Raw genomic sequence first — 113,545 nt, forward strand, 5'->3', positions numbered from 1 at the left:
GATGGCTTCGACGTCCTCGGTCGGAATCGCAGCCTTGGTCTTGGGGGCATCGTCCTGCGGGAGGAATATCATCCGGCTCTCCAAATTTCTTTTGCATATTGCCGGATCGTCCGGTCGGACGAGAACCAGCCCATCCGGGCGGTGTTGCGGATCGTCTTGCCATACCAGCTCTTCGGATCCGTCCAGATTTCGTCGACCTCGCGCTGCGCCTTGGCATAGGCGTCGAAATCGGCGGCCACCATGAACCAGTCGTGATTGTAGATGCCATCCACGAGCCCAGCGAAGCGGCTGCGGTCATCCGGGGAGAAGACGCCCGAGGCGATCGCCTGCAGCGCCTGGGCGAGCTCGCGCGACTGTTCGATCACGGCGCGGGGATTGTGGCCCTCCTGGCGCACCTTGGCGACCTCTTCCGCCGTCAGGCCGAAGATCTTGATGTTTTCCGCGCCGACGCAATCGCGCATCTCGACATTGGCGCCGTCGAGCGTGCCGATCGTCAGTGCGCCGTTCAGCGCGAACTTCATGTTACCGGTGCCGGAGGCTTCCATGCCGGCGGTCGAGATCTGTTCGGAAAGGTCGGCGGCGGGGACCATGATCTCGGCCAGCGAGACATTGTAGTTCGGCACGAAGACCACCTTTAGCAGGCCGCGCACGGAGGGGTCGTGGTTGATGACGCGGGCGACGTCATTGGCCAGTTTGATGATCAGCTTGGCATTGTGATAGCTCGGCGCCGCCTTGCCGGCGAAGAGCTTGACGCGCGGCACCCAGTCGAGTTCCGGATGCGAGCGCATCTGGTCGTAAAGCGCGACAGCCTCGATGATGTTGAGAAGCTGGCGCTTATATTCGTGGATTCGCTTGATCTGGATGTCGAACATCGCCGAAGGGTCGAGACGGACGCCCATGCGGCTTTGCACGAGCTGCGCCAGCCGCACCTTGTTGGCACGCTTGATCGCAGCGAACTTCTCCTGGAAGCCTGCCTCGTCGGCGAAAGCATCGAGCGACTTCAGCGCTTCGGCGTCATCGAGGAAGTCGTCGCCGATCGCCTCGCGCACCAGCGAGAAAAGCTTGGGATTGCACTGCATCAGCCAGCGGCGCGGGGTGATGCCGTTGGTCTTGTTGTTGATGCGGGCCGGGTAGAGCTTGTGGAGATCGGCAAACACCGTCTCCTTCATCAGCTCCGTATGGAGCGCCGAAACGCCATTGATCGAGTGCGAGCCGACAAAGGCGAGGTTGCCCATGCGCACGCGCCGGTCGCCGCTCTCGTCGATCAGCGAGATCGTGCGGATCTGCTGGTCGTCGTAATCCTTGTGCTTGCGGGCTTCGAGAAGCACCTTGGCATTGATCGCATAGATGATCTGCATGTGCCGCGGCAGCAGCCGCTCAAAGAGCGGCACCGGCCAGGTTTCCAGCGCTTCCGGCAGCAGCGTGTGGTTTGTGTAGGAGAAGGTGTGGCGGGCAATGTCCCAGGCGGTGTCGAAGTCCATGCCGTGGACATCAGTCAGCAGGCGGATGAGTTCGGCAACGGAGACGGCAGGGTGGGTGTCGTTGAGCTGGATCGACACCTTGTCCGGCAGCGAGGTGAAGTCCGGATATTGCTGCAGATGACGGCGCAGAATGTCCTGCAACGAAGCGGAGGAGAAGAAGAACTCCTGGCGCAGCCGCAGCTCCTGGCCGGCGGGCGTCGCATCGGCGGGGTAGAGAACGCGGGCGAGACTTTCCGCCTTGTTGCTCTCGCGCAGCGCGCCGATATGGTCGCCGGCATTGAAGGCGTCGAGCAGGATCGGGTCGATCGGGTTCGCCGTCCACAGGCGCAGCGTGTTGGTGCGCGTGCCGCGCCAGCCGACGATCGGCGTGTCGCAGGCAGTCGCGATCACGCGCTCGGCCGGCTTCCAGACGTAGCGGGTCATTTCTTCGTCGATGTTGACGGTCTCGACCGAGCCGGCGAAGCCGATTTCGTAGGAGCTTTCGCGCCGCTCGAACTCCCAGGGGTTGCCATGGGCGAGCCAGGTTTCCGGCAGTTCCACCTGCCAGCCGTCCGACATCTGCTGGCGGAAGAGTCCGTGGACATAGCGGATGCCGTAGCCATAGGCGGGGATGCCGACACTCGCCATGCTCTCCATGAAGCAGGCAGCGAGACGGCCGAGGCCGCCATTGCCGAGCGCGGCATCCGGCTCCAGCTCGGCGATGATGTCGATATCGACGCCGAAGGAGGCGAGCGCCTCCTTGAGCTCGTCCATCAGGCCGATATTGGTCACCGCATCGCGCATGAGCCGGCCGATGAGGAACTCGAGAGAGAGGTAATAGACGCGCTTCTGCCCCTCGGCATAGGTGCGGCGCGTCGAATCCATCCAGTTGTCGGTGATCCGGTCGCGCACGACAAGGATGGCGGCGGTCAGCCAATCATGCGGCTTGGCGACCTTCGGGTCCTTGCCGATCCGGTAGGTGAGGCGCTCGATGATCTCCTGCGCCAGGACCTGCGAGTTGGAGGCTCTCGGCTGGGCGCTGGGGATGCTTTCGTTGGGCTGATGCTTGATCATGGCGACGAACGCCCCTCTCTCGAACTGTCGTTGGACCGGGAGGCCGCAAGGCAGAACACCCGCGGGCATGCGGCACTCTATGCATCCTTATCAGGGACTTGCAACAAAGCTTTTGCCGGCGCCAGAAAATCGCCGGCGGCGGCGAAACGGGCATGGGCGTGGAGCGGCGAAGGGTCGATGGCGGGTTCGAGAGGTGACCCGAAGGGTGGCGCAAGCGGCAATCTGAGGCCGCGAATCGCGGTTCGTCCACGGGCGCTTCGGTCGCGAATCGCCGCAAGGGCCGCGTGCTCGTCGAGGCGGATCAGGCCGATGGCTGGGCCTTAAGTCGCGGACGGGGCGAGCGAGCGAACCGGAACCACATCCACCGCCTGGGCAGTCTCGTGGCTGCCATAGCTCTTCAGGACGCCGACGACCGGGGCGACATCGGAATAGTCGCGGCCATGGCCGACGACGATATGATCGAGCCCGGCCGGAATGTCATTGGTCGGATCGAGCTCCACCCAGCCCATCATCGGCCCGCACCAGACCCGCACCCAGGCATGCATGGCATCCGCTCCTTCGAGCCGCTCCTTGCCCGGTGGCGGCAGGGTCCGCAAAAAGCCACTGACATAGCCGGCGGGAATGCCGAGCGCGCGCAGCGACAGAATCATCACATGGGCGAAGTCCTGGCAGACGCCGCGCTTCAGCTTAAAGGAGTCCCGTGGCGGCGAATCCACCGTCGTCGCCTTCGGATCATAGGTGAAGTCCTCGTGGATCGCGTGGCAGAGCGCCTCGGCGATCTCATGCACCGTCATCTCGGGCTTGGCGATGCTGCGCGCATAGGCGCTGATCGCCGGATCCTCCGTCAGGCGTGGACTCGTCCCTAGAAAATGATGCGGCGCGTCCGGCGCGATCGACCAGATCGCCGCGATTTCGGCCGGCATGTCTTCTAGACGCGGGGAGACATCGATGAGCGGATCGGCCGATGTCAGCTGGACGCGCGCCTGCATGCGGATCACCAGCCGGTCATGCGCCTTGCGAAACAGGATGGCGGTCGCCGGGTTGGCGAAGAAATCAGTCAGGTCGCTGCGCTCCTCCGGCGTCGGCATGCTGGTTACGCTGCCGGCAATCAGCCGCTGACGCTCCGGGATCGACAACGGCAGAACGCGCACGAGATGCCGCCCGCCCGAGACCGGCACTTCATAGGCATAGGTGATGGTGAGGCTGATATCGTAGAGCATGTCAGTTGAGATAGGTCTGGGCGAGAATGTCGGAGAAGCGTTCGAGCTCCAGCTCCAAACGCTGATAGACGGCGCTCGTCATCCCATCCGGCGTCATGACCGCAAGGCCCGATTGCAGGCGCACTGCCTCGCGGCAGAAGGCCGACATCTGGCCGTTGACGAAGGCATTGGGCAGCTGTTCCACCTCGGTGCGGATCTCGTTCAACTGATAGAGAACCGAGCGCGGATTGAGCGGGTCGAGCGCCAGGAGATCGGTGACCGTCAGCGGTGCCGTGTTGACGTTATAACGCCGACGATGGGTCATGACGCTGTCGCCGATCTCGAGCAGCATGTCGAGCGCACCGTCCGGCGCTTCCGCGCCAGACATGTGGCCGAGCAGGCGCGTCATGTGCAGGCCGCGCTCCAGGTAACGGCCGATCGAGAGGAAGCGCCAGCCGGTGAAGCGATACATGTTTTCATGCACCAAGCCGGCAAAGCCCGCCAGCTTGCGCAAGAGGATCGTCATGGCATGGGTCGCGTCGTCGCCCGCCTCCACCGTCGACTGGAACTTGCGCACCGTCTTGGCGAGATCGTTGAGGGCCAGCCAGCCATCGGCGGAGAAGCGGTCGCGGATATTGCCGGCTGAAAACAGGGCGCTGTCGACATTGGCCACAAGACTGTCCGGCACCGCCTGCTTGGTGTCGATGTCGAGGGCGGCGAGATAGTCGGTGATGTCCTTCAACAGCGGCAGGCTGCTATCGGCGGATTCGGCAAAGCGGCCGTGCCAGGCGCGGAGAATGCGCAGCGCCCCTTCCGCCCGCTCGATATAGCGCCCGAGCCAGAAGAGATTGTCCGCAGCCCGGCTCGGCAGGCTGCCGGGCATGGTGCGGATGAAGGTCTCCTCGGCCGGCAGCAGCGTCGTGCGTTCGACCGGCTTATCGCTGACGATCCAGACATCGGCAGCCGAGCCGCCGGCCTGCATGGTGATCGCCGCAGCGTCTTCGCCGCTCGAAATGCGGGCAAAGCCGCCGGGCATGACCTGCCACCCCTCGCGGGTACGCGCCACATAGACGCGCAGGCTCATCGGCCGCGGCGTCAGCCGGCCGTTGACCCAGGCGGGCGTGGTCGAAAGCGTCACCAGTTCCTGACCGACCAGCTTCGCACCATCCGCCTCCAGCCAGTCGGCGGCCTTCCCCTTCGCGCCGGCACGGCTGGAGCCCAGAACGGACTGGCCGTTGTCGTCGAAGAAGGGGCGGGTGGAATAGGCCGGGCCGATCACCATCTTGCCGATGGCGGCCGCCACCTGGTCGCGCTCCGGCTTCTGGCCGCACCACCAGGTGGCGATGCTCGGCAGGATCTGGTCCTCGCCCATCAGATGCCGACAGATTTTCGGCATGAAGGCGAGGAAGGCCCGGGTTTCGAGGATACCGGAACCCAGCGCATTGACGATCGACACCGAGGCCGAGCGCAGCGCGTCCACCATGCCCGGCGTGCCGATATGGGAGCGCTGGTTGAGCTCCAGCGGGTCGGCAAAGCTCGAATCGAGCCGCCGCCAGAGAATGCCGATCGGCTTGAGGCCGGCCACCGTGCGCACCATGACGCGACCATTGACCACCGTCAGATCCTCGCCCTCAAGCAGCATGAAGCCGAGATAGCGGGCAATATAGGCGTGCTCGAAATAGGTCTCGTTGTTGAGACCTGGGGTAAGGATCGCGATACGGTCCTCCGGGCTGCGCTTCCGGCTTTGCAGCGCGTCGCGAAAAGCGCCAAAGAAACCTGCCAGCCGGTGGACATGGCTTTCGGCATAGAGGTCGGAGAAGGCACGCGTGGTGGCGACCCGGTTTTCGAGCGCGAAGCCGGCGCCGGAGGGCGCCTCGGTCCGGTCCGCCAGCACCCACCAGTTTCCGTCCGGCCCCCGGCCGATCTCGAAGGAACAGAAATGCAGGAAATGGCCGTCGGCCGGGCGGATGCCGACCATGGGCCGCAGGAATTCCGGATTGCCGGCCACCAGCGCCGGCGGTAGCAGGCCCTTGGCGACCAGCTCGTTCGGCCCGTAAAGATCGGCGCAGATGCGCTCGAGGAGCTCGACCCGCTGGATGATACCGCGCGAGAGCGACTGCCATTCCCGGTCGTCGATCAGAACCGGGATATGCGAGAGCGGCCAGTTGCGCTCCGAGGTCTCCTTACTGCCGTAAGCGCGATAGAACACACCGGCATCGCGCAGATAACGGTCGGCGCGGGCGAAGCGGTTGGCAAGTTCCGAGCCGTCCATGCGGCCGAGCGTCGACAGAAGATGCCGCCAGACGGGCCGCACGACGCCGGCCGGATCGACCATCTCGTCGGCAAGGCCGGGCAACGCGGCATAGGCGGAGACCGCATCGATCGCCGCGCGCTTGCCCGTCTTCTCCGCTTCCGCGGTTGAGAGTGTCGCCATTGCCCGCCCATGCCGGCTTTCCGCCGGCTTCCCCTACTTCTTGAGAGCGCCCAGGCAAGGCTGGATGCCCGATGCGTCGGCGGCCCGACGACTTCTTGCCGCGTGTTCGTCCTGGTCGCCGCATGCCCAAAGCGGCCCGCTCGCGCGATCAGAGACCGGGCGGGCGTCGCAGGTCGAGCGTCATCGGGAATTCCGCAGCCGGCGTTTCGGGCACGAGACCATAGGTGCCGGCCGTGTGTCCCCAGGGCTCGAAACGGGCCAGACGACGGGCCTGGGCTTCGTTGCCGTTGACCGGGAATGTATCGTAATTGCGCCCGCCGGGATGGGCAACATGATAGATGCAGCCGCCGATCGATCGGCGCGACCATGTGTCGTAAATGTCGAAGGTCAACGGCGTATTGACAGGCAGGACCGGGTGCAGGCCGGCGGCCGGCTGCCAGGCCTTGTAGCGCACGCCGGCGACGGAGACGCCGCCCCGTCCCGTCGCCCCGAGCGGCACGGGCCGGCCGTTGCAGGCGACCGTGTAGCGGCCGGGGTTGGCCGCTTCGAACCGCACCTGCAGCCGCTCGACCGAGCTGTCGACATAGCGCACCGTGCCGCCGATCGCGCCCTGTTCGCCCATCACATGCCAGGGCTCCAAAGCCTGCCGCAGCTCGAGCTTGGTGCCCTCGTACTGGACCTCGCCGCAGAAGGGGAAGCGGAATTCGAGCTGGGCCTCGAACCATTCGGGACGCAGGTCGAAGCCGTTCTGGCGGAGGTCGGTCAGCACGTCCAGGAAGTCGGCCCAGACATGATGCGGCAGCATGAAGCGGTCATGCAGCGTTGTCCCCCAGCGTACCAGGGAGCCCTCCGCCGGGTTCAGCCAGAAGCGGGCGATCAGCGCGCGGACGAGCAATTGCTGGGCGAGCGACATGCGGGCATTGGGCGGCATTTCGAAGCCGCGGAACTCGACGAGGCCAAGTCGCCCGGTTGGCCCGTCCGGCGAGAACAGCTTGTCGATGCAGATCTCGGAGCGATGGGTATTGCCGGTGACATCGGTCAGCAGGTTGCGGAACAGACGGTCGGTCAGCCAGGGCAGGGGCTGCACGCCCCGGCCGGGCGCCGGCACCTGCGCCATGGCGATTTCGAGCTCATAGAGGCTGTCATGGCGCGCCTCGTCGATGCGCGGCGCCTGGCTCGTCGGGCCGATGAACATGCCTGAGAAGAGGTAGGAAAGCGACGGGTGACGCTGCCAATGCAGGATCAGGCTCTTCAACAGGTCTGGCCGGCGCAGGAAGGGGCTGTCATTGGGGCTCTGCCCGCCGACCACCACATGGTTGCCGCCACCGGTGCCGGTATGGCGCCCGTCGATCATGAACTTATCGGCACCGAGCCGCGACTGGCGCGCTTCCTCATAGACCGCCGTGGTGATGTCCACGCAGTCCTGCCAGCTCGCGGCCGGATGCACGTTCACCTCGATCACGCCCGGATCGGGCGCGACGCGCATGACATTGATCCGCTCGTCATGCGGGGGCGCATAGCCCTCGATATGAACGGCGACGCCGAGCGCGGCGGCAGCGGCCTCGGCGGCCGCGATCAGGTCCAGATAGTCCTCCACCCGCTCCACCGGCGGCATGAAGATGCAGAGCCGGCCGTTCTGCGGCTCGACGGTCATGGCGGTGCGCACCGAGCCGGCGATCTCGCCCAGAACCTGCTCGTTGCGCGCCTGCTGCGGCTCGGAGGCACGGAAGGAGGCCTCCGCCATGGCACGCGTCGGGCTCGCGTCATAAAGCGGCAGCGGGTCGCGCGGGATGGTCGGGTCGGCTTCGTGAATATAGGGGAAGCGCGAGGGCGGAAGGTAGGGGAGCGCGCCCAGTGGAATGCGGTAGCCGACCGGTGAATCGCCGGGCACGAGGAAGATCTTGCCGCGCCGGGTCCGCCAGCGCTCGCTGACCCATCGCCGGCCGGAGGATCGGCTGTTCCAGGACTGGACCGGTAGCACAAAGCCGGTCGGCACGGTCAGCCCGCGCTCGAAGACGCGGGCGATCCGGTTGCGCTCTTCCGGGTCCTCGAGCTTGGAATTGGAGGGATCGACATTCTCCGGCAGGCTCGCCTCCTTGATGATCCACTCAGCCGGATCTTCGTAAGCCGGAAGCACCATGTCCGGATCGACCTCGAGAGCCGCGGCGATGCCCTTCAGCAGCGCTTCTGCCTTTTCCGGCGTCGCATCGGCACTGGCCGCCTCGCGGGCGATCAGGTCCGGATTGGTCCAGATCGGCACGCCGTCCTTGCGCCAGTAGAGCGAGAAGGTCCAGCGCGGCAGGCTTTCGCCCGGATACCACTTGCCCTGGCCATAATGCAGAAAGCCGCCGGGGGCGAAGCGATCCCGCAGGCGGCGGATCAGCATGTCGGCGCGCGACCGCTTGGTGGGGCCCACCGCATCCGTGTTCCATTCGCCGGATTCGAAGTCGTCGATCGACACGAAGGTTGGCTCGCCGCCCATCGTCAGCCGCACGTCGTTGCGCGTGAGAACGTCGTCCACCTCGGCACCCAGGCGGTTCAGTTCATCCCAGCTTTCGTCCGAGAATGGCTTGGTGATGCGCGGATGTTCGGCGACGCGGGCGACCTTCATGTCGAAGGCGAAGTCGGTCTTTGTCTCCGGATCGCCGGAAAAACCGCCGGAGATCGGGGCGGCGTTGCGATAGTGTGGCGTTGCCGACAGCGGAATATGGCTCTCGCCCGTCAGGAGCCCGGAGGTTGGATCGAGACCGACCCAGCCGGCACCGGGAATATAGACCTCGCACCAGGCATGGAGGTCGGTGAAATCGACCTCGGTGCCGGAGGGGCCATCGAGGGCTTTGACGTCTGGCGCGAGCTGGATCAGGTAGCCGGAGACGAAACGGGCGGCGAGGCCGAGATGACGCAGGATCTGCACCAGCAGCCAGGAGGAATCGCGGCAGGAGCCGAGAGCCTTGGTCAGCGTTTCCTCCGGCGTCTGCACGCCGGGCTCCATGCGGATGACGTAGTTGACCGCCTGCTGGAGCTTGAGATTGATGTCGACGACGAAATCGACCGTGTTGACCGGATCGCGCGGGATGGTGTCGAGATAGGCCTGAAGCGCCGGCCCGGCGGGCTCCGGCGCGCGGTAGATGCTCAGATCCTCGCGGATCTCCTCCGCATAGTCAAAGGGCCAGGTCTCCGCACTTTCCTCGACGAAGAAATCGAAGGGATTGTAGACCGTCATGTCGGCAACGAGATCGACCTCGATCTTCAGCTCTCGCACCGGTTCGGGAAAGACGTAGCGGGCGAGATAATTGCCGTAGGGGTCCTGCTGCAGGGTCACGAAATGGTCGGCCGGCGTGACCTTCAGCGAGTGGCTGAGAACCTTGGTCTTGGAATGCGGGGCGGGCTTGAGCCGGATGACCTGGGGACCGAGCCGGACCGGCCTGTCATAGGTGTAATGCGTGAGGTGATAGATGCTCGCTTTGATCGACATGCAGGTCCCGGTCTCTCAACGACGGCGGTCTCCGTCGTGATCGACTTTGTGCAATGCACTCAAAGAAAGCAAGGCTGAAAAAAGTGGCATTTCAGCAAGGCGCGAGGTCCGCGCCGGAAGCAGCCGGCGCGGGGTGCGCGCGAGGCGTGTAGCCTCAGGCGCAGCAGGAGGATGTCTGCGGCTTCGCCTCATATTCGTCGTGGCGGCGCACGAAATTCATCGTGGCGCTTTCATTGCGGCCCTTGGGGGCGCGGTCGAGCAGCATCAGCGTGCCGATGACCTCCTCTGCCCCGCGGGCATAGGTGGAATAGGTGTGGTAGACGGTGCCCTCCTCGTCGCGCGCAAAGGCGCTGAGGCCTGGCAGCTCGTCATGGGCGCTGGCGACATCGAGATCGCGGAAATTGTAGAAGACGGTGCCGCCGGCGAGCGCCTCCTGCGTGAAGGAGACGTGGAAATCGAAGTTGAAGTCCGAACCATGCGAGGACACCCAGGGAAAGCGCCATCCCATGCGGCGGCGATAGGAGTTGATCTTCTCGAGTGGCGCGCGGGACACGGCGACCAGCGTCACGTCGTGATTGTTGAGATGCGGCAGCGTTCCATCGAAATGATCGGCCATGAAGGAGCAGCCGGTGCAGCCGGCCTGCCAATCGGGACCGAGCATGAAGTGATAGACGAGCAACTGGCTGCGCCCGTCGAAGAGATCGGACAGGCTCTTCTGCCCTTCGGGCGTGTCGAAGACATAGTCCTTGTCGACCTTCACCCAAGGTAGGGCCTCGCGCTCGGCGCGGACGGCGTCGCGCAGCCGGGTCTCCTCCTTCTCGCGTGCAAGCAGCGCCCGGCGTGCCTGAAGCCATTCTTCCTTCGATACCACAGGATGAGCCAGCATGATCTTCCTCCTTTGAACAAGCGGCAGGACAGCTGGTTACGTTGATATCAACACTCCTGCTTGAAGTCAAAAGCAATGCAGTCAGGCGCCGCCTCGTTCAGGGCGGCGCACTGGTGATGGTCTGGAGAATGCTTCGGGTACGGGCGCTTATTCCGGCAGGATGCGGACCGCGCCCTTGTCGGCCGAGGTGGCGAAGGCGGCATAGGCCTTGAGCGCGGTCGTCACCTTGCGCTTGCGCTCCTCCGCCGGCTTCCAGCCCTTCTGGTCCTGTTCAGCGCGGCGCGTGGCCAGTTCCTCGTCCGAGACACGCAGCGAGATCGTGCGGTTCGGGATGTCGATGTCGATCATGTCACCCGGGCGAACAAGGCCGATCAGGCCGCCATTGGCCGCTTCCGGCGAGACATGGCCGATCGACAGGCCTGAGGTGCCGCCCGAGAAGCGGCCGTCGGTGATCAGCGCGCAAGCCTTGCCGAGGCCCTTCGACTTCAGATAGCTGGTCGGGTAGAGCATCTCCTGCATGCCGGGACCGCCCTTCGGCCCCTCGTAGCGGATGACCACCACGTCGCCGGCCACGACCTCGTTCGAGAGGATGCCCTTGACCGCTGCGTCCTGGCTCTCGAACACCTTGGCAGGGCCGGAGAACTTCAGGATCGACTCGTCGACGCCGGCCGTCTTGACGATGCAGCCGTCGATGGCGAGATTGCCCTTGAGCACGGCGAGGCCGCCATCCTTGGAGAAGGGGTGTTGGGCATCGCGGATGACGCCGCCTTCGCGGTCGATGTCGAGCTCCTTCCAGCGGGCGCTCTGGCTGAAGGCGACCTGGGTCGGCACGCCGCCGGGCGCGGCGCTGAAGAGCTCGAGCGCGGCCGGGTTGTCGGTCACCGCAATATCCCACTGCGCCAGCGCCTCTCCGAGCGTCTTCGAGTGAACGGTCGGAAGATCGGCATTGATCAGGCCGGCGCGATCGAGTTCGCCGAGGATCGCCATTATGCCGCCGGCCCGATGCACGTCTTCCATGTGGACGTCGGACTTGGCCGGCGCCACCTTGGACAGGCAGGGCACCTTGCGCGACAGGCGGTCGATATCGTCCATGGTGAAGTCCAGCTCCGCCTCATGCGCGGCGGCGAGGATGTGCAGCACGGTATTGGTCGAGCCGCCCATGGCGATATCGAGCGCCATGGCATTCTCGAACGCCCCCTTGGAGGCGATGGTGCGGGGCAGGGCGGTGAGGTCGTCCTGCTCGTAGTAGCGGCGGGCGAGCGAGACGATGTCGCGCCCAGCCTTGAGGAACAGCTTCTCGCGGTCGGAATGGGTGGCGAGCGTCGAGCCATTGCCGGGCAGCGACAGGCCGAGCGCTTCCGTCAGACAGTTCATCGAATTGGCGGTGAACATGCCGGAGCAGGAGCCGCAGGTCGGGCAGGCGGAGCGTTCGATGGTCTTGACGTCTTCTTCCGACACGCGCTCGTCGGCGGCCGCCACCATGGCGTCGACCAGGTCGAGCGCATGGATCTTGCCATCGGACAAGAGCACCTTGCCGGCCTCCATCGGCCCGCCGGAGACGAAGATCGCCGGGATGTTGAGCCTGAGCGCCGCCATCAGCATGCCGGGGGTGATCTTGTCGCAATTGGAGATGCAGACCATGGCGTCGGCGCAATGCGCATTGACCATGTACTCGACCGAATCCGCGATCAGCTCGCGCGAGGGCAGCGAATAAAGCATGCCGTCATGGCCCATGGCGATGCCGTCATCGACAGCGATCGTGTTGAATTCCTTGGCGACGCCGCCGGAGGCTTCGATCTCGCGCGCTACCAGCTGGCCGAGATCCTTGAGATGAACGTGCCCCGGCACGAACTGCGTGAAGGAGTTGACGACGGCAATGATCGGCTTGCCGAAATCGCTGTCCTTCATGCCCGTGGCCCGCCAGAGGCCGCGCGCGCCGGCCATGTTGCGGCCGTGGGTGGTGGTCCGGGAACGATAAGCGGGCATGGGCGTCTTCCTCGTACAGGGAGGCGGACAGGCGGCGCGAAATCGCGTCTCTGCCGTCGATTGCGGCGCTTCCTAGCGCAAAAGTCCTTGCCAGTCACGGATTTCCTTGACGCGGATCGTGCTGGAGAGAGTGGAGATTTTTGGCCGAGGTTCGTGTGATCTCACCCATTTGGGGGATGCGCGACACGCCGCCGTTGTGTTGACTGGGGCTGTCGGACACTTTGCTAACTCCGGCCGACTTGGCCCCTCTCCGGTTCGGAGAGGGGTTTTTGTTTCGGGCGGCGGCTTCAAGCGGCATGAAGGCGAGGAACCAAGGCCGGGGCTTTCCTGTTGAAGGGGCGGCTCCCGCCCTTCCTTCGATCCTCCCGATCGCCAACCCGAAAAAGGCTCTGTCCGCCCCGATGACCACACCGCTTGCGACCTACCGTCTCCAGTTCAGGGACGGCATGACCTTTGATCGTGCAATCACCCTCGTGCCCTACTGGCAGTCGCTCGGGATCAGCCATCTCTATGCCTCGCCGATCTTCTCGGCGACCGAAGGCTCCACCCATGGCTATGACGTGACGGATGCCAATGCCTTCGATCCCGCGCTCGGGGGCCGGGACGGGTTCGATCGGCTGGCGCGGGCGTTAAAAGAGGCCGGCATCGGGCTCATTCTCGACATCGTCCCCAACCATATGGCCGCCTCGCTCGAGAATGCCTGGTGGCGCAGCATCGTGACCTGGGGCGAACAAAGCCCCCACGCCCGCTTCTTCGATGTCGACTGGAGCCGGCCGCTGACGCTCGCCGTGCTGGGCCAGGATTTCGATTCCGCGCTTGAGGCCGGCGAGATCACGCTGACGCTGGACCCGGAGGGCGGCCTGGCGCTTGCCTATTACGAGAACCGCTTTCCGCTGACGCCTGCCTCCTATGAAGACGTCCTCGACGGTGCGCCGGGTGCGCTCGCGGCAAAGCTCACGGCCTTCGCCGCGTCCGCCACGCCCGAGGATGAAGCGCAGACCCGCGAGACTGCGAAGGCGCTGGTCGACGAGGATGCAGCGGGGCGGGATGCGCTCGAGGCCTTCTTGAAGACCCTTGATGCCGATCGCATCCGCGCCGTCCACGAAGCGCAGCCCTATCGGCTGGTTCACTGGAAGGTCGCGGCGAGCGGACTCAGCTATCGCCGCTTCTTCGAGGTCGCCGGTCTGGCTGGCCTGAGAGTCGAGGACGAAGCGGTCTTCGATGCGGCGCATAAACTGGTTCTGGAGCTGGTGCGCGACGGCACGATCGACGGATTGCGCATCGACCATGTCGATGGGCTTGCCGACCCCGCCGCCTATCTGCAGCGCCTGCGCGCGGCGATCGGCCCCGATGTCTATCTGGTGGTCGAAAAGATCATCGAGGGCGAGGAGACGATCCCCGATGACTGGCCGATCGAAGGCACGACCGGCTACGAATTCATCGCAGCGCTCACTCATCTCTATGTCGACCATGGCCAGATGGCGGCGCTGGATGCGGCCTATCGACGTTTCACCGGCTCGGAGACGTCTTACGAGGCGATCCTGACGGACGCCAAGCAGCTGATGCTCGACCGCAATTTCGAGGGCGAGGTGAAACGTCTCGTCTCGCTCGGCCGGCAGGCTCTGCCCGAGATCGAAGAGAAGCCCTTCACGGACGCCTTGAAAGCGCTGATCAATGCCTTCCCGGTCTATCGGACCTACGGCGCAAAGGGCGCGCTTGCCGCTGCCGACCGGGAGGTGCTCGATCGCTCGGCAAGCCATGCGAAGGCGCGGCTCGACGGTGCGGGGCAGGCGGCGCTCTCGGCGCTCGTCGGTCTGCTCTCCGGTGCCGTGGAAGGACCAGCCTTCGAGTTCCGCAGCCGGTTCCAGCAGCTCTCCGGCCCGGTCATGGCAAAGGCCATGGAGGACACGGCCTTCTATCGCTACAACCGCTTCCTGGCGCTGAACGAAGTCGGCGGGCATCCGGACGAGCCGGAACTCTCGATCGCCGAATTCCATCATCTGATGGCGCGGCGCGCCGAGGAGCAGCCGCTCGGCCTCTCGACCACCTCCACCCACGACACCAAGCGCGGCGAGGATGCGCGCGCCCGGCTTTACGCGGTGAGCGCGGTGCCGGAGATCTGGAGCGATGCCGTGGGGCGCTGGCACGGCATCAATGCCCGCCATGTGAAGACCCTTGCCGATGGGCCCGCGCCCGAGCCGGCGCTCGAATGGGCGCTCTACCAGGCGCTCGCCGGCTGCTGGCCGGAGGAGCTCTCGATCTCCGATGCGGACGGGCTCAGGGGCCTCTCCGAGCGCTTTGCCGCCTATGTGGAGAAGACCATGCGCGAGGCGAAGCAGCGCAGCGACTGGTCGGAGGTCAACGAGGATTATGAAGGCGCGGTCAAGGACTTCGCTGCCGCCCTCCTTTCGCCTGACAATACCGAGTTCCTGCGCGACTTCGAGACGACCTTGAAGCCCATCCGCCTCGCTGGCCTCTACAACGGTCTCAGCCAGACGCTGGTGAAGATGGCGGCACCCGGGATTCCCGATGTCTATCAGGGATCGGAGCGGGCCGATTTCAGCCTGGTCGATCCCGACAATCGCCGCATGCCGGACTATGACACGATCGCAAGCTTCCTGAAGCAGTCGAACAGCGTCTCTCTCGACCCGGCCTCGCTCTCTTCCGGCGAGGCCAAGGTGGCGTTGACGGCGCGGCTAATCGCCGGCCGCGCGGCGGCGCGCGCGCTCTTCGAGGAGGGGGACTACCAGCCGCTTCAGATCTCCGGCGAGGGCAGCGAGCGTCTCGTTGCCTTTGGGCGCGTGGGGGGAGATGCAGCAGCGATTGCCGTTGCACCCTGCCAGCTCGCGACCCTGATGGTCGATGGCAAGGATCCAGCCAATGCCCTGAACTCGGTCACCATCCACATACCGGACGCGATACGCGGGCGTGAATATCGTGATGCGGTCAGTGGGGAGACGGTGCGGCTGGCCTCCGAACTCCGGCTCGCGGATCTGCCGCTCTCGCCTTTCGCACTGTTGATTCCCGCCTGATCAGGACTGCGGAACCATTGGCTCACCTGCGGCGTTTAAGCGCGCCGCGGGCCTTGTGCGGCGTCTCGCGAGGCGGAGAAATGGATTTGTATCACGCAGACGGCCTGGGCTCCGCAACGCCCTCCATCATTCGCGTCGGCGACAATGCCTGGAAGCAGGAAAAGGCGGATCGTCTCGCCATCCTTGTCGATGGCGAGGCCTATTTTCATGTGCTCGACCAGGCGCTCCGCCAGGCGCGCCACGCGATCACCATTCTCGGCTGGGACTTCAATCCCGACATCCGGCTGCGCCCGGCCGATCCGGAAAGCCCGACGCTCGGCGCCCTGCTGCTCTCGCTGGTCGAGGCCAATCCGGACCTCCAGGTCCGGGTGCTCGTCTGGGCCATGGGGCCGCTCTATTCCGGCAAGTCGCTCAAGCTCTTCCGAAAGACCGGCTGGGCCGCCCATCCGCAGATCGATCTGCAATTCGATACCCATCACCCGCTGCGTGGCTCGCACCACCAGAAGGTCGTCTGCATCGACGACGTGCTGGGCTTCATCGGCGGAATCGACCTGACCGCCCGGCGCTGGGACGACAGCCGCCATGCTGCGACCAACCCGCTGCGCAAGACGCCGGATGGCGAGGTCTATGAGCCGGTGCATGACATGCAGGCCGTGCTTTCCGGCCCGGCGGCGCGGATGCTGGGCGATCTGTGCCGCGACCGCTGGGAGGCTGCGACCAACACCATCATGCCGGTGACCGAGGGCGCCGCGCCGATCTGGCCGGAAGGGGTGGCACCGCTCGTCACCGACTGCCCTGTGGCGCTTGCCCTGACGAAGCCGGAAATGGAGGATGGCGAGGGACGGCGGGAATCGATCCATCTTCTGGTCGACGCTCTGAAGGCGGCCAAGAGAACGGTTTACATCGAGGCCCAATATCTCGCCGCCTTCGGCATCGCCGATATTTTGATCGATCGCCTGGCCGATCCCGAAGGGCCGGAGGTGTTGATCGTCGTCACCCGCATTTCCCATGGCTTTCTGGAAAAGGTGATGATGGGCAACAACCGCGACCGGCTGATCCGCCGCTTGAAGCGCGCCGACCCTTATGACCGGCTGCGGGTCATGTATGCCGTCGTTCCCTCCGACGACGCGGAGGACAAGGACGGCAAGCAGGAGATTCTCGTGCACTCCAAGCTCGTGCTGATCGACGACAGCTTCCTGCGCCTCGGCTCGTCCAACCTCAACAACCGGTCGGAAGGCTTCGATACTGAGGCCGATATCGCGGTGGAAGCGCGCACTCTCGCCGAGATCCACGCTTTTCGCACGCTCCGCATGCAGCTGATCGCCGAACATCTGGGCGCCACCCCGGCCGAGGTGGAGGAGGCGATCACCCGGCTCAACTCCATGCATGACGGGCTAGAATCGCTGAATGGCGGGCCGCGTCGCCTCTGCCATTTCGACATCGATCTGGCGGAGGGCGCGCAGGACCCGCTGATCGGGACCGACCTCGTCGACCCACCCCGCCCGGTCCGCACCCTCAACCGCCTGCGCCGCGGCGCCGGCGATTTGGTCACACGCGTGCGCAGCCTGTTCTAGGCAGCGTCGGATCCGGGCAGTTAGCTTGCCTGTGCCAGCAATTCTGCGCCGGCCAATGGCTCCATGTCGGCGCCATGCGGCGGGCTGGTGATATCGGTAGACTGCGGCGCTGCCTCGTGGGTCAGCGAATGCTGGAGCGCCTGCAGCGCCGCACGGAGTTGTGCGACGGAGCGGTCGCACTCCGTGTCGGTCGGGCGGCGTCTGGGTAGCGAGCGCCAAGTCGAGGTCCGGGAGGGCTGGGCCGACTCGATCTTGCGGCGGAAGGCGGCGAGCGTCTGGGTCGTGTAATCGACGGCATCCAGATAGGCGGGGGCCGGCGGGATGATCTTCCCCTTTGGCTGAGCCGGCGAGACCGGCGCGCTGAGGAGCCGGTCAAGGATCGAGATGACGAGCTTGAGCTTCTCGACCGCGCTGATCCGCATCGCACCCTCCGTAAAATCGACGATTGCACTGAGGATGCGGGCAATTGATTGAGGAATTGCTGATGCGCCGCACAATTCTGCGCAAGCCCGACGCATTTGGCTGGGCTCAGGAGCGAGAGGGCAAGGCGCCCGCATCGAGAGCCTCGTGCGTCTCGCGCGGCTTCGCTTCGCCCGGCTTGTTCTTCATGATGAGTTCGCTGATGAGCAAGGTCGGAAGGCCGATCGCGAGCGGGATGAAGTAGTAGATGACGCGGAAGGCGATGACGGCGGCGACCGATTCCGCGCCGGGGAGGATATGCGCGACGGTGGCTTCCAGCACGCCGATGCCGCCGGGGACATGGCTGATGATCGCGGCGACATTGGCGATGATCGAGACGGAGGCGACCTTCAGATAGCTGGCTTCGGCAAAGGCGGACAGCATCTGGTGCAGGCTGGCGGCCACGAAGGCGAAGTTGATCGTGCCGACCAGGATCTGTGCGGCGGCGATCGGCAGGCTCGGCATTTCGAAGGTCCAGCTGCGCAGCTTCAGCGGCGTCTTCACCACTGCCGCCAGCACCAGATAGACGACCGGCGCGATCAGCGAGACGATGCCGATCATGAAGATGGCGCTGCGCGAGAGGCCGGTCATGTCGGCGGCATCCTGCGGGCGGAGCAGCAGGCTGGCGCCGCCGAGCGTCATCAGCCCCAAGGCGACGGTGACGCCGCAGAACAGCACGATCTTCGCCACATCCTCGGTCGTCAGACCCCAGCGCGCATAATAGCGATAGCGGACCGCGCCGCTGCTCAAGGCGGCGATGCCGACATTATGGCCGATCGACAAGCTGACGAAGGAGGCGAGCGCCGTCTTGTAGAGCGGCAGCCGCTTGCCCGTGTAGCGCACGCCGAGCGCATCAAAGCAGGAGAGGCAGGCATAGGAGGCGAAGGCGAAGGCGAGGCCGAGCAGCAGATTGGTGACCGGAATGGCGCGCATGGCGCTCCAGATCTCCGCTAGCGTATATTGCCGCAGCGTCTGGAACAGCAGGTAGCCGGCACCAATGACGGCAGCCAGAACGACGAAACGGAGAAGGAGGCGGAGCGACATGGGCGGGTTCTCGGCTGCGGGACACCGACGGGATCCGATGGAGGGGAGAGCAGGGCGGAGAGCCAGCTGCAGACCCACTGGCGGACGCCGGCGAACCCATGGAACGAAGTCGGGGGCCGAAGGGTTCCCTCGGCCATGAGCCTCCCTTTGTCCCCCTCTCCCCGTCGCGCCGGCAGTGACGCGGCAGCCGCCTCTTGCCTGCGGATCGTGACCTATAATGTGCATAGCTGCGTCGGGACCGACCGGCGGCTAGATCCGGCGCGCATCGCCGAGGTGCTCGCCGGACTGCGCCCGGATGTGGTGGCGCTGCAGGAGCTCGATGTCGGCCGCGCCCGCAGCGGCGGTGTCGATCAAGCGATGGCAATTGCCGAGGCGATCGGCATGGCCTCGCACTTCCATCCGGCGCTGCTAGTGCAGGAAGAAAAATATGGCGATGCGATCCTAACCGCATTGCCGTCCCGCCTGATCAAGGCGGGGGAGCTGCCCTCGGCCGGCGAACCGCGGGGCGCGCTGTGGATCGAGCTGATGCTGGGTGGACGCCCCGTCCATGTCTTCAACACGCATTTCGGGCTGCGGCGCGCCGAGCGACTTCGCCAGGCACAAGCCCTTGCGGGGCCGGACTGGATGGGCGCAGCGCGGCAAGCGGGTGGCGCCATCATTCTGGCCGGCGATTTCAACGCCATTCCATCATCCGCCGCCTATCGCCATCTGGCAGGGGCGCTGGGGCCTGTGCGCGGCGAGGGCGGACGTCTGCTGCCGCCAACCTTCCCCTCGCGCCTGCCGCTGCTCAGGCTCGATCACCTCTTCGTGTCGCCGGAGGTTGAGGTTGTGGCGGCAGAAGCAGTCCGCACGCCGCTCACCCGTCTTGCTTCCGACCATCTGCCGCTCCTGGCGGAGCTGCGGGTCATTAGCGGGGAACCATTGCCGGACCGGGCCGTTGACTGAGACAACGGAAAAGGAGACCACCATGCCCAATCGTGATCCGCTCCCGACGCCGGACAGCGAAACGCCGCGCGGCCCGCTCTCGACTCCCGGCATTCCCGACCGCGGCCAGGACAGGCCGGCCGTTCCGCCGGTCATCGAGCCCGGTGACACCAAGAATCCGAACGACCCGGTCCTCAATCCGGCCTTGCTCCCGATCGGTGATCCCGCCTCGATGGCCTGACGACGATCTATCCTTTATCTGATGAGAAAAGCCGCCTCGGCGTGACCGGAGCGGCTTTTTCCGTTCTTGGCTAAGGCTCAGAGGCTGCCGCGCCCTTCGAAATAGCCGGGATATTGAACGAAGTCGGGATCGGGCTTGCGGGGTTCGGCCGCCGCTTCCTCGCTCTCTACGTCACCGTCGAGAAAACCGTGGGTGCGCATCCATTCCTGCAGGATCGAGCGGACGGCGGTGTCGCGGTCCACTCCCCGGCGTGCGCAAAGCGCGGTCAGCGCCTGTTCGAGATCGTCGGGAAGCGTGGTCATCGAAAACTCCTGCGTCGGGATCGAGGGTCGAAAGCCGGGCGCTCATCGCCCGGCAGGATCATCCTCTCGCCCAACGCAACCGGCTGGTCATCGTTCCGGCGCAGCGTGCCGACTACTTGCGGCCCGGGTCGTGGGTGTGGTGGGTGTCGGGCTCGCCGCCGCCGCCGCCTGAAACCTTGCTATGGGCGCGCGTGTCAGGCTCGGCACCGGGCTTCTTCGGGTCGAGCGGGGCCTTGGCATTTTCATGCGACGCGCCGGGTCCGCCCTGGCGGATCGTGTTGGGGTGCTTGCTGGAGGTCGACATCCTGTCTCCTTGCCGCCGGAGCGAGGCGCCTTTGATCGACGTCGTCCGGCTGTCACTGCTCTTCAAGCGGCTGCGTCGGTCTTCTGGCGCAGCCGGTCAACGCGGTTTCAGCGATCCTGCTGATAGCCCTGATGGGTCGTGTTGACCTTGCTGTTGCCCTGCTGGCCCATCTTGTCGGGATTGTCGGTCGGGCTCGAGGCCTGCTGGTCGCCGGTCTTGGCGTTGGCCGTCTCGCCAGAGCCCTTGGGGCTGCGGTTGTCGGACGGCACGGGCGGTAATCTGCTGCTCATGATTGGTCTCCGCATTGGCGATGCCCAAGGCATCGAGCGAAGACAACCGGGTGGGCGGAGGGATGTTCCAGGGCGCGAAGAGGAGAGAACGAGACGGACCAGAACAAGGCCCGAAAGAGGTGCCATCCGGCGCCAGAAATGCCGCCCTGCCGACCAGCGGCAAGGGTCCGCAATGCCCGTCTTCCCGGGAGGACATATCTGATTCGTCAAGAAGATCAGGAGGTTCGGATGGTGGGCGTGACAGGGATTGAACCTGTGACCCCTACGATGTCAACGTAGTGCTCTCCCGCTGAGCTACACGCCCATCCGATGCGGCGCATAGACCACAAAACCCTTTGAGGCGTCAATAGGCATCATGATGCTTTTTTGACGGCTCGGGCGTGGTCCAGGCAGCCGGCCTCAGGCTGCCAGCATCTTGTTCACTTCGTCGACGAGATCGCGCAGATGGAAGGGCTTGGACAGCACCTTGGCATCCTTCGGCGCCTTGGAATCGGGGTTGAGCGCGACGGCGGCAAAGCCCGTGATGAACATCACCTTGAGGTCGGGGTCCAGCTCGGTTGCCCGGCGCGCCAGCTCGATGCCGTCCATTTCCGGCATGACGATGTCGGTCAGAAGCAGCGAGAAGGGCTCTTCCCGCAGCCGGTCATAGGCGCTCGCCCCGTTGTCGAAGGACAAGACCTTGTAGCCAGCCTTTTCCAGCGCCTTCACGAGGAAGCGGCGCATGTCGTTGTCGTCTTCTGCGAGGAGAATTTTGGGATTCATGGATTTCCAGCCGTTGCTGCCTAAGTCTAACCGTCACTGCAGGGGGAAGTCGGTCGCATCATGAAACCGCCCCGGTGTAAATATCCCGTGAAGACGGCAGGTCAAGGCCTGATGGCCGCAGCCTTCGCGCCTTCCCGTTGGTAGCATGACTATGGACACAGAACGACACGGCTGGCAACATGTCGCGAGAAGCACATGACGGGATGGTAAAAAGGTTTGCAATGGAGGAGAGTCCCGATCTGTTCGAAATCCGCGAGCCGCTGGACCAGACCATCCCCTTCGTCCTGAACTCCCCCCATTCCGGCCGCATCTACACCCCCGCCTTCCTCGCCCAGTCGCGGCTCGACGCGCTGTCGATCCGCCGCTCGGAGGACCATTATGTGGAGGAGCTGTTTTCCGCGGGCGTCTCGCTCGGCGCGCCGATGCTGCTCGCCCACTTTCCTCGCGCCTTTCTCGACGTGAACCGCGAGCCCTACGAGCTTGACCCGCGCATGTTCGACGGGCCATTGCCCGCCCATGCCAATTCGACCTCCATGCGTGTTGCCGGCGGTCTCGGCACCGTGCCCCGGCTGGTCGCGGAAAATATGGAAATCTACCGGGCGCGCATGCCGGTCGGCGAGGCGCTGGAACGGGTCGAGACGATCTACAAGCCGTATCATGCAGCGCTGCGCCGGCTGATCGCCCGCACCCATGTGCGCTTCGGCATGGCGCTGCTGATCGATTGCCATTCCATGCCCGGCAATGTCCGCGTCGCCGGCAGCGGCATCCGGCCCGACTTCATCATTGGCGACCGTTACGGCACCAGCGCCACGGCCGAAATGACCCGGATCGCGGTGACGCTGCTGGAAGAGATGGGCTTCTCGGTCGCGCGCAACAAACCCTATGCCGGCGGCTTCATCACCGAACATTACGGCCGTCCGGCCCGTGGCCTTCATGCCCTCCAGATCGAGGTCAATCGCGGCCTCTATGTGGATGAAACGACGCTAAAGAAGAAGCCGGAATTCCCCTGGCTGATGCAGGCGATTGGAACTTTCCTCGCTACCTTCTCGACCTATGTCCATAAATCCTCTCTCGGCATGCCGCTTGCCGCAGAATAAGGGGAGGTCATTCCGCATCATCGCTGACAGACGCAAACCGCCGGACAAAAAAAACCGCGCTTTCGCGCGGCTGGAGTCTAGGGAGGAAACACCCAAGGAGGGTATCTGCAGTCACGAGTGACTGTACGTGAAATCTAATATTGCGCTGCGGCAATGTCAAGACAAAAACGTCATTTTCCGGAAAATTTCGTCTGTTAAGCTGCGGATTGTACATCGTTTTTCGAAATTTGGCGAAAGAATAGGCTGAATTTCACAAAGGCTTAGTTTTTAGGCGGGAAAACCGGTGTCCGGTGGCAAATCTGCATTTTTTCGCGTCAGTTTTGAAACGGCCCGGAATGCGCTAAGGAGCAGCGCCGTTCCATTTAAGGAGAGTTCCATGCTGCCCGACCGCGCATTTTTCGACCGCCTTGCGGACGCCGCCGCTGCGCAGACCCTGCCGCGATTCCGCACCGGCACCAGCGTGGTAAACAAGGAGGCTGGTGGGTTTGACCCGGTGACGGAAGGCGACCGCGCCGCCGAGGCCGCGATTCGCGCACTGATCGAGGCCGAGTTTCCGGAGCATGGCATTCTCGGCGAGGAATATGGGACGGTGGGCGCCGACCGCGAATTCGTCTGGGTCATCGACCCGATCGATGGCACGCGTGCCTTCATTTCGGGGCTGCCAGTGTGGGGCACGCTGATCGGGCTTTACCGGAACGGCCGCTCGATCATGGGCATCATGGACCAGCCTTTCACCGGCGAACGCTTCTTTGCCGATGGCGCCGCCGCCTTCTATAGCGGCCCCGGCGGGCCGCTGACGCTGGCAACGCGCGATTGCGGCGGTCTTGCCCAGGCAACGCTCTTCACGACCTCGCCGCATCTCTATACCGGCGCCCTGAAGAGCCGCTTCGAGGCGGTGCAGGACAAAGTCAAGCTCGCCCGCTATGGCTGCGACTGTTATGCCTTCGCGCTGCTCGCCGCCGGCCATATCGACCTCGTCATCGAATGCGGCTTGAAGCCCTATGATATCGGCGCGCTCATCCCGCTGATCGAGCAGGCAGGTGGTGTCGTTTCGGACTGGACCGGCGGGCGGGCGGAGATGGGCGGCGAAGTGCTGGCGGCAGCCACGCCGACGCTTCATGCCGAGGCGCTGGCGATCCTCAAGGCCTGACGCCTCAAAGGGCAAGCGCCTTGTCCTCGATCACCGGAGCGGGGATTTCCTCGGAAACGGTTCCCGGAATGAAGGCCTCGATCGCCGCCATCGCCTGAGCACGATAGCGATCGTCTTCCTGGAAGAGTTCGTGGCGTGCGCCATCGATCGGGATCAGCGTCGCCGCGCGGAAATTGCGGGCCAGCGCCTCGACCGCTGCATGCGGCACCAGGAGGTCGCGCGTGGGCGCCAGGATCAGCGTTGGCACAGTGATGCGCGTCAGATGCTCGCGCCGGCTCACGCGGCGGATCGCGCGGAAGGTCTCGTGCAGCCAGCGGGCGCTGGGCGGGCCGAGAAAGAGTTCCGGATGAGCCTCGGCGATCGCCTGGTTGCGCTGGAAGCGCCTTTCGTCGGCGGTCAGGATGTTGTTGGCGAAGGGGCGCGGGCCGCCATCGCGGTTGAGCGCCAGCCCGCCGAGGCCCATCAGGCTGAGCGCGCCGGCGATGGTCCCGATCTTGCCATGGCTGAGGCTCTGATTGCCGAGCGCCACGAAGGGGGCGGCGAGGACCATGCGATCAAGCCGGGTGGCAAGCGAGGGCGCCAAAGACAGGGCGACGAGCGCTCCCATGGAATGGGCGACGAGAAAGAAGGGCAGGCGCGTATCCGGCAGGACGATCCGCTCGAGGAAAAGCGACAGGTCGGCCTCATAATCGGCAAAGCGGCGCACATGGCCGCGGCGCGGATCCTTCAAGAGCCGCTCGGATCCCGCCTGTCCGCGCCAGTCGAAGGTCGCGACCCACAGGCCGCGGGCAAGGAAGCTGGCGATCGTCTCGAAATATTTCTCGATCGATTCGTTGCGGCCGTGGAGCAGCACCACCGTGCCCTTGGCCGTGCCCTCCTCCGGGCGGAACACGGCGTAGCGCAGGCAGCGCCCAGCGGCGCCGGTGAAGTCGCCAACCGTGTGGCGACCGGGCAGCGGATTGTCCGGCGTCGGGTAAAGGGCGGCCGCCGGTGGCTCCGGTCTCTGTGCTACCTTGCGGCCGAAAAGGTCGAACCTCATCGTCATCCTCTGTGTGCGCAGCCTGGCGGGTCCGCCTTTTGAGGATCTAGACCTGCGACAGGCGCCGGTCAAAAGAATAGCGTGCGCGAGCAGGACCGGGCGGGGCAAAAAAAGAGGCCGGACGCGACGGGGGAGACGCTTCCGGCCTTCAAGCTGACACCGGGACCACAGCGCTTGAACGGGGATGGCGGGTAGGGACATGCCCACCTGTGTCTTGCGCTCTTGGTCCGATGGAAAGGAGCCTAGCCGCCCGGAGCTGAACGCGAGCGGAACCCGGCATTCATCGGCGGTTCAGCTCGGCGGTCCGCATGATCTATAACCGGCCAAGCCGCTGTTTCGACGTGCGAAAACGTCGGGATCGAAAAAATCTCGTCTCCGATTTCGGAGCTCTTGAACACCAAATCGGTCGTTCCCATCTTTCGTTCACGGGCGCCAAACCGGGCCCGTTCACCGGTCCCGCCATCGCCGCTTCAGGGGTGACAGGGACCTCGATCGCACAACCGTTGCTCAAGAAGTGAGGACACCATGCGTCACGTTGATTTTTCTCCGCTCTATCGCTCCACCGTCGGCTTCGACCGCCTGTTCACCATGCTGGACAGCCTTGGCCAGCCCGAACAGGCCCAAAGCTACCCGCCCTACAACATCGAGCGAACCGGCGAGAACGCTTATCGCATCACGATGGCGGTTGCTGGTTTCGATGAGACCGAGCTTTCCATCGAAGCCCGCGAGCACACGCTGACCGTCAAGGGCGAGAAGAGCGACGAGCAGACGGCCGAGAACAATTTCCTCTATCGCGGCATTGCCAAGCGCGCCTTCGAGCGCCGCTTCCAGCTGGCCGACCATGTGGAAATTCGCGCCGCTTCGCTGAAGAATGGCCTCCTGCACATCGATCTCGTCCGTGAGATCCCGGAAGCCGCCAAGCCGCGCCGGATTGAGATCTCGGCCGCTCCGGCTGCTCCTAAGCAGATCGAAGCCACCCAGGTCGACGCTGCCGTCAACTAAGGCGGCGGTCTCAAAGGACCTTTTCGCTGCGGCGCCCCTTGCGGGCGCCGCTTTTCGTTTGTGCCGCTGCCGTCGTGGATTCAGGCCGCAATGGCATGCAGGAAGGCGTCGACCTCCTGCGGGGCGGTCGCGAAGCTGGTGACGAGGCGGTAGAGGCCTTCGTCGCCGTCCAGCATCAAGGCCGACGGAACCGGCCAGTCGTAGAAGATGGCGCCCTTGCCGCGCAGCGCCTCGGCCGTGTCGGTCTTCAGAATCACGAAGAGTTCGTTCGCATCGCCCTTCCAGGCGAGCCGTGCGGAATTGCTGGCGCCGATGCCGGCGGCAAGACGCGCCGCCATGGCATTGGCATGGCGGGCGAGATCCAGCCAGAGATCGCCTTCGAGATAGGCCTCGAGCTGAGCCGAGACGAAGCGTGTCTTGGAGAAGAGCTGGGCCGAGCGCTTGCGCAGATAGGCGAAGTCGCCGATCGTTTCCGGGTGGAAGAAGACGAGCGCCTCGGCGCACCAGCAGCCATTCTTGGTGCCGCCGAAGGAGAGCATGTCGACCCCGCGCTTCCAGGTCATCTCCGCCGGCGTCGTATCAAGCGCCACCAGCGCATTGGCAAAGCGGGCGCCATCCATGTGAACGGGAAGGTCGCGGGTTCTCGCCACCGCGCTGATCGCCGCGATCTCGTCGAGCGAATAGACCGTGCCCGCCTCCGTCGCCTGGGTCAGCGTCACCGCCATCGGCTGGCCGGCATGGACGTTGCCCGGCTGGAATCGGGCGATCTGGGCGGCGAGCTTGTCTGCATCCATCTTGCCGAAGGCGCCTTCGACAGGGGCCATGCGGGCGCCAAGCGAGAAGAATTCCGGCGCTCCGCATTCGTCCGCATTCACATGCGCTTCGGAATGGCAGAAGACGTGGCCGCCCGGCCGGGTGACGCTGGCAAGCCCCAGCGAATTGGCCGCCGTTCCGGTGGCGACGAAGAAGACGGCCACTTCCCGCTCGAACAGTTCGGAGAACAGCCCTTCGACCTTGCGGTCGAGCGCGCTGGTGCCATAGGCGGCGGCAAAGCCGGGTGCCGCCTTGACCAGGCTTTCGGCAATGGCGGGATGGGCGCCGGCCCAGTTGTCGGAAGAAAAGATCATGAGAGACACCATCATGCGCCCGGCCGATGCGGCCGGCTTGGGAGAGAGGCGCGACCTTAATCCTCCCCGGGCCGCGATCAACCCTGTCGCCGACGGATCTCTTGCTCCATGGGTGCCAAGGAGGGCAGGTGCGACATAAACGGCATGGAAAGACGCAGCCATTTGAAATTAAAGTACAAGAGAGGCGGGGAAAAGGATCGTTTCGAACGAGGACGTCGTATTATTTTTCCGCGATCTCTTGCAGCGATCCGGGCTTTCTGGCATAGAGCCTCTGAAATAGGACAGTCTTGCTGTCCTATTTCGGTCGAACGACCGGTTTGGGGCCGAGTGACCGCGTAAGAAACGCGGGGGACGGCCGGGTGAGGAACGCCATGCGGACGCTCTGTCGTACCGCTTTCGGCCGAGCCTGATCCATGCGAGCGGTCGGACGAAGTTCTTACCCGGCGGCGCCACGCATCATTTGCGAGCACACCAGGATCATGCGACGATAACCGGGCGGGACCGGCGGGCACGAAGCCTGCGGCCGGCGCCTGACGACGGCAGGCCGAAACATCGGCCAACAGGAGGGAAAGCGATGACGCAGACCACGCCATCTTTCGACGCCGGCTCTTCGGCCAACACGGCGCAGCGCGCCGTGGCGACGGCGACCATTCCTGCCGGCATCCCGGGCAAGCAGGGCCTTTATGATCCGCGTCACGAGCATGATGCCTGCGGCGTCGGCTTCGTCGCGCATATGAAGGGCGTCAAGTCGCACCAGATCGTGCGCGATGGCCTGTTCATCCTCGAAAACCTCACCCATCGCGGCGCGGTCGGTGCCGACCCCTTAATGGGCGACGGCGCCGGCATCCTGGTGCAAATCCCCGATCGCTTCTTCCGCGAGGAAATGGCAGCCCAGGGCGTGATCCTGCCGAAGGCGGGCGATTATGCGGTCGGCTATCTCTTCATGCCGCAGGACGAAGCCCAGATCGCCCATTTCAAGCAGGTGATCGCCGATGTCGTTGCCGAGGAAGGCCAGTCCCTGCTCGGCTTCCGCGACGTGCCGGTCGACAATGCCTCGCTGTCCAAGGCGCCGCATATCGCCGCCACCGAGCCCCGCCATGTGCAGGTCTTCATTGGCGCCGGCCGCGATGCCGCTACCAATGCCGAGTTCGAGCGCCGGCTCTTCACGCTCCGCAAGGTGATCTCCAACCGTATCTATGATGCCTATAAGGGTGCGGAGACCGGCTTCTACCCGGTTTCGCTCTCCTCCAAGACCATCATCTACAAGGGCATGTTCCTGGCCTACCAGGTCGGCGCCTATTACAAGGATCTCGCCGATCCGCGCTTCGAAAGCGCGGTAGCGCTCGTTCACCAGCGCTTCTCGACCAACACCTTCCCGTCCTGGAAGCTTGCCCATCCCTACCGGATGGTCGCCCATAACGGCGAGATCAACACGCTGCGCTCCAACGTCAACTGGATGGCGGCGCGCCAGGCGTCGGTTTCCTCGCCGCTCTTCGGCGACGACATCTCCAAGCTGTGGCCGATCTCCTATGAAGGCCAGTCCGACACGGCCTGCTTCGACAACGCGCTCGAATTCCTCGTCCAGGGCGGCTATTCGCTCGCCCATGCGGTGATGATGCTGATCCCCGAGGCCTGGGCCGGCAACCAGCTGATGAGCCCGGAACGCAAGGCCTTCTACGAGTACCACGCCGCTCTCATGGAGCCGTGGGACGGGCCGGCCGCTGTCTGCTTCACCGACGGCCGCCAGATCGGCGCGACGCTCGACCGCAACGGGCTTCGCCCGGCGCGCTATCTCGTCACCGACGACGACCGCGTCATCCTCGCTTCGGAGGCGGGCACGCTGCCGGTGCCGGAGGAGAAGATCGTCAAGAAGTGGCGCCTGCAGCCCGGCAAGATGCTGCTGATCGACATGGAAGAGGGTCGCATCATCTCCGACGAGGAGGTGAAGTCCTCGCTCGCCTCCAAGCACCCCTATCGCCAGTGGCTCGACAACACCCAGCTGATCCTTGAAGAGCTGAAGCCGGTGGAGCCGCGCGCCCTGCGTCGCGACGTGTCGCTGCTCGATCGCCAGCAGGCCTTCGGCTACACGCTCGAGGACACGAAGATCCTGATGTCGCCGATGGCGACCACCGGCCAGGAGGCGATCGGCTCGATGGGCACCGACACGCCGATCTCGGCCATGTCGTCCAAGGCCAAGCTGCTTTACACCTATTTCAAGCAGAACTTCGCCCAGGTCACCAACCCGCCGATCGACCCGATCCGCGAGGAGCTGGTGATGAGCCTCGTCTCCTTCATCGGGCCGCGGCCGAACATTCTCGACCATGTCGGCGCCTCGCATGCCAAGCGGCTGGAAGTGCGCCAGCCGATCCTGACCAATGGCGACCTCGAAAAGATCCGCTCGATCGGCCACACCGAGGACCGGTTCGACACCAAGACGCTCGACTTCACCTATGATGTCGACCGCGGTGCCGAAGGCATGCCCGACATTCTGGACCGGCTCTGCGAGCGGGCCGAGGCTGCGGTCAAGGGCGGCTACAACATCATCGTTCTGTCCGACCGGCAGATGGGGCCGGATCGTATCGCGATCCCGGCGCTGCTTGCGACCGCCGCCGTCCACCATCACCTGATCCGCAAGGGCTTGCGCACCTCGGTCGGCCTCGTGGTCGAATCGGGCGAACCGCGCGAGGTGCATCATTTCGCGCTGCTTGCCGGCTATGGTGCCGAGGCGATCAACCCCTATCTCGCCTTCGACACGCTGATCGACATGCACAAGCGCGGCGAGTTTCCGAAGGAAGTGTCGGAAGAGGAGGTCGTCTATCGCTACATCAAGGCGGTGGGCAAGGGCATCCTCAAGGTCATGTCCAAGATGGGCATTTCCACCTACCAGTCCTATTGCGGCGGCCAGATCTTCGACGCCGTCGGCCTGTCGAGCGAATTCGTCGCCCGCTATTTCTTCGGCACCGCGACCCAGATCGAGGGCGTCGGCCTCAAGGAGATCGCTGAGGAAACCTTCCTGCGCCACCAGGCGGCCTTCGGGCCCGATCCGGTGCTGACCAACACGCTGGAGGTCGGCGGCGAATATGCCTATCGCATCCGCGGCGAGGGCCATGCCTGGTCGCCGGATTCGATCGCCTCGCTGCAGCATGCCGTGCGTGGCAAGGCCGATGATCGCTATCGCGAATTCGCTGCCATGGTGAATGGCGATGCGCTGCGCATGAACACGATCCGCGGCCTCTTCAAGATCCGCGGCGCCGAGGCGCTCGGCCGCACGCCGATTTCGATCGACGAGGTCGAGCCGGCGGCGGCGATCGTCAAGCGCTTCTCGACCGGCGCCATGTCCTTCGGCTCCATCTCGCGCGAGGCGCACACCACGCTCGCCATCGCCATGAACCGGATCGGCGGCAAGTCGAACACCGGCGAGGGCGGCGAGGAGAGCGACCGCTACTTCCCGCTCCACGACGGCTCGCCCAACCCGGAGCGCTCGGCGATCAAGCAGGTGGCCTCGGGGCGCTTCGGCGTCACGACGGAATATCTGGTCAATGCGGACATGCTGCAGATCAAGGTCGCGCAGGGTGCCAAGCCCGGCGAAGGCGGTCAGCTGCCCGGCCACAAGGTGGATGCGACGGTCGCCAAGACCCGACATTCGACCCCGGGTGTCGGCCTCATCTCGCCGCCGCCGCATCATGACATCTATTCGATCGAGGATCTGGCCCAGCTGATCTACGATCTGAAGAACGTCAATCCGGCTGCGGACGTCTCGGTCAAGCTCGTCTCGGAAGTCGGCGTCGGTACGGTTGCGGCCGGCGTTGCCAAGGCGCGCGCCGATCACATCACCATCTCCGGCTATGATGGCGGCACGGGTGCCTCGCCGCTGACCTCGCTCAAGCATGCGGGCAGCCCCTGGGAAATCGGCCTTGCCGAAACGCACCAGACCCTGGTGCTGAACGGCCTGCGCTCGCGCATCGCGCTACAGGTGGATGGCGGCCTGAAGACCGGTCGCGACGTCATCATCGGTGCGCTGCTCGGGGCGGACGAATTCGGCTTCTCGACCGCGCCGCTGATCGCCGCCGGCTGCATCATGATGCGCAAGTGCCATCTCAACACCTGTCCGGTCGGCGTCGCCACCCAGGATCCGGTGCTGCGCAAGCGCTTCAAGGGTACGCCCGAGCACGTGGTCAACTACTTCTTCTTCGTTGCCGAAGAGGTGCGCGAGATCCTGGCCTCGCTCGGCGTCGCCAAGTTCGACGACATCATTGGCGCCTCCGAGCTTCTGGAGAAGGACGGGCTGATCTCGCACTGGAAGGCCAATGGTCTCGACTTCACCAACATCTTCTACAAGGTGGATGCCCCGAAGGAAGCGACCTACTGGACCGAGCGGCAGAAGCACCCGATCGACGACATTCTCGACCGCAAGCTGATCGAGCAGGCTCTGCCGGCGCTCGAAAGCAAGCTGCCGGTCAAGATCGAGACGGCCATCAAGAACGTCGACCGTTCGGCCGGTGCCATGCTCTCCGGCGAAGTGGCCAAGCGCCATCGGCACAAGGGGCTGAAGGACGACACGATCCATGTGACGCTGACCGGCACCGCTGGCCAGTCCTTCGGCGCATTCCTGGCCCGCGGCGTGACCTTCGACCTCGTCGGCGATGGCAACGACTATGTCGGCAAGGGGCTTTCGGGCGGCCGGATCATCGTGCGTCCGCCGGAAAACTCGCGTATCGTCGCGGCACAGTCGATCATCGTCGGCAACACCGTGCTCTATGGGGCGATCTCCGGCGAGTGCTACTTCAACGGTGTGGCCGGCGAGCGCTTCGCGGTCCGCAACTCCGGCGCCATCGCGGTGGTGGAAGGCGTGGGCGACCATGGCTGCGAATATATGACCGGCGGTGTCGTGGTCGTGCTCGGCCAGACCGGGCGCAACTTTGCGGCCGGCATGTCGGGCGGCGTGGCCTATGTGCTCGACGAAAGCTCGGACTTCCCGCAGCGCTGCAACATGGCCATGGTCGAGCTGCAGCCGGTGCCGGAAGAGGACGACATGCTGGAGAAGCTGCATCATCACGGCGGCGATCTCATGCATAAGGGCATGGTGGACGTTTCCGGTGACATGACGCGCCATGACGAGGAGCGGCTGGTGCAGCTGATCTCCAACCATCTCCATTACACGGGCTCGCCTCGCGCCAAGGAGATCCTCGACAACTGGGCCGAGTTCCGTCCGAAGTTCCGCAAGGTCATGCCGGTCGAATATCGCCGGGCGCTCGAGGACATGGAGCGGATGAAGATGGCGGAGGCCGCCGAGTAAGTCTCAGGAGGCGGCGCGCAATCCGCGCCGCTTCGAACACTCCCATCATTCCGTGCGGCCGCTCTTTCAGGGAAGCGGTTGCCACACAATCGAGGGCTGGGGCGGTCGCGTCTCTGCCCTCCTTCTGGCGCGCTCGTGCGCCTCTCTAAAGCAACAGGTACCCACGCGCTTGGCTTCTTCGCTTTCCGATATCGTCTCTTCCTCGGCGCCGATCCCGCTTTCCTGGGTGACGCCGCCGGCTGGCGAGGACTATCTCAATCTCGGCGATGCCCTGTCCCCGGTCATCGTCGCGATGATGGCGCGCCGGAACGTGGCTCATGTGCCGAGCAAATCCACCACCACGCGTCTCGCTGCCGTCGGCACGATCGGACATATGATGGCCGGCGGCCATGTCCATCTCTGGGGCACAGGCACCTCGCCGCATCTGAACCCCGGTGCCGCCCGCGAGCAGAAGCTCGCCTATAGCCGCCCGGCCGGCACCGAAATGACGTTTCACGCCACCCGCGGCCCCTTCAGCCGGCGCGTACTTGGCGGCGACATGAGCGGCCCGGCGGTCTATGGCGATCCGCTCTGGCTGCTGCCGCGCTTCCACCCGGCTCCATCTGAAAAGACGGCCGAACTCGGCGTCATCCTGCATCTCGCCGAACTCGCCGAGCGCAGCTTCGATGCGCGGGCGAAGGATGCTGAAGGCCGCCACAGCGTCGATGCCGCCGACCGCGAGCGGATCCGTCTCATCAACACGGTAACGCCGGTCTCGATCGCGGCGCTGCGCACTCGGCTCGACGAGATCCTCGCCTGCAAGCGGATCGTCTCCACCAGCCTGCACGGCATGGTCTTTGCCGAAAGCTACGGCATTCCCTGCCTCTATTTCTCGCCGCGGGCGAAGAAGTCGGGCCTCGGCAGGATCGACCTTTCCGACGAGAGTGGCGTCATCGACCTGCGCTTTGTCGATCTCTATCGCGGCCTCGGCAAGACGCATCTCGACGTCTGGTTCCAGCCGCGCGGGGAGAAGACCGATTGGGGCGCGGTGATCGCCGCGATCGACACGGTCTGGGAGCCGAAGCCGTTCGACGCGGAGCCGCTGATCGAAGCGTTTCCGCTGCCGCTCGACATGATGATCCCGCAGGCGGGCGCGAGCGCCTTCGACGATCCGCTGATCGCCCGGCTGCCGACGCGCAAGAAACAGCTGCCGCTGCTCGGCTCGCTCGAGGCGATGGCCGCGAAGTTTTTCAGTCGCCGGTGATGAAAGCGGCTTGAGAAGCCCGGAAAACCGGGGACAATGGGGAAAAGGGCAGGCGGCGCCGAGCGCTGACCGGCTGGACGGATGATGAAGCGGCAGGCTGGGTGGCACGGGCTGGCCGCGAACAGAGAACGAGCGTGAGGGCAAGATTATGGGCAAGGTAACGGGTTTCATGGAGATCGACCGGCAACTGGCCAAGTACCAGCCGGCCTCCGATCGCATTCGTCATTTCCGCGAATTCGTCATTCCCATGTCGGATCCCGAGATCCAGAAGCAGGCGGCGCGCTGCATGGATTGCGGCATCCCCTTCTGCCACGGCCCGACCGGCTGTCCGGTCCATAACCAGATCCCGGACTGGAACGACCTCGTCTACAACGGCAACTGGGAAGAGGCGATCCGGAACCTGCACTCGACGAACAACTTCCCGGAGTTCACCGGCCGGATCTGCCCCGCGCCCTGCGAGGAAGCCTGCACGCTGAACCTCGAGGATGCGCCGGTCACCATCAAGACCGTCGAGCAGGCGATCGCCGACAAGGCCTATGAGATGGGCTATATCGTGCCGAAGCCGGCGGTCACCAAGACCGGCAAGTCGATCGGCATCATCGGCTCCGGCCCGGCCGGGATGGCGGCTGCCCAGCAGCTCGCCCGCGCCGGCCATGCGGTCGCCGTCTACGAGCGCGAAACCAAGCCGGGCGGCCTGCTGCGCTATGGCATTCCGGACTTCAAGATGGAGAAGAACTTCATCGACCGCCGCGTCGAGCAGATGCGCGGCGAAGGCGTCGTGTTCCATTGCGGCGTGCATGTCGGCGTCGATCGAACCGTGGACAGCCTGCTCGAGGAGCATGATGCCGTGCTCTATTGCGGCGGTTCGGAGACCCCGCGCGATGCCGGCATTCCCGGCGTCGAATTCTTCGGCGTTCACGATGCCATGCCCTATCTCGTCCAGCAGAACCGCCGCATCGGCCGCGAGAACATCGACAGCATCGGTTGGCCGTCGGACCCGATCCTGGCCGGCGGTAAGCATGTCGTGGTTGTCGGCGGCGGCGATACGGCGTCCGACTGCGTCGGCACCGCCTTCCGCCAGGGTGCGGTCAAGGTGACCCAGCTCGACATCCGCCCCCAGCCGCCGGAGAAGGAAGACAAGCTCGCCGTCTGGCCCTTCTGGGCGACCAAGATGCGCACCTCCTCCTCGCAGGCCGAGGGTGCAGTCCGCGAGTTCCAGGTGGCGACGCTCGAATTCGTCGGCGAGGACGGCGCCCTGACCGGCGTCAAGTGCTGCCAGGTCGATGACCGCCGCAAGCCGATCGCCGGTTCGGAATTCGTCATCAAGGCCGATCTCGCCTTCATCGCCATCGGCTTCCGCGGCCCGGCAACCGATGGCGTGCTCAAGGATTTGGGCGAACGGCTGGCGATCAACACCGACAAGCGCGGCTCCAGCAATGTCATCGCCAATGACAGCGACTACCGCACCTCGATCGACAAGCTCTGGGCGGCCGGCGACGTGCGCCGCGGCCAGTCGCTGGTCGTCTGGGCCATCCGCGAAGGCCGCCAGGCCGCCCGCGCCATCGACGAGGCGCTGATGGGCGCGACTGTCCTGCCGCGCTGAGCCCTTCGGCGCGGTCCATGGGCTCGGCCGGCTTGCGCCTCGCAGCCGGCCTGAGATGACGTCGTCAGGACGGTATTGTCGGTGTTGCGCGCGGGCTATGGCCGAAGGCGCGCTTGAAGGCGTGGCTGAAGGCGCTTGCGGAATCATAGCCGACATCGACGGATATGCCGGCGATGGTCGCGCCCGGATGGTCGAGCAGCATGCGCGCCAAGGTCAGCCGCCATCGGGTGAGATAGGCGAGCGGCGACTGTCCGACCCGGGCCTGGAAACGGGCGGCGAAGGCCGAGCGTGACAGGCCGACCTCCCGCGCCAGCATGGCGACGGTCCAGCGTCGGGCGCAGTCTTGATGCATTAGCGCCAGTGCTGCACCGATGGGGGGATCTGCCAGCGCGGCGATCCAACCATGCGGTGGCGTGCCGGGCGCTTTGACCGCGGCACGCAGCGCCTCGACGAACAGGATCTCAGCCAGCCTGGCGGAAACGAGCGCACTGCCCATCATGTCTCGCGCCGCCTCATCTTCCAGAAGGGCCAGCGTTCGTCCGACCGCGGTGGCCTGGGGCGCGTCGGCCTCGATCTTCACGAAAGGGGGAAGCGTCTGGTTCAGGAGCTCTGCGCCCTCCCGCGCGAAGGTGATGCTCACACCCATCAGCACGGTTTCCTCGCCATCGAGTCTCGCAATGCTGACCGAAGGGTTGGGAAAGTGATGATCGCCGTCTTCCAAGGACGCCTGTGGATCACTGGCAATTCCATACGCGGTGGCTCCCACGAGGAAGACGTCGCCTCTCCGAAGTTCTGTAGCCGCTTGCCCAGGCAGGATGATCCAGCACTGACCCTTCAGGCAAGCGACGATCTTGAAGCGCGGCCGCATCGGAAAGGTCAGGCCCCAGGACCCCGATGCCTCCAGCCGGTTCTGTCCCCCCACCCGAATGCCGAGGGTCATCAACACGGCCGAGAGTGGATCCTGATCAAGTCTGGACGATTGCGACGAAGACATGGTGTTGGGAGCATAGTTCATCCATGCGGGTCCGACTAGCCTTCCCGCTTCTGTCCATTGCGAGGAGAAAACCATGTCGGACTTGTCAAAGGTTGTTGTTATCACCGGCGCCGGGAGCGGCATGGGCCGCGCCACCGCAATGATGCTCGCTGCCCAGGGCGCCAGTGTCATGCTCGGCGGCCGCCGGGAAGCAGCGCTTGCCTCTGTCGCCGCGGCCATTACCGAGGCGGGCGGCCGCGTGCTCTATCGCCCGACAGACGTCACGTCGCGCGGCGCGGTGGCGGCCCTGGTCGACGCGGCCTGTGACGCCTTCGGCAGGTTGGATGTGATCGTCAACAATGCCGGCATTGCGCCGCTGTCTCGCTTCGATGCTTTGCAGGTCGAGGAGTGGGACGCGATGATCGACGTCAATCTGCGCGGCGTACTGCATGGCATTGCTGCCGCCTTGCCCGTCTTCGGTCGGCAGAAGAGCGGCCACGTCATCAATGTCATCTCCACGGCTGGGCTGCGCATCGTTCCGACGATGGGCGTCTATGCCGCGACGAAGAATGCCGTGCGCACGCTCACCGAAGCGCTTCGCCAGGAGGCCGGGCCTCACCTGCGGGTGACGGAGATCTCGCCAGGCATGACGCAGAGCGACTTCCTGACTTCGATCACCGACGAGACGCTGCGTCGCGACATGGAGGCCCAGGCGGCAACGCTCGCCATGCCGGCCGATGCCGTGGCCCGTGCGATCTGCTTCGCGATCGAGCAGCCGTCCGACGTCGAGATCGGCAGCCTGGTGATCCGGCCGACGGCGCAAGGGTGAGGGGTTGGCCGGGCATGGCCAACTGGCCCCCCCGACAAGGCGAGCCATCTCAGCCCACGGTCAATTCCGCATCACCGGATTGCTGATCACCGAGCTTGGCTTGGCGAGGCGGAAGTCGTCGATGCGGCCGGCGGGGGCGGTGGCGACCTCGCCTTTTTCGATCAGCTTGTCACGCAGGCTGAGGCCGTTGCCCTTGTCGATGGCAGAGGGGTCAAGGAGGCCGGTCGCGCCGTCGAGTTCGGGATCGGTCAGGCTGATCGGCGGCGTGCGGATGATGCTGTCGCTGGTGGGCGCCGAGACGAGCAGGTCCTTCATGCCGCTTGCGGCGGGAATCGCGCCATCGCCGGCCGTTTCTCCGAGCAGCCGGCGAATGTCCTTCTCGACGTAGAAGGCGAGCTTGCGCTTTCCGGCGGCTGTCAGCGTGATGCCGTCGGCGCCGCGCAGGCGCACCTGCTGGCCGTTCACATCCGAGCCGGTGGTGACGAACTTGCCGTTCTCATCGACGAAGCCGTCCCAGATGTCGATGAACTGCCCGCCGGCCTTCTCGGCCTCGGTGCGGTAGATGCCGTTCAGCACCACCATGTCAGCGCTCATCGCGGTCGATTGGAAGGAGGGCATGCCGACCCAAAGGAGCGGCACGCCTCGGCCGCGTGCCTGATCAGCGAAGGCCTTGACCCGCGCGGCATATTCGGCCGACCAGAGATCGCTGCGGAACTTCTCGCGCGCGCCGTTCACGCTCATCTGCTGCCGGTCATTGGCGCCGAGGCTGATGATGATCAGTGCCGGCTTCACGTCATCGGCGAAGGCGGCGAGCATGTCGGGCCAGTCGAAGTAATCCTCGCGCACCAGGCCCGAGGAGACCTCGCTGCGATCTTCGACCAGAATGCCCGGCGTTTCGGCAAAGGCCTGCTGCAATCCGGTCGCGAGACCCCCGGCGATAAAATCGCCGACGACCAGCACCTTCTTGGCATCCGGCCGCTTTTCCACGACGACCGGCTCGGCGGCCACCGGAGCGGTTGCGGCGGCTTTGGGCTTGGCGCGCTTGACGCGCGGCTTGGCCGGCGCACGGCGTGGGGCGGGCGCGAACGTATTGCCGTCTCCATAGCTCTCGTAGACGGGCTCGCGGACCCGCGGCCGGCCGAAAAAGAAGTCCATGATGCTGCGGCGTTCCTGCGCCGCCGCAGGTGCGACGGGCGGCAAGAGCGCAGCAAGGGGCCAGGCGAGAACGATGGCCAGCACGAGCGTCAGAAAGCGCCGCACTGTCGCTGCTGCGCCATAGGTCTGGGCTCGTCTGTCGCGCCCCGCGCGGGGAGGAAGGTTCGGCGTCATGGGCTTACCATAGAGAAGGATGCCGTCGAGGGAAACATCGCAGGAGGAACCGGATCGACGGACAAATCCGTCGATCCGGCCCGCGATCAGTTGCGCAGCGCGCGCAGCAGCGTCTGGGTTGGCTGGCCGTCGGGCGTCAGGCCATTGCGGTTCTGAAAGGCCTCGATCGCCGCCTTGGAGCCGGAGCCGAAATTGCCGTCGACTTCGCCGTCATAATAGCCGAGTTCCTTCAGGCGCGACTGCAGCTCGAATTTCTGCTTGATATCGAGCGTGCCATCCGGCCGGGCCCAGGCCTGCTGCAGGCCGCCATAGCCGGCAATCTCGTCGGCCAACAGGCCGACGCCGAGTGCGTAGGAGTCCGAGGCGTTGTAGCGCTTCAGTACGAAGAAGTTCTTGGTCATCAGGAAGCCGGGGCTTCCCGGCCCGCCTGGCGCCTTCAATGTCGCGCGCTGGCTGCCGTCGCGGAACCCCTTGCCGTTCGGGCGCTGGAAGCCGAGTGCTGCCCATTGCTTCAGCGTCTTCGTTTGGCCGGAATAGGCCGTACCGCCATTCGGCACCGCCACCTCGTAGCCCCAGGTCTGGCCGGGCTGCCAGCCATTCTGTTTCAGGAGATTGGCCGCGGTCGCCAGAGCGTCGGGGACCGAGTTCCAGATGTCGCGATGGCCATTGCCATCCGCATCGACGGCATAGAGCAGATAGCTCGTTGGGATGAACTGGGTGTGGCCCATGGCGCCGGCCCAGGAGCCGTTGAGCTCGCGCGGGGTGACATCGCCGGCCTGGAGGATCTTGAGCGCGGCGATCAGCTGCGTTCGCGCATACTTCGCACGCTTCGGGTCGGCATAGGCAAGCGTCGCCAGAGCGCGCGGCACATAATGCAACCGCTCGTCCTTCTTCAGAACAGCGCCGTAGTTCGACTCCATCGACCAGATGGCAAGCAAGATCGTCCGGTCGACACCGAAGTGTCGTTCCAGCGCATCGAGCGTGCGCTTGTGCTTGGCGGCCATTTCCCGGCCGATCTGCTGCGTATAGGGATTGACGCGGCTGTCGATATATTCCCAGATCTTGCTCTTGAACTCTGGTTGAAAATTGGCCTTTTCCACAACGTCTGCGTCAGGTGTTTTTACACCGGCAAAGGCCTTGCGATACGTGGATTGCGTGATACCTTCCCGCGCGGCTGTCGTGTAGAAGGAATTGATCCAGTTCTGGAAGCCGGCATCCGCACGGGCGGGCACAGCCGCGCAGAGGGTCGCCGCCGCAATCAGAGCGGCGGAGAGACGGCGAAAGGTCTGACGGGTGTTGGTCATCGGACTGTCGTTTCCGTATCGCATGCTCGCAGCCGGTCAGGCGACGAGACGTGTTCCAAGGCACGAGACCCTCGGGCCGGTGGCTGACGAAGGTCGGACGATTCACCGACTTCAAGCCGGCATCCCGTCAGTCTAAGGAAATGAGGTCAACAAATTCTTTACCATCATTCGGCGCCTGCGTCTTCTTCTCCCAAAAAAAACAGCCACGCGTCCCGGCCGCCTGCTAAGGGAACGCGTGATCGGCGCCGCCCACTTTGACATCAGCTTTACAATCTGGAGATTTCGATGAGTGACAAGCGTAAGGTCCGCAAGGCCGTCTTCCCCGTAGCTGGTCTCGGAACGCGATTCCTGCCCGCCACCAAGGCCGTTCCGAAGGAAATGCTGACGGTGGTCGACAAGCCCGTCATCCAGTATGTCGTCGAGGAGGCCCTTGAGGCCGGCATCGAACATCTCGTCTTCGTCACCGGCCGCGGCAAGGCGGTGATCGAGGACTATTTCGACATCAATACCGAGCTCGAGCAGACGCTGCGCGAGCGCAACAAGAAGGCGGAGCTGACGCTTCTGTCGGAAATCCTGCCGCAGGCCGGCCTCACCAGCTTCACCCGCCAGCAGGCCCCCCTTGGCCTTGGCCATGCCGTCTGGTGCGCCCGCGACATCGTCGGCGACGAGCCCTTCGCCGTTCTCCTGCCCGACATGATCATGCGTGGCGAGAAGGGCTGCCTCAAGGGCATGGTCGATCTCTACAATCAGAGTGGCGGCAATGTTCTCGCCGTCGAAGAATGCGCCCCGGATCAGGCACATAAATACGGCATCGTCGGCGTGGGCGATACGATCGGCGAAGGCTTCGCCATCACCGCCATGGTCGAGAAGCCGGCTGCCGGCACGGCACCGTCCAACTTCTTCATCAATGGCCGCTACATCCTCCAGCCGGAAATCTTCAACATCCTGGAGACCCAGGAGCGCGGTGCCGGCAACGAGATCCAGCTGACCGACGGCATGCTGAAGCTGCTGAAGGAACAGCCCTTCGCTGGCTATCATTTCAAGGGCGAGACCTATGACTGCGGCGCCAAGGATGGCTTCATCCTCGCCAATGTCGCCTTTGCGCTCTCGCGCAGCGATATTCGCGGCTCGGTCGAAGGCCCGCTCAAGGCGCTTCTCGAGCGCTAAGCGAAGAGACGCACAATGAAGGGCCGCATCGTCGAAGGACGGTGCGGCCTTTGTCGTTTCAGACTGACGACTAGGAATCAGCGGCGCAGGGTGAGCCCGACGCCGATGCGGGCGACATTGGTGCTGTTGCCGCCCTCGTTCATCGTGCGCTCGTAGCTGACGTCGCCCGTCAGCGCCAGGTAGCGGTTGATGTCATAGGTCAGCCCGGCGCCGGCCAGCCAGACCTTCTGATCGCTGGAGGCGGCGCCGTTCGGATAGTTGCGGAAGGTAAGGCTGTTCGAAAGCCGGGCAACCAGCGCCGAGCGCAGTTCATGCGTCAGTTTGCTGGAGAGCGTATAGGCGAGCGCGCCGCTCTCGCCCGATGTCGTCGAGGGCTCGAGCGTGGTGGAGAGGCCATAGGTAATGTCGGTCCCGCGCAGCGGCGACCAGTTGACCAGGCCTTCGATGGTGATGCCATTCAGGTCTTTCAGCCGCGGATCGTCGAAACGGTAGCGCGCATAGCCGAGCGCAAGCTCGCCGTTCAGTTTTTCGCCGAGGTCGAACTGCACGCCGCCACGGCCGGCGAGCGTGTCATAGGAGCGGGCAAAGCCGTTGCTGTCGAGGCGGAGATCATACCGGCCACGGCCAAGCGAGGCCTCGATGAAGGGGATGAGGGCGGGGGACAGCTCATAGCCGATGCGCCCTGTCACCGTGCCCACGTCTCGGTCGCGATCTCTGGTCGAGAGCGTGCCGCCGCCTGCAAGCCGGGCATCGGAATAGGCGAAGCGGTCGAGGTCGAGGCGGGCGGAGCCGCGCAGGATGCCGAAGTCATGCTCCAGCCCGGCGCCGAGGCTATAATGATTGACGCCGGCCTGGGTGGTCGCGTTCTCCACCGCATTGGGGTCGGTCGCATCCTCGCGGTCGAAGGCATAGCCGGCGCGCAGCGTCGCGGTCGTCGCGTGGGATATGTCGAGGCGCAGATCGGCATCGATCGATGCGCGTGGCTCGGTTTCGCCGCTGCCGGCGATGTTCTTCTGCCAATAGCCTTCCCCCGTCACGGTCAGCTGATGGCGCGACCAGTCCGAGGTCAGGGTGCCCTTCAGGCCGGTCTCGGTATAGGTGCGGCTCTCGCGGCTGCCGTCGCTGTTGCGCGTGCTCTCGTGGTTCAGCGTCTGGCCGATCGAGGGTTTCAGCGTGAAGGTGCCGATCGGGATGCCCTGTGCGTCGTTGCGCGTCGTATCGAGCGTCGACTTCAGGCCATCCACAGTGCCCTCGCGCAGATTGTCCCGCACGCGATCGTCCTCGAGCGCAAGCGCGCCTTGCAGCGTCTCATCGTCGCCAAGCCCGTTGATGGCCGCCGTCGTTGCCGGGTCCGCATCTGGGGCCACGGGGGATGCACCGGGCAAGGCAGGGCGGGGGGCGGCCGAGAAGGGCGAAGCGGTGGCGGTCTCGCTCGCGTCCGCGCTCTGCGCAAGAGCCGGAAGCGGGATGGAGGCGAGCAGCGCGGCCATCATCGCTGCGGGTGGCGAAACGAAGAGGGGAGGCCGCAAGACGTCGCAGAGGGTGGCACGCAAATGCGGGCGGAGGCTCCTTCTGTGTCTCTCTGGAAAAAGGGGCGCCATGACCTGTCCGCGCTCGGGAATGCAGTTCTTGCGCGACAGTAAAGGAGCATGGTTAACCATTCCTTGCTGCCGGCCTGCTGGCGCTTGGCTGGCCGAATATCCTCGGCTGGGATCGCCATGTCGCGAAGGCTCAAGATGTCTCGAAAGCTCAAGGCTTAGGCGGCCTGTACCTGCAGGCGGCTGTCGAGTGCGGCGACGACGCGCACGCGCGTGCCGGCCGGCAGATCAGGACCTTCGACACGCCAGAGCGTGTCGCCGAGCCGGATGCGTCCGACCCCTTCGGCGATCGGCTCTTCCAGGATCGCGGTCCGGCCGACCAGGCCCTCGCTCCGGCGGTTGAGCAGCGGCTGGTCGGTCCCGCTCTCTCTGCCGATCAGGCGACGGCCGAGAAGGACCGTGGCGACCGAGAAGACCGCGAACAGCATCAGCTGGATATGCCATTCGAAGCTCGCGACATTCCAGAAGAGGAGCGCCAGCGCGCCGGTGAAGATTGCCGCCAGGCCGAACCAGACCAGAAACACGCCGGGAACGACGACCTCCAGGGCCAACAAGATAAGGCCAGCCACCCACCAGCTCCAAGGACCGAGTTCCTCGAGTATTCGCGCCAGCATGGCTCAGCCTCGGTCGACCGTCGACGGTGCGGGGCGGTTACCGACGACGGGGCCGGTCGGCCGCGGGCGTGCCGGGCCGCCGGCCGGAGCCTCACCGAAAACCTCGCGGGCGATGGCGCCGATGCCGCCGAGCGAGCCGATCAGCGCCGAGGCCTCCATCGGCATCAACACGATCTTCGAATTGCTGGCCGTGCCGACGGCCGCCACCGCCTCGGTATATTTCTGCGCGACGAAATAGTTGATGGCCTGGACGTCGCCCGCGGCGATCGCCTCGGAGACCATGCGCGTCGCCTTGGCTTCCGCTTCCGCCAGGCGCTCCCGCGCCTCGGCATCGCGGAAGGCGGCTTCCCGCTGTCCTTCGGCCTGCAGGATCGCCGCTTGCTTCGAGCCTTCGGCCCGCAGGATCTGGGCATTGCGCGCGCCCTCCGCCTCCAGCACCAGCGCCCGCTTTTCGCGCTCGGCCTTCATCTGGCGGGCCATGGCCTCGACCAGGTCCTTGGGCGGCTGGATATCCTTGATCTCGACGCGGGTGACCTTGATGCCCCAGGGGCCGACCGCCTCATCGACCACGCGCAGGAGCCGGTCGTTGATCGTGTCCCGGTTGGAAAGCAGCTCGTCGAGATCCATCGAGCCCATGACCGAGCGGATATTGGTCATGGTCAGGTTCAGGACCGCGCTCTCGAGATTGGCCACCTGATAGGCGGCTTCGGCCGCGTTCAACACCTGATAGAAGGCGACGGCATCGGCGGAAACCGAGGCATTGTCCTTGGTGATGACCTCCTGGGTCGGCACGTCCAGCACCTGCTCCATCACATTCATCTTCGCGCCGATGCGGTCGATGAACGGGACGATCAGGTTGAGACCGGGCTCAAGAGTGCGCGTATAGCGACCGAAGCGCTCGACCGTGTAGCGATAGCCCTGCGGCACCGTCTTGATGCCGGCGACGAGTACCAAAACGACGATGGCGACCAGAGCCACGACGACGAGATCAAATCCGCCAAACATGCTGCCGTCCCTTTCAAACAGGGTATCCTAATTCGGGGTCTAGCATGCCGACATGGCAGGCGGAACGGCTAATCGACCCAGCCCTTCAGCTCCCGTGCCACGACATGATCGAGCACGCGCATGCCGTCCTCGCTGTCGTTGAGGCAGGGAATGTGGGTGAAGTGCTCGCCGCCATTGTGGTGGAAGATCTCGCCCGCTTCGCCGGCGATTTCCTCGAGCGTCTCCAGACAGTCGGAGACGAAGCCGGGATTGATGACGGCAATGCGCTTGACGCCTTCCTTGGCCAGTGCCTCGACCGTCTTGTCGGTATAGGGCTGCAGCCATTCCTCCGGCCCGAAGCGCGACTGGAAGGTCACCCGCAGCTTCTCCTTCGACCAGCCGAGTTTCTCCCGCAGCAGCCGTGCGGTCTTGTAGCACTGACAGTGATAGGGATCGCCCTTCTTGAAGTAGCTCTGCGGAATGCCGTGGAAGGATGTCAGCACCACCTCCGGCTCCCAGTCGAGCGTGGCAAGGTGGCGGGTGATCGAATTGGCCAGCGCCTCGATATAGACCGGGTCGTCGTGATAGGGCGGAACGGTGCGCAAGGCCGGCTGCCAGCGCATGCCGAGCAGCGACTTGAAGGCCTCGTCATTGACGGTTGCCGTGGTCGCGGCAGCATATTGCGGATAGAGCGGAAAAAGCAGGATCCGCTCGCAGCCGGCCTTCTGCAGCGCGTCCATGCGCGAGGGGATCGAGGGCTGGCCATAGCGCATCGCCCAATCCACCACCACCTGCGGCCGGTCCGCATAGCTGGCGGCCATCTTCTCTGCCTGGTTGCGGGTATAGGTGCGCAGGAAGCTCTCATTCAGCTCGTTGTTCCAGATCGTGGCATAGGCTTTGCCGACCTTGGCGGGACGGGTGTTTAACACGATGCCGTAGAGGATCGGATACCAGAAGACGCGCGACCACTCGATCACCCGGCGATCGGACAGGAATTGCTTGAGGTAGCGGCGCATCGACACCTTGTCGGTGCCATCCGGCGTGCCGAGATTGACGAGCAGGACGCCGATCTTGCCGAAATTGACCGGCGGATGTCCGGCGGGCAGCGGCGCGCCCGGCGCAGTGGGCGCGAGCACCGTAGCAGCGGGCTTGGTTTCGGCATTGAAGGGGAGCGGTGTCGTCACGGGCATCATCCTGCAGTCTGGTCGGGCCACTATACGGTGATGGAATACCGCGGTTCACGGAGGTGTAAAAGAAAAGCCGGCCCGAACAATGTCCGGACCGGTCAAATCGCCTGGGACCAATCGTCCCAGGCGCGACAGGATCAGCCAGCCTCAGCGTGCCGGAATGGTCAGCGTCTCGCCGATCACCAGGCGCTTCGGCGCCGGATTGTCATTTGCCTCGGAGATCCGCCTCCATTCCACGCCATCGCCATAGGCCTGTTTGGCGAGATCCCACAGCGTATCGCCGCGCACGATGACATGGCTCGTCGCTGCCGGCGCGGCCGGAGCAGGCGCTGCCGCGGGCTCAGGCGCGGGGGCCGGCGTGGCAGGGGCTGCCGGCGCTGGTGCGGCAGGGGCCGGTGCGGCGGGCGCAGCAGCCTCCGGTGCCGGTGTAGGTGCTGCGGGGGCGGGGGCCGCCGGCGATGCTGCGGGTGTCGGCGCGGCGGGCTGCGGCGCAGGGGCGGAGATGGCAGGCGTCGTATCAGCGGGCGCCGGCGCGGGAGCGGAAGGCGCAGGCGCTGCCGGTGCCGGTGTAACCGGGGCAGAAGCGGGCGGCGTTGCGGGCGCCGCGGCCGGCGGAGTGGCCTGGGCGGTGGTGGTGGCGGCTGGCGGGGCGGCCGGGGCCTGCTTGGCCGGCGGCACATAGCTTGCCGGCGTCAGGTCGGTGATGCGGCCGTCCGTGTAGGGCGTATAGGGATTGTGCGCGCCGAGATAGGCGGCGACCACCTGTTCGAGGTTCGGCCCGAAATCATAGGCGTTCTTGGCACTGGTCGCGAAGATCTTGAAGCCGTCGCCGCCGCCGCGAACGTAATTGTTCGTAACCACGCCATAGGTCTTGGCCGGATCGAGCGGCACGAAACCATCGCCCTCCCTGGTTTCGACGCCGCTGATGCGGCTGCCGACAGGCTTCGAGCGGTCGAAGGAATATTTCAGCCCCGAGACCTGCAGGAATCGGCCGGCGCCGTCGTCGATCTGGCTGGCGGCGTTCTCCAGTGCGGTCAGGAGATCGGCACCCGTCAGCTGGAAGGTCGCCACCGTGTTCTGGAAGGGCAGGACCGTCAGCACTTCGCCCATGGTCACCGGGCCGGCATCGATCGGCGCGCGCAGCCCGCCGCCGTTCTGCAGCGAGATGGTGATGCCCTGGTCCTTGACGCGGTCGAGCTGGGCATCGGCGACCAGATTGCCCATGGCGCATTCACGCGCACGGCAGACCTTGCGGTCGCCGACGATCTCGGCGCTTGTTTCGCCCACCACCTGCTTCTTCAGATCCTCGATCGGCCCCTTCATCTCGTTGATGCGGGCGGTGAGCGCGGCATCCGGCTGGAACTTCGAATCGATGAGGATCGGCTCGCCGCTCGCTTCCTTGACCACGCCGGCATCGTCGAACACCACCTTCAGATCGCCGAGATAGCGGCTGTACTGAAAGGCCTGGACCACCGGCACCTTGTAGCCGGCCGGATTGTCGACCCAGGTCGGGTAGGGGCCTTCGGCACCTTCCACCGTGTTCGACAGCAGCGTGTGGCTATGCCCGCCGACCACGACATCGACATCCGGGATCTTGGCGATGGCGGAAAGGTCGCGCGGATAGCCCACATGGGTCAGCGCGATGATCTTGTTGACGCCCTCGGCTTTCACCTTGGCCACCGCCTCGGTGATCTTGGCAACATCGTCGGCGATCGTGATGTTCGGGCCCGGATTGGCGATCTCCGGCGTGTCGTTCGTCACCGCGCCGACGATGCCGATCTTCTGCCCACCCTTCTCGATCACGAGATAGGGCTTGATCCGGTCGCCGATCTTGGCCGCGGCGCTCGGGACCACATTGGCGGTGACGACGGGAAAGCGGATCTTGTCGAGGAAGGTGGCGAGCACGTCGTCGCTATCGTCGAATTCGTGATTGCCGACGGTCATCGCGTCGAACTTCATGGCGTTCAGCACTTCGGCTTCCGCCGCGCCCTTATAGGTCGTGTAGAAGAGCGAACCCTGGAAATTGTCGCCGGCATTGAGCAGCAGCGTGTTCTTCCCCGCGCCGTCCAGCGCGCCGCGGGTGGTATTGATCGCCGTCAGCAGGCGCGCGGCACCGCCGAAGCAGGCGTTCTTGCTCTCCTCTTCCGCCGAGCAGGTCGAATCGGTCTTGTTGATCGATTCGATTCGGGAGTGGAAATCGTTGATATGCAGAATGTCGAGCTCGTAATCGGCGAGGGCGGCACCGGTCGAAAGGGCCATCAGCGATGCGGCCAGCAATCCGGTCTTCAGGCTGCGGATCATGGGTGATCTCCTCATTGTCGGAACGCGCGGTCCGGCATCCGGGCATGCAACGGCCGCCGGCGAGCAGAGAGTTCCACCGTCAGATGACGACTGCAAGGCAAAAGCTGTGAAAATCGTAACTCCGCGCATATCGTGATGCGCGGCGGGCGGTTAGATCCGCCGGGTCAGGGAGAACTGGGCGCCGGTGTCCGTGGTGCAGTTCAGCTGCGACGGCGAGGCGACGGCGCAGTTGACCTTCTGCTGGGTCTTGCGGACCATCGAAGTCATGTTGATTTCCACCAGGCGTGGCGTCACGCTGACATAGGTGCCGGAGGCGAGAAGCTGGTTGGTATCGGTCGTGCGAGTGGAGAAGCTGCCGCCGGCAAACGTAGAGACAATGCCGTTCGGATCGACCCAGCTGCCATCGACGCCGGCGGGTGCCACCGGACTTGGCTGGACCATGGCCACCTCGCGCGGCGCGGACTGGCAGGCAGCAAGGGCCGCGGCCAGAGCCAACACGGTCAGGGTGGTGATGGGCTTCATCGCAATTCTCCGTATCGATAGCCGGGTCCGGCTCGGCAAAAACCATGCCGCGATCGACCCTTGAATGCAAGGCCGGCGGGCTGGAATGAAACGGGCGAAGGGGCGGATCGGTTTCGTTTGCCCGTGCACGCGGCGCATCTGCAACGCAAAGACGCCCGGAACTTTCATTCCGGGCGTCGAAGGAAAGCAAAATCGCGCGGATCAGCGCACGAGGATATTGCGGAACTGCCAGGGATCGCTCTCGTCGATATCTTCCGGGAACAGGCCTGGGCGACCGTCGAGCGGGGTCCAGTCGGTGTAATGACCTTCGACCGGGCCGAGATAGGGCAGCTGCACTTCGAGGCAGCGCTTGTAGTCGATCTCATCGGCCTCGACGATGCCGGCCTTCGGGTTCTCCAGTGCCCAGACCATGCCCGCGAGCACGGCCGAGGTCACCTGCAGGCCGGTGGCGTTCTGGTAGGGCGCGATGCGGCGGGTTTCTTCCAGCGACAGGCGCGAGCCGTACCAATAGGCGTTCTTGTCATGGCCGTAGAGCAGGACGCCGAGTTCGTCGACGCCGTCCACGAGCTCGTTCTCGTCGAGGACGTGGAACACCGACTGCGGCTTGCCGCCATTGCCGAACATTTCATGCAGCGACAGCACGGCGTCATTGGCAGGATGATAGGCGTAGTGGCAGGTCGGGCGGAAGGTCACGTCGCCGTCCTTGTCGCGGACGGTGAAATAGTCGGCGATCGAGATCGACTCATTGTGAGTGACGAGGAAGCCATATTGCGGGCCGGGGGTCGGGCACCAGGTGCGCACGCGGGTATTGGCGCCCGGCTGCTCGAGATAGATGGCCGCCTGGCAGCCCTTCTTGTGCTTCTTGGCGTTCTTCGGCATCCATTCTTCATGGGTGCCCCAGCCAAGCTCGGCCGGCTGCAGCCCTTCGGAAATGAAACCTTCGACCGACCAGGTGTTCCAGAAGACGTCGAGCGGCTTCGGATTCTTGGTGCGCTGCGTATCACGCTCGGCGATGTGGATGCCCTTGACGCCGACCTTCTTCATCAGCTTCGCCCAGCCTTCGCGGTCGTGCTGGTCCGGCTCGTCGAAATTGAGGCCGAGATCATTGGCGAGGTTGACGAGCGCCTGCTTGACGAACCAGGACACCATGCCCGGATTGGCGCCGCAGGTGGAGACGGCCGTGGCGCCGCCGGGGTTCTTCTTCTTCTCATGGCGCACGGTCTCGCGCAGCGCATAGTTGGTGCGCTCGGAGTTCTTCATGTTCTTGTCGAAATAGAAGCCGAGCCAGGGCTCGACGACGGTGTCGATGTAGAGCACATCGAGCTTGCGGCAGAGCTTCATGATGTCGAGCGAGCCGGTGTCGACCGAGAGGTTGACGCAGAAGCCCTGGCCCTTGCCTTCGGTCAGCAGCGGCTTCAACAGCTCCTTGTAGTTCTCGCGGGTCACATGCGCCTTGATGTGGCGGATGCCGTGGCGCTCGAGGATCTCCATGTCGGCCGCGTCTTCGCGCGGGTCGATGACGACCATCCGGTTCTTGTCGAACGTGAAGTGCCGCTCGATCAGCGGCAGCGTTCCCCGGCCGATCGAGCCGAAGCCGATCATGACAATCGGGCCGGTGATTTCGCCGTGAACCGGATAGGTGGTATCCGCCATAATGTGACTCTCCTGGATATGGCCGTCTCGGATGGCCGGCCGCGTACCGGCGGCCGTAAAAGCTTGAGCGTTGCGCTTGCAAAGACGGCGCAACGGCGGGTCCGCTGCCCCCTCAAGGGCTTGGGTCCGGGTTCCTAAGCACAAATCTCCGTCACAATAAAGAGCCGGCCCGGTCGGTTGTTCTGCGCAGAGGGGGATCGTCGGACGCGATCAAACGGGCGGCAATCAGTCCGCGCAGCGAATTGCCCATGAAGAGCGTCCCGATTTCGAGATCGGCAAGGCTCAGGCGGGTAACGCGGGCCTTGCGGGCGCAGATGAGCTCGGTGCGGAGCACGCCGGCGAGCAGCCCGGCCGAAATCGGCGGCGTCTTGAGGATGCCGGAGCCGTCGTCGAGGAAGAGCGAGGTGATCGTGCCCTCGCAAGGGTCGCCCGTTTCGTTGAGCAGCAGCACCTCGTCGGCTTCGGTGCCGGCATATTCCGCCCGCGCCGCCTCGTAAGACGCGCGCCGGCTGGTCTTATAGCGCAGCAGCGGATCGCGCGAGGCAAGCCGGGTCTTGGCAATCCGCACATGCCAGACCGTACCGGGGCGCTGGGGCGTGAAGGGCGTAGTGGTGATGTCGAGCGTCCCGTCGCGCGTGAGCACCAGACGGACGCGGAGTGCATCCGCCTCCTCGCGGTCGTTCGCCTCGGCCACCGCGGCGTCAAGCCGGCCGCCGAGCTCGGGCGGCAGGATAAAGCCCAGCCGGTTGGCCGAGCGCTTCAACCGCTCCAGATGCAGGCGTCGGCGCAGAATGCCGAGATGCGGCTCGAACCGCATGGTCTCTATCAGCGTGAAGTCCGTCATCGCGCCACCTCCATCTCGCCAAGCGCGAACCGCGCCTTCAGCAGGCATTCGGCATATTCCGACTCGGCGGTCGAATCGAAGACGATGCCGCCGCCGACATGGAATTGAGCCCGTCCATCGGCAAAGAGCGAGAGGGTGCGGATCGCGACGTTGAACTGCATGCTGCCATCTGGGCGGATCAGGCCGATCGCGCCGCAATAGGCATCACGCGGCCCCGTTTCGAGCTGGTGCAGGATCTCCATGGCCCGCAGCTTCGGCGCACCGGTCACCGAGCCGCAGGGAAAGAGCGCGGCGAAGATTTCGCCGACCGTCACGCCCGGGTTCAGCCGGGCGCGGACATGGCTGACCATCTGGTGCACGGTCGGATAGGTTTCGATGTCGAAGAGCTTAGGCACCTCCAGCGTGCCGACCGCGCTGATGCGCGAGATATCGTTGCGCAGGAGGTCGACGATCATCCGGTTCTCCGCCTGGGATTTCTCGTCCTCCAGCATCTGGGCGACGATCGCAGCATCCTCGTCCGCGTCGGCCCCGCGCGGCGCCGTGCCCTTCATCGGATGCGTTTCGATCGTCCCGTCCGCTCCGAGCCGGAAGAAAAGCTCCGGCGACCGCGAAAGCAGGATCGGCCCATCGAGTGCCACGAGCGCACCGTAATGTACCGGCTGGCGCTCGATCAGCGACCAGAAGGCGGCGAGCGGATCGCCGGTCCAGCGCGCGCTGATCGGCATGGTCAGATTGGCCTGGTAGCAGTCGCCTTCCCGCAGATGCCGGTGCAGCCGCTCGAAGCGCTGGCGATAGGCGGCAAGGTCCCAGGCGGCGCGCGGCTCGCTGAGGAGCGGCGCGTTGTCGGTGCGCCGCCGCGGTACGGCCATCGGATGATCCTCCGGCGCCGGACCGTCGAACACTCCGAAACAGAGAAGCGGCGTCTCGCGATCATCCTCGATCAGGCCTTCGAGCTTGGGCTCGAAGACATAGCCGGCTTCATAGGCAAGGAAGCCGGCCAGCCAGCGGCCGGCCCGGCGTTCCCTCTCCAGCGCCTCCAGTGCCGGCCGGATGTCGGCCCGCTTGCGCGCAACGATCAGCCGGTCCGGCTCGGCAAACAGGCTTTGCGTCCCGGTCTTGTCGTCGCGAAGGAGAATGAAGGGCGTTTCGGTCATCGGATCCGGTCTGGCAGCATGCAAGAACTGCCCCTTCTACGATGACTTCGCCCGCCTGTCTCCGACGCGGACTGCTTTATGTCGCGACAGGCTAAACTTAAGCGCCGTCGAGCGCCTCCAGCTCGTCGATCAGCCCCTCGATCATCGACAGGCCCTTGTCCCAGAAGGCGGGGTCGGTCGCATCCAGGCCGAAGGGAGCAAGCAGCGTGCTGTGATGCTGCGAGCCACCCGCCTTCAGAAGCGCGAAATATTTCTGCTGGAACCCCGGCTCGGCTTTCTCGTAGACGGCATAGAGCGAGTTCACCAGGCAATCGCCGAAGGCATAGGCATAGACGTAGAAGGGCGAATGGATGAAGTGGGGGATATAACTCCAATAGGTCTCGTAGCCTTCCGAGATCTTGACGGCCGAGCCGAGGCTTTCGGTCTGCACGGCAAGCCAGAGCGCGCCGATGTCGTCGGCGGTGAGCTCGCCGTCCTTGCGCGCCGTGTGTAGCCTCCGCTCGAAATCATAGAAGGCGATCTGGCGCACGACCGTGTTGATCATGTCCTCGACCTTCTGGGCGAGCATGGCCTTGCGCTCGCGCCGGTCGGTCGTCCGCGAGAGCAGCGCCCGGAAGGTCAACATCTCGCCGAAGACCGAAGCGGTTTCGGCGAGCGTCAGCGGCGTCGAGGCCATCAGCGCGCCCTGTGCCCCGGCCAGAACCTGATGCACCCCATGGCCGAGCTCGTGGGCCAGCGTCATCACGTCCCGCGGCTTGCCCATATAGTTGACGAGCACGTAAGGGTGCGCCGACGGCACGGTCGGGTGGGCGAAGGCGCCCGGCGCCTTGCCGGGCCGCACCGGCGCATCGATCCAGCCGCCATCGAAGAAGCGGCCGGCAATCGCCGCCATCTCCGGATCGAAGCCGCGATAGGCCTCGAGCACCGTGCTCTTTGCCTCGTCCCAGGGGATGGCGCGGTTGGTCGTTTCCGGCAGCGGTGCATTGCGGTCCCAGAAGTTGAGCTGCTCCATGCCGAGCCACTTCGCCTTCATCGCATAATAGCGGTGCGACAGGCGCGGATAGGCGGCCTTGACGGCCGCGGCCAGCGCATCGACCACCTCGCGCTCCACCCGGTTCGCCAGATGCCGGCTGTCGGCAATATCAGTGAAGCCGCGCCAGCGGTCGGAGATTTCCTTGTCCTTGGCAAGCGTGTTGGTGATCAGCGTAAAGGTGCGGATATGGGCCTTGAAGGTGGCTGACAGGGCTTCCGCCGCCTTGCGGCGCGTTTCCGGATCCGGTTCCTGCAGCTGGCTCAGGGCCACTTCCAGCGGTACCTCCTCGCCATCGATGGTAAAGCGCAGCGACGCCATGGTCTCGTCGAAGAGCCGATTGAAGGCCCCGGCGCCGGTCATGGATTTCTCGAGGAACAGCTGCTCCAGCCGGTCGTCGAGCTGGTAGGGCTTGTCCTTGCGCAGGTCGAGGATCCACGGTTTGTAATGGATCGCGAGATCATCGGCGACGAGCGCGCGCTCGACAACCTCGTCCTCGATCCGGTTCAGCTCCAGCGCGAAGAAGAGCAGGTGGCTCGAAAGATCGGTCAGCTTGGATTGGACATCGCCGTAGAACTTGCCGTTGGCGGGCTTCGTCGTATCGGAGAAATATGTCAGACCCGCATAGGAGCCGATCCGGCCCATGAGATCCTCAAGCGCCTCATAGGCCGCAACCGCTGCGCCGAGCCCTTCCTTGCCGGTCTTCGTCGCGGCTTCGGCAAGCTTGCCCTTCCAACGCGCCTCGAAGGCCAGGCAATCGGCTTCCGCCTTGGCGAGGTCCTGCTTGAACGCCGGCGAGTCGGGCGCCGGATAGAGATCTTCGAGGCGCCATTCCGGCAGGTCGCCGAGCGACGAATGCGCCGCTGCCTCGGCTGTGGCAGCAAAGGCCGGGCGGCGCGGCGAAGACGGTGTGGCAGAAGGATGGGTCAAGGCGAAAACTCCGGTCGATGAACGGGCCGGGACAGGCAAAACCGGGCGCGTGCCATCGGATCGGCGCGCCGTGCCTGCCGCTTTGGCGGGCGCAGACCGTAACGTCGGCGGTCGTTAAAATGCAAGCCTTTCGCCAAAGAGCCTCTTTAACCCTTTGTGCCAGGAATGGACGTGAAGCCGGTGCCTCTGCCGGGATTCGCAGTCTATGAAGAGGAGCGATCCTATGCCATCCCAGATTCTCGTGATCGATGATGATCCGGTTCAGCGCCGGCTTCTGATCCATGCGGTGGAGCGGCTGGGCCATCAGGCGATCGCCGCGGAAAACGGCCGCGTCGGGCTGGAGACGCTGATCGCGCGCCAGAAGCACATCGACGTCGTGCTGCTCGATCTGATGATGCCGGAGATGGATGGCCATGCCGTGCTCGCCGCCGTCCGCGAGCGGGGCATCTCGGTGCCGATCATCGTGCAGACCGGCCAGGGTGGGATCGAGACGGTCGTTCTTGCCATGCAGGCCGGTGCCTTCGATTTCGTGATCAAGCCCGTTTCGCCTGAGCGGCTCGCGGTGGCGCTCGGCAATGCGTTGAAGCAGAACCCGCGCGCCGAGCGGACGGTCAGCGCCCGTCGCGTGCGCGGCGAGCCGGTGCGGTTCGACGATGTTGTGTCGGCCAGCGGTGCGATGATTCGCGTGCTCGATCTCGCCCACCGCGCTGCACAGTCCACCATCCCTGTCGTGCTGGAAGGCGAATCGGGCGTCGGCAAGGAAATGGTCGCGCGCGCCATCCAGGGTGGCAGCGACCGGGCCGGTAAGCCCTTCATCACCGTCAATTGCGGCGCGATCCCGCCGAACCTCGTCGAAAGCATCCTGTTCGGCCATGAGAAGGGCGCCTTCACCGGCGCCACCGAGCGCCATGTCGGCAAGTTCAGCGAAGCCGATGGCGGCACGCTGTTCCTCGACGAGATCGGCGACCTGCCGCTTTCCGCCCAGGTGAAACTGCTGCGCGCGGTGCAGCAGGGTGAGATCGAGACGGTCGGCGCGCGCGCCCCGCTGAAGGTCGATGTGAGGCTGATCTCGGCCACCAACAAGGACCTGATCGGCGAGGTGCGGGAAGGCCGGTTCCGGGAGGATCTCTATTATCGGCTCAACGTCTTCCCGATTGCCATTCCGGCCCTGCGCCGGCGCAAGGAGGATATTCCGCTCCTGGTGCGCAGCTTCGTGCACCGCTTCTCCGCCGAGCAGCGCCGCGGCTCGCCGATGACGGTCGATGCCGGCGCCATGGCGCTGCTGACCGCCTATGACTGGCCGGGTAACATCCGAGAGCTCGAAAGCGCGATCTTTCGGGCGGTGGTGCTCGCCGATCATGACGAACTGACGCTCGCCGACTTCCCCCAGCTCGCCAATCTTCACCCGGAGGTCGGCCATCCCGCGCCGCGGCCGGCCATGCTGGTCGATGCGCCAGCCCGCGAGGAGGTTGGTGCCGTCGCTGCGCCCGCAACACAGCCTGCCGTCGCAGCCTCGCGCGGCGCCGTCGCCCGATCCCCGGCGGATGGGGCGATCGCGAGCGTCGACTCCGGCGGCAATGTCCGCAAGCTTGCCGAGGTGGAAGAGGAACTGATCCGTTTCGCCCTCAAGTTCTACCGCGGCCAGATGAGCCAGGTGGCGCGCAAGCTCGGCATCGGCCGCTCGACGCTCTACCGCAAGCTGAAGGACTACGGCATCAACCCGGACGACCCCTTTTCCGAAGCAGCCTAAGCAGCACTCCCCATGCAGCTCCCAACCCGGCATGGCCCCATGCCGGGGCGCCTCCCGAATGTTCCGTCGCGTTTAGACCTTGTTAGGGATGCGTTCACTATATTATAAGGATTGGTGAGGACTGTGGCATAAATGTCATGCTGTCACCGCAATTGACAGACATTGGACAGCCAGAGGACGCGATGTCCTTCGCATGGGGAATAGAGTTTGCAAGTCTTTTCGGGAATGAAAACGCGCCGCGATGCCGGCCTGCGCAAAACTCTTTCCAGCATCTGGGGCAAGCTTCCCCGTGTGCTGACCGCTATCGTCATCGCCGCGTCCATGGTCACGCCGGGCATGGCTCCGCCGGTCGAGGCCGCCGGCCAGACCCGAACGCTGAAGATCTATTTCATTCACACCCAGGAAAAGGCGCAGATCACCTTCAAGCGCAATGGCCGCTATGACCCCAAGGGTCTGCAGCAGGTCAACATGATGCTGCGCGACTGGCGCCGCAATGAGCCGACGAAGATGGATCCCCGCCTTCTCGACCTGATCTGGGAAGTCTACCAGAAGTCCGGTTCGCGCGATTATATCCATGTCGTCTCCGGCTATCGGTCTCCCGCCACCAACGGCATGCTGCGTTCGCGCACCAAGGGTGTCGCCAAGAAGAGCCAGCACATGCTCGGCAAGGCGATGGACTTCTACCTGCCGGACGTGAAGCTGAAGACGCTGCGCGAGATCGGGATGAAGTTCCAGGTCGGCGGCGTCGGCTATTATCCCACCTCCGGCTCGCCCTTCGTGCACATGGATGTCGGCGGCGTGCGTGCTTGGCCGCGCATGAGCCGCAGCGAACTCGTCCGGCTGTTCCCGGATGGCAAGACCATGCATCTGCCCTCCGATGGATCGCCGCTTCCTGGCTATGAGCAGGCCGTGGCCGATTACAAGCGCCGCGTCGGCGCCGATGCGATCCAGGTTGCCGGCGGCGGCTATTCCGGCCCCGGCGACAAGGCTACCAAGCGGCCCGGCAAGACCCTCATGGCCATGCTCTTCGGCGGTGGCGACGAGGATGAGGATGCATCGGCCATCGCCAGTGGCGGCGGTTCCGACAGCGACGATTCCGAAGCGCCCGCCACGGCACAGCGCGGCAAGGCAACGCCGCCGCCCGCCAATACGCCGGTGCTCGCCGGTGTCGAAGGCGCCGATGAAACCCCGGTGCGCGAGACCGCCGTTGCCGCTGCGGAAGAAACCGTCAAGGCGCCCGTGCCCCTGGTCCGCCCCGCCTTCCAGGATCTGCCGGCTGAGAGCGGCGTGCAGACCGCGCTCGTCGCGCCGCCCCGCAATGCCGCGCAGGATGCGCTGGCCGCCGCGACGCCACAGGCTGCCGCCCAGGAAGAATTTGCCGATCTTGCCCGTATGAAGGTGCCGGTGCCGCAGGCCCGCGTCACCGAGCTGCAGGCCGGTGCGGCGCTTGCCGATGCCGCGGAAGCCGCCGAGGAAGGCGAGGCGCTGGCCTTCGTTCCCGTTCCGGCGCTGCGTCCGGCCGGTGCCGAGGCCCTGGCCGCCGTCGCGGCTGCCGAGGTTGCTCAGCCGGAAGAGGGCACGAGCCCCGCGGTCTCCGCTCCGGCCGTCGTCGCCATGGCGGATGCCGGCAGCGAGCCGCTGGCCGCCGCCAAGGCAACGCCCGTCTTCGCGCCGCGCCCCGCGGAAGAGGTGAAGACCGCCACCACCCCGCTCGCTTCGCAGCCTGCGCCGGCCGCGCAAGCCGAACGTGACGTCGCTGCTCTGACGCCGGCCCAAACCCGTGCGCTGGCCAGCGTTGTGCCGCCGGCCAATCCGTCCAACGAGGCGCGGGCCAAGGTGGCGCTGGCATCGCCCAGCCAGGACCCTGTCGAGATGGCTGCCTATGCGCCGGATCCGATGGAAGGCAAACGCGACATCTTCCGCAGCGCCTTCGACATGCCGCCGGAAGCGCCGAAGGCGGGACGGCCGAAGAAGCAGCAGGCCGAAGCCGCGCAGCGTGTTTCCAAGCGCACCGCGCCGAAGCTGACGCAGAAGATCATCGCCGAATGGGCGCTGACCACCGGCCGCATGGCGCAGCTCTCGCGTCCGGTCAAGGCGCCGCGCTTCGTCAGCCCTGCGCTCCGCGCTTCGCCGACCACGGTTTACTCCGCCGGCTTCTCCAGCGCTCCCGCCACGGTCGATACCGCCCGCTTCTCCGGCACCGCCGTCAACTTCATGGAAGTCAAGCGCTTCAGCAATGGCGGCTGAGGGCAGCCAAACCTCGGTCATCAGACACAAAAAAGCCCGGTCGAAGCCGGGCTTTTTTCATGGCAGTCGGAGCGATCACTCCTCCTCGGGCAAATCGATCATGCCGAGCGCGGCGAGGTAGGTGTCGAGGATGGCTTCCTGTTCCATGCGCTCGTCCTTGTCCTGCTTGCGGATCTGGATGACTTTCTTCAGGATCTTCGTGTCGAAGCCCGTCGATTTCGCCTCACCATAGACATCCTTGATGTCGTCGGCGATGGTCTTCTTCTCCTCTTCCAGGCGCTCGATGCGTTCGATGAACGAGCGAAGCTGGTCGCGTGCGACGCCGTGGGCATCTGACATAGGGGGCTCCTTTTTCGGGGATCGATGGGGTGCGCGTCACCTGCCGCGAAGCGTCGGCGAGGTCAAGGGGCAAAGCGACGATGCCGGCGGCCGATGCGCGAAAGCGATGGCCGCGCGTGAGTCCGCCGGCGAAGGGATCGGCCTATTCGTGCGGGCGGTTGGTCTCGAAGGCGGCCTGCTGCTCGGGCGTCGCCTCCCGCTGATGCTGCGCCCGCCAGGCTTCGTAGGGCATGCCATAGACGAGCTCGCGCGATTCGTCCTTGCTCAGCGGCAGGCCGGCTTCCTCCGCTGCCTCCCGCATCCAGTTCGACAGGCAATTGCGGCAGAAGCCGGCGAGGTTCATCAGGTCGATGTTCTGCACATCGCTGCGCGTTGCGAGATGGGAGAGCAGGCGGCGGAAGGCAGCGGCTTCGAGATCGCGCTTCTGGTCGTCGGTGAGGTCGGTCATGGTCTGTCCTTTCGTCGCGCTGCCGGCTCAATCGTCATAGGGGCCGGTGCGGGAGGGGTGCCGCTCGACGCGGTGCAGTTCGGGAAGGCCGTTCAGGCTTTCGAAGATCGGCGCCAGACGGTCCGCCCAGGCGATGGCGCCGGCCTCGTCGCCGATCTGGTCCTGGCGCACCTCGATCAGCGCATGTGCCAGGCCCGCCACCATGCCATGGCGAAACAGCGTGTCGCCGCGCAGTGCCCCGTCATAGGGCTCGTTGTCGGCCACCGTCAGCGTGGCATCGGCGGAGAGCGCCTGGAGCAGCGGGCGCATGGCCCGGTCGTCGCCGTCCCAGAGCACGGTCACCTCCCAGGGGCGCGGCACGCCCTTCCAGTGCGGTGTGAAGGAGTGGAGCGAGAGGAGCAGGGGGGCTCTGCCCGAGCGCTCCGCCACGCGAGCAATGGTCTCACTGACGGCCTGGTGATAGGGGCGGTGGAAGCGGGACAGCCGCCGCTCGCGCTCCTCGGCGCTCATGGGGTGGTTGGCGGGGATGACCGCGCCGTCGGAGATGCGCATGATCAGCGTCGGATCGTCCTCGCCCCGGTTCGGGTCGATCAACAGCCGGGAGAAACGGCTCATGACAGCCGGCACGTTGAGGCGGGCGGCGAGCGCCCTCAACAGAGGCTCGACGCCGATGTCATAGGCGATATGGCGGGCAAAGGCCGCGGCCGGCAGGCCGAGATCGCCATAATCGGCAGGCAGAAGGGCGGTGGCGTGGTCGCCCAGCAGGAGGAGACCGCGCCCGTAGTCGCCGTCGATGATCTCGAAGGCTTCGCTCGTCGCCATGCCATCCTCTTTCGCCGCACGCGTTCCGCCTCCGGCATCGCATGCCGGTATGCTTCGCGCAAGTCATTGAGCCTAGCCATCAATCGCGCCCAGAAAAAGCCAGAAATGCCCTGTGTCTGCCGCGTTGACTTTCGAGGCTCGAAGTCGCAAGAAAGTGCCTCGACAAACGCAATGGAGTTCCATTGGAAACCGTGTCTCGACACCCCATCCCCCCGTCGAACATGCGTCGATCGTTTCTAGGCGTCGTGGCGTTTTTTTCGCTCTCCATGGCCGCTCCGCTTCTCCTCCCCAGCGAAGCGCATGCGGAATTTCGCGTCTGCAACGGCACGCAGAATCTCGTTGGCGTGGCGATCGGCTATCGAGCCCAGGAAGGCTGGATCACCGAAGGCTGGTGGCAGGTGCCGGCAACGACCTGCGCAACCCTGATCGAGGGCGAGCTCAAATCGCGCTACTACTATCTCTACGCCGAAGATGCGGCCCGCGGCGGACGCTGGACGGGCAATGTCAACATGTGTGTGGCGGAGAACGAGTTCAAGATCACCGGCGTGCAGGACTGTTTCGCGCGTGGTTTCCAACGCATGGGCTTCAAAGAATATGACACGGGACGGCAGGGGAGCTGGATGGTTCAGCTCTCGGATACGCCCGGGACCCAAGAAGGCCAGAACTGATGAGACGGAATCGAAAAGCCAAGATCCTCGCGACGCTCGGACCAGCGTCGGGCGAGGAGCACATGATCCAGAAACTGCATGAGGCGGGCGCCGATCTCTTTCGGATCAATATGAGCCATGCCAGCCACGATCTCATGCGCACGCTCATCAAGCGCATCCGCGCCGTGGAAGAGCGCTGTGGCCGGCCGATCGGCATTCTCGCCGACCTGCAGGGCCCGAAGCTGCGCGTCGGCAAGTTCGCCGAAGGCAAGGTGGATCTCACCCCTGGCCAAACCTTCACGCTCGACAACAACGACACGCCCGGCGACAACACGCGCGTCTTCCTGCCGCATCCGGAAATTCTGGAAGCGGTCAAGGCCGGCCACCGCCTGCTGATCGACGACGGCAAGCTGCATCTGCGCGCCGAAAGCTCGGACGGCACCAAGATCGTCTGCACCGTCGTGTCCGGCACCAAGATCTCCGACCGCAAGGGCGTCAGCCTGCCGGATACGTTGCTCGGCGTCGGCGCGCTGACCGAGAAGGATCGCGCCGATCTGGATGCCGTCCTGGAGACCGACGAGGTCGATTGGGTGGCGCTCTCCTTCATCCAGCGGCCGGAAGACCTCTCGGAAGTGCGCAAGGTCTCGCGCGGCCGCGTGGGCCTCATGTCCAAGATCGAGAAGCCGCAGGCGATCGAGCGCATCGACGAGATCATCGAGCTCTCCGACGCGCTGATGGTGGCCCGCGGCGACCTCGGCGTCGAAATGCCGCTCGAAGCTGTGCCTGGTCTGCAGAAGCAACTGATTCGCGCCTGCCGCCGCGCCGGCAAGCCGGTGGTCGTGGCCACCCAGATGCTGGAATCGATGATCTCCGCGCCGGTCCCGACCCGCGCCGAAGTCTCAGACGTCGCTACCGCCGTCTTCGAAGGTGCGGATGCGGTGATGCTCTCGGCTGAATCCGCGTCTGGCGACTATCCGGTCGAAGCGGTGGCCACCATGGCCTCGATCGCCAGCAAGGTGGAAACCGATCCGCATTATCCCGGCATCATCTATGCCCAGCGCACGCCGCCGGAAGCAACCGGCGCCGATGCGATCTCGCTGGCGGCCCACCAGATCGCCGAGACGCTGCGCCTGTCGGCGATCGTCTGCTACACTGCCTCCGGCAATACCGGCCTGCGCACGGCGCGCGAGCGGCCCCAGGTGCCGATCCTGGCCCTGTCGCCGGTCATCCAGACCGCGCGTCGTCTCTCGGTCGTCTGGGGCACGCATTGCGTGGTGACGTCGGATGCGACCGACCTCGACGACATGGTCAACCGCGCCTGCCGCATCGTGGCCTCCGAAGGCTTCGGCAAGCCGGGTGATCGCATCATCATCTCGGCCGGCGTGCCGCTCGGCACGCCTGGTGCCACCAACATGCTGCGCATCGCCTATATCGGCCAGGACGGCATGAGCGGCGTCTGACCGCGCCACGGATCTTAGGACCCTGCAGCGCCGCCCCTTGCGAAAGGGGCGGCGTTGTCGTTCCTACTTCTCGTTATCCTTGGCGATCCGCGCTTCGTCCGCCCGGGCGATGGCCTCCAGATCCCGCGGTTTGCCCGCGACAGTCTCGATTGCTGCGATGGCGAGATCGGTGACAATGTAATCGGGCTTGTGGCCGAGGTTATGAACGGTGACCAGGCGGCTGCCGGCAATGTCGCGGGCCAGCCCCTTCGAGTGGATCTCAGGAAGAACGATGGCATCGCGATCGCCGGTGATGATGACGGTCGGCGCCTTGATCTCCCGGTAGCGCGGCGAGACGCGTTTCACATAGTCGAGCAGGTTGGCGATATCGATCGCATTGTTCTGAAACTGGCGCGGGCGGAGCGCCAAGCGAATCTGCGCCTTCTCGACATAGTCGTCCGGGCGGTGGTTCGGGGCAAAGACGCTGCGCGTCGCCTTGTCGACCAGAGCGAGCCCGACCGGCGGGGCAATCAGCGTTGCGAAGAGATCTCCGAGCAACGGAATGCGGGCGACGGAGTAATACCAGTCGATGCCGCCCGGCCAGGGATGGGTGGCCGGCGAGAGGAAGACCAGGCCGGCGACGCGCTCCGGATGCTCAAGCGCGAAACTGGCGGCAATGGCGCCGCCGAAGGAATGGGCGACGATGATCGCCTTGTCGATGCCGCGCTTGGTCATCAGCGCCGCGATCGCATCCGCCTGGCCGTCGGGATAGGCATTGCGCGGCCCGCCGCGCTCGGAATAGCCCATCCCCGGCCGGTCGAGGAACAGCATCTCCGCCCGGCCCTCGAGCTTCGCACGGAAGGCGGTCATCGGATCATTGAGATTGGCGCTGGCCCCATGGATGAAGACGATCGCCGGCAGGTCGGCGTTCGGCCCGCGCGGCACGAGCACGCTGTTCATCCGGAACCCGCCGACATCGATCAGCTCGCCGCGATTGACATTTTCGCGCTCGAAGGCCGCCGCCTGGTAGGTGCTGAAGCCGAGACCGGCGAGAAGGGTCGCCAGAAAGGCGGTGAGAACGATAAACATGAGGCGACTAGGAAACCGGGAGGAGGGGGACACGAAAATCACATAGACCTTGGAGAGGCGACAGGCAGTCAATTCCTCTACGTCGAAACGCAAGGCCCGGTTCAACAGCGGACCGCAACCTCGCTTCGGCGCGGCTGCGCCTGCCTCAAGGGGAAAGCTGGGGATGGGACGATCAGGTCCGGTTGCCGGCGAGCTTTTCCTCGATCTCGCCCAGTTGTTCCTGCGCCTTGCGCTCGGCCGGGTAGACCGCGAGGAAGCGCTCCCACGCTTTCAGAGCCAGCTCGTCCTTGCCGGAAGCGGAGAGGATGGCGGCCATGCCGGCCAGCGCACCGAAGTGGCGCGGCTCTAGCGCAAGGACATGATTGATGTCGGACATGGACTTGCGGTAATTGCCCATCTGGAAGTTCAGCGTCGCCCGCTGATTCCAGCCCTCGACATAATCAGGATCAAGCGCGATCACCTGGTCATAGAGGTCGAGCGCGCTCGGCTGCTTGTTGGCAGCGATCGCCTTGGCGGCCCATTGCATCAGAAGATCGATCGACGCGCTGCCGGAGACTTGCCATTCGGTTCGAATGGCGTCTGCGATCTCACGCGCCTTGTCCGCATCGCGCTGCCGCTTGAGGGCGGTGAAGAGCGTGTCCAGCTTCTCGGCATGCGTCGGAGGGGCAGCGGACGTTGCAGCCGGAGCGGTGGCGCTTGGCGGCTGAGGCGGAGCGCCGGCGGGCTGCGCAGCGATGGGCCCGGCGGCAACAGCAAGGGCGGCGGCGAGAATCAGTGGACGGATCAACAAAACGGCCATGGCGAGAAGCTAACTCGCCATGGCCGAAGGTCCAATCAAATTCGAGGCATCAGCGCGCGGCGGCGTGTTCAGACGCGCCGCAGGTCCTGCCGAGATGCTTCAGCCCTGGCGGGCCTTGAAGCGCGGGTTCAGCTTGTTGATGATGTAGACGCGACCCTTGCGGCGAACCAGGCGGTTTTCGCGGTGACGGGCCTTCAGCGACTTGAGCGAATTCTTGATCTTCATGGGTCTAGTCCGCAGTTTCGGCGAGTTGAGGGTCGCACGGGTCTCTAACAAGGAAAAGCGCGCCGTCAGGTTTCTTGAAAAACCCGAGCGCGCTCTGAGGGTGGCAGGCCAATAACGCGACACCTGGTCGATGTCAACCTGGAACGCCCGGAATTCACCGCCCGCGCCAGGGTTGGAAGCCTTTAGCGCAAGGTCGTGACATGGCCCATCTTGCGGCCCGGCCGGGCGTCCGCCTTGCCATAGAGATGCACGAGCGTGCGCGGCGTCGCCAGCCACTCCGGCACGCTGTCGATCTCCTCGCCGATCAGATTGTGCATGATGCAGTCGGAATGCCGGGAGGCATCGCCAAGCGGCAGGCCGGCCACGGCGCGCATATGCTGCTCGAACTGCGAGACGACGCAGGCCGCTTCCGTCCAATGGCCGGAATTGTGCACGCGCGGTGCGATCTCGTTGACCGAAAGCCCACCCTCCGCCGTGACGAAGAATTCGACGCCGATGACGCCGACATAGTCGAGCGCCTCGAGAATGGCGCGGGCCGCGGCGCCAGCCTTGGCGCCAAGCGCGGGATCGATCCGAGCCGGCACAGTGGATGTGTGGAGAATACCCTGGCGGTGGACATTCTCCGCCGGGTCGAAACAGACGACGGTGCCATCGCTCGATCGGGCTGCGATGATGGAAATTTCGCGCTCGAAGGAGATGAAGCTTTCGAGAATGAGCGGCACGGCGCCGAGGGCGGCGTAGACCGTCTCTTCCTTGTTGTCGCGGCCGGTGAAGACATGCTGGCCCTTGCCGTCATAGCCGAGCCGGCGTGTCTTCAGCACGCCGCGGCCGCCGAAATCGGCAAGGCCGGCGCTGAGCTCCGCTAGGCTGTCGACAGCGTGGAAGCGCGCGGTTTCAAGTCCGCAGGCGTTGAGAAAGCGCTTCTCCGTCACACGATCCTGCGCCACCTCCAGCGCCTTCGGCGGCGGGTAGACCGGCAGGCTGCGGGCAAGGCGTGTGGCGGCAGCGACCGGCACGTTCTCGAATTCATAGGTGACGATGTCGCAGGCGGCGGCCAGTGCGTCGAGCGCGACCTCGTCGTCATAGGCGCCGACGATCTGGCGCGTCGCGGTCTGGGCGGCCGGACAATCGGCCTGCGGCTCGAGAATGACCGTGCGCAGATTGAGCCGGGCCGCCGCGATCGCGAGCATGCGGCCGAGCTGGCCACCCCCGATAATGCCGACCGTCTTCATGCCACATCGACCGGAAATTCGGCGACCGCGGCACTCTGCTCTTCCCGCCAGATATCCAGCCGGTCCGCAAGGTCGGGATCGGAGAGCGCCAACACGGCGGCGGCGAGCAGCGCGGCATTGATGGCGCCGGCCCGGCCGATGGCCAATGTCCCGACGGGAATGCCGGCCGGCATCTGGACGATCGACAGCAGGCTGTCCTGCCCGGACAGCGCCTTGGACTGAACCGGGACTCCGAAGACTGGGAGAGGCGTCATGGCGGCCGTCATGCCGGGCAGATGCGCGGCACCGCCGGCACCGGCGATGATCACCTTGAACCCTTCGTCGCGCGCGCCGCGGGCAAAGTCGACCAGCCGTTCCGGGGTGCGATGTGCCGAAATGATCCGCGCCTCATAATCGACGCCGAGCGCCTCGAGCATGTCGGCGGCGTTCTTCATGGTCTCCCAATCGGACTGGCTGCCCATGATGATGGCGACTTGCGGGGCGCTCGTCTGGCTCACGGCCGGCTCCTCCTGGACTTTCCCGGGGTCGGCCTGCAGCGCGATGCCCGGTTCATGCGAAATGATGTGACGGCGGGTCCGGCCGGATCGTCCGGCAGGCCGGGTCAGGCGATGATGTCGGGGATGATCTGGTCTTCGATCTTGCTGATCTTGTCCTTGATCGCCAATTTCTTCTTTTTCATCCGCTGGATGCGCAGCGCGTCGCAGCCGATCTGGATCATCGCGTTGATCGCGACGTCGTAATCCTCATGCTCCTGGCGCAGCCGCGCCACGCTCAGTCTGAGTTCGGCCTGATCCTGATCTGGCATGCCTGTGCGTTCCCGTCGGCCCCGGCGCAACCGCTTTGGCCGCGCTCTCGATTTTGTGTGCCCCGCGTGATCCCTAACCGGGAGACCCGATCGGCGCAAGGCGAAGCGGCCTCCAGCCCCTCATTGCGCTCGCCCCGCGCGGGCGGCGCTTCCTCTAGCACGGATCGGGGAGTAACGGGAAGTTACCCCTAAGAGCGAAATCGGCTTCGACAAATCACCGATCGCGTGGCACACTTTCTTGGTTAGAACCTGGAACACCCGGCGCTCGCGACCGGGTGCAAGCAAGAGGAAGGGACTGCCACATGAACATTGAGGCTCATCTCGCAACGCTTGAGAAAAAACACGGTGTTCTGGAGCAGGAGCTGCATTCCGCACTTCTGCAGCCATCCACGGATGACACGACGATCGCCGACATCAAGCGGCGGAAGCTGCGCTTGAAGGACGAAATCGCCAAGATTCGCTCCACGCTTCACTGAGTCTGACGCAGAGTGGCATTGAAACAAGCAGGGGATCGACGGAAGTAACGGGCACCCGGACGAACGACCGGCAGGCCCTCGTTTTGCAGACCGCGTAATGATGGATCTGTCCATCTCTGGTCGCGTTCACGTTGAATCCCACCCCTGCCCGCCGCTGGTTCACCGCGGCGGGCAGTGTCGTTCTGGGCCTCGAACATGCGCCTGCGTTTCGATTGCTGTTCGCGCTTAGTTGGGGGTAACAGTTACTGAGCCCCGCTCGGTAAAGGACGACTGCCGTCAGCCCTACCTTCCAGCCGACCAAAGCTCAGAGCCCTACAGGCGAACCCGAGGTCCGGCAGCGCAGGAGCCCAAGCGCGATGCAGCAACCCTGCATCACAACGTCGTGGCCGAGTTCCGTTAGTCACAGGCTACATTGTGATGCGCGCCAAAGCCCGCGACTTTCGGGGACGCCGCGTCACATCACCGAAATTTCGTCCGTCGCTTACGAAGACGACGCAATGACCGACCGGTAAGGCAGCGTCTATGTGACGCCGCGCTTGTCCAGCTTGCTCAAGTGCCTGCAAAGGCCGGCAACCACAGCAGTGGCCTTGCCGGGTCGGCTATGCATGGGCGCCGTTAGCGACGGGGCGGGCAGACGTGACTCAGGACCAGAATTGATCCAGCCAGAGATTGACCTTGTCGAAACCCGGCTTGTTGATGGCGTAAATGCGTTTCGTGCCGCTCGGGGAGACCGACACGAGGTTCGATTCCAGCAGCGCCTTCAGGTGCTGAGAGACGGCTGGACGGCTGATCGGAAGGCCTTCTGCCAGTTCGTTCACCGTGCGTGGGGCACGGCGAAGTTCTTCCAGCAGGTAGCGGCGGTTCGGGTCAGAAATGGCTTCGAAAGGGTCAGTGGTAGACATATTAGTAATCTAAGAGAAAGCATTCTCGTTCGCAAGCATTTTGTGCATCGCGAAGATATTTTTTTCGACTTTCTTATTTAAATGCTCGCGCACCCACCCGGCCATCGCTTGCCGCCGCCATGGGATGCCGGGTCGGCAGGCCCCCGGGCGCGCCGCTCTGTTGATCCAAGCGAAGAGAGAGGGTAACGCTCGCTTATGTCCCTGCTGAAGAGCCGGGTCAGACCGCTGAGCCGCTGGAGAGACTGCATGAGCCTGACCGATGATCGCTGCCGCCTCGTCCTGGTCCTTCCGGACATGGACGATCTTGCGCTGCGCCGGCGCTTCACCGAAGAGGCCTTGCGCGGCGGCGATGTCGCCTCGGTGATCCTGCCGCAATATAGGCTCGACGACCAGAGCTTCCAGAAACATGCCGAGGCGCTGGTGCCGGTCATCCAGGCCGCGGGCGCCGCGGCGCTGATTGCCGGCGATACCCGCACGGCCGGCCGCGCCAAGGCGGATGGGCTGCATATCGACGGCAATCAGGCGGCCGTCGCCGAGGCCGTCGAGAAGTTCACGCCGAAGCTGATCGTCGGCGGTGGCAATGCCGCCGATCGCCATCACGCGCTGGAGATCGGCGAGGCCAAGCCCGACTATATCTTCTTCGGCCGGCTCGACGGCGACATCAAGCCGGAGGCGCATCCCAAGAACGTTGCACTCGGCGAATGGTGGGCGGCGATGATCGAGATCCCCTGCGTCGTGATGGGTGGCAGCGATCCGGCCTCGGCCCTGACGGTTGCCGAGAGCGGCGCGGAGTTCGTCGCGCTCTCGCGCGCCGTCTTCGATGTGCCGGAGAATGCTGCCCAGGTGGTGGCCGCCGTCAACGCGCTTCTGGACGAAAAAGCGCCACGGTTTGAAGCTTAAGAGCGGACATGTCTGACCGCTGCGCCCTCGATGTCCACCGTCTCCGCCTCGCGGCGCTTCTCGTCGCCCTGCTGGCGCCGATCGTCGGTGGTCCGGGACTGGCGCTGGGACAGGAGGGACTGCCGGGCGTCACGCCGCAGCCCCCGGCCGGATTCGTCACCTCCGATGAGCCGAGCGATGCCGATGTGGGGGCCGCTGAGTCGGACATGCAGGCGCCGCCTGCCCCATCAGCTGATGCCGCGCCGGACGCCGATGGCGATGTGCTGCCGAAGCGCGGTCGCATCACGCCCTTCAACGGCGCGGTCCTCCCCGAAGGGGCGATCCCGACGCTCGAAAAGCCGGGTAGCGGTCGCAGTGCGCCTCAGGATGGCATCGCGCCGTCCGGTGGCGTCAATGTGCTCGACCGCATGGGTGCGGAGCTTCCCGCTTTGCCGGCCGAAAAACCATTCGAGGGCAAGCCGGACGAAGCCTACGGCGCCTTCCAGCGCGGCTATTATCTCACGGCGCTCGGCCTGGCTCTGCCGCGCGCCCAGCTCGGCGACCGTGCTGCGCAGACGCTGGTGGCAGAAATTTTCTCGCAGGGGCTTGGCGTCGCGCGCAACGACAAGGATGCCGCCTTCTGGTACGGCCAGGCAGCCAATGCCGGCGATCCGGCTGCAATGTTCAAATATGCCGTTCTCCTGATGGAGGGCCGGCAGGTCCCGCGTGACAAGGCCCGCTCCGAGGAACTCATGCACAAGGCGGCCGATCTCGGCAATGCCTCTGCCCAGTTCAACTATGCGCAGCTCCTGACCATCGACAAGCCGGGCCCGGCGGGGCTCAAGGCGGCGCTGCCCTATTACGAGGGGGCGGCGGTGCAGGGCATTGCCGATGCGCAATATGCGATCTCGCAGATCTATCTGAATGTCGACGGCATTCCGGAGGAGAAGCGGGCGCGGGCCCGCGACTGGCTGCTGCGCGCCGCAAGCGCCGGCTTCGATACTGCGCAGCTCGACGCCGGTATCTGGCTGGTCGAGGGCATTGGCGGGCCGCGCAACCTCGAGCAGGGTTTTCGCTGGATGCTGATTGCTGCCAACTCCGGCAATGTGGCGGCACAGAACAAGCTCGCCCATCTCTATATCAATGCGATCGGGACGCGACCGAACCCGGTCGAGGCCGCCAAATGGTATGTGCTTTCGCGCCGCGCCGGGCTCAAGGATGAGGCGCTCGAGGATTTCTACCTCGGGATCGGCGAGGATCAGCAGCGCGCCGCCCGCGCCGCGGCCAACCTTTTCCGCGCCGTGCGGAGATAGGTCCGGCCGTCCGTCACCGCGGCCCGCCCTTGAATTCGGCCGGGTTTTGTGTTTATGAAGCGAGCTTCGACCCGGCCGCCCTCGCGGCGGGTTCCCTTGTCTGGCGCCCTCCACGCGGACCCATCCGCGGCGCCGACCGTTTTGTGACATCCAGCAGCGCCGTTCCACGGGGTCGGCCTTTTTCGACAGGAATCCGAGATGGCCCGTTCCGCTCTCCTCAATGTTATGGTTCAGGCCGCCTTTAAGGCGGGCAAGGCGCTGGCGCGCGATTTCGGCGAAGTCCAGAACCTGCAGGTTTCGATGAAGGGGCCGGGTGATTTCGTGACCCAGGCCGAGCGCAAGGCCGAGAAGGTGATCCGCGAGGAGCTTCTGAAAGCCCGCCCGACCTATGGCTATGCCGGCCACGGCGCCGAAGAGATCGCTGGCACCGACGGCGCGCATCGATGGATCGTCCACCCGCTTGATGGTCTTGTCAATTTCCAGCATGGCATTCCGCATTTCGCCGTGTCGGTGGCGCTCGAGCGCCAAGGCGAGATCGTCAATGCCGTCATCCTCAACCCGGCAACGGACGAACTCTATACGGCGGAGCGCGGTGGCGGCGCCTTTCTGAACGACCGGCGCCTTCGGGTCGCGGCCCGCCGCACGCTTGCCGATGCCGTGATCGGCGCCGGCTCGCCGCATCTCGGCCAGGGGCATCATGGCCGCTATCTCGTCGAACTGCGCCATGTGATGGGCGAAGTCGCCGGCGTTCGCCGCTCCGGCTCCCCCGCGCTCGACCTCGCTTATGTTGCGGGCGGTCGCTATGACGGGTTCTGGGAGCGTGATCTGGAGGCCTGGACCATGGCGGCCGGCATCCTCCTGATCCGCGAATCCGGCGGCTGGGTCGCCGATATCGATGGCGGCAACAAGCCGCTCGAGGACGGGTCGATCATCGCCGGCAACGAGCATATCCGCAAGGCGCTGCAGGAAGTCCTGCATCGGCCCGTGCCGACGCGCTGAGCCGCCCTCACTCCGCCGTCATTTTCACGCTTCCTCCCGGTGACGCCTGCCGGCAACAGCCGGCACGCGACGCCGGGCCCGGCGCTGCATTTTGCCCCGTGAATCGATTTCGGGATCAGGAAGAATGCGCTAGTGTCGCCCGCGCGCAGGCGGATGAGGAAGAGAGAACAGGCATATGGCAAAGCTGACAATGTCCGGCGAGGAACTGGGGCCGGGCGACGGGTATAATCCGGACAAGCTTTCAAGCCCGATGGTGTTTTTCTGGATCATGGTGATCTTCCTGATCATCGTCGGCTTCGTCGGCGCGATCCTCTTCCGCCAGGCCCAGACTGCATTCCTCAGCAATCCCGGCTTGAACGGGCTCATTCTGGGCGTGCTGCTGATCGGCATCCTGCTGGTGTTCAGCCATGTGCTGGGGCTGAGGCCAGAAGTCCGCTGGTTCAATTCATTCCGCGCCGCCGGCAGCGCCGACAAGGTGGGGCGCGATCCGGTCCTGCTCGCGCCCATGCGGGCACTGATCGGCCGCCGCCATGCCATGGCGATCTCCACCGCTGCACTTCGTTCGATCCTCGACAGCATCGCCGCCCGGCTCGACGAATCGCGCGATACCTCGCGCTATCTGATCGGCCTTCTCGTCTTCCTCGGCCTGCTCGGCACCTTCTGGGGTCTGCTCGGTACCATCGGCTCGATCAACACGGTCATCCAGTCGCTGGATGCCGGGTCGGGCTCGACCGGCGACGTGCTCTCGGCGCTGAAGACCGGCCTCTCCGCGCCGCTTTCCGGAATGGGCACGGCCTTCTCCACCTCGCTCTTCGGTCTGTCCGGCTCGCTCATCCTCGGCTTTCTGGACCTGCAGGCCGGCCGGGCACAGAACCGTTTTTACACGGAACTCGAAAACTGGCTTTCCTCCGTTACCGACGTGTCGTCCGACCTCAGCTTCTCCGGCGATGCGCGCGGCCTGCCGGCCGATGACCTCAAGGCGCTGGCGGAGCAGCTGTCGCGGGTCAATCCGGAGAACGGCAACCAGCGCGCCGCCGCCGCCATGGCGAGCCTTGCCGATGGCATCCAGGGTCTCGTCAAGAACATGCGCGGCGAGCAGCAGATGCTGCGCGACTGGATCGAGGCGCAGCAGGAGGAGGCGAAATCGCTCCGCCGCACGCTCGACAAGCTCGCCGTGCGCATCAATGCCACCGAGCGTCTGCCGCCGCCCGAGCGCAGCGACGACGCGCGGAAGGATTGAGCCATGGCACTCCGTCGAGGCCGCCACCAGCGGACGGTCGATTACTGGCCGGGTTTTGTCGACGCTTTGTCGACGCTTCTGCTCGCCATCATGTTCCTTCTCTCTGTCTTCGTGATGGCCCAGTTCATCCTGAGCCGGGAGATCAGCGGCAAGGACGAGGTGCTGACCCGGCTGAATAGCCAGATCAACGAGTTGACCCAGCTGCTCGCGCTGGAGAAGAGCGGCAAGCAGGATCTGGAGGACTCGCTCGCCAATCTACAGGCCTCGCTCAGCAGCTCGGAGAGCGAGCGCTCGCGGCTGCAGTCGCTGCTCGATCAGGGCAGCGGCACCTCCGCCAGCGCCAATCAGCGGATCGGCGACCTCACAGGCCAGCTCGAGAATGAGCGCCAGGTCAGCACCCGCGCCATGAGCCAGATCGACCTGCTCAACCAGCAGATCGCGGCGCTTCGCAGCCAGATTGCTGCCGTCGAGGCGGCCCTGCAGGCCTCGGAGGCCAAAGACAGCGCCTCGCAGACCAAGATCGCCGATCTCGGCCGGCGCCTGAACGTCGCGCTTGCCCAGCGCGTCCAGGAGCTCAACCGCTACCGCTCCGACTTCTTCGGGCGCCTGCGGGAAATTCTCTCGGATCGAGAAAACATCCGCATCGTCGGTGACCGTTTCGTCTTCCAGTCGGAGGTTCTCTTTCCCTCCGGCGGCAATGAGCTGAACCCGCAGGGCCAGCAGGAGATGGAAAAGCTCGCCACCGCCCTGCTCGATCTCGCCAAGGAAATCCCGCCGGAGATCAACTGGGTGCTACGGGTCGATGGACATACGGACAATGTGCCGCTCTCCGGTACGGGCCGCTATGCCGACAACTGGGAACTTTCCTCAGCCCGTGCGACCTCGGTCGTCAAGTTCCTCATTTCGAAGGGTGTTCCGGCCGACCGGCTTGTCGCCGCCGGCTTCGGCGAATTCCAGCCGATCGCACCGGGCGATACGAAAGAAGCCCGCGACCAGAACCGCCGGATCGAGCTGAAGCTCACCGAGAAATAGACCAGAGCCAGAGGCTGGACACAGCAAGGCCGGCGGATCCCTCCGCCGGCCTTGCTGTGTCAGGATCAGGGTAGACCTGCCTCAGTCCAGGCTGACATTCGCCTCGCGCACGATCGGCGTCCACTTGGCGAGTTCGGCCTTTACATGCGCGCCAAGCTCGTCCGGGGTCGAGGCAACGATGGTTGCGGAAAAATCGGTCATGCGCTTGGCGACATCGGGATCGGCCATCGCCTTCTTCGCCGCCGCGTTCAGCCGGTTAACGACGTCGGGCGGCGTGCCCGCCGGGGCGAAGAGCGCGTTCCAAGTATAGGTCTCATAGCCTGGAATCGTCTCGGCAATGGCGGGAACGTCCGGGAAGGAGGGCGCCCGCTTGGCAGTGGTGACGCCGAGCGCGCGCAGCGTTCCCGAGGTGATGTGGCCGGAGGAGGAGGGCAGATTGTCGAACATGATCGGCACCTGGTTGCCGATCACATCGTTCAGCGCCGGGCCGGCGCCCTTGTAGGGAATATGCTGCATGGTCACGCCCGCCAGCGTCTTGAACAATTCGCCGGAGAGATGCAGCGGCGTGCCGTTGCCGGACGAGGCATAGGCATATTTGTCCGGTTCGGCCTTCAGCAGCGCCACGAGCTCCGCCACCGTCGTGGCCGGGAAGTCCGGATTGACGACGAGAACGTTCGGGACCAGCACCAGCAGCGAGACGGGCGCAAAGTCCTTTTCCGGATCGTAGGGCTTGGTCTTCAGGATCAGAGGGTTGAGCGCGTGGGTCGCGACCGTGCCCATCAGGATCGTGTAGCCGTCCGCCTCGGCGCGGGCCACATTCGAGGCGCCGAGATTGCCGCCGGCACCGGCGACATTCTGGACGATCACCTGCTGGCCGAGATCGTCCGACATCTTCTGCGCCACGATGCGGGCGACGACGTCGGTGGAGCCGCCGGCCGCAAAGGGCACGACCATGGTGACCGTCCGCTCCGGGAACTCGGCATGGGCCGGTCCGAACAAGGCGGCAGCCAGGGCGGCGCCCGCGAACATGCGCGATAGGAATGACATGGCAAATCCTCCCATTTGTCATTGCGTTCAGCACCCGCCACCTCCATGGCGGGCACATCCAGAGGATTTGAGGGGCAGGGTCCGAGCCTGGCAATGGCTCTCGGCGGCTCGGGGAGGCGAGAGATCAGGTTTGGCGGTACCGATGTCCCCTTTGCCGCCCAGTGGACGCTCGGCGTGGGTGATTTTCCACCCATCGCCGTCCTACAGGCCGGCGACGGTCTTCCCGATGGCGCCGTCGATGCTGCCCTGCCCATGATCGAACTGCAGCCGCGCGAGGCGAGCATAGAGACCCCCTTGGCGGCTGAGGGACGCATGCGTTCCCTCTTCGACGATCCTCCCCTGATCCATGACCAGGATACGGTCGGCCTTGAGGACGGTCGCCAGCCGGTGGGCGATGACCAGCGTCGTGCGGTTCTCCATCAAGCCGTCCAGCGCCCGCTGCACCAGCGTCTCGCTTTCCGCATCGAGGGCCGAAGTCGCCTCGTCGAGGAGCAGGATCGGCGCATCTTTCAGGATGGCCCGGGCAATCGCGATGCGCTGGCGCTGGCCGCCCGAAAGCGTGATGCCGCGCTCGCCGGCCAGTGTCTCGTAGCCCTGCGGCAAGCGGCGGATGAATTCGTCGGCCTGCGCCGCGATCGCCGCCGCCTCCACCTGCGCACGGGTGGCGCCGGGGCTGCCGAAGGCGATGTTGTCATGGATCGAGGCGGCGAAGATGGTGACATCCTGCGGAACGATGGCGATCCGCCGCCGCAGCGCGTCCGGCGCCAGGCTGCGCAGATCGGCGCCTTCGACCAGGATCCGGCCGGAGACGGGATCGTAGAAGCGCAGCAGCAGCGCGAAGACCGTGCTCTTGCCGGCGCCGGAGGGGCCGACGATCGCCACCGTCTCTCCCGGCTTGACCGCGAAGTCCAGGCCGCGCAGGCTCTTTTCCTGCGGATGGGTCGGATAGGCGAATTGTACCGTCTCGAAGGCGAGCGCGCCGCGGGGCGGCTCCGGCAGCGCGACCGGCAAAGGCGGAGCGGCGATCGCCGGCTCTTCCCTCATCAATTCGCGGATGCGCTCCGCGGCACCGGCAGCCTGGGAGAGCTCGCCCCAGACTTCGGACAGCGCGCCGAGGCTGCCGGCAGCAAAGACCGAGTAGAGCAGGAACTGGCCGAGTGTGCCCGGCGACAGCGTGCCGGCAAGCACGCTCTTTGCCCCGAACCACAGCACCGCGACGACGCTGCCGAAAATCATGGTGATGGCGAAGGCGGTGAGGGCCGAACGCGCGGTGATGGCCGCCTTGGCAGCGCCGAAGGCGTCCTCCACAGCGTCCCCATAGCGGCTGCGGGCCAGCGTTTCTGCGGTGAAGGCCTGGACGGTGCGCATGGCGCCGATCGCCTCGCCGGCATAGGCGGCGGCACCCGCCAGCCGGTCTTGCGCCTCACGCGAGCGGCGGCGCACGGAACGGCCGAAGCCCACCAGCGGGAAGACGATCAGCGGAATGGCCAGGAGTACGAGGCTGGAGAGTTTCGGGCTCGTATAGACCATCATGATGATGGCCCCGAGACAGAGGATGATGTTGCGCAGCGCCACGGAAGCCGTGGCACCAACGGCCGACTTGATCTGCGTGGTATCGGCCGTCAGCCGCGAGACGATCTCGCTCGACTGATTGACGTCGAAGAAAGAGGGCGAAAGCCGCGTCACATGGTCGAAGACCTCGCGCCGGAGATCGGCTACCACTCGCTCCCCCAGCGTGATCACGAAGTAATAGCGGGCAGCACTTGCCAGCGCGAGCACGACGGCCAGCACCACCAGCATGGAGAAGTAGGTGTCGATGAACTGGCCATCGGCGGCGGTGAAGCCATGATCGACCATGCGGCGCACGGCAAGCGGCAGGGTCAAGGTGGTCACCGCGGCGGTGACGAGCGCGATGCCGGCACCCAGCACCAGCCCGCGATACCGCTTTACATAGCGACCGAGGCTTGCCAGCGGGCGGAGCGAAGCCCGGCCGGTGGTCGTCTTGTCCGCATTGTCTGCCACGCTACACTCCATCCCTGCTTCATCGCGGCGTCCGGTCGCGCGCCACGGGGCGAGGCGGAAAGGACGGCACCGTCATCCCCGGTCCGCAGCCCGACAGGCCTTGTTATCCCGGGGGGCTTCATGTATAGGCACGCCATCCCATTGAAAAGCCGTGGTCCGGAAAGAGGTCTGCGGCTTCCTTATCGTGTTCGGTCCCTCTGCCGCAACGGGTTGCGACAAGAAGACCCAGGAACTCTCTTAGGAAGAGCATCATGAAGGCTGACATCCATCCCGCATACCACACGATCAAGGTGGTCATGACCGACGGCACCGAATACGAAACCCGCTCGACCTGGGGTTCGGAAGGTGCGACCATGAACCTCGAGATCGACCCGAAGTCCCATCCGGCCTGGACCGGCGGCAACCAGCAGCTCATGGACCGCGGCGGCCGCGTCTCCAAGTTCAAGAAGCGCTTCGAAGGCCTCGGCCTCTAAGTCTGACTTCGGTTCACGGTTCGAAAAGCCCGGCTTTGTCCGGGCTTTTTGCTGTTCGGGCTGTGAGTCTCAAAAAGAGGTTTTGACATTACCCACAGCAAAAAGCCCGGTCAGGCCGGGCTTGTGCAGATGCAGTCGAAGCAAGGAGTGGGATCAGCTGGCGCCGAAGGCGGTCTGCAACAGGTTCAGCTGGGCTTTCACGCCGTTCTGATTGTCCGGAACGAAGCTCGAGGCTTCCTGAGGGCGATAGATTTCGCGGTCGAGCAGGGCGACGCGGTTCTGAAGGCGCAGCGAACGGTCGATCAGGTCGCGGAAGCCTTCCGGCAGTTCGTTCCAGCCGGGCGCCGTACGGTCGACATTGAAGCTATCGAGGCGGACCTTGTTCTTCTCAGAAAGAACCTGATCGCGGGTCATCTCGCCATTGTTGACGGCGCGCTGCAGGAGAAGCCAGGACGCCATCTGCATCAGCCGGGTGGTGAGCCGCATCGATTCCGCCGCGTAAAGCACCGATGCCATCCGGGGCAGGACCTTGGAGGCTGCACGGCCGGGCCCGTCGAGATAGCTTGCGGTCTCCTCGACCAGGCCCATGCCCTCCGAATAGAGCGCCTTGAACTGCGCCGAAGAGGCGGCATGGCCTGCAAAACTGACGGTGTTCAATCCGCGGTCGGACATGGCGCATTCCCTGGTTAGACGCATTGACTCGGTCAGGTAACGGGCTTCTCGATAAAAAGTTTCTAACGAGGCCCCTTGCAGATAGGAAGAATGGTCCTGTCGCCGGTCTGACGCAAGTCTATTCTTAAAGAAGGGTTAATCTCCACAGCTGCCACCTCGCCTCCGCCAATACCCCCAGGCAGACGCGCGCTCTCTAGCCGAAACCCTTCCATCGGCACAGTCTTTTCTGTGTGAGCCGGGTCTTGGGCCAAATTGGGGCAAAAAAAGAGCCGCTGAAAGCGGCTCTCAAGGTAAAACAGGGAGAAATCAGACGGTTCCTCGAAAGGAAGTGTCTGCGTCCAGAGCGATCTGGATGTCCCCATCTATAAAGCAGAATGCTTAACCGCCGGTTAATCGCAAAGCGCTTACTTGAAGAAGCGTTCGGCTGCGGCGCGGCTACCCGCCTTCCGCTCACGTTCAGCGGCGAGCCGCGCGATCTCCGCCTCGAGCAGCGCGATGCGCGCGGTCAGCTCATCGGCCGAGAGCAGCGAGAGATCGGCGCCGATCTCATGCGCCGTTTTGCGGGCTGGGCGGTCATCCTCCGGCAGTGTCATGCGCTTTTGCCTCCTTGCTGTCGTCCGGCTCGATCAATGCCTCTGGATTGGCCGCCTGCGGGGCAGTCGGCTCGGCGGCCGTCATGGCCCGAGGCGACAGGCTCAGGCTTTCCGGCGTGCTCAGCGTGCCGGTCGCCGACATGGTCGTGGCATAACTATCGCGGGACTCGACCGGCACGGGCGCCCGGCGGCGCGAGCGGAAGATTGCATAGCCCGCGACCAGAACATGGGCGCAGGCGGTGATCATGAACAGCGAATAGGGTCCCATAGCGCTCATGATCGGCCCGCCGAGCGTCGGCCCGATGATGGTGCCGACGCCATAGAGCAGCAGGAGCCCGCCGGACACTTTCACGAAGTCTTCCGGAGCCGCGAAGTCGTTCGCATGCGAGGCGGCGATGGGATAGAGCGCATTGGCCGCGGCACCATAGAGGCAGACAAGCGTGAAGAGCATCGTCGTGTTCGAGGGTTCGAAGAAGAAGATCAGCAACCCGGCCAGCGCCGCGACGCTCGCGAGTGCGGCCAGCACATAGCGCCGGTCCATGCGGTCCGAGAGCCGACCGGCCGGAAATTGCGCCATGGCGCCGACGAAGATCACCGAGGAGACCATCAGGGCCACATCCGCATCGGTCAGGCCGGCGCGCTTGGCGAAGACCGCGGCCAGCGTGCCATAGGCGCCATTGGCGATGCCGACCATCAGAATGCCGAGGAAGGAGACCGGCGAATTGCGATAAAGCCCACCGAGATCGAGCTTCACCTGCTTTAGCGGCTGCGGCGAGACTGCGGTGGAGACCAGCGTCGGCAGCATGGAGAGGCAGTAGACGATGCCGCAGATCATGAAGAGCACGGTGGTGGCGATATCGCCGAAGGGAACGATCAGCTGGCCGCCGACCACGCCGAACAGGGTGATGGCGATATAGAGCGAAAAGATCGCCCCACGGCTCTCATTTGTCGCCCGCTCGTTCAGCCAGCTTTCGATGATCATCGAGGTGCCGGCGGTCGAAAAGCCCGTGACGGTCCTGAGCAGCACCCACCAGATCGGATCGACCAAGATGCCGGTCAGGAGCGCGATGATGGCGAGAAAGGAGGAAAAGATGCTGAAGGCGCGGATATGGCCGGCGCGGCGCACGATGCTGGGCGCGAGCAGGCAACCGAGCACGAAGCCGCTTGCCCAGGAGGTGCCGAGCAGGCCGAGCAGGGTCGCGGAATAACCTTCCGCCGTGCCGCGCATCGGCAGCAGAAGGCTGTGCAGCCCATTGCCCAGAAAGAGAAAGAGCGTGCCGAGCAGGAGGGAGGCGACAGGGATCAGGTTTTTCATACGGGTTCTGCTTGCGTCCGGGCTGCGGAGCGTGAAGGTAAGGCGAGCCGGCCGGAAATGCCAGCCGGAATGCGCCGCGTACCCCCACCCACGCGCCACGCCGCAACCCCCGCATGATGGAGATCCCCCGCGAATGTCCAAGGCCCTCGCGCTGCTGCTCATGGCCATGATGGCCCTGCATCTCGTCAAGCCGCTCGGCATTCTGGGGCTCAAGCGGCGTGGTGACGTCTGGAAGATCGCCGTCTTTGCGCTCGCGGCGATGATGCTGACCGTGCTCGTGAGGCCCTGACGACAGCTAGAGGGAGATCGCGCCGCGCATGACGTCGACGCACTGGCCGGCGATCGTTACGCGTCTCACCACGCCGGCGCTCTTCTCCGCGACGAGGTCCAGCCGGCTCGGCCGTCCCATCTCGACGCCCTGGTCGATCGTCAGTTCGAGGGTCAGATCCTCGGCTGGGTCGAGCGCGGCGAGCAGGCCGGCCAGTGCGCCGGAGGCGCTGCCGGTTGCCGGATCCTCCGGCACATTGTCGAGCGGGGCGAACATGCGGGCCCGGATCTTCGACGGGTCGGCGGCGTCGCGGACATAGAGGAAGGTGCAGAACTGTCCGTCGCGGGTCGGGAACTGCCGGTCGGCCGCGGCGAAGCGCTGCCGGTCGGGGCCAGCCGCACCGAGGGTCTCGAGATTCTTCAGCGCCGCGACGATGAAGGGGAGGCCGACCGAGGCGATGACCGGCAGATGATGGTCGGTGGCAATCGCTTCCGGCGCAATGTTGAGCGCTGCGGCCAGAATGGCAGGGCTCGGGCCGGGCTGCTGCGAGAAGGCCTCCGGCGCAACGATCGCCGCGCCGTTCACCGCCCTGCTCGCGTCAAGCCGAAGCGAGATTGCGACCAGTCCGGCCTTTTCCTCGAAGACGAGCGCGTCGCCGGGCGGCTTGCCGAAGATCTCGGCCTGCCGTCCGAGCACGAAGGCGGTGCCGACATTGGGGTGGCCGGCAAAGGGTACTTCGGTCACCGGCGTGAAAATGCGGACCTCCGCATCATGAGCGGGATCGCGTGGCGGCAGCACGAAGGTAGATTCGGAATAATTGATCTCGCGGGCGATCGCCTGCATGTCGTCATCGCTCAAGCCCCGGGCATCCGGCACGACCAGCAGCGGATTGCCGGCGAAGCGGCGGTCGGTGAAGACGTCGACGGTGATGAACTCATAAGACGGCATGGTGATCTCCGGTGAGGGACGGGCGAGCCTGTTCGTCCCGCGATCACTCTTTGCTAAATCAGGCTTTGGGTCGCGCAAACGGAGAACTTGTCACCATGACAAGCTTGCGGCGCGCGGGGTGGGGAGCAGCCCCCAAAACGAATGGAGGCTCGGCAAGCCTGCTTGCCGAGCCTCTCCTCGCTCCCCTGCTCCTGTGGTCGATCAGCGCCTCCCCGCGCGACCGGACCACGGGGGGCGGAACTCAGGCAGCCTTTTCGAGGTCCTTCTTCCAGCCGCCAAGCGCGGCCAGGCTGCACATGCGGGCGCGGTGGGTGAAGGCGCGCTGGCCGGCGGCGACATTCTCGGACTTGCCCTGCCAGGCGGCAAGCGCCTCGGCCTGCAGCGCGCGGCCATAGGAGAAGGTCAGCGTCCAGGGCAGAGTGTATTGGGCGATCATCGCGGAGAGATGAGCGGTCGATTCTTCCGTCGTCTGGCCGCCGGAAAGGAAGGCGATGCCCGGAACCGCGGAGGGAACGGTGCGCTTCAGCACCTTCACCGTGCGCTCGGCGACCTCGTCGACCGACGCGACGCGCGCCTTGCGACCGTCGATGACCATGCTCGGCTTCAGGATCATGCCTTCCAGCGAAACGCGGGCGTCGGCCAGCTCCTCGAAGACGACGCGCAGCGTCTCTTCCGTCACCTCTTCGGAGCGGGCGATCGAATGGGTGCCGGGCGCGCCATCCATCAGCACTTCCGGCTCGACGATCGGCACGATGCCAGCCTGCTGGCAGAGTGCGGCATAGCGGGCGAGCGCATGGGCATTGGCCTTGACGGCGCCATAGCTCGGGAGCGTATCGGAAATGGCAATGACGCCGCGCCACTTGGCGAAGCGGGCGCCGGCCTCGTAATAGGATTTCAGTCGGTCGGCGAGCCCGTCGAGGCCCTCGGTGATGGTTTCGCCTGGAAAGCCGGCCATCGGCTTGGCGCCGATGTCGACCTTGATGCCGGGGACGGCGCCAGCGTCGCGGATGATGTCGACGAAGGGCGTACCATCGGCCGCCTTCTGGAACAGGGTCTCTTCATAGAGGATCACGCCGGAGATCGAGGCCTTCATCGCCTCCTCGGCGCGAAACAGCATTTCGCGATAGTCGCGGCGCGAGGTCTCGGTCGACTCCAGGCCGATCGTGTCGAAGCGCTTTGCGATCGTTCCAGAAGATTCGTCGGCGGCCAAAAGGCCCTGTCCCTTGGCCATCATGGCGGCGGCGATGTCGTCCAGTCTCTCGGTCATGTCTGCTTCCTCGTCACGACGGTTGGTGATGATTGGGTAGCAGAAGAACAACCCAAATCAAACAGGCCCTAAAACGGCCAAATCGATTGAAATAAATTTAATCGTTTGAATTTATTGCCCTTTATGAGCGCTTGCCAGAACGTTGGGCGAATGACCCAAGCAGCAGAGCCCGGCGCGCGAAGCACGCCGGGAAACGGCCGCAATCAGGCCGTGTGCAGAACATCGACGCCGGGCAGCGGCTTGCCTTCCATCCATTCCAGGAAGGCCCCGCCCGCGGTCGAGACATAGCTGAGATCATCGGCAACGGCCGCATGGTTCATGGCCGAGACCGTGTCGCCGCCGCCGGCGACGGAGACAAGCGCGCCACTCTTGGTGCGGGCGGCGGCGTGTTTGGCGACTGCGACCGTCGCCTTGTCGAAGGGGGCGATCTCGAAGGCGCCGAGCGGTCCGTTCCAGACCAGGGTCTCCGCCTTGCTCACCCATTCGTTCACGGTCGCGATCGACTTCGGCCCGACATCGAGGACCATGGCATCGGCCGGGATGGCGGTGATGTCCACGACCTCGTTCTCGGCACCTGCCTTAAATTCGCGGGCGACGACGCCATCGACGGGCAGGACAATGGTGCAGCCGGAGGCCTTGGCTTCCGCATCGATGGCGCGCGCGGTCTCGGCAAGGTCATGCTCGCAGAGCGACTTGCCAACATCGATGCCCTGCGCGGCCAGGAAGGTATTGGCCATGCCGCCGCCGATCACCAACGCGTCGACCTTCTTCACGAGGTTCTTCAACAGGTCGATCTTGGTGGACACCTTGGCACCGCCGACGATGGCGACCACCGGACGCTTCGGATTGCCGAGACCCTTTTCCAGCGCCTCCAGCTCGGCCTGCATGGTGCGGCCGGCATAGGCGGGCAGGTGGTGCGCCAGCCCCTCGGTGGAGGAATGGGCGCGATGGGCGGCGGAGAAGGCGTCGTTGACGAAGATGTCGCCATTGGCGGCGAGCGCTTGCGTAAAGGCCGGATCGTTCTTTTCCTCGCCCTTGTAGAAGCGGGTGTTCTCCAGGAGCAGGATGTCGCCGTTCTGCAGAGCGGCGATGGCGGAGGCCGCCTTGTCGCCGATCGCCTCCGCGGCGAAATGGACGCGCTGGTCGAGAATATCCTCGACGGCAGCGGCGATCGGCTTCAGCGACATGTCGGCAACCGGTTCGCCGTTCGGACGGCCGAAATGGGCGAGCAGGATGACCTTGGCGCCTTTTTCAGACAGTTCGCGGATGGTCGGCACGACGCGCTCGATCCGGGTGGCGTCGGTCACCTTGCCGTCCTTGGTCGGCACATTGAGGTCGACGCGCACCAGCACGCGCTTGCCGGCGATGTCGGTGAGATCATCGAGGGTCTTGAAGGTCATATCTGTCTCTCCGGTTCAGAGTCGGGCGAAAAGGGTGGGATAATCCGTGACGAGGCCGTCCTCATCGACGGGAAGCTCGGCGGTGAAGCTACGGTCGTCGGACTCGTATCGGTAGAGCCGGCCGGCCTCGAGGCAGGTGTAGAGTTGGCGGTCGCGCAGCGGCACGAAGTCGTCGAAGGGGATGTAGACCATGTCGAGCCGGCGCGTGCCGTCGCCCGGGCGAAGGCCGAGGCGGCGGATCGGCAGCGTATTGGTCAGCGGCGAGCCGGCGAGATCGATGTCGATACAACCGTCGAAGGCGGGGAGGGCGGCGCCGTCTCCATCCTGCCAGCGACCGAGCCCATCGGCCTTCAGCATGAGCGTGATGCCGTCGGTTGTCGCCAGCGTCAGCGCCAGAACGGTCCAGTCGGCCGTGCAGTCGATCCGGTAGGTCACGCCATAGGGCCGCCCACCGCGATCGCCGATCACCACGCCCTCAGCGCGGATACCGGTTTCGGCGCCGGCCGAAGGGGTCAGCGTCACATGTTCGAGCCCCGTGCCCTCGATCGGCCTCCAGCGGACCGTCTTCTGCTCCAGCGGACGAAAAATGGTCGGACCCTCGCAACCGCGATCCGGGCGCTGCATGCCCCGGCAAGGAAAAGCCCCGGGCGGTGGCCGCCCGGGGCTCGGTCAGAACTTAGAGGAGCTTGCCGAGTGCGACGGCCGTGTCGCACATGCGGTTCGAGAAGCCCCATTCATTGTCGTACCAGGACAGGATACGGACGAAATTGCCTTCGAGGACCTTGGTCTGGTCGATGGCGAAGATCGAGGAATGGCTGTCATGGTTGAAGTCACGCGAGACCAGCGGCTCTTCGGTGTAGCCGAGGATGCCCTTCAGCGGACCGTCGGCCGCAGCCTTGATCGCCTCGTTGACTTCCTGGACCGAGGTGGCGCGCTTGGCGACGAACTTGAAATCAACGACCGAGACGTTCGGGGTCGGCACGCGGATCGAGGTGCCGTCCAGCTTGCCCTTGAGCTCGGGGAGAACCAGGCCGACGGCCTTGGCGGCGCCGGTCGAGGTCGGGATCATGGACAGGGCTGCGGCGCGGGCGCGGTACAGGTCCTTGTGCATGGTGTCGAGCGTCGGCTGGTCGCCGGTATAGGAGTGGATCGTGGTCATGAAGCCGTGATCGATGCCGATCGCGTCGTTCAGCACCTTCACCACCGGCACCAGGCAGTTGGTGGTGCAGGAGGCGTTGGAGATGACCGTGTGGTCCTTGGTCAGCTTGTCGTGGTTGACGCCGTAGACGACCGTCAGATCGGCGCCGTCGCCCGGGGCGGAGATGATGACGCTCTTGGCGCCGGCCTGCAGGTGGGCAGCGGCCTTGTCGCGCGCAGTGAAGATGCCGGTGCATTCGAGCGCGATATCGACGCCGAGATCCGTGTGCGGCAGTTCGGCCGGGTTGCGGACGGCGGTCACCTTGATCGGCTTGCCGCCGTTGACGATGATCGAATCGCCCTGAACCTCGACGCTCGCCGGGAACTTGCCGTGGATGGAGTCATAGCGCAGCAAATGGGCATTGGTCTCGACCGGACCGAGGTCGTTGATGGCAACGACTTCGATATCGGTCCGGCCGGATTCGACGATGGCGCGCAGCACATTGCGCCCGATGCGGCCGAACCCGTTGATGGCAACTTTCACGGTCATGGAAGCTCTCTCCTTTGAGAAGGCATGCCTTGGAAAGGCGGGGTGAACATGGGGCATGCACGGCGTGCATGCCCCGACTTGAGCGTGTCAGGCCAGTTCGGCCTCGGCAGCGGCCACGATGGCATCGGAGGTGATGCCGAAGTGCTTGAAGAGCTCCTTGGCCGGGCCGGAGGCGCCGAAGGAGTGCATGCCGATGAAGGTGCCGTCGGAATCGATGAAGCGATCCCAGCCCTGGCGGACGGCGGCTTCGATGGCGATCTTGACCGGAGCGGTGCCGATGACCGAGGCCTGATAGTCCTCGGGCTGCTCTTCAAACAATTCGAAGCAGGGCACGGAGACGACGCGGGCGGCAATACCCTTGGCCTTGAGATCGCCCGCAGCCTTCACCGCGAGTTCCACTTCCGAACCGGAAGCGAAGATCGACACCTTGGCATCCTCGGCGGCGATGAGCTCGTAGGCGCCTTTGGCCGAGAGGTTCTCAGCCACATAGGTCGTGCGCGCCGGTGCGAGATTCTGGCGGGTCAGCGCCAGGCCGGAGGGCCGCTTGTCTTCCTTCAGTGCCAGCTGCCAGCATTCCGCGGTTTCGACCGCATCGGCCGGGCGGAAGATGAGCAGGTTCGGAATGGCGCGCAGGGCGGCCAGATGCTCGACAGGCTCATGCGTCGGACCGTCTTCGCCAACGCCGATCGAGTCATGCGTCAGAACGTGGACGACGCGGATCCCCATCAGCGCGGCCAGGCGGATCGACGGACGGCAATAGTCCGAGAAGATCATGAAGCCGCCGGAATAGGGGATGAGGCCGCCATGCAGCGACACGCCGTTCATGGCCGCGGCCATGCCGTGCTCGCGGATGCCCCAGTGCATGTAGCGGCCGGAGAAATCGGTCGGGGTGATCGACTTCATCTGGCTGGTCTTGGTGTTGTTCGACGGCGTCAGGTCGGCCGAGCCGCCAAGCGTTTCGACGACCACGCCGTTGATCACTTCCAGCGCGTCCTCGGAGGCCTTGCGGGTGGCGACCGTCGGCGGGTTTTCGGCGAGCTTCTTCTTGTAGGCATCGATCGACGCATCGAAATCGGCCGGGAGAGCGCCGGCGAAGCGGCGGGTGAACTCGGCCTTCTTGGCCTCATCGGCAGCGGCGAGCCGGGCTTCCCAGGCCTTGCGGGCCTGGACCGAGCGCTCGCCGGCTGCACGCCAGGCGTCGAGGACGTCGGCCGGCGTTTCGAAAGCTTCGCCTTCCCAGTTCAGCGCCTTGCGGGTCGCGGCAATCTCCTCGGCGCCGAGCGGCGAACCGTGAACCTTGTGGGTGCCAGCCTTGTTCGGCGCGCCGAAGCCGATCACCGTCTTGCAGGCGATGAAGGTCGGGCGGTCGGACTTGTGCGCGGCTTCGATCGCCTCGGCGATCGCCTGCTGGTCATGGCCGTCGACCTCGATCGTGTTCCAGTGCACGGCCTTGAAACGGGCGATCTGATCGGTCGAGTCCGAAAGCGAAACCGCACCGTCAATGGTGATCGAATTGTTGTCCCAGAAGAGAACCAGCTTGTTGAGCTTCAGATGGCCGGCCAGCGCGATCGCTTCGTGGCTGATGCCTTCCATGAGGCAGCCGTCACCGCACAGAGCATAGGTGTAGTGGTCCTGCAGGTCGCTGCCGAATTCTTCCGAAAGCTTACGCTCGGCGATCGCCATGCCGACGGCATTGGCGATGCCCTGGCCGAGCGGGCCGGTGGTGGTCTCGATGCCGGTGGCATGGCCATATTCGGGATGGCCGGCGGTCTTGGAGCCGAGCTGGCGGAACTGCTTGATGTCCTCGATGCTCATATCCTCATAGCCCGTCAAATAGAGCAGCGAGTAGAGCAGCATGGAACCATGGCCGGCGGAGAGCACGAAGCGGTCGCGGTCCGGCCAGTGGGGGTTCTTCGGGTCGAACTTCAGATATTGGGTGAAGAGGACCGTGGCGATGTCTGCGGCGCCCATGGGCAGGCCGGGATGGCCGGAATTGGCCTTTTCCACGGCGTCCATGGCGAGGAAACGGATCGCATTCGCCATCCGGTCGTTCTGCTGATTAGAGATCATGACTGTTCCGCTAAGCGTTGGTGAGACAGGGAACGGTCTCTATCCTCCAAAGACCGCATCAGAAGCGGCTGAGACATACCACCTCGCCCGCGGGAGTCAACAAATTCGACCCCCGCGCGCCGCGGGCTTGAAAGCAGGAAAACGAAGCATGATCCACAGCTTCCGCGCAGAAGCGGGTGTGGCAGCGTTGTGCTGGTCGGGAAGTTGGGTCTAAGAATGGGATCGACGTTCAACAGGCGAATGCGCGACCGGCCGATTCGGGCTGCGCGCAGGTCGCAAACCTCGGATCGATCCTCATCGCGTGATCGGAAGCGGGCATATGGCGGCAGGCAAGACAGTCAGAGCGGCAATCGAGGAGCTCAAGGGCGCGGTGACGAGCCTCGAAAGCGTGATCGACGGCCGCTTCGACCGGGAGCGGGACCGTTCGGAAATCGAGGGCGAGGTGCGCCGGGTCAATACGGACCGCGCGCGGCTTGCCCAGGAGCTCGATCAGTCGCAGTTTCGCGCCAACCGGCTGGAGGAGGTGAACCGCGAAGTCTCGCGCCGCCTCGTCACCGCCATGGAAACGATCCGTGCGGTGCTGGATCGGTAAGCGCCGGCACTGAATGAACAGGACCCCGGCATGGGGAGCAGGCAGGGTTGAATGGCGCAGGTCACGGTGACGATCGACGGCAAGGCCTATCGCATGGCATGCGAAGAGGGCCAGGAGGATCACCTGACCGAGCTCGCCGGCCGCTTCGACCAATATGTCAGCCATCTCAAAGGGCAGTTCGGCGAAATCGGTGATCTGAGGCTAACCGTCATGGCCGCAATCATGGTCACCGACGAGCTCTCCGAAGTAAACCGGCGGCTTTCGGCGCTGGAAGCCGAGCTCGACGGACTGAAGCGCAGCCGCGACGGTCAGCTGAGCGAGACGCAGCGTGCCGAAGAGGCGCTCGCCGCGGCTCTTTCCGACGTGACCCAGCAGATCCACGGCATCGCCGCCCGCATCTCCGGCCGTCCAGCCGCTGCCCGCGACCAGCACCCGGGCGAGTGAGCGGCAATTCTCGGTTCGCCCACTGGCGGGATCACGATTTCACCTCTATATTGACGTTGCGGTCTGCGCTTCCCGACAGGAACCACAATCCCTGGGGCCATACTCGATCCAACGGGAGCTGTCCCTGACCAGGCTCGTGGGCCTGGACATATGGCGCCCACCTACGTTTGTAGGCACCCAGGATCGTAAATCTCCATCGGTCGTCGTGGATCGCACTTGCTTCCTCCTCCGATCAAAACCAAGACGCTTGCGGATCCTCCGCAAGGAGATCCCCTTGCCTTTCTGGCTCCATGTCTTCATTTGGCGCTCGACGAAACCGGCCTCATTTCGATAGTCGTCGGTGACATAGCTGCGGCGCTGCGAGCCGTGGTCAGAAGGGGCAGGAGCAGGCGATGGACAGGACCGACGGGCATGCGAGCCAGGCCGCGCCTCTGACCCTCGCCTACGTCACCGACCGCGGCCTGTTCAAGCCCAGCGTCTTTTCTGCCTTTTCGGCGCTGAAGCACGCCAAGACGCCGGTGCGGCTGCTGTTCGTCGGCCTCGATCTCACCGACGCCATGAAGCGGGCGCTCGTTTCCCTTGCCGCGCGCTTCCCCCACCATGTCGTCGAGCCCTTCGCCCTGCCGCAAGACTGGCTGCGGGAGGCGAGAAGCCCGAAAAATTTTATCACGCCCACTGCGCTCGGTCGCATGTTCCTGCCCCGGATCACCGGCGGCCGTGTCCTTTATATCGACGGCGATACGATGGTGCCTGGCGATGTCTCGACGGCCGGCGCGATCGATCTCAAGGGCAGGCCGATTGCCGGCGTGCGCGATTTCACCGTTCAGCGTTGGCGAGCCTTAGGGGCGCAGGACAAGCTTGCCCGGCAGGCCGCGCTCTTCGGCGGCACCGTATCCCTCGAGAACTACATCAATTCCGGCGTGCTGCTCATGGACTGCGATGCCATTCGCGCCGAGCCGGCGCTGCAGGCGGCCATGGAAGACATGAAGGCAGCCCAAGGCTATCCGACTGTCGATCAGGACCGCATCAATCTCGTCTTCAACGGCCGCATCACGCCGCTCGATCCCGCCTGGAACTGCTCCTGGGGCCGGCTTGCCCGGCAGCGGCGCGACATGGCGGGTCTTTCGGTGGAAGGGGCGACTGCAACGCCCCGCATCCTGCACTTCCACGGGCCGAACAAGCCCTGGCAGCGCCTGCGCCTGTCGACGCTCCGAAAGGGTGGCTTTCACATCCTGCGCTATCGCCGCCTGATGGGCGAGTGCGAACGGGCGATCCCGGAACTCGGCGCTCTCTAACCCTTCCGAGGTCTCACGATACCCAGAGATGGGTCTCGACATGGCGGCCGAGTGTGACGGTAAGATCCCGGTCTCGCGCCCGCTGTAATGTCTGCTGCACCAGCAAGCGTTCGCGCGCCGGATCATGACGTTCCGACGAGCCCACCCAGCGGCGCGCATCCTCATCCGTCGTTACCTGGTCATTATAGCCCGGCAGATAGCGCGTCTGGAAAAAGGTGAAGCCGTGGATCTGCAGCTCGCGCAAGGGGCAGGCGAGGAAATAGGCGATCGCCACCAAGCCGATCGTCGGCTTCAATCCGTCGAGATCGCGCCGCAGCCCTTCGTAAAAGCGCGCCGGCGGAACCTGCAGGCTCACCTCCGACACGCCGGACAGTTCCCGCCGTTTGCGCTCCAGTGCCCGCTTGTTGCCCTGGAAACCCCAGTGCGGAAACACGCAGATCTTGACGCCCGCGCGGCGCAGAAGCTCAGGCGGGATGGCGCCGGCCGGGCGCGGGCCGGTTTCGTTGAGATTGTGGAACAGGATGTCGGTGCGCGCGCCGAGCACCGCCGGCGCGGCGAGAGCGGGGGGAATGCCATTGTTCAGCCGCACGATCACATCGAACCCATCCACATCGATGCCGGCGAGATCCTCGACCACCGTTGCCGCCGGGCCGATGATGATCACCCGCAAGCCAGCGAAGCGCTGAGGGTCGAGCGTCGGAATGCGGCGAGGATTGAAGCGCGAATCCGCCAGGCGAAAGCGCAGGCGCCGCTGCGCAAGGTCGATCTGCCGCCCGAGCCGGGTCAGAAAGGGTTCGATCGTTAACCTCCCGTCACAGGGCTGGCCGCCTTCGGCAATCGAGGTTTGGTGCTCCACGGGCTCCATGTCGTGCCCAGAGCCGCTGCCCGGTAACGGCCAAGCACCGCGGCGATTTCGGCGGCCTCCGCCCGCGCTCGCGCCAGCCTGTCTGCGGACAGATCAACAAGCGTGTCGAGACTGACCGGAAGGCCGGCATCGCGGGTCACGGCCTTCACCTTGGGTCGATCCGTCAGCGGTATCACGGGCTTGGGGGCGAAGGAAGAGAGGATCAGGCCGTGCAGCCGGTTGGTGATCACCAGCTCGCTGGCCTCGATCTCCGCCACCGCCTCCTGCCAGGTCAGGGGTGCGAGGAAGGGTAGATCGAGGGCTTCGGCAAGCGGCGCCTGCACGGCGGCATCCTCCTCCGTGCAGGTCGTGAGAAGCAAGGGCTTGAAGCCTGCATCGAGCGCGGTGCGCAGCGCCGGTTCCAGCACGGTCCGGCTCTGCTTGGTGACGATGAACAGCAGCCGGCCTTTCTGCCCCACCGGTAGCGCCGTGCTGCCGGGCTTGGGGCCGAGCGCAAAGACGCAGTCGGCGCCGAGCACGGTCGGAACGCCGATCTCTTCCAGCATGCGGTGGGTCTGCGAATCCCGGGCGATCAGGGGCGGGGTGATGCGGCGGAAATCCTCGGCGAGCCGCGCCTTGGTGTTGAGCTTGAACAGCGAGGAGGAGACCGAGAAGGGATAGGTCTTCACCATGACGCCGAGGCCGGTCACCGCGCGCAGATCGGCAAACATGGAAACGCCGGCGTCCACCCCGGTCCATTGCGCGCCGCCGGCGATGAAGACCGTATGATAGGCGGAAAGCTCCGCGGCCATGGCGGCTGTCAGCTCGGCCGCATGCCGCGCAATCCGCCGCTCCTCATAGGCCCGCAGCAGGCCGAGCGTACGCAGGAACCGAATCCGCCCCGGCCCCGTGACCGTGAGCGCCTTCTCCGTCGTCCCCTTGTAGTGGCAGGCCGGCGCTGCCGCGAAGAAGGCCTGGGTCCGCGCCTTGTCCACCCCTACGAAGGGCTGCGAATAGACATCGATCGCCGCGTCCGGATCACGCCGGTGAATATCCGCCAGTATGGACTGCAGGATCGCGAAGTCACCGAGATTTCCTTTGAGGTTGGCGAAAAGAATGGCGTATCGGTTGGCCATGGCTGCCCTGAGATGATTGCGTGTGCCGTGCCAGCTTGTTTTAGTGTAAGTTAGAAACGACAGATTGGTGCGCAACCTATATAGGTTAGCCATATATTTAGTAAGTAGAAAATGCGTTTCGAGGAGCCCCCGCAGTGGACGACGTCCGTCAAGGAAGGGCGATGAGCGAGGACGAAGAGGGAGCGCTGAGGCGGGCCTTGATGGCGGTGGTGGCCGGACGGCCGATCTCGCTGGTCGGCAATGCGCGCTCGCTGCTCGATCAGACCCATGGCGTGGAGATCGACCGGGGCTGCGTGGTGCGTCTCAATTCCGGCGTACCGATCCACGCCGCCGCGCAAGGCCGGCGAACGGATATCCATTGCTTCAGCACCCGTTCAAGCCTCGAGGAAAACCTGCGCCGTGCCACCTGGCGGGTGCGCTGGAAGCGCCGGAGCCTGGATCGCGCCTTTTCCGTCTGGATGAGCAAGATGGAGCGGGAGACTGCCACCGATCCCGGCCAGGCCTTCTATCCGCTCGATATGGTGGCCGCACTCGATGCCCGGCTCGGCGCGCCGTCCTCCGTCGGGGCGAAGGCGCTCGATATGCTCGTCGAACTGACCGACAGCGAGATCCGTCTCTTCGGCTTCGACTTCAAGGCCAGCACCACTTTCTACAGAAAGCGCGAAAATCGCGGGCCGCATGATTGGGAAGCCGAGCGTGACTTTGCACTCTCTCTTGCCAAGACCGGCCGCGTGATCATCCGGGGCTAGCGCCAAATCCGTGCCGCTGGACAAGGTGCGGTGGTGCACTTAGAGCGGGAGGCGGAACAGGGGCGGATCATGCTGACGGCGAAGGAAAAGAAGGCGGCAATCCGGGCGGAACGGCTGGCGGCGCGCGACCAGATGACGCCGGAGCAACGCGACGCCGCATCCGCCGCCATGCTCGCCCATGCCGGCGAGACGCTCGACCATGTCCGCGGTGCGGTGGTGGCGGGCTTCTGGCCAATCCGCTCGGAGGCCGATATTCGGCCGCTGTTGGAGCGGCTGCGCGCGCGCGGCGCGCGTATCTGCCTGCCGGTGGTGCTCGACCGCGAAACGATCGTCTTCCGGGACTATGCCGAGGGCGCGACCCTGATCAAGACCGGGTTCGGCACGTCCGGGCCGGACGAGCAGGCCGAGATCCTCGAGCCCAATATCGTCTTCGTCCCGCTCTCCGCCTTCGATGCGGCCGGCCATCGGATCGGCTATGGCGCCGGCCATTATGACCGGGCCATCGCCCGGCTGATCGCGCTCGGGCACCGGCCGCGTCTGATCGGGATTGCCTTTGCCTGCCAGGAAGTGGCATCAGTGCCCTTCGAACCGCATGACATTCCGCTCGACGCCATCCTGACCGAGCACGGGCTGCGGATATTGGAAGCGGGATCGATACGTTATGAGACTTTTGTTCCTCGGTGACATGGTGGGCAAGACCGGACGCACGGCCGTCTGGGAAAAGCTGCCGGGCCTCGTTGCCGACCTGAAGCTGGATTTTGTCATCGTCAATGGCGAGAACGCCGCCGGCGGGTTCGGCATCACCGAAGAGATCTTTCTCGAAACCATCAATGCCGGCGCCGATGTCGTGACGACCGGCAATCATGTCTGGGATCAGAAGGAGGCCGTGGTCTTCTGCGAACGCCACGACCAGTTTCTGCGCCCCGCCAATTACCCGGCCGGCACGCCCGGGCGCGGCTCGGGCCTCTATTTCGCCCGCAACGGGGCGCGGGTGCTGGTGGCCAACATTATGGGCCGGGTCTTCATGCATCCCGAGCTCGACGATCCCTTCAAGGCGGCCGAAGCGATCCTCGCCGCCTGCCCGCTGAAGGAACAGGCGGACGCGATTGTCTTCGACTTCCACGCCGAAGCCACCAGCGAAAAGCAATGTTTCGGCCATTTCGTCGACGGGCGGGCGAGCCTCGTCGTCGGTACCCACACCCATGTGCCGACCGCCGACCACCAGATCCTGAATGGCGGCACCGCCTATCTGTCCGACGCCGGCATGTGCGGCGACTATGACTCGTCGCTGGGCATGGACAAGGAAGAGCCGCTCAACCGCTTCATTTCCAAGATGCCGAAGGGCCGGTTCGAGGCGGCCTCCGGCCCGGCGACGCTCTGCGGGCTCGGCGTCGAGATCTCCGACCGCACCGGCCTTGCCGAGGCAATCGCCCCCTTGCGCATCGGCCCGCGGCTGGCCGAGACGATCCCGCCCTTTTGGGCATAAGCATGAGATGAGCTGAGCGTGTTCATCGTTTCCCTCACCTATCGCAATGGTACGGCGGCTGCGGATGCGCATCTGACTGCCCATGTCGCATGGCTTACGACGGGGTATGAGCAGGGGATCTTCCTGGCATCAGGGCGGAAGGTACCGCGCACGGGTGGCGTGATTCTGGCAAGGGGCGCACGCTCCGCTCTTGACGCGCTCCTCGCCACCGATCCTTTCGCTCTTCATGGCGTGGCCGATTATGAGGTCACCGAAGTGGCCTTCGGCACCACGGCTGACGGCCTTGAACTGCTGCAGGACAAGCCGTATTCCTAAGCTGGCAATGACGCAAAAGTGACGGTCGACGAATGCGCGACTGCTGGACGTCGGAATCCCGCCAGCTATCCTGCGAAGGCCCGTTGAGGTCGACGCGCAGGAGATGCCACATGCTTCGCCATGGTCTTCCGACTTCGCTTTTGATCCTGTCGCTGTTTGTTTCAGGTCTTGACGATCCTGCGCTCGCCCAGGAGGCTGCGGCCGTCAGCCAGTGCCAGGCCATCGCGCAGTCCTTGCCGAGCGTGACCTTCGCCCGTTACAGCCCGGATCGATCTGATGCTTCGTTTCGTCTCGCGGCAGCGGAAGACGGGGTGGTGCGGCTGACCCTTCTCGGCCACTCCACCTTCCACATCGAAACCCCGGGCGGCATTTCGATCGCCACGGATTACTCCGGCTATCATCGCCCGCCGCGGACGCCGGATGTCGTGACGATGAACAAGGCGCATTCGACGCATTACACGCTGACGCCCGGGCCGGAGATCAAGACCGTGCTGCATGGTTGGGGCGAGGAGGGGCAGCCGGCCGATCATGATGTGGTGGTCGGCGACACCTATATTCGCAATGTCACCACCGATATCCGCTCCGGCTACGGCGCCATGGAGCCGGACGGCAATTCGATCTTCATCTTCGAAGTGGCGGGCTTGTGCATCGGCCATCTCGGCCATCTTCATCACGAACTCGACGACAGCGACTATGCCGAGATCGGCCGGCTGGACGTGGTGATGGTGCCGGTTGATGGCGGCCTGACCATGGGCGCCGACAGCATGGGGCGCGTCGTCAATCGGCTTCGCTCGGCGATCATCCTGCCCATGCACCGGCCGGGTCCGCAGGTAACCCGCTTCCTGGACATGTTCGGCGCCGGTTTCGATCGCCGCTATTCCGACAGCGCCACCATCACCGTCTCGCTGCGCAGCCTGCCGAGCAAGCCGCAGATCGTCGTGCTGCAGGGCATGTAGGCGCCTTAAAAGGCCCGACTCCCGACGAAAAGCCGATCGCCGCCGCTGGACGGACGGCGATCCGCGCCATATAAGGCCCCCCATCCCGAAAACCCGATAAGACGACCGCAAGAGGGCGCCATGGCCGGCCATTCACAGTTCAAGAACATCATGCATCGCAAGGGGCGCCAGGACGCCGTGCGCTCCAAGATGTTTTCCAAGCTCGCGCGCGAAATCACCGTTGCTGCCAAGGCGGGCCTGCCGGACCCCACGATGAATGCCCGCCTGCGCCTGGCGATCCAGAACGCCAAGGCGCAGTCGATGCCCAAGGACAATATCGAACGCGCCATCAAGAAGGCGTCGGGCGCCGATGGGGAAAGCTATGACGAAGTCCGCTACGAAGGCTATGGCCCAGGCGGCGTCGCCGTCATCGTCGAAGCCCTGACCGACAACCGCAACCGCACCGCCTCCTCGGTCCGCTCCACCTTCACCAAGGGCGGTGGGGCGCTCGGCGAAACCGGGTCGGTCTCCTTCTCCTTCGACCGGGTCGGCGAAATCATCTACAAGGCTTCGGCCGGCAGCCCGGATGCCGTGATGGAAGCGGCGATCGAGGCGGGTGCCGAGGACGTGATCAGCGATGAGGACGGCCACACCATCATCTGCGGCTTCGAGGATATCGGCGAGGTGTCGAAGGCCCTGGAAGCGACGCTTGGCGAAGCCGAGACCGTCAAGGCGATCTGGAAGCCGCAGAACACGATTCCCGTCGACGAGGAGCGGGCGGAATCGCTGATGAAGCTCATCGAGACGCTGGAGGACGATGACGACGTCCAGACCGTCTATGCCAATTTCGAAGTTTCCGACGAAGTGCTGGCCAAGCTTTCGGCCTGAGGCATCCAAGTATCTGAACATCAAAGAGCGCGCCACCGGGGGCCGGGGCGCGCTCTTTTCATGTCTGGTGATCTATTGGCTTGCTCAGGCGGCGCTGCGGGCAGCACGCTCCTGCTCCAGCGCATCGCGGGCCGCAGCGAAATGGCGGACGGAGGCGAGCCGGGCCTGCATGTCGAAGATCGGCATCGAGACGATCAGCTCGTCCGCCTGGGTTTCCTGGAGGAATGCCCGCAGCTTGCGCTTCAACGTTTCAGGCCCACCAACCACCGCATAGGTCATCGCATGGTCGACGAAGCCCTTCTCCGAGGCGTTCCAGCGTTCCTCCATGCTCTCGACCGGCGGCGGGAACTTGCCGCGCGCATTGCGCCGGAGCGCAAGGAAGGACTGTTGCATGGAGGTGAAGAGATGGTCCGCCTCCTCATCCGAATCCGCGCCGACGCCCATGATGCCGACCATGGCATAGGGCTTGTCGAGCACGGCGGAAGGCTCGAACCGCTCGCGATAGATCTCCAGCGCCGAGAACAGCATGTCGGGCGCGAAATGCGAGGCGAAGGCAAAGGGAAGGCCGAGCATGCCAGCAAGCTGGGCGCTATAGTGGCTGGAGCCGAGCAGCCAGATCGGCACCTTGGCATCCTCACCCGGGGTGGCGACGATCTGCCCCGGCTGGGCCGGCCCGAGCAGGGCCTGGAGTTCCACCACATCGTTCGGAAAATCATTGCCGCCGCCTTCGAGATTGCGGCGAAGCGCCTGGGCGGTGCGCATATCCGTGCCGGGCGCGCGGCCGAGGCCGAGATCGATGCGGCCCGGATAGAGCGCCTCGAGCGTGCCGAACTGTTCAGCGATGACAAGCGGCGAATGATTGGGCAGCATGATGCCGCCCGAACCGACACGGATGGTCTTCGTGCCGGCGGCGACGTGGGAGATGACCAGCGCGGTGGCCGCGCTCGCAATGCCGATCATGCCGTGATGCTCGGCCAGCCAGACGCGTTTGAAATCATGCGCCTCGGCCTCCTGGGCCAGCCGGCGCGAATTGTTAAGCGCATCACCGATCGTGCTGCCTTCGGTGACTGGCGAGAGATCAAGGAGGGAGAAGGGAATCATGGAAAAGCCTCGGGCTGACCTGCAGGTCTACTCCATGTAAGCGGCCGAAAAGCGGAATTAAAGAGTAGCCTTTTCGGCTTCTCTTTTTGTTTCCTCTTTGTTCACATTTCGCTGGCAGCGTCGCGCCATCGTCATTAGGATTTCTTCATGCAGACCACAGCGATTCGTATCATCGGCATCGACCCCGGCCTCCGCCGCACCGGCTGGGGTATCGTGGAAACGCTTGGCAATTCGCTGCGCTTCGTCGATTCCGGTACCGTGATCTCGGACGGCGACATGGATCTCGCCTCGCGGCTCTGCCAGCTGCATGACGGCCTTGCCGAGGTCATCCATGCCTTCAAGCCGGACGAGGCGGCGGTGGAGCAGACCTTCGTCAACAAGGATGCCGTGGCGACGCTGAAGCTCGGTCAGGCGCGCGGTATCGCCATGCTCGTCCCCGCCCGCGCCGGCCTTCCGGTCGCCGAATATGCGCCGAATGCAGTCAAGAAGGCGGTAATTGGCGTCGGACACGGCGAAAAGCAGCAGATCCACATGATGCTGAAGGTCTTGATGCCGAAGGTGACCTTCAAGGGCAACGATGCGGCGGACGCTCTTGCGATCGCGATCTGCCATGCGCATAACCGCCAGAGCCTCAAGTCCCGGATCGCCGCGCTGACGGCGTGATCCGGCGGGCGCCTCCGCCGTCAGACTGCCGCGGGCGCGGCAGTCTCATGATTGGCTTTTACTGGCCCGCCGGGCGGGCGGTACTCCAGCTTGCGAGCGCCTTGTCGAAGGCATCCGTACCGGCCGGGCCCTTTTCCAGCGTCAGCAGTGCCCGTCGACCGTTGCGATAGGTCAGCGGAATGTCGATCCAGTTGCGGTTCTTCAACAGATCGAGATTGGTGGTTACGGCTTCCGGGAAGTCGTTCAGCGCGATCATGTAGAAATCATCGGTGATCTTCGCCGGAACGGCGATCAGCGGATCGCCGCGATCCTGCTCGGTGCGCTTCAGGGCAACGCGTTGGACGCTGTCGATGCTCCCGCCCTCGAAATTGCCCGGCAGGGAGAAGACGAACTCGATCGTGTGGCTGGCGGGGAGCGAGCTGTCCGCATTGCGCTTGATGGTCATCAGCGCAGTCAGCCCGCGATCCGGCACGCTGATCTGTGCCTGGATCACTGGCTCCGGCCGCTGGCCTTCAGACGGCGCTTCCTCCTTCAGCGACCAGGCGACACCACCCTCGATGGCGGTCGGCGCGGTCTGGCCGAGACGTTCCTCATAGAGAAACATCTTCTGGGCACCGGCCGGCATCTGTGTCGTGGTCTGGTCCGGCGGCGCGGTCTGCGTAGAGCTGTCGGGCGCCGGTGCGGTCGTCGCCGCGGGTGCATCGGTTGTGGCTGCGGGCGCGGCGTCGGTGGTGGCCGGATTGGTCGCTTCCCCGGTCGTGGTGGCAGACGGGAAGTCCGGCGCGGTCGTGCCGGCATCCGCGGTTTCCTGCGGGCGGCTCGCTTCGGTCTGCGCGGCGACCGACTTGCCCTCCGCGGTCACGGCTTCGCTGCCGGCGACCTGCGCCGGGCCTTCGTCCACCTCTGACCCGTCCGTTTGCAGGCGCTGGGTGAACTTGCTGTTGGGTGCAGCGGATGCGACCTCGGTCGCGGGCGCCGTGCCGCCCGATGCCGCGCTGCCCGACTGGGCGCTGCCCGGATTGATCGTGCTCTGCGGCGGCGGCAGTGTGTTGACCGAGGCGACCAGATCCTCGATCCAGTCGTTCATCGTGTCGCGATTGATCCAATAGGCATAGCCACCGCCGCCGACCAGCAGCAGAAGGACGACGAAAACCGCGATTCGCTTGAAGCTGAAGGCCGATTTCTTCGGCTCGGCCCGGAACGAGGCGGGGCGGGTTACCGGGGCCGGCTCGCTCGCGGGGATGCCGCTGTCGAAGGAGCTGGCCGCAGCGCCGGCCGCCGTGGCGGCGGCACCAGAGCTCAGGAGCGCATCGATCTCGTCCCAGGTCTCGCGCCGGCTGTCCTCGGTCTCTTCGACCGGTGCGGCGGACACGGCGCTGCGATCGACTGGCCAGGACCAGTCGGAGATCGTGCTGTCCGCGCTTGCATCGCCCGCTTCGCGCGTTGCCTGGTGGAAGGGGTCTGCCTCGTCGAGCGACCAGCTCGATGACGGCTCGCCTTCGGGCGTGACGCCGCCGGAGACGGGCGGCAGGTCGAGCGCCGCCGGCTCCACCGGCTGGAAGCTGGCAGGCGCCGCATAGACGTCGCTTTGCACCTCGTCATGGGCGCGCGCAGCCGGCGCACCGGCCAGCGCTTCGAATTCGTCGAGGATCGCATCGTCGTCGACAGCCTGCGTCCAGGGTGTCTCCACATGGGCGCTGACGGCGGGATGCGGATCTACGGCTGATGTGGAGTCCTGCCACTCCGGCAGTTCCCACTCGGCCGAAGGCATGGGCGCCGGCGCGTCAGGCTCGGCGGCAACGGCGGTCTCGTGCGGCACCGGCTCGATGGCCGTCGGGTGATCGAACGTATAGTCCGCCGCTGGCATGGCGACGGGCTCGGAAGCGCTCAGCCGATCGTCGTCGACCGTCACGTGCCGCTCGGTCTCCGCCCAGTGTGGCTCGTCATCGGCCGGCAGGGCCTCGGCGTCATTCTCGTCATAGGCTGCGTCCTCGACCCAAGGGTCGGCATGACCCACGGCATGGATCGGCTCCTCGGTGGCGAACACAGAGGCCGCTTCGTCATCCCGCGGCTGATCCGGTTCAATCGCGGGTTCGTCGTCGGCGGAGCGATCATCGTTTTCCTGCGCGAAGGCCTCGGCGGCGAGTGGCGTGCTGGCCACCGCCGCACCGGCGGCCAGGGCCGCATTGCTCGCGGTTTCACGCGGCTCGGGTTGAGGCTCAGGTACCAGGGGAGCGGGCGCGGCCACGGCGCCATAGGCCGGAATGGGCGGCCACTCGCGAGCAACGGGCTCCTCCGCCTCGTCGTCCGTCGCCGGCGCATCATAGTCGACGACAGATTCGTCTGCCTGTGTCGGTGCCACGGGCGTCGGGTCCGGAACAACGGCAGACGACAGGATGACCGGGGCTGGGGGAAGCTCGGGCGTCGTCTCGGCGATCGGCGCGGGTTCCGGTTCCGGTTCCGGCTCTGGCACTTGCTCGTGTTCTGGCTCCCGCTCCGGCTCCTGCGCATGCAGATCCTGCTGCTGGGCCGATGAGACATCGTAGGGAACGGGCGGCTGCTCGAAATGGGTTTCTGCCGGTGCCTCTTCGACGGGATCATCGAAGACAGGAGCGGAATGAGCCGATTCAACCTCGCCGATGGCTGCCTCGAGCTTGGCCATCTGGCGGTTGATCATGTCGTCCGAAGGACGCGGCTTCATGCCCTCAAGCTGACGGCGGACGGCGCCGCGCGCCTTCTCGTAGACCTTCGCACGCATGTCCGGGCTGTTGTCGGACAGCCCATCAACGGTCCTGCGAATGACTGCTACAAAATCCGCCATGTACACTCTCTTGAAACGCGGAAGGGGCGGCCGGGGCGACCGTCTCCAAGTCCTTGATCCTACAAACTAGTCCTCAAAGGGGTCCGTCACAAGTATGGTGTCGTCCCGCTCTGGGCTGGTGGAGAGAAGAGCGACCGGCGAACCGATCAGTTCCTCGACTTGCCGAACATATTTGATTGCCTGGGCCGGCAGATCCGCCCAGCTGCGTGCGCCGACGGTCGATTCCTTCCAGCCTTCGAGCGACACATAGATCGGCTCCACCCGAGCCTGCGCCGCCTGGCTTGCCGGAAGATGATCGATCTCGACGCCATCGAGCTTGTAGCCGACGCAGATCTTCAGTTCTTCCAGCCCGTCGAGCACGTCGAGCTTGGTCAGCGCGATGCCGGTAATGCCGTTGGCAGCGACCGACTGGCGCACCAGCGCCGCATCGAACCAGCCGCAGCGCCGCTTGCGGCCGGTTACCGTGCCGAATTCATGGCCGCGCTCGCCGAGGAACTGGCCGATCTCGTCCTTGAGCTCGGTCGGGAAGGGCCCTTCGCCGACGCGGGTCGTATAGGCTTTGGTAATGCCGAGGATGTAGCCGAGCGAGCCCGGACCCATGCCGGATCCGGCCGCGGCCTGGCCGGCAACCGTGTTGGAGGAGGTGACGAAGGGATAGGTGCCGTGGTCGATGTCGAGCAGCGTGCCCTGTGCGCCTTCGAACAGGATACGCGCGCCGCGGCGGCGCTCCCGGTCGAGCAGCAGCCAGACCGTGTCCATGAAGGGCAGCACGCGGGCGGCAACCGAGCTCAGTTCTTCCATGATCGCCGCATGGCTGACTTCCGCCTCGCCAAGACCGCGGCGCAGCGCATTGTGGTGGGTCAGCAGCCGGTCGACCTTGGCGGGCAGGGTGGAGGGATCGGCGAGATCCATGACGCGGATCGCCCGCCGGCCAACCTTGTCTTCATAGGCCGGGCCGATGCCGCGCCGCGTGGTGCCGATCTTCGTGCCGCTGTTGGAGGCGGCGTCCTCGCGGATGCCGTCGAGCTCGCGATGCAGCGAAAGGATCAGCGTCGCATTGTCGGCAATGCGCAGGTTTTCCGGGGTGATGGTTACCCCTTGCGCGTCGAGCTTCTCGATTTCGGCCACCAGCGCATGCGGATCGATGACAACGCCATTGCCGATCACGGCGAGCTTGCCGGGGCGGACGACGCCAGACGGCAGCAGCGACAGCTTGTAGCTTACCCCATCGATGACCAGCGTGTGGCCCGCATTGTGACCGCCCTGAAAGCGGACGACGATGTCGGCACGTTCGGAAAGCCAGTCGACAATCTTGCCCTTGCCTTCGTCACCCCACTGCGAGCCGACCACCACCACATTCGTCATAGACCCTGTTCCTGTCCTTCGATTGGGGGGAAGCTCTGCGCTTCCTCACCGCCGCCATGCCTGGGCATGACGAAAAAATTTGGGCCCGCACGCGCCTTTTCCGGGGCAACAGGCCATAAACCCGCGCATCTATAATCTGTTGCATTTTCAAAAGCGACCCTGAGCCTCAAGCGATTAAGGCTTTTTACATGGCTTTGCGCCTTGCGAGGCTGTAAGAGGCGCGCGGACGCCGCGGCGCACGCGAGCGTCCCTGCCAACCCTTTCGGAAACGATTCCCGTGAATGCCAAGGCCTATCTGCTGCTCGCCATCACCACCTTCATCTGGGGCGGCAATTCGGTGGCCGGCAAGATCGCGGTCGGCCATGTCAGCCCCATGCTCTTGACCGGCATTCGCTGGACCATTGCCTGCGCATTGCTGGCGATCCTCACCTCGCGCCAGGTGCGGGCGGACTGGCCGGAGATCCGCAGGCATTGGAAGCTCCTGTTCTTCTATGGTGCCGTCGGCTTCACCGCGTTCAACGTCGCGCTCTATTCGGCGCTCCAATACACGACCGCGATCAATGTCGTCATTGAGCAGGCGGGCATTCCCATGGTGATCTTCGCCATGAACTTCATGCTCTTCCGCATGCGCGTCTCCGCCGCCCAGTGGATCGGCTTCGTCGTGACCCTGTTCGGCGTGGTGCTGACCGCGACGCATGGCGATCCGCGCCGGCTCCTCGCGCTCGATCTCAACCAGGGCGATGTGCTGATGCTCTTCGCTGTGCTGGTCTATGCGGCCTATACCGTGTCGCTGCGCACCAAGCCGGCGATCCATTGGAAGAGCCTGATCGCCGCCTCCGCCTTCGCGGCCCTCGTCTCCACCCTGCCGCTCGTCATCTGGGAGGCAGCAACCGACAGGCTGATCTGGCCGGACGAGCTCGGCTGGGGCATCGGCATTTTTGCCGGCGTCTTCCCCTCGCTCGTCTCGCAGGTTCTCTATGTCTGGGGTGTGGAGATGATCGGGCCGAACCGGGCGGGTCTGTTCATCAATCTCATTCCGGTCTTCGGCACGCTGCTCTCGATCCTGTTGATCGGCGAGGCGCTCGAGGTCTTCCATGTCGTCGCGCTGGCGCTGGCGCTCGGCGGCATCGCCATTGCCGAAAAAGGTCGGCCGAGGGAGGCCGCCTGAGGGATGCGCCGGCCGACCGGCGCATCCTTTCGACGAGCTTTACTCGACGTTGAAGGCGAGCGGCTTGGCCTGGCGGATGGCGGCGTTGGCGCGCAGCGTCTCCAGCAGGTCCTCCGGAACCGGGCCATCGACATAGAGCAGCGCGATCGCATCCGAACCCTGTTCCTTGCGGCCGAGCTGGAAGTTGGCGATGTTGACGCCGGCATTGCCGAAGGTGGTGCCGATGAAGCCGATCATGCCGGGCACGTCGGTGTTGGTGATGTAGACCATATGCGCGCCGACATCGGCATCCAGGTTGATGTCCTTGATCTGGATGAAGCGCGGCTTGCCGTCCGAGAATACCGTGCCGGCCACCGAGCGGGTCTGCGTGTCGGTCGTCACCGTCAGCTTGATATAGCCGTCAAAGACGCCGGTCTTGTCGCGCTTGACCTCGGAGAGGATGATGCCCTTCTCCTTGATCATGATCGGCGCGGAGACCATGTTGACGTCCGAGACCTGGCTGCGGATCAGGCCGGCCAGCGCCGCGCTTGTCAGCGCCTTGGTGTTCATGCCGGCCGTGGAGCCGTCATAAAGGATTTCGATTTCCTTGATCGCGCTTTCCGTCACCTGACCCACGAAGGCGCCGAGCACGTCCGCCAGCCGGATGAAGGGCTTGAGGATCGGTGCTTCTTCGGCCGTGATCGAGGGCATGTTGATCGCGTTGGAGACCGCGCCCTTGATCAGGTAATCCGACATCTGCTCGGCGACCTGCAGGGCGACATTCTCCTGCGCTTCCGTGGTGGAGGCGCCGAGATGCGGCGTGCAGACGACATTGGGCAGGCCGAAGAGCGGGCTCTCGGTCGCGGGCTCGGTCTCGAAGACGTCGAAGCCGGCGCCGGCAACATGGCCGGACTTGATGGCCGCCGCGAGTGCCGCCTCGTCCACCAAGCCGCCGCGGGCGCAGTTGATGATCCGGACACCCTTCTTGGTCTTGGCCAGCGCCTCGGCATTCAGAATGCCGCGCGTCTTGTCGGTCATCGGGACATGCAAGGTAATGAAATCGGCGCGGGCCAGCAGCTCGTCGAGCTCGACCTTGGTGACGCCCATTTCCTCGGCGCGTTCCTTGGAGAGGAAGGGGTCATAGGCGAGAACCTGCATGCGCAGACCGATGGCGCGCGAGCAGACGATCGAGCCAATATTGCCGGCGCCGATGACGCCCAGCGTCTTGCCGGTGATCTCGACGCCCATGAACTTCGACTTTTCCCACTTGCCGGCCTGGGTGGAGGTATCGGCGGCAGGCAGCTGGCGGGCAACGGCGAACATCAGCGCGATGGCATGTTCGGCCGTGGTGATCGAATTGCCGAAGGGAGTATTCATCACGATGATGCCGCGGCGCGAGGCGGCAGGGATATCGACATTGTCGACGCCGATGCCGGCGCGGCCGATCACCTTGAGATTGGTGGCAGCGGCGATCAGCTTTTCAGTCGCCTTGGTGGCGGAGCGGATGGCAAGCCCGTCATAATTGCCGATGATCTCGGCGAGCTTGTCCTTGTCTTTGCCGAGCGTCGGCTGGAAGTCGACGTCGACGCCGCGATCACGGAAGATCTGGACGGCAGTTTCCGACAGTTCATCGGATACGAGAACGCGAGGTGCCATGAATGGCCTCCTGAGAAAGGGTCGGGACGGAAGGGGAAAGGGCCGCGCCGACAAGGGCGCGGCAAAAGCGAGTCTTACGCGGCAGCCTGAAGCTGCGCGGCCTTCTGGGTCGCAAAGGCCCAGTCGAACCAGGGCATCAGCGCTTCCAGGTCGGCCGTATCGATCGTCGCGCCGGCCCAGATGCGGAAACCCGAGGGCGCATCGCGATAGGCGCCAATATCATGGGCGACACCCTGCTTTTCGAGCAGCGCCACCATGCCCTTGGCAAAGGCGCCCTGGGCGTCCTCGTCGAGCGCTGTCACCGCCGGGTCGACGATCTTCAGGCAGACGGAGGTGTTGGAGCGGGTGGCCGGATCTTCGGCCAGATTGGCGATCCAGGGGGTCTTCTCGACATAGTCGAAGATGACCTTGGCATTGGCATCGGCACGGGCGATCAGCCCCTTAAGGCCGCCGACCGACTTCGCCCAGAGCAGCGCGTCGATATAGTCCTCGACGCAGAGCATCGACGGCGTGTTGATCGTCTCGCCCTGGAAGATGCCCTCGATGATTTTGCCGCCCTTGGTCATGCGGAAGATCTTTGGCAGCGGCCAGGCCGGCGTATAGCTTTCCAGCCGTTCCACCGCGCGCGGCGACAGGATGAGGATGCCATGCGCGCCTTCGCCACCCAGCACCTTCTGCCAGGAGAAGGTGACGACATCGAGCTTGGCGAAGTCCAGCGCCTGGGCGAAGGCGCCCGAAGTGGCGTCGCAGATCGTCAGGCCTTCACGATCGGCCGGAATGAAATCGGCATTCGGCACGCGCACGCCGGAGGTTGTGCCGTTCCAGGTGAAGACGACGTCGCGATTGAAATCGATCGAGGCGAGATCGGGGAGCTTGCCGTAGTCGGCGGTGATCTTGCGGGTGTCGGGAAGCTTCAGTTCCTTGACCACATCGGACACCCAGCCCGAGCCGAAGCTTTCCCAGGCGACCATATCGACGCCACGAGCGCCGAGCAGCGACCACATGGCCATTTCGACGGCGCCGGTGTCGGAGGCGGGCACGATGCCGATGCGGTAGTCCGCCGGCACTTCCAGGACCTCTCGGGTCAGGTCGATCGCTTGCTTGAGCTTGGCCTTGCCGACTTTCGCGCGGTGCGAGCGGCCGAGGGCTGCATCGGAGAGCGCGTCGAGCGTCCAGCCGGGACGCTTGGAGCAGGGGCCTGAAGAAAAATGCGTATTCGCCGGACGGAGGTCCGGTGTCGTGGTCGTCGTCATCTGCGCTATCCTTCCAGATAGAAGCACCTCGTTAGGGAGGCGTGTCCTGAGGAGGGGAATATGCGCTGCAGATGATGAAGTCAAGGCGATTGTCGCTGCCAGCCAATTTTCTGCCGCTGGGAGAGAAGGACGCGCCGTTCAGTTCAATGCGAAGCGCAGACCGGCGCGGATCTCGTGACGGGTCAGCCCGTCATCCTCCGCCGTCACGCCGCTGCCCTTGGCAAAACCGCCGCCGGCAATGTCGGAATAGCGGTAGTTGACGTCGAGCATCACGCGATCGCTGACGGCATAGGACGCACCGGCCATCAGCGCATAGGTGAAGCGCCAGTCATCCTCGCCGCGGTACTCTGTGGAAACCGCGCTCGTGGCAGGGCAGGCGCTGCCGCTGCAGCGCGCTCGGCCTTCGACCGAGGACCAATCGAGATAGGTGGCGCCGAGGCCGGCGCCGAGATAGGGCGTCACGCCGGCGATGGTCGCCAGATCCACATAGGCATTGGCCATCAGGCTCAGCGCCTTGAAATCCGCATCGACCGCCGTGCGGCAGCCGGTGCCGGCCGGCTGGCCGATGCAGGGTGTGGCGGAATCCACCTCGCCGTCGAAGCGGCCCTCGAAATAGTCGGCGGTGACATCGGCACGCAGAATGTCGGTCAGGCTTGCGCCGAGGCCGAGCGAGCCGGAAAGCGGACGCGAGAAGCGGGCGTCATCGAATTCGCCGCCGAACCCGCCGATCGCATAGTCGACATCGCCGCCGTCGCGCGCCCCGGCGACGCCGAAGTCGCCGCGCAGATAGAAGCCGCCGCCGGCCTCATCGACGGGTGAGATGGTGACCTCCGGCGCGAAGGCGAGATCATCGGCCGCGCGCGCGCCCCCGGCGAGTGTCGCCGCGCCGAGAAGAGGGGCGAGAACCCCAAGGCTGAGAAGGGAAAGACGCTGCATGCCGGCCTCCGTTTCGACCCGTGCCGGACTGCCGAATCAGGCAGCAGTCCGTTACGTTGTCGTTAACCTTTGGCGCAACATGGTTAACCGAAGCTTAAGAAGCCGAGCCGCTGGGCGGCGGGTCAGGCTGCGGCGGTGATGGCAAAATCCGGATAGATCGGGAAGGCCGGGTCTACCTCCATCATCACCCGCGCCTCGAAGGCAATGCCGCCCCCGGCTGCGCTGTAGCTCGGCATCATCGAGCCTTCCTGCCGCTCGACGAGCGGCACGGCGGAGCGGCTCTGTCGGCCAAGCCGCTCGATCAGGGCGTCCACGTCGAGTTCGCGGGCGAGCAGGCATTGCAGTAGCGCCTCGACCTCCTGATCGGCCAGCATATCGGTCGGCAGGATCTTCTCGAAGATCTGGTCAAGGCCGCTATGGCCGGTGATGCGCCAGTATCGCCTGTTCATCTGTCCCTCGCTCGTCACAATGGTGCGGATGGAGCAGCTGAAACTAGACGCCTCGACGTCGCGAGCAAGCGGGGAGAGTTGCAGAGGGACGATAGTGGTTAGCGAAGCTTTGACCACCTGTCCCGAAATGGACGAAGGCCGCCCTGTCGCCGGGCGGCCTTCGGTCATGCGCGTCTTGGGAGGAGGACGCTGCGTGATGCTTACTTGTAGACCGGCTGTTCGACTGGATAGTCCGGAACATAGGCCGTCTCGGCGCAGCCGTTGAAGTTGTAGCGCAGGCCGGCGCGCGCTTCGTGCAGATAGAGGCCCTTGTCGCTGCCCGGGCCGCCATTGGCCTTGTAGCCGAACATGTCGCCGCCCAGAACATGGCGGAAGCGATAGCCGATATCGGCCTGAAGATTGCAGGTCAGGTCAATCGAGGTGCCGGCCATCAGCGCATAGGTGAAGCGCCACTTGCGCTTGCCGTCATGATCGAAGCTGTCGTCGCAATCGTCGGGATTGCTGTTGCTGCAGCTGGTGTTCTTCAGCTTGTCCCAGCGCACCTGCGTGCCGCCGATGCCGGCGCCGACATAAGGGGTGAAGGCGCCATAGGTGCCGATATCGACATAAGCGTTGGCCATCAGGCTCCAGGCGGTGAGCGAGGAGACATCGCGCGAGGTGCAGGCTGTCGAGACGCCGCAGGAGCCGGAGGTGGAGCCTTCGAAATCGGCCTTGCCGAGATAGTCGAGCGTCACGTCGGTGCGCAGATAGTTGTTGATCTTGTAGCCGACGCCGCCGCCGACGGTCCAGCTGTCGTCAAGATCGGCCTTGTCGAAGTCGCGAACGTAACGGCCGGGGCCCTGGTAGAAATGGGCGCCGCGCAGCTTGGTGAAGGCATAGCCGACATCGCCGCGCAGATACCAGCCGCTGGAGACCGGTGCCGGCTCGACGGGCGCCGGCTGAATGGGCTCCGGCGCCGGCTGATAAAGATCGGCGGCCAGGGCCGCCGACACGGAAAGCATCGCTGCGACGACGCCGATCAACACAGTCTTCATGATCTTCTCCAACGATGCCTTCGCGCCGGCGCATGGGTCCCGGCGGTTCGCTTCTTTGGAAAACATGATGAAGATTATTGGTTAAGGCCCTCTTAATCTGGGCCGCGCCGCAGTCATCTCCTGCCATCCTGCGGCAAACTTGCGTTGCGGCGTCATCAAGAATCGCGCCTGCCAATGGAGGCAGGGGCGATTGCGGCCTTCGAGTGCGGGAGAATCAGGCGGCGTTGCGCGCCGAGCCGATCACGTTGACGAGTTCGTCGACGATGGTCTCGACCTTGCTGCGGTCGTCGCCTTCCGCCATGACACGGATCAGCGGCTCGGTGCCCGAAGGGCGGATGAGCAGCCGGCCGGACTTTGCAAGCGCAGCCTCGGCCTCGGCAATCGCCTGGCGGACAGCGACATCCTCAAGCGGCTGGCCGGCTACGACGCGCACATTCTTCAAGACCTGCGGCACAGGCGTGAATCGGTGGCAGACTTCGCTGACCGGCTTGTTCTGGCGCCGAACCGCCGCCAGCACCTGCAACGCCGCAACCAAGCCATCGCCCGTGGTGCCGAAATCGGACAGCACGATATGGCCGGACTGCTCGCCGCCGAGGTTGAAGCCATGTTCGCGCATATGCTCGACCACATAGCGATCGCCAACCTTGGTGCGGTGAAGGGCGAGCTTGCGGCTCTTCAGATAGCGTTCGAGACCCAGATTCGACATGACGGTCGCGACGATGCCATTGCCCTTCAGCTGGCCATCGGCCGCCCAGCTGTCGGCAATGACCGCCATCAGCTGGTCGCCGTCGATGATCGTGCCGTTCTCGTCGACGATCAGCACCCGGTCGGCATCGCCATCGAGTGCGATGCCGATATCGGCGCGGACCTCGTGCACCTTCTTGGACAAAGCGGCGGGGCTGGTCGAGCCGCAGTTCAAGTTGATGTTCGTCCCGTTCGGTTCGGTCCCCATCGACACCACATCGGCGCCGAGCTCCCAGAGGACGGCAGGGGCGACCTTGTAGGCGGCGCCATTGGCGCAGTCGATGGCGATCCTGAGCCCCTTCAGCGTGACATCGCGCGAGAGCGTGCGCTTGGCGTGTTCGATATAACGGTCATGCACGCCGTCAATGCGCTTGGCGCGGCCGATCTCGTCGCTCTTCGCCAGCTGCTGCGAGAGATCCTGGTCGAGCAGATCCTCGATCTGGCCCTCGATATCGTCGGAGAGCTTGTAGCCGTCCGGGCCGAACAGCTTGATGCCGTTGTCTTCGAAGGGATTGTGCGAGGCGGAGATCATCACGCCGATATCGGCACGCAGCGAGCGCGTCAGCATGGCGACAGCAGGGGTGGGAATGGGACCGAGCACGAAGGCATCGACGCCGGCCGATGTGAAACCGGCCACCATCGCGTTTTCCAGCATATAGCCCGAGAGCCGCGTATCCTTGCCGATGACGACACGATGGCGATGGGCGCCACGGCGGAAGATGGTGCCGACCGCGATGCCGACCCGCATGGCGAGGTCCGGGGTCATGGGGAACACGTTGGACTGACCGCGAATGCCGTCGGTGCCGAAATATCTGCGCTTCATGAACGCTCCTTGTCGTCAGGCCGGTGCTCGTCCGCGATCCGGCCTCTGCAGCCTGTCGGGACGGCACGGCGGCCGCAAGCTCTCTCCTGGCGCTCCTGCCGAAGGCGGGCGCCGCCACACAAGCTTTGCCACAAAATGACAGCCGGCGGCAGCATCCTCTCCATCAGAAATGATTACGAGATGTTACCTTTGCCGCGTTAACCGACTGTAAACCAGGGAGGCAGTCAAGAAAAACCCTCCCGTCCGGGCGGAGGGGAGGGTTTTTCAAGGTTCGCTACAGCTAACGCTAGCCGGACTTACTGAGGCTGGGGCTCGAAGCCACCTTCCGCCTCGCCGCTCTTGCCACCAAGATCCTTCTTGGTGCCAGCGGAGGGGACGGCCGAGCCGCGGCTCGGCGGGGAATCGTCGCCGAGATCCCGGGCAGGCTTCTCGCCGCGGATCAGCGCCTTGATCTCCTCGCCGGTCAGCGTCTCATATTCGAGCAGGCCCTCGGCGATCGCCACGAACTGGGCGTTCATGTCGGTGATGATGCGCTTCGCCTCGTCATAGGCTTCGTCGATCAGGCGGCGGATCTCGTTGTCGATCTTCTGAGACGTCGCCTCGGAGACATTCTTCGACTGCGAGACGGAATGGCCGAGGAAGACTTCCTGCTGGTTCTCACCATAGGCGACCTGACCAAGCTGGTCGGAGAAGCCCCACTGGGTGACCATGGCCCTAGCAAGCTTGGTGGCCTGCTCGATGTCGGAGGAGGCACCGGAGGTGATGTTCTCCTTGCCGAAGGTGATCTCCTCGGCAACGCGGCCGCCCATCATGATGGCAAGGCGCGAGACCATCCACTTGTAGCTCATCGAGTAGCGGTCGCCCTCGGGAAGCTGCATGACCATGCCGAGCGCACGGCCGCGGGGAATGATCGTCGCCTTGTGCAGCGGATCTGCAGCGGGGACTTTGAGTGCCACGATCGCATGGCCTGCCTCGTGATAGGCGGTCAGCTTCTTCTCGGCCTCGGTCATGGCGGACGAGCGGCGTTCCGCGCCCATCATGATCTTGTCCTTGGCGTCTTCGAACTCGAGCATGGTGACGACGCGCTTGTTACGGCGCGCGGCCATCAGGGCCGCCTCGTTGACGAGGTTCATCAGATCGGCGCCTGAGAAGCCGGGCGTGCCGCGGGCCAGAACCTTGAGATCGACATTCGGGGCGAGCGGCACGTTGCGGACATGGACCTTCAGGATCCGCTCGCGGCCATTGATATCGGGGTTCGGTACAACGACCTGGCGGTCGAAGCGGCCGGGACGCAGCAGCGCCGGATCGAGGACGTCCGGACGGTTGGTGGCCGCAATGAGGATGATGCCCTCATTGGCCTCGAAGCCGTCCATCTCAACCAGCAGCTGGTTCAGCGTCTGCTCGCGCTCGTCATTGCCGCCACCGAGACCCGCGCCGCGATGGCGACCGACGGCGTCGATTTCGTCGATGAAGATGATGCAGGGCGCATTCTTCTTGGCCTGCTCGAACATATCGCGGACGCGCGAGGCGCCGACGCCAACGAACATTTCCACGAAGTCCGAACCGGAAATGGTGAAGAAGGGCACATTGGCTTCGCCGGCCACGGAGCGGGCGAGCAACGTCTTACCGGTGCCGGGCGGGCCGACGAGCAGCACGCCGCGCGGAATCCGGCCGCCGAGGCGCTGGAACTTCTGCGGATCGCGCAGGAACTCGACGATTTCCTCCAGGTCCTGCTTGGCCTCGTCCACGCCTGCGACGTCGTCGAAGGTGACGCGGCCATGCGCCTCCGTCAGGAGCTTTGCCTTGGACTTGCCGAAGCCCATGGCGCCGCGCGAGCCACCCTGCATCTGGCGCATGAAGAACAGCCAGACACCGAGGATAAGCAGCATGGGTAGCAATGTGCCGACATAGCTGAGGAAGCCGGAAGAGCCATCGGTCTCCGGACGAACGGTGACAGTGACATTGCGCGCTTCCAGCCGCTCGGTCAGAGCGGTGTCGACGGAGGGCGCGTAGGTCTGGAAGGTCGAGCCGCTCTCGGTATAGGAGCCAACGACCTTGTTGCCGGTGATCACCACATCTTTGACGCGGCTGCCATCGACATCCTTCAAGAACTGCGAGAAGGGGATCTCCCGGGAGCCCGTGCGTTCCGCAGGCTGCTGGAACATGCTGAACAGCGCGATCAGCAATAGGGCAATGATTGCCCAAAGGGCGAAATTGCGAAAATTAGGGTTCATCGAACTCCCCGGAACCTGCCATGGCCTGCCGGTGCCGGCGGCTCAATCTTTCTCATCTAACATAGGGTCCGTAAACGACCTTGCCAATGGCGAACAACAGGTCCGTAACTCGTTTACGAAAGATCATCGCGAACTGGAGCGGGCGGGAATGGTTCACGACCGATAAGACTATCGAAACAGGCCGCCATGGTGCTGTCGAAACACGGCAAAAAGGTGTCGAAAGGAGCAAGCCGCCGGCTGAGGCTGATGGGTGGCGCCATCTCCGCGATCAAGGGATCGTGAAGACAGAGCGGAAGGCTCGATTGCGCGGCCCGTGCGATGCTCGTGGGAATGGATCGGCTGATCTCATCCCTATTCGCCTGTGCCTCACAAGAGGTTCGGATCGAGAGCGGCGCGCGGGTGTGATTGAGGATGCGGAAGCGACCGTCCCAGTCCGTGACGGAACCCGGCGGGAGTTGCATCTCGGCCGGCAGGCCGCGCAGCTCGCGGTAGAGGAAGAGCCGGGAGCCGCGGCGATCGAACAGGCACCGTCCAGCGGCAAAGCGAGCGTGGGAGGCGCGCAGCGAGGTCATCAGGCGATCGATCGACTGGCGGCCCGGCCCATGCGCCCGGCCACCCATGATGCCGGCGAGGATTGCCAGCAGCCGGGGCATGTCCGGATCCTCGAGATCGTTCGGTAACAAGCTGAGTTCGCCAAGGCCTTGACCGTGAAAGCGGAGTCGCTCGGCCAGCAGGGCTGCGATCCGGGCGCTGCTCTCGCGCCGCCGCCGTTCCGCAGCCTCCGCCTGTTGCAGATCCACTGACGCGGCCGCTCCGCCCCGGCGCAGGCGGACGCGTTCGAAGGCGGGGTTGTCATTGCTCGGATCTTCGATCCAGCTCATCCCGCGCTGGAGGAGGAGGTCGCGCAGCCGCTGGCGGGAGAGACGAAGGAAAGGGCGGGCGATCCAGATGCGCCTCTCGAAGAGGGTCATGTCCGCCATGCCGGAGAGACCAGTCGCAGCGCCATCCTCCGCCGCATCGGTCCGGGCGCGGCGCATGGCGATGGTCTCCGCCTGGTCGTCGGCGGTGTGGCCGGTCAAGATAAGCGCCGCGCCGTGTCGGCCCGCACAGTCGGCGAGGAGTCGATAGCGCGCAAGCCGCGCCTGTGCCTGGATCGCCGAGCGGACCCCCGCGTGCTGCCAGCGGGCCGTCTCATGGGGAATGGCGAGCGTGGCACAAAGAGCAGCGACCTGCGCTGCCTCAGCGCCGGACCCCTGGCGTAGCCCATGGTCGACGGTGCAGGCGACGAGCCGGTGGGGGCTCCCCGCGCTCATTGCTTCGTGGAAGGCAATGAGCAGAGCGGTCGAGTCGCTGCCGCCGGAAAGGGCGAGAAGCAAAGTGGTGGGTTCGCGCAGCCGGGCGAGGAAATGCCGAGCCGCTTCATGCGGTGCCCTGTCGGCGGGTTCACGCACCACAGCGAAGGCGAGCGGAGAGGGGCGAGGCGGGGGAACGGAAGAAGAGGATGTCGGCGCGGCCATGCGCTCGCTTTCTGCCGGCTAGGAGGCAGGCCGACTGCGGCGGCGCACCGGGTTCGCGCAAGCGCCGGCTCAGCAGGCCAAGCGGTTCTGTTCCGAGGTCACCTTGGCCTTCACGGCCTGGGACGCTTTCGGATAGCGTTTGGTCACCTCACGCAGCGTGGCGCAGGCGGTTTCCTTGTTGTCGAGCGCGGCAAGCGACATGCCGAGCTTCAGGAGCATTTCCGGCGCCTTGGGCGACTTGCCGTAGGTCTGATGGGCGTTGAGGAAGGTTTTCGCGGCGTCGTTGAACTTGCCCTGCGAATATTGTGCCTCGCCCATCCAGAAGCTGGCATCCGCCGCCTTCTCGCCCTTGGGGAAAGTGTCGAGATAGTCGCGGAACTCGTTTTCCGCGACGCTGTAATCTCCGGAGAGAACATGCCCATAGGCCGACTGGTAGAGATCGCCCGGATTGTCGAGCGAGGCCGTCTGCTGCTGGCTTTCCGGTGTCTCGTTCAGCCCCGGCTCCGGCAGGCGTTCGGCATTGGCCGAGATCGGATTGCCATTGGCGTCGAAGATGATCTGGCCAAGCGTCGCAGGCGGCGCCGTCAGGTTTTCCGCCGGTCGGGCCGTGCGGCCGGCGGCGGCGGTATCGGTGGGAAGCGTCTGACTCGGCGCCGAACCGTCCGTTGCCCCTGGGGCAACGGACGCCTGGTCCGAGGTGGATGGCGTCTCGAGCGCGCCGCTTTTCTTGGGGGCCGATGCCTTCGGCGCCGACTTGCCGCTTTCGAGATCCTGGAAGCGGAATTCATTGTCTTCCTGGAACTTGCGGATCTGCTCCTGCATCTGCAAAAGCTGGAAGCTCATTTCCTCGATCCGCCCATTGAGCGAGCGGATCTGTTCCTCGAGTTGCCCGATGCGCCCGGCCTCGCTGGCCTGGACCTTGAGGAGCGGCGCCGTCTCGGCCGGTGCCATCGCCTCGCGATGAAACGCCTTGTCGAGCCAGGCGGAGAGCGGCATGGCTGTGACGGGCTGGCTGAGGCCGCTAAAGGCCGCGAGCCCGAGCACGGCCGCCACGACAATCTTCTTCATGTCATGTGTCCCGTTCGATGCTGGTTTCGCCGCACTCCGAGGGCCAGGGCGACCCCTTCCGCGCGACCGGCGCACAGTTTTCCATATGGGCCCAAAAAGCAACGGAGTCTGGTCAAAGTGTGACAAAAAAGAAAGGCGGCCCGAAGACCGCCTTTCCCGTCGATCCAGAAGCTGGACCGCTGT

At 64.9% G+C, this 113,545-nt stretch carries 99 protein-coding genes, 1 tRNA gene and 1 other RNA gene (2 of these 101 cut by a window edge); 36 read left to right on the forward strand and 65 right to left on the reverse strand.

Annotated elements, in window-relative coordinates:
- The 7 genes from glgB to ilvD all read right to left on the reverse strand — a co-directional run.
- Positions 1-72 carry the start of a 1,4-alpha-glucan branching protein GlgB gene (gene glgB / locus ACLE20_RS07640; RefSeq protein ID WP_410939677.1) on the reverse strand. Its footprint begins 2,136 nt before the window's first position, so the window shows 72 of its 2,208 coding nt (coding positions 1-72); it begins with the start codon at positions 70-72; the stop codon falls past the left edge of the window.
- A complete protein-coding gene (locus tag ACLE20_RS07645) occupies positions 69-2,534 on the reverse strand; it encodes a glycogen/starch/alpha-glucan phosphorylase (RefSeq protein WP_410939678.1) in 2,466 nt (821 codons plus the stop codon). Before ACLE20_RS07645 ends, glgB begins: the two co-directional genes overlap by 4 nt.
- 320 nt (positions 2,535-2,854) lie before the next feature.
- Complete coding sequence (locus ACLE20_RS07650) at positions 2,855-3,754, reverse strand: transglutaminase family protein (protein WP_410939679.1); 900 nt, start codon at positions 3,752-3,754, stop codon at positions 2,855-2,857.
- A gap of 1 nt (position 3,755) precedes the next feature.
- Positions 3,756-6,167, reverse strand: a complete 2,412-nt coding sequence (locus tag ACLE20_RS07655; RefSeq protein ID WP_410939680.1) for a circularly permuted type 2 ATP-grasp protein — start codon at positions 6,165-6,167, stop codon at positions 3,756-3,758.
- 148 nt (positions 6,168-6,315) lie between these two features.
- Positions 6,316-9,642: a DUF2126 domain-containing protein gene (locus tag ACLE20_RS07660; protein WP_410939681.1), complete on the reverse strand. Its 3,327-nt coding sequence runs from the start codon at positions 9,640-9,642 to the stop codon at positions 6,316-6,318.
- Positions 9,643-9,796: 154 nt separating this feature from the next.
- Positions 9,797-10,525: a DUF899 domain-containing protein gene (locus tag ACLE20_RS07665; RefSeq protein ID WP_410939894.1), complete on the reverse strand. Its 729-nt coding sequence runs from the start codon at positions 10,523-10,525 to the stop codon at positions 9,797-9,799.
- 150 nt (positions 10,526-10,675) lie between these two features.
- Positions 10,676-12,514 carry a dihydroxy-acid dehydratase gene (gene ilvD / locus ACLE20_RS07670; protein WP_410939682.1) on the reverse strand — a complete coding sequence of 613 codons (1,839 nt, stop codon included), beginning with the start codon at positions 12,512-12,514 and terminating at the stop codon, positions 10,676-10,678.
- Between the two features lie 401 nt (positions 12,515-12,915).
- Here ilvD and treY point away from each other — a divergent pair, with 401 nt between their 5' ends.
- Positions 12,916-15,546: a malto-oligosyltrehalose synthase gene (gene treY / locus ACLE20_RS07675; RefSeq protein ID WP_410939683.1), complete on the forward strand. Its 2,631-nt coding sequence runs from the start codon at positions 12,916-12,918 to the stop codon at positions 15,544-15,546.
- A gap of 80 nt (positions 15,547-15,626) precedes the next feature.
- Complete coding sequence (locus tag ACLE20_RS07680; RefSeq protein ID WP_410939684.1) at positions 15,627-17,120, forward strand: phospholipase D-like domain-containing protein; 1,494 nt, start codon at positions 15,627-15,629, stop codon at positions 17,118-17,120.
- A gap of 20 nt (positions 17,121-17,140) precedes the next feature.
- Here ACLE20_RS07680 and ACLE20_RS07685 read toward each other — a convergent pair whose 3' ends face one another.
- The gene (locus ACLE20_RS07685) at positions 17,141-17,542 is read right to left on the reverse strand and encodes a hypothetical protein (RefSeq protein ID WP_410939685.1); all 402 of its coding nucleotides are present in this window, start codon (positions 17,540-17,542) and stop codon (positions 17,141-17,143) included.
- Positions 17,543-17,648: 106 nt separating this feature from the next.
- Positions 17,649-18,623, reverse strand: a complete 975-nt coding sequence (locus ACLE20_RS07690) for a lysylphosphatidylglycerol synthase domain-containing protein (protein WP_410939686.1) — start codon at positions 18,621-18,623, stop codon at positions 17,649-17,651.
- 135 nt (positions 18,624-18,758) lie between these two features.
- On the opposite strand from ACLE20_RS07690, the gene ACLE20_RS07695 reads away from it, so the two are divergent.
- Together ACLE20_RS07695 and ACLE20_RS07700 are read left to right on the forward strand one after the other, a co-directional pair.
- The gene (locus ACLE20_RS07695; protein ID WP_410939687.1) at positions 18,759-19,568 is read left to right on the forward strand and encodes an endonuclease/exonuclease/phosphatase family protein; all 810 of its coding nucleotides are present in this window, start codon (positions 18,759-18,761) and stop codon (positions 19,566-19,568) included.
- 22 nt (positions 19,569-19,590) lie between these two features.
- The gene (locus ACLE20_RS07700; protein ID WP_410939688.1) at positions 19,591-19,788 is read left to right on the forward strand and encodes a hypothetical protein; all 198 of its coding nucleotides are present in this window, start codon (positions 19,591-19,593) and stop codon (positions 19,786-19,788) included.
- Positions 19,789-19,865: 77 nt separating this feature from the next.
- Here the strand turns inward: ACLE20_RS07700 and ACLE20_RS07705 are convergent, their stop codons facing one another.
- The 5 genes from ACLE20_RS07705 to cpdR1 all read right to left on the reverse strand — a co-directional run bounded on the left by ACLE20_RS07705 (position 19,866) and on the right by cpdR1 (position 21,446).
- The gene (locus tag ACLE20_RS07705) at positions 19,866-20,090 is read right to left on the reverse strand and encodes a hypothetical protein (protein WP_410939689.1); all 225 of its coding nucleotides are present in this window, start codon (positions 20,088-20,090) and stop codon (positions 19,866-19,868) included.
- Positions 20,091-20,202: 112 nt separating this feature from the next.
- On the reverse strand, positions 20,203-20,394 hold the full coding sequence (locus ACLE20_RS07710; RefSeq protein WP_410939690.1) for a hypothetical protein: 192 nt from the start codon (positions 20,392-20,394) through the stop codon (positions 20,203-20,205).
- Positions 20,395-20,501: 107 nt separating this feature from the next.
- Entirely contained in the window at positions 20,502-20,684 is a 183-nt protein-coding gene (locus ACLE20_RS07715) for a hypothetical protein (protein WP_410939691.1), read from the reverse strand.
- Between the two features lie 229 nt (positions 20,685-20,913).
- A tRNA-Val gene (locus ACLE20_RS07720) sits at positions 20,914-20,988 on the reverse strand.
- Between the two features lie 95 nt (positions 20,989-21,083).
- On the reverse strand, positions 21,084-21,446 hold the full coding sequence (gene cpdR1 / locus ACLE20_RS07725; protein WP_323103575.1) for a response regulator CpdR1: 363 nt from the start codon (positions 21,444-21,446) through the stop codon (positions 21,084-21,086).
- A gap of 221 nt (positions 21,447-21,667) precedes the next feature.
- Here cpdR1 and ACLE20_RS07730 point away from each other — a divergent pair, with 221 nt between their 5' ends.
- Positions 21,668-22,543 (forward strand): N-formylglutamate amidohydrolase, encoded by an 876-nt coding sequence (locus ACLE20_RS07730; RefSeq protein WP_410939692.1) that lies wholly within the window; start codon positions 21,668-21,670, stop codon positions 22,541-22,543.
- 376 nt (positions 22,544-22,919) lie between these two features.
- Complete coding sequence (gene hisN, locus ACLE20_RS07735; RefSeq protein ID WP_410939693.1) at positions 22,920-23,693, forward strand: histidinol-phosphatase; 774 nt, start codon at positions 22,920-22,922, stop codon at positions 23,691-23,693.
- Positions 23,694-23,697: 4 nt separating this feature from the next.
- Here the strand turns inward: hisN and ACLE20_RS07740 are convergent, their stop codons facing one another.
- The gene (locus tag ACLE20_RS07740) at positions 23,698-24,732 is read right to left on the reverse strand and encodes an alpha/beta fold hydrolase (RefSeq protein WP_410939694.1); all 1,035 of its coding nucleotides are present in this window, start codon (positions 24,730-24,732) and stop codon (positions 23,698-23,700) included.
- A gap of 525 nt (positions 24,733-25,257) precedes the next feature.
- Between ACLE20_RS07740 and ACLE20_RS07745 the strand changes: the two genes are divergently transcribed.
- Entirely contained in the window at positions 25,258-25,734 is a 477-nt protein-coding gene (locus ACLE20_RS07745; protein WP_410939695.1) for an Hsp20 family protein, read from the forward strand.
- An 80-nt stretch (positions 25,735-25,814) separates the two neighbouring features.
- Here the strand turns inward: ACLE20_RS07745 and ACLE20_RS07750 are convergent, their stop codons facing one another.
- A complete protein-coding gene (locus tag ACLE20_RS07750) occupies positions 25,815-26,861 on the reverse strand; it encodes a threonine aldolase family protein (protein WP_410939696.1) in 1,047 nt (348 codons plus the stop codon).
- 574 nt (positions 26,862-27,435) lie between these two features.
- On the opposite strand from ACLE20_RS07750, the gene gltB reads away from it, so the two are divergent.
- From gltB to ACLE20_RS07765, 3 genes are all read left to right on the forward strand, one after another.
- Positions 27,436-32,157 (forward strand): glutamate synthase large subunit, encoded by a 4,722-nt coding sequence (gene gltB, locus ACLE20_RS07755; RefSeq protein WP_410939697.1) that lies wholly within the window; start codon positions 27,436-27,438, stop codon positions 32,155-32,157.
- 169 nt (positions 32,158-32,326) lie between these two features.
- Positions 32,327-33,400 (forward strand): polysaccharide pyruvyl transferase family protein, encoded by a 1,074-nt coding sequence (locus tag ACLE20_RS07760; protein WP_410939698.1) that lies wholly within the window; start codon positions 32,327-32,329, stop codon positions 33,398-33,400.
- Positions 33,401-33,548: 148 nt separating this feature from the next.
- Entirely contained in the window at positions 33,549-35,003 is a 1,455-nt protein-coding gene (locus ACLE20_RS07765; RefSeq protein WP_410939699.1) for a glutamate synthase subunit beta, read from the forward strand.
- A gap of 64 nt (positions 35,004-35,067) precedes the next feature.
- On the opposite strand, the gene ACLE20_RS07770 is transcribed toward ACLE20_RS07765, so the two are convergent.
- Positions 35,068-36,168: an AraC family transcriptional regulator gene (locus ACLE20_RS07770; protein ID WP_410939700.1), complete on the reverse strand. Its 1,101-nt coding sequence runs from the start codon at positions 36,166-36,168 to the stop codon at positions 35,068-35,070.
- Here ACLE20_RS07770 and ACLE20_RS07775 point away from each other — a divergent pair.
- A complete protein-coding gene (locus tag ACLE20_RS07775) occupies positions 36,071-36,805 on the forward strand; it encodes an SDR family oxidoreductase (RefSeq protein ID WP_410939701.1) in 735 nt (244 codons plus the stop codon). The genes ACLE20_RS07770 and ACLE20_RS07775 overlap by 98 nt on opposite strands.
- A 60-nt stretch (positions 36,806-36,865) precedes the next feature.
- On the opposite strand, the gene ACLE20_RS07780 is transcribed toward ACLE20_RS07775, so the two are convergent.
- Both ACLE20_RS07780 and ACLE20_RS07785 read right to left on the reverse strand, forming a co-directional pair.
- Positions 36,866-37,960: a DUF459 domain-containing protein gene (locus tag ACLE20_RS07780; protein ID WP_410939895.1), complete on the reverse strand. Its 1,095-nt coding sequence runs from the start codon at positions 37,958-37,960 to the stop codon at positions 36,866-36,868.
- Positions 37,961-38,220: 260 nt separating this feature from the next.
- Positions 38,221-39,438, reverse strand: a complete 1,218-nt coding sequence (locus tag ACLE20_RS07785; RefSeq protein ID WP_410939702.1) for a lytic murein transglycosylase — start codon at positions 39,436-39,438, stop codon at positions 38,221-38,223.
- Positions 39,439-39,723: 285 nt separating this feature from the next.
- Between ACLE20_RS07785 and galU the strand changes: the two genes are divergently transcribed.
- Positions 39,724-40,605, forward strand: coding sequence for a UTP--glucose-1-phosphate uridylyltransferase GalU (galU, locus tag ACLE20_RS07790; protein WP_410939703.1), 882 nt, complete (start codon positions 39,724-39,726; stop codon positions 40,603-40,605).
- A 77-nt stretch (positions 40,606-40,682) separates the two neighbouring features.
- Here galU and ACLE20_RS07795 read toward each other — a convergent pair whose 3' ends face one another.
- From ACLE20_RS07795 to ACLE20_RS07840, 10 genes are all read right to left on the reverse strand, one after another.
- Positions 40,683-42,158 (reverse strand): outer membrane beta-barrel protein, encoded by a 1,476-nt coding sequence (locus ACLE20_RS07795; protein WP_410939704.1) that lies wholly within the window; start codon positions 42,156-42,158, stop codon positions 40,683-40,685.
- Between the two features lie 203 nt (positions 42,159-42,361).
- A complete protein-coding gene (locus ACLE20_RS07800; protein WP_410939705.1) occupies positions 42,362-42,817 on the reverse strand; it encodes an NfeD family protein in 456 nt (151 codons plus the stop codon).
- Between the two features lie 3 nt (positions 42,818-42,820).
- Positions 42,821-43,822 (reverse strand): SPFH domain-containing protein, encoded by a 1,002-nt coding sequence (locus ACLE20_RS07805; RefSeq protein WP_410939706.1) that lies wholly within the window; start codon positions 43,820-43,822, stop codon positions 42,821-42,823.
- Between the two features lie 68 nt (positions 43,823-43,890).
- Positions 43,891-44,991, reverse strand: coding sequence for a ferrochelatase (gene hemH / locus ACLE20_RS07810; RefSeq protein ID WP_410939896.1), 1,101 nt, complete (start codon positions 44,989-44,991; stop codon positions 43,891-43,893).
- Positions 44,992-45,135: 144 nt separating this feature from the next.
- Complete coding sequence (locus tag ACLE20_RS07815; RefSeq protein WP_410939707.1) at positions 45,136-47,289, reverse strand: 5'-nucleotidase C-terminal domain-containing protein; 2,154 nt, start codon at positions 47,287-47,289, stop codon at positions 45,136-45,138.
- Between the two features lie 150 nt (positions 47,290-47,439).
- Positions 47,440-47,811, reverse strand: a complete 372-nt coding sequence (gene omp10 / locus ACLE20_RS07820; RefSeq protein ID WP_410939708.1) for an outer membrane lipoprotein Omp10 — start codon at positions 47,809-47,811, stop codon at positions 47,440-47,442.
- Positions 47,812-48,012: 201 nt separating this feature from the next.
- Positions 48,013-49,464 (reverse strand): homospermidine synthase, encoded by a 1,452-nt coding sequence (locus tag ACLE20_RS07825; RefSeq protein WP_410939709.1) that lies wholly within the window; start codon positions 49,462-49,464, stop codon positions 48,013-48,015.
- A gap of 151 nt (positions 49,465-49,615) precedes the next feature.
- Complete coding sequence (locus tag ACLE20_RS07830) at positions 49,616-50,308, reverse strand: aminotransferase class IV family protein (protein ID WP_410939710.1); 693 nt, start codon at positions 50,306-50,308, stop codon at positions 49,616-49,618.
- Positions 50,305-51,462, reverse strand: a complete 1,158-nt coding sequence (locus tag ACLE20_RS07835) for an aminodeoxychorismate synthase component I (RefSeq protein WP_410939897.1) — start codon at positions 51,460-51,462, stop codon at positions 50,305-50,307. The genes ACLE20_RS07830 and ACLE20_RS07835 overlap by 4 nt, the downstream gene beginning before the upstream one ends.
- Before the next feature lie 97 nt (positions 51,463-51,559).
- Positions 51,560-53,422, reverse strand: coding sequence for a M3 family oligoendopeptidase (locus ACLE20_RS07840; protein WP_410939711.1), 1,863 nt, complete (start codon positions 53,420-53,422; stop codon positions 51,560-51,562).
- Positions 53,423-53,645: 223 nt separating this feature from the next.
- On the opposite strand from ACLE20_RS07840, the gene ACLE20_RS07845 reads away from it, so the two are divergent.
- Positions 53,646-55,172, forward strand: coding sequence for a sigma-54-dependent transcriptional regulator (locus ACLE20_RS07845; protein ID WP_410939712.1), 1,527 nt, complete (start codon positions 53,646-53,648; stop codon positions 55,170-55,172).
- A 225-nt stretch (positions 55,173-55,397) separates the two neighbouring features.
- Positions 55,398-57,419, forward strand: coding sequence for a DUF882 domain-containing protein (locus ACLE20_RS07850; protein WP_410939713.1), 2,022 nt, complete (start codon positions 55,398-55,400; stop codon positions 57,417-57,419).
- 75 nt (positions 57,420-57,494) lie between these two features.
- Here ACLE20_RS07850 and ACLE20_RS07855 read toward each other — a convergent pair whose 3' ends face one another.
- From ACLE20_RS07855 to ACLE20_RS07865, 3 genes are all read right to left on the reverse strand, one after another.
- Positions 57,495-57,758: a DUF2312 domain-containing protein gene (locus ACLE20_RS07855; RefSeq protein ID WP_410939714.1), complete on the reverse strand. Its 264-nt coding sequence runs from the start codon at positions 57,756-57,758 to the stop codon at positions 57,495-57,497.
- A gap of 142 nt (positions 57,759-57,900) precedes the next feature.
- A complete protein-coding gene (locus ACLE20_RS07860; protein ID WP_410939715.1) occupies positions 57,901-58,206 on the reverse strand; it encodes a DUF1244 domain-containing protein in 306 nt (101 codons plus the stop codon).
- Between the two features lie 27 nt (positions 58,207-58,233).
- Entirely contained in the window at positions 58,234-59,028 is a 795-nt protein-coding gene (locus tag ACLE20_RS07865) for an N-formylglutamate amidohydrolase (RefSeq protein ID WP_410939716.1), read from the reverse strand.
- A gap of 221 nt (positions 59,029-59,249) precedes the next feature.
- On the opposite strand from ACLE20_RS07865, the gene ACLE20_RS07870 reads away from it, so the two are divergent.
- Positions 59,250-59,696 (forward strand): DUF1036 domain-containing protein, encoded by a 447-nt coding sequence (locus tag ACLE20_RS07870; RefSeq protein WP_410939898.1) that lies wholly within the window; start codon positions 59,250-59,252, stop codon positions 59,694-59,696.
- The gene (gene pyk, locus ACLE20_RS07875) at positions 59,696-61,135 is read left to right on the forward strand and encodes a pyruvate kinase (RefSeq protein ID WP_410939717.1); all 1,440 of its coding nucleotides are present in this window, start codon (positions 59,696-59,698) and stop codon (positions 61,133-61,135) included. The genes ACLE20_RS07870 and pyk overlap by 1 nt, the downstream gene beginning before the upstream one ends.
- 63 nt (positions 61,136-61,198) lie before the next feature.
- On the opposite strand, the gene ACLE20_RS07880 is transcribed toward pyk, so the two are convergent.
- The 6 genes from ACLE20_RS07880 to ACLE20_RS07905 all read right to left on the reverse strand — a co-directional run bounded on the left by ACLE20_RS07880 (position 61,199) and on the right by ACLE20_RS07905 (position 65,264).
- Positions 61,199-62,203 carry an alpha/beta fold hydrolase gene (locus ACLE20_RS07880; protein ID WP_410939718.1) on the reverse strand — a complete coding sequence of 335 codons (1,005 nt, stop codon included), beginning with the start codon at positions 62,201-62,203 and terminating at the stop codon, positions 61,199-61,201.
- Between the two features lie 172 nt (positions 62,204-62,375).
- Positions 62,376-63,002 carry a hypothetical protein gene (locus tag ACLE20_RS07885; protein WP_410939719.1) on the reverse strand — a complete coding sequence of 209 codons (627 nt, stop codon included), beginning with the start codon at positions 63,000-63,002 and terminating at the stop codon, positions 62,376-62,378.
- Between the two features lie 99 nt (positions 63,003-63,101).
- A complete protein-coding gene (gene ykgO, locus ACLE20_RS07890; protein ID WP_034855034.1) occupies positions 63,102-63,227 on the reverse strand; it encodes a type B 50S ribosomal protein L36 in 126 nt (41 codons plus the stop codon).
- Between the two features lie 182 nt (positions 63,228-63,409).
- Positions 63,410-64,459, reverse strand: coding sequence for a 5-(carboxyamino)imidazole ribonucleotide synthase (locus tag ACLE20_RS07895; protein WP_410939720.1), 1,050 nt, complete (start codon positions 64,457-64,459; stop codon positions 63,410-63,412).
- On the reverse strand, positions 64,456-64,920 hold the full coding sequence (purE, locus tag ACLE20_RS07900; RefSeq protein ID WP_410939899.1) for a 5-(carboxyamino)imidazole ribonucleotide mutase: 465 nt from the start codon (positions 64,918-64,920) through the stop codon (positions 64,456-64,458). The genes ACLE20_RS07895 and purE overlap by 4 nt, the downstream gene beginning before the upstream one ends.
- 140 nt (positions 64,921-65,060) lie before the next feature.
- Positions 65,061-65,264, reverse strand: a complete 204-nt coding sequence (locus ACLE20_RS07905) for a YdcH family protein (RefSeq protein WP_410939721.1) — start codon at positions 65,262-65,264, stop codon at positions 65,061-65,063.
- 302 nt (positions 65,265-65,566) lie between these two features.
- On the opposite strand from ACLE20_RS07905, the gene ACLE20_RS07910 reads away from it, so the two are divergent.
- Positions 65,567-65,740 carry a YdcH family protein gene (locus ACLE20_RS07910; RefSeq protein ID WP_410939722.1) on the forward strand — a complete coding sequence of 58 codons (174 nt, stop codon included), beginning with the start codon at positions 65,567-65,569 and terminating at the stop codon, positions 65,738-65,740.
- A 641-nt stretch (positions 65,741-66,381) separates the two neighbouring features.
- Here the strand turns inward: ACLE20_RS07910 and ACLE20_RS07915 are convergent.
- Positions 66,382-66,642 (reverse strand): metalloregulator ArsR/SmtB family transcription factor, encoded by a 261-nt coding sequence (locus tag ACLE20_RS07915; RefSeq protein WP_323103606.1) that lies wholly within the window; start codon positions 66,640-66,642, stop codon positions 66,382-66,384.
- Positions 66,643-66,888: 246 nt separating this feature from the next.
- On the opposite strand from ACLE20_RS07915, the gene ACLE20_RS07920 reads away from it, so the two are divergent.
- The 5 genes from ACLE20_RS07920 (at position 66,889) to ACLE20_RS07940 (ending at position 72,105) form a co-directional block, all read left to right on the forward strand.
- On the forward strand, positions 66,889-67,542 hold the full coding sequence (locus ACLE20_RS07920; RefSeq protein WP_410939723.1) for a thiamine phosphate synthase: 654 nt from the start codon (positions 66,889-66,891) through the stop codon (positions 67,540-67,542).
- A gap of 8 nt (positions 67,543-67,550) precedes the next feature.
- Positions 67,551-68,834: a tetratricopeptide repeat protein gene (locus ACLE20_RS07925; protein ID WP_410939724.1), complete on the forward strand. Its 1,284-nt coding sequence runs from the start codon at positions 67,551-67,553 to the stop codon at positions 68,832-68,834.
- A gap of 198 nt (positions 68,835-69,032) precedes the next feature.
- Positions 69,033-69,833: an inositol monophosphatase family protein gene (locus ACLE20_RS07930; protein WP_410939725.1), complete on the forward strand. Its 801-nt coding sequence runs from the start codon at positions 69,033-69,035 to the stop codon at positions 69,831-69,833.
- 175 nt (positions 69,834-70,008) lie between these two features.
- On the forward strand, positions 70,009-71,073 hold the full coding sequence (locus ACLE20_RS07935) for a flagellar motor protein MotA (protein ID WP_410939726.1): 1,065 nt from the start codon (positions 70,009-70,011) through the stop codon (positions 71,071-71,073).
- A gap of 3 nt (positions 71,074-71,076) precedes the next feature.
- The gene (locus tag ACLE20_RS07940) at positions 71,077-72,105 is read left to right on the forward strand and encodes a peptidoglycan -binding protein (RefSeq protein WP_410939727.1); all 1,029 of its coding nucleotides are present in this window, start codon (positions 71,077-71,079) and stop codon (positions 72,103-72,105) included.
- 81 nt (positions 72,106-72,186) lie between these two features.
- Here the strand turns inward: ACLE20_RS07940 and ACLE20_RS07945 are convergent, their stop codons facing one another.
- Both ACLE20_RS07945 and ACLE20_RS07950 read right to left on the reverse strand, forming a co-directional pair.
- Positions 72,187-73,134, reverse strand: coding sequence for a Bug family tripartite tricarboxylate transporter substrate binding protein (locus tag ACLE20_RS07945; protein ID WP_410939900.1), 948 nt, complete (start codon positions 73,132-73,134; stop codon positions 72,187-72,189).
- A 219-nt stretch (positions 73,135-73,353) separates the two neighbouring features.
- A complete protein-coding gene (locus tag ACLE20_RS07950; RefSeq protein ID WP_410939728.1) occupies positions 73,354-75,186 on the reverse strand; it encodes an ABC transporter transmembrane domain-containing protein in 1,833 nt (610 codons plus the stop codon).
- 239 nt (positions 75,187-75,425) lie between these two features.
- Here ACLE20_RS07950 and rpmE point away from each other — a divergent pair, with 239 nt between their 5' ends.
- A complete protein-coding gene (rpmE, locus tag ACLE20_RS07955; protein WP_023516320.1) occupies positions 75,426-75,647 on the forward strand; it encodes a 50S ribosomal protein L31 in 222 nt (73 codons plus the stop codon).
- Positions 75,648-75,800: 153 nt separating this feature from the next.
- On the opposite strand, the gene ACLE20_RS07960 is transcribed toward rpmE, so the two are convergent.
- The 3 genes from ACLE20_RS07960 to ACLE20_RS07970 all read right to left on the reverse strand — a co-directional run bounded on the left by ACLE20_RS07960 (position 75,801) and on the right by ACLE20_RS07970 (position 78,227).
- On the reverse strand, positions 75,801-76,319 hold the full coding sequence (locus ACLE20_RS07960; protein WP_410939729.1) for a DUF1465 family protein: 519 nt from the start codon (positions 76,317-76,319) through the stop codon (positions 75,801-75,803).
- Between the two features lie 404 nt (positions 76,320-76,723).
- Positions 76,724-76,912: a DUF1192 domain-containing protein gene (locus ACLE20_RS07965; protein WP_410939730.1), complete on the reverse strand. Its 189-nt coding sequence runs from the start codon at positions 76,910-76,912 to the stop codon at positions 76,724-76,726.
- Positions 76,893-78,227, reverse strand: coding sequence for an MFS transporter (locus ACLE20_RS07970; protein ID WP_410939731.1), 1,335 nt, complete (start codon positions 78,225-78,227; stop codon positions 76,893-76,895). The genes ACLE20_RS07965 and ACLE20_RS07970 overlap by 20 nt, the downstream gene beginning before the upstream one ends.
- Before the next feature lie 133 nt (positions 78,228-78,360).
- Here ACLE20_RS07970 and ACLE20_RS07975 point away from each other — a divergent pair, with 133 nt between their 5' ends.
- Entirely contained in the window at positions 78,361-78,516 is a 156-nt protein-coding gene (locus ACLE20_RS07975; RefSeq protein ID WP_410939732.1) for a hypothetical protein, read from the forward strand.
- A 6-nt stretch (positions 78,517-78,522) separates the two neighbouring features.
- Here the strand turns inward: ACLE20_RS07975 and ACLE20_RS07980 are convergent, their stop codons facing one another.
- The 6 genes from ACLE20_RS07980 to tkt all read right to left on the reverse strand — a co-directional run bounded on the left by ACLE20_RS07980 (position 78,523) and on the right by tkt (position 85,867).
- A complete protein-coding gene (locus ACLE20_RS07980) occupies positions 78,523-79,443 on the reverse strand; it encodes a PhzF family phenazine biosynthesis protein (protein WP_410939733.1) in 921 nt (306 codons plus the stop codon).
- A gap of 241 nt (positions 79,444-79,684) precedes the next feature.
- Positions 79,685-80,710 carry a class I fructose-bisphosphate aldolase gene (locus ACLE20_RS07985; RefSeq protein WP_410939734.1) on the reverse strand — a complete coding sequence of 342 codons (1,026 nt, stop codon included), beginning with the start codon at positions 80,708-80,710 and terminating at the stop codon, positions 79,685-79,687.
- 203 nt (positions 80,711-80,913) lie between these two features.
- Positions 80,914-82,110, reverse strand: coding sequence for a phosphoglycerate kinase (locus tag ACLE20_RS07990; RefSeq protein ID WP_410939735.1), 1,197 nt, complete (start codon positions 82,108-82,110; stop codon positions 80,914-80,916).
- 15 nt (positions 82,111-82,125) lie between these two features.
- Positions 82,126-82,698: a putative glycolipid-binding domain-containing protein gene (locus tag ACLE20_RS07995; protein WP_410939901.1), complete on the reverse strand. Its 573-nt coding sequence runs from the start codon at positions 82,696-82,698 to the stop codon at positions 82,126-82,128.
- Positions 82,699-82,786: 88 nt separating this feature from the next.
- Entirely contained in the window at positions 82,787-83,797 is a 1,011-nt protein-coding gene (gap, locus tag ACLE20_RS08000) for a type I glyceraldehyde-3-phosphate dehydrogenase (protein WP_410939736.1), read from the reverse strand.
- Positions 83,798-83,884: 87 nt separating this feature from the next.
- Positions 83,885-85,867 carry a transketolase gene (tkt, locus tag ACLE20_RS08005; protein ID WP_410939737.1) on the reverse strand — a complete coding sequence of 661 codons (1,983 nt, stop codon included), beginning with the start codon at positions 85,865-85,867 and terminating at the stop codon, positions 83,885-83,887.
- Between the two features lie 319 nt (positions 85,868-86,186).
- Here tkt and ACLE20_RS08010 point away from each other — a divergent pair, with 319 nt between their 5' ends.
- The 4 genes from ACLE20_RS08010 to ACLE20_RS08025 all read left to right on the forward strand — a co-directional run bounded on the left by ACLE20_RS08010 (position 86,187) and on the right by ACLE20_RS08025 (position 88,198).
- Positions 86,187-86,459 carry a DUF4164 domain-containing protein gene (locus ACLE20_RS08010; protein WP_410939738.1) on the forward strand — a complete coding sequence of 91 codons (273 nt, stop codon included), beginning with the start codon at positions 86,187-86,189 and terminating at the stop codon, positions 86,457-86,459.
- Positions 86,460-86,510: 51 nt separating this feature from the next.
- Positions 86,511-86,903 carry a cell division protein ZapA gene (locus ACLE20_RS08015; RefSeq protein ID WP_410939739.1) on the forward strand — a complete coding sequence of 131 codons (393 nt, stop codon included), beginning with the start codon at positions 86,511-86,513 and terminating at the stop codon, positions 86,901-86,903.
- Between the two features lie 57 nt (positions 86,904-86,960).
- Positions 86,961-87,119, forward strand: a non-coding RNA gene (ssrS, locus tag ACLE20_RS08020) — 6S RNA.
- A 176-nt stretch (positions 87,120-87,295) separates the two neighbouring features.
- The gene (locus tag ACLE20_RS08025) at positions 87,296-88,198 is read left to right on the forward strand and encodes a glycosyltransferase family 8 protein (RefSeq protein WP_410939740.1); all 903 of its coding nucleotides are present in this window, start codon (positions 87,296-87,298) and stop codon (positions 88,196-88,198) included.
- Between the two features lie 13 nt (positions 88,199-88,211).
- Here ACLE20_RS08025 and ACLE20_RS08030 read toward each other — a convergent pair whose 3' ends face one another.
- A complete protein-coding gene (locus ACLE20_RS08030; protein ID WP_410939741.1) occupies positions 88,212-89,054 on the reverse strand; it encodes a hypothetical protein in 843 nt (280 codons plus the stop codon).
- The gene (locus ACLE20_RS08035; protein ID WP_410939742.1) at positions 89,000-90,178 is read right to left on the reverse strand and encodes a polysaccharide pyruvyl transferase family protein; all 1,179 of its coding nucleotides are present in this window, start codon (positions 90,176-90,178) and stop codon (positions 89,000-89,002) included. The genes ACLE20_RS08030 and ACLE20_RS08035 overlap by 55 nt, the downstream gene beginning before the upstream one ends.
- A gap of 161 nt (positions 90,179-90,339) precedes the next feature.
- Between ACLE20_RS08035 and ACLE20_RS08040 the strand changes: the two genes are divergently transcribed.
- The 6 genes from ACLE20_RS08040 (at position 90,340) to ACLE20_RS08065 (ending at position 94,551) form a co-directional block, all read left to right on the forward strand.
- A complete protein-coding gene (locus tag ACLE20_RS08040) occupies positions 90,340-90,927 on the forward strand; it encodes a hypothetical protein (RefSeq protein WP_410939743.1) in 588 nt (195 codons plus the stop codon).
- A gap of 72 nt (positions 90,928-90,999) precedes the next feature.
- Complete coding sequence (locus tag ACLE20_RS08045; protein WP_410939902.1) at positions 91,000-91,611, forward strand: 5-formyltetrahydrofolate cyclo-ligase; 612 nt, start codon at positions 91,000-91,002, stop codon at positions 91,609-91,611.
- Positions 91,589-92,413, forward strand: a complete 825-nt coding sequence (locus tag ACLE20_RS08050; protein WP_410939744.1) for a TIGR00282 family metallophosphoesterase — start codon at positions 91,589-91,591, stop codon at positions 92,411-92,413. Before ACLE20_RS08045 ends, ACLE20_RS08050 begins: the two co-directional genes overlap by 23 nt.
- 18 nt (positions 92,414-92,431) lie before the next feature.
- A complete protein-coding gene (locus ACLE20_RS08055) occupies positions 92,432-92,728 on the forward strand; it encodes a YciI family protein (protein WP_410939745.1) in 297 nt (98 codons plus the stop codon).
- Positions 92,729-92,838: 110 nt separating this feature from the next.
- On the forward strand, positions 92,839-93,684 hold the full coding sequence (locus tag ACLE20_RS08060; RefSeq protein WP_410939746.1) for an MBL fold metallo-hydrolase: 846 nt from the start codon (positions 92,839-92,841) through the stop codon (positions 93,682-93,684).
- 120 nt (positions 93,685-93,804) lie between these two features.
- Positions 93,805-94,551 (forward strand): YebC/PmpR family DNA-binding transcriptional regulator, encoded by a 747-nt coding sequence (locus tag ACLE20_RS08065; protein WP_410939747.1) that lies wholly within the window; start codon positions 93,805-93,807, stop codon positions 94,549-94,551.
- A gap of 84 nt (positions 94,552-94,635) precedes the next feature.
- Here the strand turns inward: ACLE20_RS08065 and ACLE20_RS08070 are convergent, their stop codons facing one another.
- The gene (locus ACLE20_RS08070) at positions 94,636-95,652 is read right to left on the reverse strand and encodes an LLM class flavin-dependent oxidoreductase (protein ID WP_410939748.1); all 1,017 of its coding nucleotides are present in this window, start codon (positions 95,650-95,652) and stop codon (positions 94,636-94,638) included.
- Positions 95,653-95,799: 147 nt separating this feature from the next.
- On the opposite strand from ACLE20_RS08070, the gene ruvC reads away from it, so the two are divergent.
- Complete coding sequence (gene ruvC / locus ACLE20_RS08075) at positions 95,800-96,315, forward strand: crossover junction endodeoxyribonuclease RuvC (RefSeq protein WP_410939749.1); 516 nt, start codon at positions 95,800-95,802, stop codon at positions 96,313-96,315.
- A gap of 58 nt (positions 96,316-96,373) precedes the next feature.
- On the opposite strand, the gene ACLE20_RS08080 is transcribed toward ruvC, so the two are convergent.
- Positions 96,374-99,136: a hypothetical protein gene (locus tag ACLE20_RS08080; RefSeq protein ID WP_410939750.1), complete on the reverse strand. Its 2,763-nt coding sequence runs from the start codon at positions 99,134-99,136 to the stop codon at positions 96,374-96,376.
- 66 nt (positions 99,137-99,202) lie between these two features.
- On the reverse strand, positions 99,203-100,501 hold the full coding sequence (locus ACLE20_RS08085) for an adenylosuccinate synthase (protein WP_410939751.1): 1,299 nt from the start codon (positions 100,499-100,501) through the stop codon (positions 99,203-99,205).
- A 277-nt stretch (positions 100,502-100,778) separates the two neighbouring features.
- Here ACLE20_RS08085 and ACLE20_RS08090 point away from each other — a divergent pair, with 277 nt between their 5' ends.
- Complete coding sequence (locus ACLE20_RS08090; protein ID WP_410939752.1) at positions 100,779-101,669, forward strand: DMT family transporter; 891 nt, start codon at positions 100,779-100,781, stop codon at positions 101,667-101,669.
- A 39-nt stretch (positions 101,670-101,708) separates the two neighbouring features.
- Here the strand turns inward: ACLE20_RS08090 and serA are convergent, their stop codons facing one another.
- From serA to pal, 10 genes are all read right to left on the reverse strand, one after another.
- Positions 101,709-103,304, reverse strand: coding sequence for a phosphoglycerate dehydrogenase (gene serA / locus ACLE20_RS08095; RefSeq protein ID WP_410939753.1), 1,596 nt, complete (start codon positions 103,302-103,304; stop codon positions 101,709-101,711).
- 74 nt (positions 103,305-103,378) lie between these two features.
- Positions 103,379-104,557 carry a phosphoserine transaminase gene (locus ACLE20_RS08100; RefSeq protein ID WP_410939754.1) on the reverse strand — a complete coding sequence of 393 codons (1,179 nt, stop codon included), beginning with the start codon at positions 104,555-104,557 and terminating at the stop codon, positions 103,379-103,381.
- Between the two features lie 138 nt (positions 104,558-104,695).
- The gene (locus tag ACLE20_RS08105; protein WP_410939755.1) at positions 104,696-105,493 is read right to left on the reverse strand and encodes an outer membrane protein; all 798 of its coding nucleotides are present in this window, start codon (positions 105,491-105,493) and stop codon (positions 104,696-104,698) included.
- Between the two features lie 122 nt (positions 105,494-105,615).
- Positions 105,616-105,942: a hypothetical protein gene (locus ACLE20_RS08110; protein WP_410939756.1), complete on the reverse strand. Its 327-nt coding sequence runs from the start codon at positions 105,940-105,942 to the stop codon at positions 105,616-105,618.
- A gap of 200 nt (positions 105,943-106,142) precedes the next feature.
- Positions 106,143-106,976, reverse strand: coding sequence for an outer membrane beta-barrel protein (locus ACLE20_RS08115; RefSeq protein ID WP_410939757.1), 834 nt, complete (start codon positions 106,974-106,976; stop codon positions 106,143-106,145).
- Between the two features lie 214 nt (positions 106,977-107,190).
- Positions 107,191-108,543: a phosphoglucosamine mutase gene (glmM, locus tag ACLE20_RS08120; protein ID WP_410939758.1), complete on the reverse strand. Its 1,353-nt coding sequence runs from the start codon at positions 108,541-108,543 to the stop codon at positions 107,191-107,193.
- 296 nt (positions 108,544-108,839) lie between these two features.
- On the reverse strand, positions 108,840-110,777 hold the full coding sequence (gene ftsH, locus ACLE20_RS08125) for an ATP-dependent zinc metalloprotease FtsH (RefSeq protein WP_410939759.1): 1,938 nt from the start codon (positions 110,775-110,777) through the stop codon (positions 108,840-108,842).
- Between the two features lie 113 nt (positions 110,778-110,890).
- Positions 110,891-112,294: a tRNA lysidine(34) synthetase TilS gene (gene tilS, locus ACLE20_RS08130; RefSeq protein ID WP_410939760.1), complete on the reverse strand. Its 1,404-nt coding sequence runs from the start codon at positions 112,292-112,294 to the stop codon at positions 110,891-110,893.
- A 69-nt stretch (positions 112,295-112,363) separates the two neighbouring features.
- Positions 112,364-113,362 (reverse strand): tol-pal system protein YbgF, encoded by a 999-nt coding sequence (gene ybgF / locus ACLE20_RS08135; RefSeq protein WP_410939761.1) that lies wholly within the window; start codon positions 113,360-113,362, stop codon positions 112,364-112,366.
- A 182-nt stretch (positions 113,363-113,544) separates the two neighbouring features.
- A protein-coding gene (gene pal, locus ACLE20_RS08140) for a peptidoglycan-associated lipoprotein Pal (protein ID WP_410939762.1) crosses the window boundary here: on the reverse strand, position 113,545 shows a 1-nt sliver of it. Its footprint extends 536 nt past the window's final position; only 1 of the gene's 537 nt is visible here; its start codon lies beyond the right edge, outside the window — the gene reads right to left on this strand; its stop codon straddles the right edge of the window (only 1 of its three bases is visible, at position 113,545).

Source organism: Rhizobium sp. YIM 134829, assembly GCF_046546455.1.

Bases quoted from the DNA above. Each gene is read 5' to 3' on its own strand.
- ACLE20_RS07645 (WP_410939678.1), bottom strand. From the start codon at position 2,534: ATGATCAAGCATCAGCCCAACGAAAGCATCCCCAGCGCCCAGCCGAGA.
- ACLE20_RS07650 (WP_410939679.1), bottom strand. From the start codon at position 3,754: ATGCTCTACGATATCAGCCTCACCATCACCTATGCCTATGAAGTGCCG.
- ACLE20_RS07655 (WP_410939680.1), bottom strand. From the start codon at position 6,167: ATGGCGACACTCTCAACCGCGGAAGCGGAGAAGACGGGCAAGCGCGCG.
- ACLE20_RS07660 (WP_410939681.1), bottom strand. From the start codon at position 9,642: ATGTCGATCAAAGCGAGCATCTATCACCTCACGCATTACACCTATGAC.
- ilvD (WP_410939682.1), bottom strand. From the start codon at position 12,514: ATGCCCGCTTATCGTTCCCGGACCACCACCCACGGCCGCAACATGGCC.
- treY (WP_410939683.1), top strand. From the start codon at position 12,916: ATGACCACACCGCTTGCGACCTACCGTCTCCAGTTCAGGGACGGCATG.
- ACLE20_RS07680 (WP_410939684.1), top strand. From the start codon at position 15,627: ATGGATTTGTATCACGCAGACGGCCTGGGCTCCGCAACGCCCTCCATC.
- ACLE20_RS07685 (WP_410939685.1), bottom strand. From the start codon at position 17,542: ATGCGGATCAGCGCGGTCGAGAAGCTCAAGCTCGTCATCTCGATCCTT.
- ACLE20_RS07690 (WP_410939686.1), bottom strand. From the start codon at position 18,623: ATGTCGCTCCGCCTCCTTCTCCGTTTCGTCGTTCTGGCTGCCGTCATT.
- ACLE20_RS07695 (WP_410939687.1), top strand. From the start codon at position 18,759: ATGAGCCTCCCTTTGTCCCCCTCTCCCCGTCGCGCCGGCAGTGACGCG.
- ACLE20_RS07700 (WP_410939688.1), top strand. From the start codon at position 19,591: ATGCCCAATCGTGATCCGCTCCCGACGCCGGACAGCGAAACGCCGCGC.
- ACLE20_RS07705 (WP_410939689.1), bottom strand. From the start codon at position 20,090: ATGACCACGCTTCCCGACGATCTCGAACAGGCGCTGACCGCGCTTTGC.
- ACLE20_RS07710 (WP_410939690.1), bottom strand. From the start codon at position 20,394: ATGTCGACCTCCAGCAAGCACCCCAACACGATCCGCCAGGGCGGACCC.
- ACLE20_RS07715 (WP_410939691.1), bottom strand. From the start codon at position 20,684: ATGAGCAGCAGATTACCGCCCGTGCCGTCCGACAACCGCAGCCCCAAG.
- cpdR1 (WP_323103575.1), bottom strand. From the start codon at position 21,446: ATGAATCCCAAAATTCTCCTCGCAGAAGACGACAACGACATGCGCCGC.
- ACLE20_RS07730 (WP_410939692.1), top strand. From the start codon at position 21,668: ATGGAGGAGAGTCCCGATCTGTTCGAAATCCGCGAGCCGCTGGACCAG.
- hisN (WP_410939693.1), top strand. From the start codon at position 22,920: ATGCTGCCCGACCGCGCATTTTTCGACCGCCTTGCGGACGCCGCCGCT.
- ACLE20_RS07740 (WP_410939694.1), bottom strand. From the start codon at position 24,732: ATGAGGTTCGACCTTTTCGGCCGCAAGGTAGCACAGAGACCGGAGCCA.
- ACLE20_RS07745 (WP_410939695.1), top strand. From the start codon at position 25,258: ATGCGTCACGTTGATTTTTCTCCGCTCTATCGCTCCACCGTCGGCTTC.
- ACLE20_RS07750 (WP_410939696.1), bottom strand. From the start codon at position 26,861: ATGATCTTTTCTTCCGACAACTGGGCCGGCGCCCATCCCGCCATTGCC.
- gltB (WP_410939697.1), top strand. From the start codon at position 27,436: ATGACGCAGACCACGCCATCTTTCGACGCCGGCTCTTCGGCCAACACG.
- ACLE20_RS07765 (WP_410939699.1), top strand. From the start codon at position 33,549: ATGGGCAAGGTAACGGGTTTCATGGAGATCGACCGGCAACTGGCCAAG.
- ACLE20_RS07775 (WP_410939701.1), top strand. From the start codon at position 36,071: ATGTCGGACTTGTCAAAGGTTGTTGTTATCACCGGCGCCGGGAGCGGC.
- ACLE20_RS07770 (WP_410939700.1), bottom strand. From the start codon at position 36,168: ATGACACTGGCGCCCTGGGCAGCGAGCATCATTGCGGTGGCGCGGCCC.
- ACLE20_RS07780 (WP_410939895.1), bottom strand. From the start codon at position 37,960: ATGGACTTCTTTTTCGGCCGGCCGCGGGTCCGCGAGCCCGTCTACGAG.
- ACLE20_RS07785 (WP_410939702.1), bottom strand. From the start codon at position 39,438: ATGACCAACACCCGTCAGACCTTTCGCCGTCTCTCCGCCGCTCTGATT.
- galU (WP_410939703.1), top strand. From the start codon at position 39,724: ATGAGTGACAAGCGTAAGGTCCGCAAGGCCGTCTTCCCCGTAGCTGGT.
- ACLE20_RS07800 (WP_410939705.1), bottom strand. From the start codon at position 42,817: ATGCTGGCGCGAATACTCGAGGAACTCGGTCCTTGGAGCTGGTGGGTG.
- ACLE20_RS07805 (WP_410939706.1), bottom strand. From the start codon at position 43,822: ATGTTTGGCGGATTTGATCTCGTCGTCGTGGCTCTGGTCGCCATCGTC.
- hemH (WP_410939896.1), bottom strand. From the start codon at position 44,991: ATGCCCGTGACGACACCGCTCCCCTTCAATGCCGAAACCAAGCCCGCT.
- ACLE20_RS07815 (WP_410939707.1), bottom strand. From the start codon at position 47,289: ATGATCCGCAGCCTGAAGACCGGATTGCTGGCCGCATCGCTGATGGCC.
- omp10 (WP_410939708.1), bottom strand. From the start codon at position 47,811: ATGAAGCCCATCACCACCCTGACCGTGTTGGCTCTGGCCGCGGCCCTT.
- ACLE20_RS07825 (WP_410939709.1), bottom strand. From the start codon at position 49,464: ATGGCGGATACCACCTATCCGGTTCACGGCGAAATCACCGGCCCGATT.
- ACLE20_RS07830 (WP_410939710.1), bottom strand. From the start codon at position 50,308: ATGACGGACTTCACGCTGATAGAGACCATGCGGTTCGAGCCGCATCTC.
- ACLE20_RS07835 (WP_410939897.1), bottom strand. From the start codon at position 51,462: ATGACCGAAACGCCCTTCATTCTCCTTCGCGACGACAAGACCGGGACG.
- ACLE20_RS07845 (WP_410939712.1), top strand. From the start codon at position 53,646: ATGCCATCCCAGATTCTCGTGATCGATGATGATCCGGTTCAGCGCCGG.
- ACLE20_RS07850 (WP_410939713.1), top strand. From the start codon at position 55,398: ATGAAAACGCGCCGCGATGCCGGCCTGCGCAAAACTCTTTCCAGCATC.
- ACLE20_RS07855 (WP_410939714.1), bottom strand. From the start codon at position 57,758: ATGTCAGATGCCCACGGCGTCGCACGCGACCAGCTTCGCTCGTTCATC.
- ACLE20_RS07860 (WP_410939715.1), bottom strand. From the start codon at position 58,206: ATGACCGACCTCACCGACGACCAGAAGCGCGATCTCGAAGCCGCTGCC.
- ACLE20_RS07865 (WP_410939716.1), bottom strand. From the start codon at position 59,028: ATGGCGACGAGCGAAGCCTTCGAGATCATCGACGGCGACTACGGGCGC.
- ACLE20_RS07870 (WP_410939898.1), top strand. From the start codon at position 59,250: ATGCGTCGATCGTTTCTAGGCGTCGTGGCGTTTTTTTCGCTCTCCATG.
- pyk (WP_410939717.1), top strand. From the start codon at position 59,696: ATGAGACGGAATCGAAAAGCCAAGATCCTCGCGACGCTCGGACCAGCG.
- ACLE20_RS07880 (WP_410939718.1), bottom strand. From the start codon at position 62,203: ATGTTTATCGTTCTCACCGCCTTTCTGGCGACCCTTCTCGCCGGTCTC.
- ACLE20_RS07885 (WP_410939719.1), bottom strand. From the start codon at position 63,002: ATGGCCGTTTTGTTGATCCGTCCACTGATTCTCGCCGCCGCCCTTGCT.
- ykgO (WP_034855034.1), bottom strand. From the start codon at position 63,227: ATGAAGATCAAGAATTCGCTCAAGTCGCTGAAGGCCCGTCACCGCGAA.
- ACLE20_RS07895 (WP_410939720.1), bottom strand. From the start codon at position 64,459: ATGAAGACGGTCGGCATTATCGGGGGTGGCCAGCTCGGCCGCATGCTC.
- purE (WP_410939899.1), bottom strand. From the start codon at position 64,920: ATGGGCAGCCAGTCCGATTGGGAGACCATGAAGAACGCCGCCGACATG.
- ACLE20_RS07905 (WP_410939721.1), bottom strand. From the start codon at position 65,264: ATGCCAGATCAGGATCAGGCCGAACTCAGACTGAGCGTGGCGCGGCTG.
- ACLE20_RS07910 (WP_410939722.1), top strand. From the start codon at position 65,567: ATGAACATTGAGGCTCATCTCGCAACGCTTGAGAAAAAACACGGTGTT.
- ACLE20_RS07915 (WP_323103606.1), bottom strand. From the start codon at position 66,642: ATGTCTACCACTGACCCTTTCGAAGCCATTTCTGACCCGAACCGCCGC.
- ACLE20_RS07920 (WP_410939723.1), top strand. From the start codon at position 66,889: ATGAGCCTGACCGATGATCGCTGCCGCCTCGTCCTGGTCCTTCCGGAC.
- ACLE20_RS07925 (WP_410939724.1), top strand. From the start codon at position 67,551: ATGTCTGACCGCTGCGCCCTCGATGTCCACCGTCTCCGCCTCGCGGCG.
- ACLE20_RS07930 (WP_410939725.1), top strand. From the start codon at position 69,033: ATGGCCCGTTCCGCTCTCCTCAATGTTATGGTTCAGGCCGCCTTTAAG.
- ACLE20_RS07935 (WP_410939726.1), top strand. From the start codon at position 70,009: ATGGCAAAGCTGACAATGTCCGGCGAGGAACTGGGGCCGGGCGACGGG.
- ACLE20_RS07940 (WP_410939727.1), top strand. From the start codon at position 71,077: ATGGCACTCCGTCGAGGCCGCCACCAGCGGACGGTCGATTACTGGCCG.
- ACLE20_RS07945 (WP_410939900.1), bottom strand. From the start codon at position 73,134: ATGTTCGCGGGCGCCGCCCTGGCTGCCGCCTTGTTCGGACCGGCCCAT.
- ACLE20_RS07950 (WP_410939728.1), bottom strand. From the start codon at position 75,186: ATGGAGTGTAGCGTGGCAGACAATGCGGACAAGACGACCACCGGCCGG.
- rpmE (WP_023516320.1), top strand. From the start codon at position 75,426: ATGAAGGCTGACATCCATCCCGCATACCACACGATCAAGGTGGTCATG.
- ACLE20_RS07960 (WP_410939729.1), bottom strand. From the start codon at position 76,319: ATGTCCGACCGCGGATTGAACACCGTCAGTTTTGCAGGCCATGCCGCC.
- ACLE20_RS07965 (WP_410939730.1), bottom strand. From the start codon at position 76,912: ATGACACTGCCGGAGGATGACCGCCCAGCCCGCAAAACGGCGCATGAG.
- ACLE20_RS07970 (WP_410939731.1), bottom strand. From the start codon at position 78,227: ATGAAAAACCTGATCCCTGTCGCCTCCCTCCTGCTCGGCACGCTCTTT.
- ACLE20_RS07975 (WP_410939732.1), top strand. From the start codon at position 78,361: ATGTCCAAGGCCCTCGCGCTGCTGCTCATGGCCATGATGGCCCTGCAT.
- ACLE20_RS07980 (WP_410939733.1), bottom strand. From the start codon at position 79,443: ATGCCGTCTTATGAGTTCATCACCGTCGACGTCTTCACCGACCGCCGC.
- ACLE20_RS07985 (WP_410939734.1), bottom strand. From the start codon at position 80,710: ATGACCGAGAGACTGGACGACATCGCCGCCGCCATGATGGCCAAGGGA.
- ACLE20_RS07990 (WP_410939735.1), bottom strand. From the start codon at position 82,110: ATGACCTTCAAGACCCTCGATGATCTCACCGACATCGCCGGCAAGCGC.
- gap (WP_410939736.1), bottom strand. From the start codon at position 83,797: ATGACCGTGAAAGTTGCCATCAACGGGTTCGGCCGCATCGGGCGCAAT.
- tkt (WP_410939737.1), bottom strand. From the start codon at position 85,867: ATGATCTCTAATCAGCAGAACGACCGGATGGCGAATGCGATCCGTTTC.
- ACLE20_RS08010 (WP_410939738.1), top strand. From the start codon at position 86,187: ATGGCGGCAGGCAAGACAGTCAGAGCGGCAATCGAGGAGCTCAAGGGC.
- ACLE20_RS08015 (WP_410939739.1), top strand. From the start codon at position 86,511: ATGGCGCAGGTCACGGTGACGATCGACGGCAAGGCCTATCGCATGGCA.
- ACLE20_RS08025 (WP_410939740.1), top strand. From the start codon at position 87,296: ATGGACAGGACCGACGGGCATGCGAGCCAGGCCGCGCCTCTGACCCTC.
- ACLE20_RS08035 (WP_410939742.1), bottom strand. From the start codon at position 90,178: ATGGCCAACCGATACGCCATTCTTTTCGCCAACCTCAAAGGAAATCTC.
- ACLE20_RS08040 (WP_410939743.1), top strand. From the start codon at position 90,340: ATGAGCGAGGACGAAGAGGGAGCGCTGAGGCGGGCCTTGATGGCGGTG.
- ACLE20_RS08050 (WP_410939744.1), top strand. From the start codon at position 91,589: ATGAGACTTTTGTTCCTCGGTGACATGGTGGGCAAGACCGGACGCACG.
- ACLE20_RS08060 (WP_410939746.1), top strand. From the start codon at position 92,839: ATGCTTCGCCATGGTCTTCCGACTTCGCTTTTGATCCTGTCGCTGTTT.
- ACLE20_RS08065 (WP_410939747.1), top strand. From the start codon at position 93,805: ATGGCCGGCCATTCACAGTTCAAGAACATCATGCATCGCAAGGGGCGC.
- ACLE20_RS08070 (WP_410939748.1), bottom strand. From the start codon at position 95,652: ATGATTCCCTTCTCCCTCCTTGATCTCTCGCCAGTCACCGAAGGCAGC.
- ruvC (WP_410939749.1), top strand. From the start codon at position 95,800: ATGCAGACCACAGCGATTCGTATCATCGGCATCGACCCCGGCCTCCGC.
- ACLE20_RS08080 (WP_410939750.1), bottom strand. From the start codon at position 99,136: ATGGCGGATTTTGTAGCAGTCATTCGCAGGACCGTTGATGGGCTGTCC.
- ACLE20_RS08085 (WP_410939751.1), bottom strand. From the start codon at position 100,501: ATGACGAATGTGGTGGTGGTCGGCTCGCAGTGGGGTGACGAAGGCAAG.
- serA (WP_410939753.1), bottom strand. From the start codon at position 103,304: ATGGCACCTCGCGTTCTCGTATCCGATGAACTGTCGGAAACTGCCGTC.
- ACLE20_RS08100 (WP_410939754.1), bottom strand. From the start codon at position 104,557: ATGACGACGACCACGACACCGGACCTCCGTCCGGCGAATACGCATTTT.
- ACLE20_RS08105 (WP_410939755.1), bottom strand. From the start codon at position 105,493: ATGCAGCGTCTTTCCCTTCTCAGCCTTGGGGTTCTCGCCCCTCTTCTC.
- ACLE20_RS08110 (WP_410939756.1), bottom strand. From the start codon at position 105,942: ATGAACAGGCGATACTGGCGCATCACCGGCCATAGCGGCCTTGACCAG.
- ACLE20_RS08115 (WP_410939757.1), bottom strand. From the start codon at position 106,976: ATGAAGACTGTGTTGATCGGCGTCGTCGCAGCGATGCTTTCCGTGTCG.
- glmM (WP_410939758.1), bottom strand. From the start codon at position 108,543: ATGAAGCGCAGATATTTCGGCACCGACGGCATTCGCGGTCAGTCCAAC.
- ftsH (WP_410939759.1), bottom strand. From the start codon at position 110,777: ATGAACCCTAATTTTCGCAATTTCGCCCTTTGGGCAATCATTGCCCTA.
- tilS (WP_410939760.1), bottom strand. From the start codon at position 112,294: ATGGCCGCGCCGACATCCTCTTCTTCCGTTCCCCCGCCTCGCCCCTCT.
- ybgF (WP_410939761.1), bottom strand. From the start codon at position 113,362: ATGAAGAAGATTGTCGTGGCGGCCGTGCTCGGGCTCGCGGCCTTTAGC.